The 115,343-nt window shown below is 46.4% G+C and carries 99 protein-coding genes (2 of these 99 only partly in view); 58 read left to right on the top strand and 41 right to left on the bottom strand.

The genetic code is table 11. The features are described from left to right. Together Q4Q54_RS01265 and Q4Q54_RS01260 are read right to left on the bottom strand one after the other, a co-directional pair. A protein-coding gene (locus Q4Q54_RS01265) for a peptidylprolyl isomerase (RefSeq protein ID WP_259214907.1) crosses the window boundary here: on the bottom strand, positions 1-365 show its 5' portion. Its footprint begins 220 nt before the window's first position; the window shows 365 of its 585 coding nt (coding positions 1-365); it begins with the start codon at positions 363-365; its stop codon lies off the left edge, out of view. 29 nt (positions 366-394) lie between these two features. Then, a complete protein-coding gene (locus Q4Q54_RS01260; protein WP_006080278.1) occupies positions 395-961 on the bottom strand; it encodes a YajG family lipoprotein in 567 nt (188 codons plus the stop codon). 146 nt (positions 962-1,107) lie between these two features. Between Q4Q54_RS01260 and Q4Q54_RS01255 the strand changes: the two genes are divergently transcribed. From Q4Q54_RS01255 to Q4Q54_RS01210, 10 genes are all read left to right on the top strand, one after another. Then, positions 1,108-1,671: a porin family protein gene (locus Q4Q54_RS01255; protein ID WP_311987335.1), complete on the top strand. Its 564-nt coding sequence runs from the start codon at positions 1,108-1,110 to the stop codon at positions 1,669-1,671. A gap of 216 nt (positions 1,672-1,887) precedes the next feature. Continuing rightward, positions 1,888-2,919 carry a DUF2804 domain-containing protein gene (locus tag Q4Q54_RS01250; RefSeq protein WP_311987333.1) on the top strand — a complete coding sequence of 344 codons (1,032 nt, stop codon included), beginning with the start codon at positions 1,888-1,890 and terminating at the stop codon, positions 2,917-2,919. 143 nt (positions 2,920-3,062) lie between these two features. Beyond that, entirely contained in the window at positions 3,063-3,929 is an 867-nt protein-coding gene (locus tag Q4Q54_RS01245) for a sterol desaturase family protein (protein WP_311987331.1), read from the top strand. A gap of 169 nt (positions 3,930-4,098) precedes the next feature. Next, positions 4,099-4,737: a hypothetical protein gene (locus tag Q4Q54_RS01240; protein ID WP_311987463.1), complete on the top strand. Its 639-nt coding sequence runs from the start codon at positions 4,099-4,101 to the stop codon at positions 4,735-4,737. Between the two features lie 447 nt (positions 4,738-5,184). Then, on the top strand, positions 5,185-6,576 hold the full coding sequence (gene mpl / locus Q4Q54_RS01235) for a UDP-N-acetylmuramate:L-alanyl-gamma-D-glutamyl-meso-diaminopimelate ligase (RefSeq protein ID WP_311987329.1): 1,392 nt from the start codon (positions 5,185-5,187) through the stop codon (positions 6,574-6,576). A 1-nt stretch (position 6,577) separates the two neighbouring features. Next, the gene (locus Q4Q54_RS01230; RefSeq protein WP_006080284.1) at positions 6,578-7,237 is read left to right on the top strand and encodes a flavin prenyltransferase UbiX; all 660 of its coding nucleotides are present in this window, start codon (positions 6,578-6,580) and stop codon (positions 7,235-7,237) included. Positions 7,238-7,244: 7 nt separating this feature from the next. Beyond that, a complete protein-coding gene (gene hpt, locus Q4Q54_RS01225) occupies positions 7,245-7,775 on the top strand; it encodes a hypoxanthine phosphoribosyltransferase (RefSeq protein WP_011845844.1) in 531 nt (176 codons plus the stop codon). Positions 7,776-7,981: 206 nt separating this feature from the next. Further along, positions 7,982-8,920, top strand: a complete 939-nt coding sequence (locus Q4Q54_RS01220; protein ID WP_012588504.1) for an ABC transporter ATP-binding protein — start codon at positions 7,982-7,984, stop codon at positions 8,918-8,920. Further along, a complete protein-coding gene (locus Q4Q54_RS01215; protein WP_006080287.1) occupies positions 8,917-9,687 on the top strand; it encodes an ABC transporter permease in 771 nt (256 codons plus the stop codon). The genes Q4Q54_RS01220 and Q4Q54_RS01215 overlap by 4 nt, the downstream gene beginning before the upstream one ends. 155 nt (positions 9,688-9,842) lie before the next feature. Beyond that, positions 9,843-10,355 carry a hypothetical protein gene (locus tag Q4Q54_RS01210; protein WP_311987327.1) on the top strand — a complete coding sequence of 171 codons (513 nt, stop codon included), beginning with the start codon at positions 9,843-9,845 and terminating at the stop codon, positions 10,353-10,355. Positions 10,356-10,417: 62 nt separating this feature from the next. On the opposite strand, the gene Q4Q54_RS01205 is transcribed toward Q4Q54_RS01210, so the two are convergent. The 3 genes from Q4Q54_RS01205 to rluA form a co-directional block, all read right to left on the bottom strand. Next, positions 10,418-14,872 (bottom strand): rhombosortase-dependent M36 family metallopeptidase, encoded by a 4,455-nt coding sequence (locus tag Q4Q54_RS01205; RefSeq protein WP_311987325.1) that lies wholly within the window; start codon positions 14,870-14,872, stop codon positions 10,418-10,420. Positions 14,873-15,079: 207 nt separating this feature from the next. Then, positions 15,080-15,541, bottom strand: coding sequence for a transcriptional regulator AsnC (gene asnC / locus Q4Q54_RS01200; protein WP_006080290.1), 462 nt, complete (start codon positions 15,539-15,541; stop codon positions 15,080-15,082). A gap of 95 nt (positions 15,542-15,636) precedes the next feature. Beyond that, on the bottom strand, positions 15,637-16,314 hold the full coding sequence (gene rluA, locus Q4Q54_RS01195; protein WP_311987323.1) for a bifunctional tRNA pseudouridine(32) synthase/23S rRNA pseudouridine(746) synthase RluA: 678 nt from the start codon (positions 16,312-16,314) through the stop codon (positions 15,637-15,639). A gap of 217 nt (positions 16,315-16,531) precedes the next feature. Here rluA and Q4Q54_RS01190 point away from each other — a divergent pair, with 217 nt between their 5' ends. Together Q4Q54_RS01190 and Q4Q54_RS01185 are read left to right on the top strand one after the other, a co-directional pair. Then, entirely contained in the window at positions 16,532-18,448 is a 1,917-nt protein-coding gene (locus Q4Q54_RS01190; protein ID WP_311987321.1) for a U32 family peptidase, read from the top strand. 200 nt (positions 18,449-18,648) lie between these two features. Next, positions 18,649-19,023: a PH domain-containing protein gene (locus Q4Q54_RS01185; protein ID WP_259582236.1), complete on the top strand. Its 375-nt coding sequence runs from the start codon at positions 18,649-18,651 to the stop codon at positions 19,021-19,023. 156 nt (positions 19,024-19,179) lie between these two features. Here Q4Q54_RS01185 and Q4Q54_RS01180 read toward each other — a convergent pair whose 3' ends face one another. After that, positions 19,180-21,657: a toxin-antitoxin system YwqK family antitoxin gene (locus tag Q4Q54_RS01180; protein WP_311987319.1), complete on the bottom strand. Its 2,478-nt coding sequence runs from the start codon at positions 21,655-21,657 to the stop codon at positions 19,180-19,182. Positions 21,658-21,837: 180 nt separating this feature from the next. On the opposite strand from Q4Q54_RS01180, the gene Q4Q54_RS01175 reads away from it, so the two are divergent. The 3 genes from Q4Q54_RS01175 (at position 21,838) to Q4Q54_RS01165 (ending at position 22,490) form a co-directional block, all read left to right on the top strand. Next, entirely contained in the window at positions 21,838-21,966 is a 129-nt protein-coding gene (locus tag Q4Q54_RS01175; protein ID WP_409438273.1) for a cupin, read from the top strand. Between the two features lie 222 nt (positions 21,967-22,188). Beyond that, complete coding sequence (locus Q4Q54_RS01170; RefSeq protein ID WP_311987318.1) at positions 22,189-22,335, top strand: hypothetical protein; 147 nt, start codon at positions 22,189-22,191, stop codon at positions 22,333-22,335. Continuing rightward, positions 22,269-22,490, top strand: coding sequence for a cupin domain-containing protein (locus tag Q4Q54_RS01165; RefSeq protein ID WP_311987461.1), 222 nt, complete (start codon positions 22,269-22,271; stop codon positions 22,488-22,490). Before Q4Q54_RS01170 ends, Q4Q54_RS01165 begins: the two co-directional genes overlap by 67 nt. Before the next feature lie 17 nt (positions 22,491-22,507). On the opposite strand, the gene Q4Q54_RS01160 is transcribed toward Q4Q54_RS01165, so the two are convergent. The 4 genes from Q4Q54_RS01160 to Q4Q54_RS01145 all read right to left on the bottom strand — a co-directional run bounded on the left by Q4Q54_RS01160 (position 22,508) and on the right by Q4Q54_RS01145 (position 27,015). Continuing rightward, positions 22,508-23,680 carry an AAA family ATPase gene (locus tag Q4Q54_RS01160; protein WP_259509607.1) on the bottom strand — a complete coding sequence of 391 codons (1,173 nt, stop codon included), beginning with the start codon at positions 23,678-23,680 and terminating at the stop codon, positions 22,508-22,510. Between the two features lie 83 nt (positions 23,681-23,763). Continuing rightward, the gene (locus tag Q4Q54_RS01155) at positions 23,764-24,930 is read right to left on the bottom strand and encodes a membrane dipeptidase (RefSeq protein ID WP_311987316.1); all 1,167 of its coding nucleotides are present in this window, start codon (positions 24,928-24,930) and stop codon (positions 23,764-23,766) included. Positions 24,931-25,117: 187 nt separating this feature from the next. Then, positions 25,118-25,564, bottom strand: coding sequence for a SufE family protein (locus tag Q4Q54_RS01150; RefSeq protein WP_113939785.1), 447 nt, complete (start codon positions 25,562-25,564; stop codon positions 25,118-25,120). Positions 25,565-25,677: 113 nt separating this feature from the next. Then, positions 25,678-27,015, bottom strand: a complete 1,338-nt coding sequence (locus tag Q4Q54_RS01145; RefSeq protein WP_311987313.1) for a cysteine desulfurase — start codon at positions 27,013-27,015, stop codon at positions 25,678-25,680. Between the two features lie 347 nt (positions 27,016-27,362). Here Q4Q54_RS01145 and Q4Q54_RS01140 point away from each other — a divergent pair, with 347 nt between their 5' ends. Next, positions 27,363-29,063 (top strand): methyl-accepting chemotaxis protein, encoded by a 1,701-nt coding sequence (locus Q4Q54_RS01140; protein WP_311987312.1) that lies wholly within the window; start codon positions 27,363-27,365, stop codon positions 29,061-29,063. 70 nt (positions 29,064-29,133) lie between these two features. Here the strand turns inward: Q4Q54_RS01140 and Q4Q54_RS01135 are convergent, their stop codons facing one another. Continuing rightward, the gene (locus tag Q4Q54_RS01135) at positions 29,134-31,410 is read right to left on the bottom strand and encodes a TonB-dependent receptor (protein ID WP_311987310.1); all 2,277 of its coding nucleotides are present in this window, start codon (positions 31,408-31,410) and stop codon (positions 29,134-29,136) included. Between the two features lie 55 nt (positions 31,411-31,465). Beyond that, complete coding sequence (locus Q4Q54_RS01130; protein WP_106651547.1) at positions 31,466-31,762, bottom strand: hypothetical protein; 297 nt, start codon at positions 31,760-31,762, stop codon at positions 31,466-31,468. Between the two features lie 460 nt (positions 31,763-32,222). Between Q4Q54_RS01130 and Q4Q54_RS01125 the strand changes: the two genes are divergently transcribed. Genes Q4Q54_RS01125 through Q4Q54_RS01110 form a run of 4 tightly spaced genes read left to right on the top strand, consistent with a single transcriptional unit; the run spans position 32,223 to position 35,451 of the window. After that, positions 32,223-33,062, top strand: a complete 840-nt coding sequence (locus Q4Q54_RS01125; protein WP_311987308.1) for a MipA/OmpV family protein — start codon at positions 32,223-32,225, stop codon at positions 33,060-33,062. A gap of 10 nt (positions 33,063-33,072) precedes the next feature. After that, on the top strand, positions 33,073-33,456 hold the full coding sequence (locus Q4Q54_RS01120; RefSeq protein WP_071938536.1) for a DUF3019 domain-containing protein: 384 nt from the start codon (positions 33,073-33,075) through the stop codon (positions 33,454-33,456). A gap of 1 nt (position 33,457) precedes the next feature. Continuing rightward, entirely contained in the window at positions 33,458-34,162 is a 705-nt protein-coding gene (locus tag Q4Q54_RS01115) for a response regulator transcription factor (RefSeq protein WP_311890951.1), read from the top strand. Then, complete coding sequence (locus Q4Q54_RS01110; RefSeq protein ID WP_311987305.1) at positions 34,159-35,451, top strand: ATP-binding protein; 1,293 nt, start codon at positions 34,159-34,161, stop codon at positions 35,449-35,451. The genes Q4Q54_RS01115 and Q4Q54_RS01110 overlap by 4 nt, the downstream gene beginning before the upstream one ends. A 123-nt stretch (positions 35,452-35,574) precedes the next feature. Here Q4Q54_RS01110 and Q4Q54_RS01105 read toward each other — a convergent pair whose 3' ends face one another. From Q4Q54_RS01105 to Q4Q54_RS01095, 3 genes are all read right to left on the bottom strand, one after another. Next, a complete protein-coding gene (locus Q4Q54_RS01105; RefSeq protein WP_106651545.1) occupies positions 35,575-36,033 on the bottom strand; it encodes a CC0125/CC1285 family lipoprotein in 459 nt (152 codons plus the stop codon). Between the two features lie 21 nt (positions 36,034-36,054). Next, the gene (gene ompV / locus Q4Q54_RS01100; protein WP_311987303.1) at positions 36,055-36,828 is read right to left on the bottom strand and encodes an outer membrane protein OmpV; all 774 of its coding nucleotides are present in this window, start codon (positions 36,826-36,828) and stop codon (positions 36,055-36,057) included. A gap of 368 nt (positions 36,829-37,196) precedes the next feature. Continuing rightward, positions 37,197-38,237, bottom strand: a complete 1,041-nt coding sequence (locus Q4Q54_RS01095) for an NADP(H)-dependent aldo-keto reductase (RefSeq protein ID WP_014615364.1) — start codon at positions 38,235-38,237, stop codon at positions 37,197-37,199. Positions 38,238-38,691: 454 nt separating this feature from the next. On the opposite strand from Q4Q54_RS01095, the gene Q4Q54_RS01090 reads away from it, so the two are divergent. From Q4Q54_RS01090 to nqrF, 6 genes are all read left to right on the top strand, one after another. Next, complete coding sequence (locus tag Q4Q54_RS01090; protein ID WP_311987301.1) at positions 38,692-40,065, top strand: Na(+)-translocating NADH-quinone reductase subunit A; 1,374 nt, start codon at positions 38,692-38,694, stop codon at positions 40,063-40,065. After that, entirely contained in the window at positions 40,065-41,297 is a 1,233-nt protein-coding gene (locus Q4Q54_RS01085; protein WP_311987299.1) for an NADH:ubiquinone reductase (Na(+)-transporting) subunit B, read from the top strand. The genes Q4Q54_RS01090 and Q4Q54_RS01085 overlap by 1 nt, the downstream gene beginning before the upstream one ends. Further along, positions 41,287-42,093 carry a Na(+)-translocating NADH-quinone reductase subunit C gene (locus tag Q4Q54_RS01080; RefSeq protein ID WP_311987297.1) on the top strand — a complete coding sequence of 269 codons (807 nt, stop codon included), beginning with the start codon at positions 41,287-41,289 and terminating at the stop codon, positions 42,091-42,093. The genes Q4Q54_RS01085 and Q4Q54_RS01080 overlap by 11 nt, the downstream gene beginning before the upstream one ends. Next, a complete protein-coding gene (locus tag Q4Q54_RS01075) occupies positions 42,090-42,710 on the top strand; it encodes an NADH:ubiquinone reductase (Na(+)-transporting) subunit D (RefSeq protein ID WP_006080314.1) in 621 nt (206 codons plus the stop codon). Before Q4Q54_RS01080 ends, Q4Q54_RS01075 begins: the two co-directional genes overlap by 4 nt. 9 nt (positions 42,711-42,719) lie before the next feature. Continuing rightward, the gene (gene nqrE / locus Q4Q54_RS01070) at positions 42,720-43,328 is read left to right on the top strand and encodes an NADH:ubiquinone reductase (Na(+)-transporting) subunit E (protein WP_006080315.1); all 609 of its coding nucleotides are present in this window, start codon (positions 42,720-42,722) and stop codon (positions 43,326-43,328) included. Positions 43,329-43,405: 77 nt separating this feature from the next. Further along, on the top strand, positions 43,406-44,623 hold the full coding sequence (gene nqrF, locus Q4Q54_RS01065) for an NADH:ubiquinone reductase (Na(+)-transporting) subunit F (RefSeq protein ID WP_311987294.1): 1,218 nt from the start codon (positions 43,406-43,408) through the stop codon (positions 44,621-44,623). Between the two features lie 96 nt (positions 44,624-44,719). On the opposite strand, the gene Q4Q54_RS01060 is transcribed toward nqrF, so the two are convergent. Continuing rightward, positions 44,720-45,115 carry a hypothetical protein gene (locus Q4Q54_RS01060; RefSeq protein ID WP_006084039.1) on the bottom strand — a complete coding sequence of 132 codons (396 nt, stop codon included), beginning with the start codon at positions 45,113-45,115 and terminating at the stop codon, positions 44,720-44,722. Between the two features lie 653 nt (positions 45,116-45,768). Between Q4Q54_RS01060 and Q4Q54_RS01055 the strand changes: the two genes are divergently transcribed. Continuing rightward, on the top strand, positions 45,769-46,641 hold the full coding sequence (locus tag Q4Q54_RS01055; protein ID WP_006080317.1) for a hypothetical protein: 873 nt from the start codon (positions 45,769-45,771) through the stop codon (positions 46,639-46,641). A gap of 202 nt (positions 46,642-46,843) precedes the next feature. Here Q4Q54_RS01055 and Q4Q54_RS01050 read toward each other — a convergent pair whose 3' ends face one another. From Q4Q54_RS01050 to yjjX, 3 genes are all read right to left on the bottom strand, one after another. Continuing rightward, entirely contained in the window at positions 46,844-47,806 is a 963-nt protein-coding gene (locus Q4Q54_RS01050; RefSeq protein WP_012588486.1) for an IS5-like element ISSba21 family transposase, read from the bottom strand. Positions 47,807-47,961: 155 nt separating this feature from the next. Next, a complete protein-coding gene (locus Q4Q54_RS01045; protein ID WP_006080319.1) occupies positions 47,962-49,011 on the bottom strand; it encodes a bifunctional helix-turn-helix transcriptional regulator/GNAT family N-acetyltransferase in 1,050 nt (349 codons plus the stop codon). 4 nt (positions 49,012-49,015) lie between these two features. Next, positions 49,016-49,576 (bottom strand): inosine/xanthosine triphosphatase, encoded by a 561-nt coding sequence (gene yjjX, locus Q4Q54_RS01040; protein ID WP_071938525.1) that lies wholly within the window; start codon positions 49,574-49,576, stop codon positions 49,016-49,018. Positions 49,577-49,820: 244 nt separating this feature from the next. Here yjjX and Q4Q54_RS01035 point away from each other — a divergent pair, with 244 nt between their 5' ends. Next, the gene (locus tag Q4Q54_RS01035; protein ID WP_311987289.1) at positions 49,821-52,385 is read left to right on the top strand and encodes an acylase; all 2,565 of its coding nucleotides are present in this window, start codon (positions 49,821-49,823) and stop codon (positions 52,383-52,385) included. A 450-nt stretch (positions 52,386-52,835) separates the two neighbouring features. After that, the gene (locus tag Q4Q54_RS01030) at positions 52,836-54,131 is read left to right on the top strand and encodes an HAAAP family serine/threonine permease (RefSeq protein WP_311890940.1); all 1,296 of its coding nucleotides are present in this window, start codon (positions 52,836-52,838) and stop codon (positions 54,129-54,131) included. A gap of 127 nt (positions 54,132-54,258) precedes the next feature. Here the strand turns inward: Q4Q54_RS01030 and Q4Q54_RS01025 are convergent, their stop codons facing one another. Beyond that, positions 54,259-54,702 (bottom strand): GNAT family N-acetyltransferase, encoded by a 444-nt coding sequence (locus Q4Q54_RS01025; RefSeq protein WP_006084032.1) that lies wholly within the window; start codon positions 54,700-54,702, stop codon positions 54,259-54,261. A gap of 214 nt (positions 54,703-54,916) precedes the next feature. Here Q4Q54_RS01025 and Q4Q54_RS01020 point away from each other — a divergent pair, with 214 nt between their 5' ends. Beyond that, positions 54,917-55,213, top strand: a complete 297-nt coding sequence (locus tag Q4Q54_RS01020; RefSeq protein WP_311905254.1) for a hypothetical protein — start codon at positions 54,917-54,919, stop codon at positions 55,211-55,213. Between the two features lie 207 nt (positions 55,214-55,420). Beyond that, positions 55,421-56,755: a dicarboxylate/amino acid:cation symporter gene (locus Q4Q54_RS01015; RefSeq protein WP_106651526.1), complete on the top strand. Its 1,335-nt coding sequence runs from the start codon at positions 55,421-55,423 to the stop codon at positions 56,753-56,755. A 123-nt stretch (positions 56,756-56,878) separates the two neighbouring features. Here Q4Q54_RS01015 and Q4Q54_RS01010 read toward each other — a convergent pair whose 3' ends face one another. Next, positions 56,879-57,295 (bottom strand): META domain-containing protein, encoded by a 417-nt coding sequence (locus Q4Q54_RS01010; RefSeq protein ID WP_106651525.1) that lies wholly within the window; start codon positions 57,293-57,295, stop codon positions 56,879-56,881. Between the two features lie 71 nt (positions 57,296-57,366). Here Q4Q54_RS01010 and Q4Q54_RS01005 point away from each other — a divergent pair, with 71 nt between their 5' ends. Beyond that, positions 57,367-57,597, top strand: a complete 231-nt coding sequence (locus tag Q4Q54_RS01005; protein WP_106651524.1) for a hypothetical protein — start codon at positions 57,367-57,369, stop codon at positions 57,595-57,597. Positions 57,598-57,668: 71 nt separating this feature from the next. Here Q4Q54_RS01005 and Q4Q54_RS01000 read toward each other — a convergent pair whose 3' ends face one another. Next, positions 57,669-58,685 (bottom strand): GGDEF domain-containing protein, encoded by a 1,017-nt coding sequence (locus tag Q4Q54_RS01000; RefSeq protein WP_311987286.1) that lies wholly within the window; start codon positions 58,683-58,685, stop codon positions 57,669-57,671. Positions 58,686-58,853: 168 nt separating this feature from the next. On the opposite strand from Q4Q54_RS01000, the gene Q4Q54_RS00995 reads away from it, so the two are divergent. Together Q4Q54_RS00995 and Q4Q54_RS00990 are read left to right on the top strand one after the other, a co-directional pair. Next, entirely contained in the window at positions 58,854-59,396 is a 543-nt protein-coding gene (locus Q4Q54_RS00995; RefSeq protein ID WP_311987284.1) for a GNAT family N-acetyltransferase, read from the top strand. A gap of 80 nt (positions 59,397-59,476) precedes the next feature. Next, positions 59,477-59,827: a hypothetical protein gene (locus Q4Q54_RS00990; protein WP_311987282.1), complete on the top strand. Its 351-nt coding sequence runs from the start codon at positions 59,477-59,479 to the stop codon at positions 59,825-59,827. Positions 59,828-59,865: 38 nt separating this feature from the next. Here Q4Q54_RS00990 and Q4Q54_RS00985 read toward each other — a convergent pair whose 3' ends face one another. Continuing rightward, entirely contained in the window at positions 59,866-60,270 is a 405-nt protein-coding gene (locus Q4Q54_RS00985) for a GNAT family N-acetyltransferase (RefSeq protein ID WP_311890935.1), read from the bottom strand. 863 nt (positions 60,271-61,133) lie between these two features. Beyond that, entirely contained in the window at positions 61,134-62,027 is an 894-nt protein-coding gene (locus Q4Q54_RS00980) for an MBL fold metallo-hydrolase (RefSeq protein ID WP_311899751.1), read from the bottom strand. 137 nt (positions 62,028-62,164) lie between these two features. Between Q4Q54_RS00980 and Q4Q54_RS00975 the strand changes: the two genes are divergently transcribed. Both Q4Q54_RS00975 and Q4Q54_RS00970 read left to right on the top strand, forming a co-directional pair. Next, positions 62,165-63,115 carry a helix-turn-helix domain-containing protein gene (locus tag Q4Q54_RS00975; protein WP_311899753.1) on the top strand — a complete coding sequence of 317 codons (951 nt, stop codon included), beginning with the start codon at positions 62,165-62,167 and terminating at the stop codon, positions 63,113-63,115. A gap of 312 nt (positions 63,116-63,427) precedes the next feature. Then, complete coding sequence (locus tag Q4Q54_RS00970) at positions 63,428-63,553, top strand: hypothetical protein (RefSeq protein ID WP_259512830.1); 126 nt, start codon at positions 63,428-63,430, stop codon at positions 63,551-63,553. Between the two features lie 299 nt (positions 63,554-63,852). Here the strand turns inward: Q4Q54_RS00970 and metK are convergent, their stop codons facing one another. Beyond that, positions 63,853-65,004, bottom strand: coding sequence for a methionine adenosyltransferase (gene metK, locus Q4Q54_RS00965; RefSeq protein WP_311889743.1), 1,152 nt, complete (start codon positions 65,002-65,004; stop codon positions 63,853-63,855). A 400-nt stretch (positions 65,005-65,404) separates the two neighbouring features. Between metK and tkt the strand changes: the two genes are divergently transcribed. The 9 genes from tkt (at position 65,405) to Q4Q54_RS00920 (ending at position 76,772) form a co-directional block, all read left to right on the top strand. Next, positions 65,405-67,399: a transketolase gene (tkt, locus tag Q4Q54_RS00960; protein ID WP_006080334.1), complete on the top strand. Its 1,995-nt coding sequence runs from the start codon at positions 65,405-65,407 to the stop codon at positions 67,397-67,399. Between the two features lie 116 nt (positions 67,400-67,515). Further along, positions 67,516-68,532 carry an erythrose-4-phosphate dehydrogenase gene (gene epd / locus Q4Q54_RS00955; RefSeq protein ID WP_311987279.1) on the top strand — a complete coding sequence of 339 codons (1,017 nt, stop codon included), beginning with the start codon at positions 67,516-67,518 and terminating at the stop codon, positions 68,530-68,532. A 138-nt stretch (positions 68,533-68,670) separates the two neighbouring features. Further along, entirely contained in the window at positions 68,671-69,846 is a 1,176-nt protein-coding gene (locus Q4Q54_RS00950; RefSeq protein ID WP_006080336.1) for a phosphoglycerate kinase, read from the top strand. 251 nt (positions 69,847-70,097) lie between these two features. Then, complete coding sequence (gene fba / locus Q4Q54_RS00945) at positions 70,098-71,165, top strand: class II fructose-bisphosphate aldolase (protein ID WP_006084020.1); 1,068 nt, start codon at positions 70,098-70,100, stop codon at positions 71,163-71,165. Between the two features lie 205 nt (positions 71,166-71,370). Further along, positions 71,371-72,108, top strand: a complete 738-nt coding sequence (locus Q4Q54_RS00940) for a YdiY family protein (protein WP_259589568.1) — start codon at positions 71,371-71,373, stop codon at positions 72,106-72,108. Between the two features lie 242 nt (positions 72,109-72,350). Then, positions 72,351-73,820, top strand: coding sequence for a sodium:proton antiporter NhaD (nhaD, locus tag Q4Q54_RS00935; RefSeq protein WP_311987276.1), 1,470 nt, complete (start codon positions 72,351-72,353; stop codon positions 73,818-73,820). Positions 73,821-73,969: 149 nt separating this feature from the next. Next, a complete protein-coding gene (locus tag Q4Q54_RS00930) occupies positions 73,970-74,719 on the top strand; it encodes a helix-turn-helix domain-containing protein (RefSeq protein ID WP_311987274.1) in 750 nt (249 codons plus the stop codon). Then, positions 74,712-75,275: a hypothetical protein gene (locus tag Q4Q54_RS00925; RefSeq protein WP_311987272.1), complete on the top strand. Its 564-nt coding sequence runs from the start codon at positions 74,712-74,714 to the stop codon at positions 75,273-75,275. Before Q4Q54_RS00930 ends, Q4Q54_RS00925 begins: the two co-directional genes overlap by 8 nt. 93 nt (positions 75,276-75,368) lie before the next feature. After that, positions 75,369-76,772 (top strand): hypothetical protein, encoded by a 1,404-nt coding sequence (locus tag Q4Q54_RS00920; RefSeq protein ID WP_220777639.1) that lies wholly within the window; start codon positions 75,369-75,371, stop codon positions 76,770-76,772. Here Q4Q54_RS00920 and Q4Q54_RS00915 read toward each other — a convergent pair. From Q4Q54_RS00915 to srmB, 5 genes are all read right to left on the bottom strand, one after another. Then, complete coding sequence (locus tag Q4Q54_RS00915; RefSeq protein ID WP_311987270.1) at positions 76,753-78,990, bottom strand: PAS domain-containing protein; 2,238 nt, start codon at positions 78,988-78,990, stop codon at positions 76,753-76,755. The two genes, Q4Q54_RS00920 and Q4Q54_RS00915, sit on opposite strands and share 20 nt — an antisense overlap. A gap of 191 nt (positions 78,991-79,181) precedes the next feature. Further along, on the bottom strand, positions 79,182-79,889 hold the full coding sequence (locus Q4Q54_RS00910; protein ID WP_311987268.1) for a TatD family nuclease-associated radical SAM protein: 708 nt from the start codon (positions 79,887-79,889) through the stop codon (positions 79,182-79,184). Positions 79,890-80,139: 250 nt separating this feature from the next. After that, complete coding sequence (locus Q4Q54_RS00905; protein WP_311987266.1) at positions 80,140-83,331, bottom strand: efflux RND transporter permease subunit; 3,192 nt, start codon at positions 83,329-83,331, stop codon at positions 80,140-80,142. Further along, entirely contained in the window at positions 83,331-84,542 is a 1,212-nt protein-coding gene (locus tag Q4Q54_RS00900) for an efflux RND transporter periplasmic adaptor subunit (RefSeq protein WP_311987264.1), read from the bottom strand. The genes Q4Q54_RS00905 and Q4Q54_RS00900 overlap by 1 nt, the downstream gene beginning before the upstream one ends. Positions 84,543-84,905: 363 nt before the next feature. Further along, positions 84,906-86,165 carry an ATP-dependent RNA helicase SrmB gene (gene srmB / locus Q4Q54_RS00895; RefSeq protein ID WP_006080348.1) on the bottom strand — a complete coding sequence of 420 codons (1,260 nt, stop codon included), beginning with the start codon at positions 86,163-86,165 and terminating at the stop codon, positions 84,906-84,908. A 457-nt stretch (positions 86,166-86,622) separates the two neighbouring features. On the opposite strand from srmB, the gene Q4Q54_RS00890 reads away from it, so the two are divergent. Together Q4Q54_RS00890 and Q4Q54_RS00885 are read left to right on the top strand one after the other, a co-directional pair. After that, a complete protein-coding gene (locus tag Q4Q54_RS00890) occupies positions 86,623-89,949 on the top strand; it encodes an MHYT domain-containing protein (protein WP_311987459.1) in 3,327 nt (1,108 codons plus the stop codon). Then, the gene (locus Q4Q54_RS00885) at positions 89,949-90,944 is read left to right on the top strand and encodes a two-component system response regulator (protein ID WP_311987262.1); all 996 of its coding nucleotides are present in this window, start codon (positions 89,949-89,951) and stop codon (positions 90,942-90,944) included. Before Q4Q54_RS00890 ends, Q4Q54_RS00885 begins: the two co-directional genes overlap by 1 nt. A 106-nt stretch (positions 90,945-91,050) precedes the next feature. On the opposite strand, the gene Q4Q54_RS00880 is transcribed toward Q4Q54_RS00885, so the two are convergent. Beyond that, a complete protein-coding gene (locus Q4Q54_RS00880) occupies positions 91,051-91,764 on the bottom strand; it encodes a methyltransferase (protein ID WP_311987261.1) in 714 nt (237 codons plus the stop codon). A 528-nt stretch (positions 91,765-92,292) separates the two neighbouring features. On the opposite strand from Q4Q54_RS00880, the gene brnQ reads away from it, so the two are divergent. The 6 genes from brnQ (at position 92,293) to Q4Q54_RS00850 (ending at position 98,292) form a co-directional block, all read left to right on the top strand. Further along, complete coding sequence (gene brnQ, locus Q4Q54_RS00875; RefSeq protein WP_311987260.1) at positions 92,293-93,711, top strand: branched-chain amino acid transport system II carrier protein; 1,419 nt, start codon at positions 92,293-92,295, stop codon at positions 93,709-93,711. Between the two features lie 114 nt (positions 93,712-93,825). Further along, positions 93,826-94,728 (top strand): site-specific tyrosine recombinase XerD, encoded by a 903-nt coding sequence (gene xerD / locus Q4Q54_RS00870; RefSeq protein WP_311987258.1) that lies wholly within the window; start codon positions 93,826-93,828, stop codon positions 94,726-94,728. Positions 94,729-94,868: 140 nt separating this feature from the next. Continuing rightward, entirely contained in the window at positions 94,869-95,594 is a 726-nt protein-coding gene (gene dsbC, locus Q4Q54_RS00865; RefSeq protein ID WP_006080352.1) for a bifunctional protein-disulfide isomerase/oxidoreductase DsbC, read from the top strand. Between the two features lie 94 nt (positions 95,595-95,688). Continuing rightward, positions 95,689-97,413: a single-stranded-DNA-specific exonuclease RecJ gene (gene recJ, locus Q4Q54_RS00860; RefSeq protein ID WP_311987256.1), complete on the top strand. Its 1,725-nt coding sequence runs from the start codon at positions 95,689-95,691 to the stop codon at positions 97,411-97,413. A 164-nt stretch (positions 97,414-97,577) separates the two neighbouring features. Then, complete coding sequence (locus Q4Q54_RS00855; protein ID WP_106651498.1) at positions 97,578-97,997, top strand: GNAT family N-acetyltransferase; 420 nt, start codon at positions 97,578-97,580, stop codon at positions 97,995-97,997. A gap of 52 nt (positions 97,998-98,049) precedes the next feature. Continuing rightward, on the top strand, positions 98,050-98,292 hold the full coding sequence (locus tag Q4Q54_RS00850; RefSeq protein ID WP_311987254.1) for a DUF4287 domain-containing protein: 243 nt from the start codon (positions 98,050-98,052) through the stop codon (positions 98,290-98,292). Between the two features lie 262 nt (positions 98,293-98,554). Here the strand turns inward: Q4Q54_RS00850 and ahpF are convergent, their stop codons facing one another. From ahpF to Q4Q54_RS00830, 4 genes are all read right to left on the bottom strand, one after another. Beyond that, entirely contained in the window at positions 98,555-100,126 is a 1,572-nt protein-coding gene (gene ahpF, locus Q4Q54_RS00845; RefSeq protein ID WP_311987252.1) for an alkyl hydroperoxide reductase subunit F, read from the bottom strand. A gap of 163 nt (positions 100,127-100,289) precedes the next feature. Further along, complete coding sequence (gene ahpC / locus Q4Q54_RS00840; RefSeq protein ID WP_063884140.1) at positions 100,290-100,859, bottom strand: alkyl hydroperoxide reductase subunit C; 570 nt, start codon at positions 100,857-100,859, stop codon at positions 100,290-100,292. Between the two features lie 373 nt (positions 100,860-101,232). Then, the gene (locus Q4Q54_RS00835) at positions 101,233-102,765 is read right to left on the bottom strand and encodes a leucyl aminopeptidase (RefSeq protein ID WP_311987248.1); all 1,533 of its coding nucleotides are present in this window, start codon (positions 102,763-102,765) and stop codon (positions 101,233-101,235) included. A gap of 89 nt (positions 102,766-102,854) precedes the next feature. Beyond that, on the bottom strand, positions 102,855-103,598 hold the full coding sequence (locus tag Q4Q54_RS00830; protein WP_107950309.1) for a spermidine synthase: 744 nt from the start codon (positions 103,596-103,598) through the stop codon (positions 102,855-102,857). Positions 103,599-103,704: 106 nt separating this feature from the next. Between Q4Q54_RS00830 and Q4Q54_RS00825 the strand changes: the two genes are divergently transcribed. Together Q4Q54_RS00825 and Q4Q54_RS00820 are read left to right on the top strand one after the other, a co-directional pair. Further along, on the top strand, positions 103,705-104,250 hold the full coding sequence (locus Q4Q54_RS00825) for a mechanosensitive ion channel family protein (RefSeq protein ID WP_106651494.1): 546 nt from the start codon (positions 103,705-103,707) through the stop codon (positions 104,248-104,250). 233 nt (positions 104,251-104,483) lie between these two features. After that, the gene (locus tag Q4Q54_RS00820; RefSeq protein WP_311987246.1) at positions 104,484-105,032 is read left to right on the top strand and encodes a DUF3332 domain-containing protein; all 549 of its coding nucleotides are present in this window, start codon (positions 104,484-104,486) and stop codon (positions 105,030-105,032) included. A 113-nt stretch (positions 105,033-105,145) separates the two neighbouring features. Here Q4Q54_RS00820 and Q4Q54_RS00815 read toward each other — a convergent pair whose 3' ends face one another. From Q4Q54_RS00815 to Q4Q54_RS00805, 3 genes are all read right to left on the bottom strand, one after another. Continuing rightward, positions 105,146-105,928, bottom strand: coding sequence for a PepSY domain-containing protein (locus tag Q4Q54_RS00815; RefSeq protein WP_311987244.1), 783 nt, complete (start codon positions 105,926-105,928; stop codon positions 105,146-105,148). Beyond that, positions 105,925-106,590 (bottom strand): peptidase, encoded by a 666-nt coding sequence (locus Q4Q54_RS00810; RefSeq protein WP_311987457.1) that lies wholly within the window; start codon positions 106,588-106,590, stop codon positions 105,925-105,927. Before Q4Q54_RS00810 ends, Q4Q54_RS00815 begins: the two co-directional genes overlap by 4 nt. A 129-nt stretch (positions 106,591-106,719) precedes the next feature. After that, positions 106,720-109,434, bottom strand: coding sequence for a TonB-dependent receptor (locus Q4Q54_RS00805; protein ID WP_311987242.1), 2,715 nt, complete (start codon positions 109,432-109,434; stop codon positions 106,720-106,722). 240 nt (positions 109,435-109,674) lie between these two features. Here Q4Q54_RS00805 and Q4Q54_RS00800 point away from each other — a divergent pair, with 240 nt between their 5' ends. Continuing rightward, positions 109,675-110,079 (top strand): DUF1801 domain-containing protein, encoded by a 405-nt coding sequence (locus tag Q4Q54_RS00800; protein WP_311987241.1) that lies wholly within the window; start codon positions 109,675-109,677, stop codon positions 110,077-110,079. Positions 110,080-110,407: 328 nt separating this feature from the next. Here the strand turns inward: Q4Q54_RS00800 and Q4Q54_RS00795 are convergent, their stop codons facing one another. The 3 genes from Q4Q54_RS00795 to fccA all read right to left on the bottom strand — a co-directional run bounded on the left by Q4Q54_RS00795 (position 110,408) and on the right by fccA (position 114,260). Continuing rightward, positions 110,408-111,145 carry a dienelactone hydrolase family protein gene (locus Q4Q54_RS00795; RefSeq protein ID WP_311899799.1) on the bottom strand — a complete coding sequence of 246 codons (738 nt, stop codon included), beginning with the start codon at positions 111,143-111,145 and terminating at the stop codon, positions 110,408-110,410. A gap of 69 nt (positions 111,146-111,214) precedes the next feature. Next, positions 111,215-112,204, bottom strand: coding sequence for a 2-hydroxyacid dehydrogenase (locus tag Q4Q54_RS00790; RefSeq protein ID WP_311987239.1), 990 nt, complete (start codon positions 112,202-112,204; stop codon positions 111,215-111,217). A 265-nt stretch (positions 112,205-112,469) separates the two neighbouring features. Next, complete coding sequence (gene fccA / locus Q4Q54_RS00785) at positions 112,470-114,260, bottom strand: fumarate reductase flavoprotein subunit FccA (protein ID WP_311987237.1); 1,791 nt, start codon at positions 114,258-114,260, stop codon at positions 112,470-112,472. Positions 114,261-114,758: 498 nt separating this feature from the next. Between fccA and Q4Q54_RS00780 the strand changes: the two genes are divergently transcribed. Together Q4Q54_RS00780 and Q4Q54_RS00775 are read left to right on the top strand one after the other, a co-directional pair. Next, positions 114,759-115,169 carry a hypothetical protein gene (locus Q4Q54_RS00780; RefSeq protein WP_311987235.1) on the top strand — a complete coding sequence of 137 codons (411 nt, stop codon included), beginning with the start codon at positions 114,759-114,761 and terminating at the stop codon, positions 115,167-115,169. 5 nt (positions 115,170-115,174) lie between these two features. After that, positions 115,175-115,343, top strand: partial view of a methyltransferase domain-containing protein gene (locus tag Q4Q54_RS00775; RefSeq protein ID WP_311987233.1) — the 5' portion only. Its footprint extends 377 nt past the window's final position; only the first 169 of its 546 coding nucleotides appear in the window; its start codon is at positions 115,175-115,177; its stop codon lies beyond the right edge, outside the window.

Genomic DNA, 115,343 nt, shown 5'->3' with positions numbered 1-115,343 from the left:
GAGTGCGGCTCGTTTTCCCGCGCCATGGCGATAGTGCCTATGCTGTTGGTGAGACCATTTCCTGATTCGTTGACTATCGGCTTGCCGTCTGGCAACTCTTCATACTTAGGGGTGAGTCCACCGCCTTGTACCACAAAGTCACTGATCACACGGTGAAATATCGTGTTGTCGTATTCGCCTTTAACGACATAAGTTAAAAAGTTATCGACAGTGATCGGTGCGCGTGTCCTATCTAGCTCGACCACTATTTTGCCTAAACTAGTGTCAAACTCGACTCTGGGATACAAGGTATCTGCCTGAATGTCGAGTGCGAGGCTATTGTGACTCATAAAGAGAAATAAGAGGGCTGATATCCAACGGAGCATATTGATTTCCTTATAATAAACTGACGCTGTTATTGTTGTAGAAACTGATTAAGCTCAGGATCATTGAGAATTTCACCTGTGAGTTGGCCGAGTAATTTATTCATATCCAGCTCTAAGGTCGCAAAATCGGGTGTTAAAGGGCCTTTCAAGGTGCCTTTTGCCTTGTAACGTTTAACCAGTTCTTGGGTTGAGTTTTTGGCTTGCACTGCGATTAACACACTGTGTTTTGCCTCATAGCCAAAAGTCTTTTTAGTGACATCCATTTGCAATTCTTCTAATTGAATTTGCACTGAATTAGTCGCGCTAGGATCGATTTGATAACCCGCTTGGCTAAAGCCTGCGCGGAATACTTCATCGAGCAGTAATTTAGGCGGTTCACTCGGGCCGACCAAACGTGTTTTTGTTCCTTCTTCAATAAAACGCGCCACGTAATCAACGGTGCGTGTATCTACGGTTTCAAGAGAGATAGGAACACGTTGCGCGGTTTGTTGGCTGATATTGGGCACTTGGGGACTGAAAGCCATATGAGTCGGATTTTGGCTGGCACAGCCCGCGAACAGCAGGGGAAAAGTCAAAGTCAGTAATAGCCGTTTCATGGGATCTCTCGTACAAGTAAAAGTGGCTACAGCATACCAGAAATCACTTTTGATGCCACAGAACACCTCGATTCAGTTGGAGTACAGCTTTTAGTGATAATATCCAGCGTTCACTATGGGTTAGTTCATTTCTTTAGGTGCAAAATATGCCAAAACTGTCGTTAATTTCGTTCATTGTGGGCCTGACACTGGCGTCAAGCATCATGAGCACCAATGCATTCGCGGGTGATTCTGCCCATATACTCGGCGGCAGTTTAGGTTACGGTAGCCAAGAGTTTGAAACTAAGAATGGTAAATATGATGCCGGTGACACCCTGAGTGGCGACTTATATTACCGTTATATGCTCAACGAGAATTTTGGGGTTGAAGCGGGTTATTTAGCTGGTTCCGGTGGTGTTGTGAGTGCGCTTGTCAGTATTATCAGTGAGATAAAAAACCTGAGTTATAACGGTGTTAGAACCACAGCCTACGGAGAGTATGCGTTGTCTCGCGGTAACAGCCTTTATGCCAAGCTGGGCGCTGCCTACACTCAAGTGAGTTATGAGATGGATAAGCAGGAGATGGACTCGAACGATGTCGGCTTTTATGGCGCGGTTGGTTGGCAATATCGCTTTAAGTCAGGATTCGGTTTGAATTTGGAGTATGAATATCTTCCGATGAAAGAGTTAGAGTTGCAGGGGATCAACTTTGGAATGAGCTATCGATTCTAGTTCTTCTTAGCATCTAGCATTAAAGCGCCTTAGGGCGCTTTTTTCGTTTTATAACCTAGGATGTTAAAGCATTAAACAGAATACTGGCTGGCAACAAAACGACAACATTTTGACCTTGCACTCTTTTAATGCAAAGGGGGACAGGTTAGAGTAAAAATTCGATGTTTAGAATGAGAGAGCACAGATGCTCCCGCGTTATTTCTGTAAGGCTTAGTCATGTTAACGATAGCAACGCAAATCGCCCCAGATAGCCTGATCAATCCGAAGGGGTTACCCCATTTCGGCCATTTCGATGGCATAGTCAAAACCTTAGGTTTAGCGGACTTTGCTTATTTCGATACTATGGATAAACCCGCTTCAGCGTGGGCCAAGCATTTCGATTATAAACAATTTCAGTTTGTCTCTTTGGTCACGCCGCGTTATGTCCTTGGTATCGCACTCGCCGATATTGCTTACGTCGGCAGTGCGTTTTGTTATTTATACGACATAAAAACCAACACTCTCACCCAGCTTGATTGGCTAAAACCTTTAAGATTTGGCTATCAGATGACGCCATCGCCAGCCGAGGGGCGAAGTAGTATTGGCAGTAAAGGGGCGAAGTTAAGCTTTGAGATTGTAGAGGGTGGTTGGCGGTTAATGATTGATACTAAAAATATTCAAGCCGATGTGACTTTGCACTCAGCACCCTTAAGTTTGCCTATGGCCATGTGTAGCCCTACGGGATACAACGGCTGGACTTACACACAGAAACATAATGGTTTGACGGTTAAAGGTAGTTTGACTGTAGCTCATGAGCCGCAGCCGTTGAATCACGCTTTAGCTGGTTATGATTTTTCGGCGGGTTACATGCGCCGCGATACGAGTTGGCGCTGGGCGTCGATCAACGCGCGGATCCATGAGGGCATTATGGGGCTTAATTTAGCTGCGGGCGTCAATGAAACCGGCGCTATTGAAAATGTCTTTTGGATTAATGGTGAGCGTCATTTACTCGGACCAGTGCAGTTTGAATTTGATCGTCACGCCACGCTCGGCGCCGAAGTCTGGCGAGTTTACAGTCAAAATGGCCAAGTGGATCTACAATTTGCAGCGCGCAATTGTCGCAGTGAAAAGCGTAACTTGCTCTTGCTTAAGAGCAATTTTCGCCAATTCATCGGTCATTTCAGCGGCACGATTACCGATAATCAAGGGCGCAGTTACCAGTTGAATAATGTGCTGGGACTCGCCGAAGATCACTATGCCCGCTGGTAACCAAATGCGGGTCGTAAAACGCGACTAACCGACCACTGTTGTCTGTGTTGTGGCGTTTAATGCGGTTTATAAAATTCGCTCAGAATCGATATAAAAAACACTAAAAATAATCATAAAACAACAAGAGAACAGGACGACCTTATATGGATATCGCCTCGCTGATCCAGCACCCCGAAGTGTTACTGCTCGTGCTCGCGCCGTTGTTTTTCGTGTGTATTTTGCTGGAATGGTATTTTGGCGATAAAAAACAAAAGCTACCCTTGAGTGCACGTTATCGCGGCCAAGAAGTGCTGTGTAATTTCAGCCTCGCAGCAATGCATCAAGGTGCCGATCTGCTCACTGGCTTGTTGATCGCTAAGCTGTATCTGGCGATGTTTGGTTGGAAGTTATTCGATATTGAAATGGGCCCATTAAGCTTTATTGCCTTGATGGTTGCGCAGGATTTTTGTTACTACTGGTTCCACAGGGCGAGCCACAGAGTGCGTTGGATGTGGGCGGCTCACGTGGTGCACCACAGCTCTGAGAATATGAATTTTAGTACGGCTTTTCGTCAGAGTTTAATGTATCCATTGGCGGGAATGTGGGTATTTTGGTTACCGCTGGTGGTCATAGGTTTCGATCCAAACTGGGTGGTGTTTGTGGTATTACTCAATCTGGGATTGCAATTTTTTGTGCATACCCAAGCGATTAAATCACTCGGACCGCTGGAATGGGTCTTCAATACACCGTCACATCACAGGGTGCACCACGGTCGTAATCCCCAATATATAGATAAAAACTATGCGGGTGTGCTGATTATTTGGGACAAGCTGTTTGGCACTTTTGAGCCCGAGGTAGAGACTGTGATTTACGGCATCACTAAGCCTGTGAATAGTTTTAATCCCCTTAAAGTGACGTTTAGCGAATGGCGAGACATGTTTGCTGAGGTTACCGCGGCAGGCTTGAGTGTTAAACAACGACTACGTATCTTGTTTGCTCCGCCTTCCAGCAGTTTAAAAAACGAGGAATAACAATCCACTGTATTTTCCAAGTTAAATAGCGCAAATGGCTAATAGCCTCTTCAATTTAGCCTTGCTAGCCTATATTCCGTTTTTTGCCAGTATTTTGGTGTAAAAATGTACAGCATCATACTTTGGTGGTACTTTTTGGGATAAGGAATTTAACTTGGGAGGACTTATCATGATGGATGAACCTCGATTATCCGCGGAGGAGCTTGCTTGTTTTAGCGAACTTTTTTCGCCGACTCGTGTGGGCACTGCCTTGACTAACGATCCCCTTGTCAATCACGTGCTCACAGTCACAACTGAAGTGCCGCAAGTTATCGCTTCGATTCTCGGTAAGGCAAAACTCACTCTATTAGCCGAAGTCGGGCCCTATAAACTCTGGTTTCCGCTACTGATGAAAGTGGATGACTTTGGACAGTTTCAACCCACTTTAGGCGTGCCTGAAGTGCTCGATGCTTCGGGAGTGGAGCGCAGTTGGCGGTTAACCCAAGCCGATGATGTGTGGATATTCGACCACGATCAAGGTGAGCAATGGTCAGTTGCCTCGTTATCCAGTTCTGGCATGGCTATTCGCGCTAAATCACAGCAGCAATTTAAGCAATTGCTAGGCAGCAAAGAGCTGCAATTACAATTGCCTAATGGCGAGACTTTACGTATCGATATTGAGCCTATCCGTAGTGAGAAAGGTTTGGCCTTTGTTAAGTTTCAGGCCGAAACCGAAGAACGTGAAGCGTTACGTCAATTCTTATTTAGTCGTCACCGCTCTCAGCATGCTCAACTCTATCGAGACTTACGCTATACCCAAGCAACCTGAAGATACGAGTTTCAGAGCGCCTAGGGTGCTTCAATTCAAGGCGCATCAATGACAGAATGTCGGCCACCTTTTGAATTGATGCAACACGGAAGTGAAGCACCCTAGGCGCTCCGTCCCGGCGGGTTTTAACGCACTTTATGCTGCGTTGGTTATTTTTAACTTAGCCCGCTAGGTCTGCAAATAACCGCCTTGCCTAAAGTGCGTTAAACTCCCGCTGAATCCTGCATCTTCAGGTTGTTTGGGTATGGTACCCTGCATTGCGACAGCTTTCGGCCTTGTGTTAGTTGGCCTGTTATCTAAAAATCTCAGTTCTGCAACTCGAATGTGAAATCCACGGATTTAAAAACTGTCATTTGCGATTGCAGTGCTTTTCGCCGATTGTTACCTGCCAATCTGTCGCCCGATGGATTAGAATGGCGTTGAATTCAAAACATCAGAGCGAGCGGTATGCACGTACATATTTTAGGAATTTGTGGAACCTTCATGGGTGGTCTAGCGTTATTGGCTAGGGCAAAAGGGCACAGAGTGACGGGCTCGGATGCCAATGTCTATCCTCCAATGAGCACGCAACTAGAGGACCAAGGCATTGAGCTTATTCAAGGTTTTGATCCCAGCCAGCTGGGTGAAGCAGGGCATTATCCTGACTTAGTTGTCATTGGTAATGCCATGAGCCGTGGTAATCCTTGTGTGGAAGCCGTGTTGAACATTGGCATCCCTTATACCTCTGGCCCGCAGTTTTTAGCCGATCATATTTTGCCTGAGCGTTGGGTACTGGCAGTGTCTGGTACTCACGGTAAAACCTCGACTTCTAGTATGTTAGCCTGGATTTTAGATGATTGCGGTTATGAGCCTGGGTTCATAATCGGTGGCGTACCGCAAAACTTTGGTGTGTCTGCGCGTTTAGGCAAGACGGCTTTTTTTGTGGTTGAGGCCGATGAATACGACAGTGCCTTCTTCGATAAACGTTCGAAATTCGTGCATTATCATCCGCGTACCTTAGTGATCAACAATCTTGAGTTCGATCATGCCGATATTTTTGCCGATCTGGCTGCGATTCAAAAACAGTTTAATCATTTAGTTCGCACTGTACCTGGCGAAGGAAAGATCGTTTGGCCCGCCGATTCCCATGCTGTTAAGCAGACGATTGATATGGGGTGCTGGAGCGAGCAAGAAACCTATCATTTAACCGAATCGACCAGCGGTTGGTATGGCAAAGCCTTAAGTGATGATTGCCATCGATTTGAAGTGTTTTTTGATGGCGAGTCCCAAGGTATTCTCGAATGGGATTTGATTGGTCAGCACAATATTGAAAATGCCATGATGGCCATTGCTGCCGCGCGTCATGTGGGCGTTAAGCCGAATGCCGCGATTGACGCCTTGGCTAAATTTATGCCACCTAAACGTCGACTCGAATTACTCGGAACCGTTAATGGCGTGAGCGTATATGATGATTTCGCTCACCACCCAACGGCGATTGCGACCACCTTAAAAGGCATGCGGGCTAAGGTCGGTCAGAGCAAGATTACTGTAGTACTCGAGCCGCGCTCAAACACCATGAAGAGCGGTGTCCATAAGGACACTTTAGCTTTTTCTATGATGCAAGCCGACGAAGCCTTTTTATATCAAGCCGATACCATCGACTGGAATATGAAAGAAGCCATGGAAGCGGCGGTGATCCCTGTGACTGTGTTACATCAAATTGATGATGTGGTCGCCAAAGTGGCGGCAACGTCCAAAGCGGGTGACACCATAGTGGTGATGAGTAACGGTGGCTTTGGCGGTTTACATAAGAAGTTATTGGCCGCATTAGAGCTACGTTCAACTGCAGAGCAGGTTTAAGATGAGCTACACAAAGTCGACAAAGGCGATTAGCTTAGCTTGGACAGGTGCCTCGGGTGCACCTTATGGGCTTAAGTTACTCGAGTGTCTATTGGTATCGGGTTATCAAGTGTTTTTGATGATCTCCAGTGCCGCTCGGGTAGTATTAGCGACTGAACACGGTTTGCAGTTAAGCGCCAACAGCGACAAAGCCCATGCCCAGCTGTTGGCTTTGCTGCACGAAAAAGGCGTGATTATCACTGGCGAGTTAGTGGTGTTAGGCAAAGATGAGTGGTTTTCACCGCCCGCATCGGGCAGCGCCGCACCTAAACAGATGGTGATTTGCCCTTGCTCGACGGGGACGTTAGCGGCTGTGGCTACCGGAATGAGTAATAATTTACTCGAACGCGCCGCCGATGTGGTGATTAAAGAGCGCGGCCAACTTATCCTAGTGCCGAGGGAAACTCCTTTTAGTGCCATACACTTAGAGCATATGTTGAGCCTTTCTCGCCTCGGCGCGACCATTATGCCCGCCGCCCCCGGTTTTTATCACAATCCCAAATCGGTTGAAGATCTGGTAGACTTTATGGTCGCTCGAATTCTCGATCATTTGGGCGTTGACCATGCATTAACGAGTCGCTGGGGTTATGACAAACAGTCTAACCGCGACCTCGACAATTGAGACTTATATGAAACACACCACCGAAGTGATGATCTCTGCGGAAGAGATAAGCCAGAAATTGGATCAAATGGCCGAGCTAATCAATGCCCATTATGCCCACAGCGAACGTCTGCTGATGGTAGGCTTGTTAAAAGGCTCAGTGGTCTTTATGGCTGACCTGTGTCGCCGAATTAAAGGCCATGTTGAAATCGATTTTATGTCGGTTTCCAGTTATGGCAATGCTATGACCAGCTCACGGGATGTGAAAGTGCTGAAAGATGTGCAATCAGATATCGCCGGTCGCGATGTATTGATTGTGGAAGACTTGATTGACTCAGGTAACACCTTAAGCAAAGTGCGCGAGATGTTGTTACTGCGCGAGCCTAAGAGCCTTGCACTGTGCACCCTGCTAGATAAACCTGAACGTCGTGAAGTGGATGTGAAGGTCGATTTTATCGGTTTCACTATCCCTGATGAGTTTATCGTGGGTTATGGTATTGATTATGCAGAGCAATATCGCAATCTGCCTTACATCGCGAAAGTCGTGCCACTCGATTAAGTGTCCGATATCGTTTAAAACTCCCGCAACAGGCGGGAGTTTTGCTTTTTACGGTTATATAAAAAATAGTATAAATAATTGAACCATTAAAGATTGGTTTTTCAATTGATTAGCTAATTTTTTGCTTTAGTTCTGCAACCCATCATTGTAATTGTGTTTTTTAGCACCATCTTATTACTTTCTAATGTGTAAGGATCGGTACAAATATGGCGAATATTACCCATGCTCTGGTACTCGAAGGGCTTAAAAAAACCTATAAAGGCGGTGTCGAAGCGGTCAAAGGCATCAGCCTCACCGTCAATCAAGGGGATTTCTTTGCCTTGCTCGGCCCCAATGGTGCGGGTAAATCCACCACGATTGGTATTATTAGCTCCTTAGTGCAGAAGAGTTCAGGTTCGGTCAAAGTCTTTGATTATGATATCGATAAGCAGCTAGAACACGCCAAGCTTTGTATTGGTCTAGTGCCGCAAGAGTTTAACTTCAACCAGTTTGAAACCGTACTGCAAATCGTGGTGAATCAAGCGGGTTACTATGGCGTGCCTAAACCTGTCGCCCTTGAGCGTGCCAAAAAATACTTAAGCCAACTGGATTTGTGGGAAAAACGTAATAGCCAATCGCGGGAATTATCCGGCGGCATGAAGCGACGGTTGATGATCGCCCGCGCCCTGATGCACGAACCTAAGTTGTTGATTTTAGATGAACCTACCGCAGGCGTGGATATTGAACTGCGTCGCTCTATGTGGGAGTTCCTCAAACAAATTAATCAGCAGGGTGTGACGATCATCCTGACCACCCATTACCTTGAAGAGGCTGAAATGCTTTGCCGTAATATCGGCATTATTGATAAAGGCATTTTAGTGGAATGCACTAGCATGAAGGCGCTGCTCAGTAAGCTGAATATGGAGACGTTTATTCTCGATCTGCGTCGCGATACAGCAACGGCACCAGTACTCGATGGCATGGCTTGTCGCTTAACTGACTCTCATACCTTAGAGGTGGATGTGGTTAAAGAGCAAAATCTCAACGATGTCTTTAGCCAATTAAGTGCGGCCAATATAGAAGTGCTATCTATGCGCAACAAGTCTAATCGCTTAGAAGAACTCTTCGTCGAACTCGTGAAGAAAACTCAGGGAGTCTCTGCATGAACCAGCTCTACTTTATCGCCTTTAAAAGCATCTTAAGCAAAGAAATCAATCGTTTTACGCGAATTTGGATCCAGACTTTAGTGCCGCCTGCGATTACCATGACCTTGTATTTCTTGATCTTTGGTAACTTAGTCGGCAGCCGAATTGGAGAGATGGGCGGCGTATCTTATATGGAGTTTATCGCCCCGGGTTTGATCATGATGTCGGTGATCACTAACTCTTACTCGAACGTGGCGAGCTCATTCTACAGTGCTAAGTTTCAGCGTAATTTAGAAGAGCTGATGGTGGCTCCTGTGCCCCATTATGTGTTGATTGCAGGTTATGTTGGTGGCGGCGTGGCGCGCGGTTTATGTGTTGGCCTAATAGTTACGCTTGTGGCCATGTTCTTCGTCGACATAAGCTTGCATCATGCCGGTTTAGTGGTAATGACAGTGTTTTTAACCTCAGTGCTATTCTCCTTAGGTGGCTTGATTAACGCTGTTTTTGCAAAAAGTTTCGACGATATTAGTATCATCCCCACTTTTGTACTTACCCCATTAACTTACCTTGGCGGGGTATTTTACTCCCTGTCACTCTTGCCCCCTTTCTGGCAAGGCGTGTCGGCACTCAACCCTGTGGTCTATATGATCAACGTGTTCCGCTATGGTTTTTTAGGTTTCGCCGACATCAGCGTGCCACTATCCATCGCCATTATGATCGGTTTCTGTGTCGCCCTATGGACCTTAGCGTATTATCTAGTTTCACGGGGAATTGGGTTACGTTCGTAACTGCTTAAAAATCAAGGTTGAGATTTTGAAGGGCATAAATTGTTATGCCCTTTTTTATACGTAAATTTTGGTTTAGGCATTATTTTGCTTCATTTGTTATAGGAGCTTGTTAAGGTAAATCTATAACTCGGCTCGTCATTTTTAAGGATAAAAGTATGAGAAATACTTTATACATACTCGTTGTGAGTTGTTTATTTGGCTGTACTAATGCAAAAAATGAAACGGTAGCCACTGACAACCTTTCAGATAACAGTGCTAAGGTTGCAGCTTCACCCGCACAAGAGCTTGCGTTAAATCTACAGCAAAAAGTAGCTTCAGCACCCAAAGGTGCTAATTCATCTACAGAGAAAAATAAATTGTATCGTTATCAATTTAATGGCCGTCAGTTTACTGTCTTAACAGAACAGTTAGTCAAAGGAACTGTGGTTTACGATACCCAAATGTCTGTATTTGGAAAGATAAAAGGCTCGTTGGTACTTGTTACTCAGTTGCCATTATCAACCTTCTCCTCAGGCTTTAGCATTGATAACATTGCTGATAATACCTATCGACTGATCCCACTCGATAGCCGTATTTTATTGCTTGATGTGCTTAAGCATCTGCAGGAGTTTGGTCAGGTTGAGCTGGAAGTTGATTATAGTCCAATGGATAAAGTACCCACTATTTAGAGAGTTAGGTCGCAGATAATAAAAAAGCCGCAAATTGCGGCTTTTAAATTTTGGTTATCTTATTATTTACGGCGGCGTAGTGCAGCCAAAGGTAACAAGATGAATGATAGCCAACCTAAACTACCACCTGAAGATTTACTCGGTGTTTCGACTGGAATGTCATTTACTTTTATTGACACAGTACTTACCACGTCGTCCATTCCATCATTTACTGTCAAGGCAAACGTGAGTGTTTCAGTTGCACTGACTTGCGGTGCCGTGAAGCTCAACGAAGCCGAATTTGCACCGGTTAATGTTACTGTATTTCCTGACGTTTGAGCCCAAGAGTAAGTAAGTACATCACTGGAGTCAGCATCAACTGCTACAGCGTTTATGCTAACTGCTTCACCTTCTTTAACTTCGGTTGCACTAGGGGTTAAATTAACGGTTGGAAGACTATTATTGTTTACGGTGATTGACACCGTACTTACAACATCGTCAGTACCATCATTCACGGTTAGTGTAAATTCTAATACCTCAGAGGAATCCAACAGTGGTGCGGTTACACTTAATGATGCAGTGGTTTCACCTGTCAGTGTCGCTGCAGTACCTGAGGTTTGAGCCCAAGAGTAAGTAAGTGTATCACTAGTATCTGCATCAACTGCTGTTGCATTGATACTCATTGAGCCACCCTCTTTAACTTCTGTAGCGCTAGGAGTCAAAGTGACGCTTGGACGATTATTATCATTTACTTTGATAGATACAGTGCTAACAACATCCGCTGTACCATCATTCACTGTTAGCATGAACTCTAAAACCTCATTGGCTTCAACACTTGGTGCATTGAAACTTAAGAAGGCGGTATTGGCTCCTGTCAGCGTAGCAGTCGTTCCTGCGGTTTGTGTCCAAGTATAAGTGAGGACATCATTGGCGTTAGCATCAATTGCTGTTGCATTAATGTTAACAGTCTCACCTTCTTTTACTTCTGATGCACTTGTAGCTAAAACTACATTAGGTACGCGGTTATCACAGGCATTGAGATCGCCCGCAGTTTGTTCATTAAACACACTCGTTACAATATTTGAGAAGGTAATGTTATCGACAATCCAACCAAATTCATTCGAGTTAGTATCTGAAACAATACGGAAGCGGAAACGAACTTCGTTACCATTTAATTTAGTACCGAAGTTCACTGTTTCATTCGCGCCTGGGAACGCCATGAAGCCAGTAAAGGTTTGACGTCCAGGAAGTAGATCTTCGAGTACACCTGTATAGCCAGCACCTTCAAATACGCCACCAACTTGTGTTACATCCGCCCAATCGCCTCCATTGATACTGATTTCTACCACACCGCCATCATAGTTTTCTTCAATTTCAAAGTATTGGAACCAGCTAATTTTAAAGTCGCCACCATAGCCAACAGTTACAGGCTTAGTCTCGTAAGCAACGTCTGAAGCAAAACCGTTGTTGGCGATACGAAGGTATTGAGTGTCAACAGGGAAGTAGTCTACATAATCGCTTTCAAGTTTCGCAGTGCCTTTGGCCATATCACCACCGCTGATGACATGCTCTTTAAAATCGACTAACCCTGCCTGATTTTCCATATCACTTATAGACATATTGCTAACAGGGGCTTTATCTTTGAAGTCCATGTTAACTGTAGTCGTAAAGCTATACTCATCAGCCTCAGTTCCTTCATCTAACGATGGGAACGTCAGTTTTAATACTACGCTATCTGCAGTTGCAGCCTCATTGAGCGTCAGTTCAATAGGAATACTCGTCGCTTCCGCAAATAAGTCAAGAGAACCAAATGTGACTTTGCCATCATTTGCAAAGGTAATATTTTGGCCACTTGTAACCTCAACCTTACCTTCTAGTCCTTCAAATGTTTTGCTGCCTCGGTTAGTTATTGTGAAGCTAACCGTTCCTGTCTCACCTTTATCAAGAATGCCATCTTTACTGCAATAACCTACTGTCAAGCCTTCGTAATCGGCATTGACTGTGTGATTGCTAACCCCAAAACTAGATAGTTCAGCTTTATAAGATTCTACAACACCTTGATGTTTAGCATCGTAGCGAGCGGGTGAAACAGCACCAAGACCCATACCACGACGAGCAAAGGCTTTAACGAAAAGCTCATAGTCTTTCGGTTCATTTGCGTAGGCAGCGGCAAGTAAGGCGTCACGAGCCTCGGTATAAGTTGGCGCAATTGGTGTCATCTTATAAGCGGCAACGAGGTAGTTCATCATCATGCTTCGAGCTTCTGCAAAGCTATAACGTTCGTCGTTGATTAATGAAACATAACAGTCCCAAAGCATTGCGGCCCAAGGTTCACCTGCATCATGGACTTCAGCATTACCATTGACATCAGCTCCAGTTCCTTTGCCAAGTTCAACATTACCGAAGGTTAGTGGGTTGACTTCCATATCAGTACTATAAGGGTAGTTACGTATGCCGTTAAAGAAGGATGCAACATAAGTAATTGCAGCATAAGGTTTTTGGAATAACTCGTTGCCAGGGATCAGTGCATCATTTTCTTCAGAAATCACTAACAATGCATGGAAATCTCCCCAGCCTTCGCCCATCGAACGGCCTTGTTGGTTGATTAGACCTGATGAGTTACCTACTAAACGGTTACTGATGTAGTGCCCCCATTCGTGGGCAACAATCGCATTATCCCAAGAGCTATCTTTAAATGGCTTAGTATTGAACATGGTGACTGTGACGGGTTTAGTCGCATCGAGTTGCGCATAAATCAATGCGCCATCATTTTTTGATAAACCAATACTAGGGATTTTAACTGTATCATCGGTGCCACCCATAGGTGCTGGTTCTATAGTGCCAGAGTTATTCGCAATAAGCACACCAATAGCACCTGCTTGCTGAGCAAACTTAGCTTTAACGGTAAATCCACAGACACCACGATCGATAATGGCAATTTTTCCAGCTAATTCAGCAGTATTTGTTGGTGCACTACAACCATCGTTAACAGGAGCTACTCCGTCAACTAAACGAACCACATCGCCACTGATTTCAAATTGACCTTGTCCAAAGCTGGCGCGTTGTGTTGAATCGAGCAAACCGATAGCAGCATCAGAGGTCACTGTAACGCCATAGTCTTCCCCGTTCACGGCATCTTTGCTATCCCAGAGATACATTTGCATTCTAGGTGATCGGCCATCAGCAGGTGTACTCATGTTGGCATTATTAAAGCCTGAGTTGTCTTGAACTTCAGCCCTAATCGCATCACCTTCTTCGCCGCCACGACCATAGTTTTGAGCTTGAGCGTTACCCGCTGCTTCATCAAAACCGTGATCATAAAACATATCATGTAGATAGTTGTTCATGTAGAACAAGTTAACGATCGATGCCTTACGGTTATTAACTGAGCTTTCAGCTTGAGTTGTATTGTATTTGTAGTCGAAGGTTTTATCGCTGGTGATCTCAGCTGTAAAGTCGCCGTTGGTAAAGCCATCTGGAGCAAGGGCGTCCACGTAAGCAAATACGTTATTACCAGAGGTTGTTGTAGCATCTTCTGCTAACCAAGGGTCCATTGTGCTGATAGGGCCTGAAGTGATAGTAACCATAGGAGCATCTAAATATTCAGTCGCATCGACTTGGTCTTTGCTCTCAGCTGGGACAACATTACCATGAGGCCCATCCCATGGAATACCTTGTTCGTCAGCGTATATACGGTAATTGAATGCAGCTTCCTGTGCGGTAAGATTATGTTTAAATAAAACTTTGTTATCTACATCACTAATGACAAAAGAATAGAATTCAGAATCCACACTTTCATTGTCGGCGACTTCAATTTCGACATAATGCGCAGGAACAAGTGAGCCCTTTAATTCAAAAAATACCGGTTTAGCTCTAGGTTCCCCCTTAAGCATTTTTGAACTATTAGACGCGGCTACATTAAAGGACTGATATTTACCAATCTTAGACGTCGCACTGATGCTCACATCGGCAACGCCCATTGCTCTTGATGCTGCTTGTACTGCATTTTCGGGATCATTGAAATCTGTTTTTATACCTTTCAATTCAGTGACATTTGCAGTGCTTGTGGGTGATAAGCTGCCAGAAGTTGCAACTAAATTAAATTCACGATCCATTAAAACATTGAAACTGCTATTGAATACCTCAACTCCTTGATATTCTTGTTGATATTTTGCAATCATAGCGCCACGACCAGTATCGTGTAGGCTTGCTAATATTGGCTTCAAATTGGTGTTTTTACTTGTCGATAATCCGGTGACTTGATTGAGGTAAAAATCTGCAGCAAATGCGAGTTTGTACTTAGCATCTAATGCACCCATATCTGGGGTTCTTTGACCAGATTTCGCCCATTGGAAAGTCGCAGTGCCAGTTTGGACATCATACTGATCTTTCATACCGCTGACTGAGTTAGCGGCCTGAGTTTGTTGACTGTTGGTCAGGTTATTTGAGATTTGGTTGATACGGAGTGTATTGTTGTCTGCATTGGCGGCAGCTGAAAGCAGCGCCGCTGATATGGCGATCGATAGTTTTGTCTTCACAACTTCTTCCTTGTCAATTAATGCTTTCAGCACTATAGGGAACGTGCATTTAGCTTGATTGTTATAGTTATGCTGCAATCTTTGATTTTAGCAATGAAGTTGTAACACAATTTTATCACCCAGTTAACACTTTTGGTTGAAAAAAGACCTATGTCACATTTTATAGGGTCGGCACATTATTTATGGTGAATTTACTGTTTTTCCTGTTTAAGGCTTAACCGCTCTGACTATTGGGTTTTGTAGGCTGATTAAGGTTTCTGTTGACTGGATTTCATCAATCGATTGAATGCGATTGATGAGTACGTGCTGTAAACCATCGATGGATTGGCACATTACCTTTACGAAAATACTGTAGTTGCCTGTGGTGTAATAGGCTTCGACGACTTCTTCGAGGGCGTTGAGTTTGGCTATGGCGGCGGGGTAATCGCCTGCACTTTTAAGATTGATACCGATAAAACAGCAGACGTCATAACCTAAGGCTTTAGGGTTTACTGTGATCTGCGCGCCTGTGATGATCCCAGCTTGCTTCATTTTCTCTACCCGAACATGGATAGTGCCCGCGCTAACGCTAAAGCGTTTCGCGAGTTCGGCAAAGGGTGTGCGGGCATCCTGCATTAGGGCTTCGAGGATATGATTATCGAGTTGATCGCGCTGAAATGCGGTATCCATAAATAAACTCTCTATAACGTAATGAATTATCATAAAGTTACGTTTTTTTATGGGGAATTGCTACCGATTTTGCCCGTCTTAGTTGATTTTAGTGATCATTGTTCGCCCAAAGGCTCACAAAAAGGCGCTTCTGCGCTGAAAGTCATACTGATACCCGTGTAAGGATGTTTGATGGTGAGCTCTGCCGCATGCAGTAATAGGCGTGGTGCTAAGGATTTGGCCAGTGGATCGGCGTAAAAACCATCACCTAAGATTGGATGGCCCAACGCCATCATATGCACGCGCAATTGGTGTGAGCGGCCAGTGATTGGCGTGAGTTTCACCAGCGTCGAGCGTTTGGCACGACTTATTACTTGGTAGTGAGTCAAAGACGGTTTGCCCACAAGATGATCGACTTTCTGTTTTGGGCGATTCGGCCAGTCGCAGATCAGCGGATAATCAACACTACCCGTATCATTTTTGACATGGCCAGCGACCCTTGCAAAGTAGGTCTTGCTGGTTTCTCTATCGTGGAATTGACGTTTTAATTCACGTTCAGCGCTACGAATAAGGGCGACAACGATTACGCCTGAGGTCGCCATATCGAGGCGGTGGACGATTTGGCTATGGGGATGTTCAGCTTTTACCCGAGCATAGACACTGTCGTAATGGGCGGGGGAGCGACCGGGCACAGACAACAATCCCGAAGGTTTGTTTATGACGATAATGTCTTTATCTTGATAAAGAATATCGAGCCAAGGAGTTGTCGGTGGTTGGTAAATAAAATCAGTCATAATGAGGCCTATTCGTCAATGCGCCGCAAAGATACTCTGCTAGGCTTGAGGGTGCAAGTGTGACGCCCAAAGATTGCCTGTGGCATGAACCTTTCTGAGATGACTAAAGCACCGAAGTAAAGCGCATTAGTTGATGATTTGCTGATAGAGCTGGATTTGAGTTCTTGCTATAATTACTCTCTTTTTTTGTTAATGACCCTGTTGAGCCTTTGAAGCCATGAGCCAGCCAGAGATATACACTCCCGAGAATCTTTCTCACGTCCATAACCGCCTTGAGTTATTGGCGCCTGCAAAAAATGCTGACTACGGTATTGAAGCCATACGCCATGGTGCCGATGCGGTATACATAGGGGGGCCCGCATTCGGTGCGCGGGCAACGGCAGGTAACAGTGTTGAAGATATCGCGCGACTCTGTACTTATGCTCATCAATATCATGCTCAGGTATTCGTCGCCCTCAATACTATTTTGATGGATAACGAACTGGCCGACGCCGAAAAACTCATTTGGCAATTGTACGAAGCCGGTGCCGATGCGCTGATTGTGCAGGACATGGGTGTATTGCAACTCAATTTGCCGCCGATTGCCCTGCATGCCAGTACACAAATGGATAATCGCAGCCCAGAAAAAGTGGCGTTCTTAGAGCAAGTTGGTTTTTCTCAGGTGGTGCTCGCCCGTGAATTAGGCTTGAGCCAAATCCGTGATGTGGCCGCGCATACTAATATGCAGCTCGAATTCTTTATTCACGGCGCTCTGTGTGTGGCTTACAGTGGTTTGTGTAACTTGAGTCATTCCTTTAGTAACCGCAGTGCTAACCGCGGTGAATGCTCGCAAATGTGCCGTCTGCCGGGCAATCTTAAAACCCGTCAAGGCGATGTGTTAGCGCAGAATGAACATTTATTGTCTTTAAAAGATAATAACCAAACTGAAAACCTCGAAGCGCTAATCGATGCGGGCATTCGCTCGTTTAAGATTGAAGGTCGCTTAAAAGATTTAAGTTACGTTAAAAACGTCACCGCGCATTATCGCCAAAAGCTAGATGCGATTATGGCGCGTCGCCCTGAGTTTAAGGCTTCGTCCCACGGCCGCTGTGAACATTCTTTTATCCCAGATCCTGAGAAGACCTTTAACCGTGGCAGCACAGATTACTTTGTTAATGAACGTAGCCAAGGCATTAAAGATTTCCGCTCGCCAAAATACATAGGCGAAGAAGTCGGTAAAGTGGTCAGCATAGGCAAAGACTTTATCCAAGTGAGCTCAACCCATGAGTTTAATAACGGTGATGGCTTAGCGTTTTTCCCTGCGAATTTTGCCATGGCAAAACAATCGGATGACAAGCTGCAAGGCCTGCGGGTTAACCGCGCCGAAGGCTTAAAACTGCATATATTGCAGGTGCCGCGGGATTTAAAAGTCGGCATGACTTTATACCGTAACCATAACCAAGCCTTCGAAGCACTGTTATCGAAAGAATCTTCTAAGCGGATTATCGGCGTCGATTTACGTTTGAGCGACACCGAAGACGGACTGGCGCTGACCTTGACGGATATCTATGGCCTAAGCGCCACAGTCAATTTAGTGGTCGAGAAGACACCTGCGACAGATGTCGACAAGACCTTGCAAAATACCCGCACTCAGCTGGGTAAGCTCGGTAGTACCGACTTTGTTGCCCGCAGTATCAGTATCGATACGGCGCAAGCCTGGTTCTTGCCAGCGTCTGTGCTCAATGGTCTACGCCGTGATGGCGTGGCCGCCTTAGAGGCTGCCCGTGTACAAGGTTATGTGCGTCCACTGCCGTGGAAACATAATCAAGATGCAGTGTATCCCGTTAAGCATTTGAGTTACTTAGGTAACGTAGCCAACGAAAAGGCCAAGGATTTTTATCAACGTCACGGCGTGATTGAGATCCAGGATACCTATGAGAAAAACGGCGTCACCGAAGACGTGCCATTGATGATCACTAAGCATTGTCTGCGGTTTAACTTCAATCTGTGTCCGAAGGAAGTACCAGGCATCAAGGCCGATCCTATGGTGCTTGAAATCGGTAACGATGTGCTCAAGTTGGTATTCGACTGTCCTAAATGCGAAATGATGGTGGTCGGTGAAAACCGTCAAGTGCGAGGCCAGAAACACCTTTAACACTTGTCATTAGGAGCATTGCCCAGTGCAATGCTCCTAACACCCATTCAGCTAGCATCTGCGCGCCTACATGTGCCTACCTATCATTGATGTTGTTCTCACCATAGCTACTCCCATATTTTCATCAAAGCCCGATATTGCACATGCGACGATCAGCGGATATCTTATTGAAAATAATATCAATAATAAGGGATGTTAAAATGGGATTGTTAGACGGTTTACTCGGTAATGCTTCTGAGGTTGATTTACAGGAATTAGCCGAGGAATTAAGGCCCATCATGGGCATTCAAGAAGAATTAAAACTCGCCTACAAAGTGATCCGCGATTTGTTTATTTTCACCAATAAACGTCTGATCTTAATTGATAAGCAGGGGCTTACTGGCAAGAAGGTTACTTACCATTCCATACCGTATAAATCCATTACCCATTTTGAAGTGGAAACCACAGGCCATTTTGACTTAGATGCCGAGCTCAAAATCTGGATCTCAGGCCAGAGTGAGCCTTTAGTCAAAGAGCTTAAACGTGGTACGGATGTCGTTGGTATTCAAAAGACTATCGCCACTTTTGCACTTTAGTTTTAAGTGTTACTACTTAGATTTCCATTACTTCTATCGAGCTGGCGATTAAGGTAAGTAAGACAAATAAGGTAAGCCAAGTTAAATCAGGGCTTACCGCATTATCTATACTACCCTTCATATCTATTGGTACTGACATTATCCATATCAACTTGATTAATTTAACAATATCGCATTCGTGCTGGTGGTGTGCTCTATCGGCTCTCCTGCCATAGTGTAGGTTTCGGAGAGCTTGAGCTTACCTTGCTCATCGTATTGATTATGGATACCGACCCAGAATTGTTCTTCTCCTTGGATCTGTAAATTACCTTCTTCGGCAATGTGGCTATTGGGATGATAGCGTTTCATTGCATAAAGCTTGCTTTCGTTGTCAAATTTTAAGTGATAAGACAATATCGGCTCTTTGGCGTCGACATCCGCTGTGGCTTGTGCTTTTTTCGTTGCGATATCGGGTCTGTGATACTTGTGACGGGACAAGTATGTGCTACTGCTTCTATGGCTAGCTGTGTGAAAGTGGTTAGTTGAATGTTCATTTAATCCGTCATGTTCCCAATCTGCATCATCGTCTTCATCATAGTCACTGATATCACAGTCATCATAGCCATAATGACGTGGCACTGCGTCTTCCCATTCTGCTTCGTCATCTTCTTGAGTCGATAGATACTGATTAAAATCAAAGTAGTGACGGCTTTCTATAAGCTGGCCTTCTTCATCTAGCCAGACTTCGCGATACACTTGTCCTTGGGGCGTAAACCGTTGCCAATGGCCGACATCGAGGTAACGGCCATCGATAATTTGAATTGTGCCAGTTTCTAGAATTAAACCTTGAGGGGACAAGGATTTAGAGCTAAATAAATCCCCTTGAGTTCGTGTGAGCAACCAGCGAATGGCGCCATCTTCATAGTATTCGATGCGAGTATCGGCAATACCTTCTTGATAGTATTCCCTTTGATTATTCTCAAGATGATAGCCACAGCGGGTATTTGAGTGACTTTGATAGGATTCGAGAACCCCTTTTTTGTTATAAAAACTGGATTCTCTGAGGTAGCCTTGGCCGTCGCGCACTTCATACTCAGAGATAGTGCGTATCGTGCCATCTTGGTAAAACCAGCGGGCAGTGCCATCACGGTTGCCTTGGGTGTGCGGTAAATACATTTGAATTTGCTGGTTTTCGTAATATTCGATAAAGGGGGCTACCGAGAGGTTATTTTTATATTGGCCTTCAGCCGAGAGCACGCCACTTTTGTAATAGCTTTTAAACAGGCCTTCCCTGAGTCCTTTCTCTAGGTACATTTCGAGAGACAGTTGGCCATTGTCATGATACCAGTAGGCCATGCCTTGCTCTTTACCTTGTTCAAATGGGATTTTTGCCTCAAGCTGGCCATTGGCGTACCATTTTTCACGATTCCCCTGTGCGAGACCGTTGTCGAAGTTAAGTTGTAATGCGAGTTGGCCATTAGGGTGCCATTCTTGGCGAATACCATAGATAAGCCCCTGCGGATTAAATTGCTCACGCCATGACAATTGACCATTTTCAAAAAAGGTTTCAAAGCTCTTGCCCGCGTCATTGACGAGTATTTTTTGTTTGAGCTGGCCATTAGGATGAAACCATACCTCTTTAACTAAGTTGCCATGCTCGTGACTCAGTTCGGCCAGAAGGGCGCCACATTCATAGTACATATATTCAATGCCGTGGATTTTATTCGCCAGCATAGGTCGAGTCAGCCAGCGTTTGCCTGACTCATAATAGCGACTCAAGGTATTGACGTAGTTGCCATCACGATCAAGTTCAGCATCCTCTCTGACTTGCCCATTACTGTAATAGCGTTTGACTAATATGCCGTTCGTACTGCGTTCTTCACTCTGGGTTATGTTGCCCTCATGATCATACCAAGCTTGCTGTCCAAGTTGTTGATCATTAATAAAGTTACCTTCAAATAACAAGGTCCCCAGAGCGTCGAACTGGCGGGAAACGCCATGACGTTCACCAAAGTAGTTTGAGTCAACGGCTTCTGTGAGATTGGGCGTTTGGGTGACAATTCTGAGCATACCCGCGCCGTCTTCAGAATCGAGTTGATGATAAGTGCGATGTAGTTGGCCAGTTAAGCTGGCGTAATCTTGAATGTCGCCTTGTACTTTATAGTCTGCATCGAGCGTAAAGTGGCTTATTAACAGAGCATCTCGATTGTTAAGTTCAACCTGCCATAATGTGGTTTCCTGGTGGTTATTTTGAGCTGTGATACTGCAGACTTTTTCTGTGCCGAGCCAAAAATGTTGCTCTGGAAACGGGAGTTGATTGCCCATTTCGAGGCGGTCAAATTCGGTATGATGAAATTCGCAGCATTCATTAGCATTTTCCCAGCCTAAGAGTTCTATTGCTTGGGGCGCATCGTAGTGATAGAGAGTTAAGTTGTGGTCGGCATTTTCTTCACAAGCGGTCGCGTCTGCCTTTGTCGCATAGATTTTTAAGCTGAAGTGACGCTGGAATAGCGGTACAGCGACTGACGGCGCCTGAGTTAGCGCTTGTTCTTGGCAGGCTGCAGGTGATTCAGTTTGAAGCTGAATGTCTTTTGGATCGCGGCTAGTTTGGTTTGAGGGAAATAACTTGGCTTTGAGTGCGCGAAACAACGACATTGGGGGAAATCTCCATATCCATATGTAAAACAATAAGCTTATCTGAGGGATACTCATGGACCTTGAGTATTTCAGTGCGCATATCATAGCGGTTAATAGATTCGTTTCTCAATGTTTGATTGTTAAAAATACTGTTTAATCAGCAGAGAGAGCGAATAAAAGCAGAGGAATAAACACAAAATGCTTGATAACTTTTTTGCAAAATTACCCACTGATTTATCGGCGGAAGTGTTTGAAAAACTGGCGGGTAATGACACTGTGACCATAGATCGCATCGTCTCTAATGGGCAATATCCCCAAGCTACCTGAAGATACGAGTTTCAGAGCGCTTAGGGTGCTTCAATTCAAGGCGCATCAACGACAGAATGTCGGCCACCTTCTGAATTGATGCAACATGGAAGTGGAGTGCCCTAGACGCTCCGTTCCGGCGGCTGATGTTAACCACGGAGTAACGCACTTTATGCCGTGTTGGTTATTTTTAACTTAGTCCACTAGGTCTGCAAATAACTGCAATCGCCATGGATGGCGTGAATGCCATATATGCAGAAGCAATTAATGGCCTTACTTAAAGTGCGTTACCATTCAGTTAACATCAGCCCGCTGAATCCTGCATCTTCAGGTGGTTTGGGTATCTACCCGACGGTCAATGGTACGATCAAGCTCAGCATGAATGGGTGATGTTACTTAAAGGGGCGGCGACGCTTGAATTTGAACAAGGTGACCCCGTGACGCTAACCCCAGGTGATTACTTAACGATTGTGCCCCATCAAAAACACCGCGTCGCTTCGACTTCTAAAAGTTCAGAAACCCTATGGCTCGCGGTATTTTACTAACGAGTTAACACCGCCGACTAACGATTCTGCCATAGCCAACTGGGCGTATTGAGCAAGTCTTGGCCTTGGATCTGCGTTTGGCCTAAGGTTTTGTCTAAGGCCAAGGTATTGCAGTGTTCAAATTGGCTTAAGGCATTGATAAGCCGATTGGCGTGGGATACCACCCACAGCTGACACTCCTCTGATACCTTCGCAATTAAGCGTGCCAGCGCAGGCAATAAATCTGGATGCAGACTGGTTTCTGGCTCATTTAACACCATAAGCTCTGGCGGTCTTGGGGTCAGTAGGGCGGCGATTAACAGCAAATAACGCAGGGTGCCGTCCGACAATTCACTGGCATTGAGTGGCCTTAATAAACCATGCTGATGAAATGCGAGCACTAAAATGCCGCCCTCTTGCGGCTCGATTCGAACCTTAGCACCGGGAAACGCATCGCTGACCGCATGATCGAAAGCGGTTTTATCACCAATCTCAAAAATGGTTTGAATTGCCGAGGCTAAATCACGGCCATCGTGGTGCAATACTGGTGTGGCCGTGCCTAATTGTGGGCGCCGTGCAGGGGCTTCGGCATCGGTTCTGAAGTGATCGTAAAAGCGCCATGCGCGAATACTGTCGCGAAGCTTGAGCACTTCTGGGCAGCGCTCTGGATCGGCAAGCTCGGTAAAAATACTGTCGCCAGTTTGCAGGTGAGCGCCTAAGGTTATCCAGCCTTGCCCATCAGCGCTGCGGCTTTTCACCATAGGACCACGGCGCTCGACTAACACAGTGGAGGGGCGATACTTAGGTCCGTTCCAAATGGCTTCGCGCTTGATTTGTGGATCTAAGCCAAACAGCGTAGTGGCGTCGGGTTTGGGTAAACCGAGTTCAATAAGATAGCTAAAATCTTCGCCAGCAAACCCAAGCTTAAGGCGTTTTGGCGCTTGCCTGACGGTGGCTTCAATGGCGGTGTCGCCTGCTAACATGCCTTTGGTGAAGTTTTCTGGCCCCGCCCAAAAGCTGGAGTCGAGTCCGCCTTCTTGGGCTAAGGCGTTGACGACGCCGCCTTGCGCCGTTTGTGCCAGTAAACGTAGCGCCTTGTATAGGTTCGATTTACCACTGCCATTTGCCCCTGTGATCAAATTGAGTTGCCCTAGGGGCAAGACGATTTCACGCAGAGAGCGATAATTGAAAATGGCGAGTGTGGTCAGCATAGAATATCCAAGACTGAATCGAGCAGATAAGCCCGTAAATTTTTCGACAAAGTAAATTAAACAGGGCGATAAAACAATGGTATTTACAGTAGTACTTTATTGAGCACGCGTTGCCAGTTGCCACCCATAAAACGGTCGCGGTCGGTGGCTTTAAAGCGTGCCTTGGCTAAGGCATCGTCGATACGGCTCATGCGATCGATATGATTTAGCTCGGGGATCACGACATGCCTTGGCTCTGCATCAAAACCTAGCACGCCTTTTGCCCTCAGGCTGTACCACCATTCTTGATATTCTTTAATGCCTTTGGCGTTGTCATTACCGAGTGCCAGTAGGTTTTCTTGGCCACGCAGCGGGAAGTCGTTGGCGATTGCCACACTATCCACACCGCCGACACGCGACACATATTCCAGTTGGCGAATATAGTCATCGATCGTGGGCACGGCATTATTGGTGAGCCAGAAGCTCATCATAAATACGCCGAATACGCCGCCGCTATCGCCAATGGCGCGGATCACTTCATCGGGGGAACAACGGGCATGATTCACTATACCGCGCGCCGCGCCGTGGCTTTGCACTATGGGAGATTTCGTGATTTTAGCGACATCTAAAGCGGTTTGAGCGCTGGAGTGACTCACATCGACCAAGATATTGGCGTGATTGAGTTTGGCGATAAGCTCGTGCCCGTGGGCCGTGAGTGGTTTATTGAGTCCGCCACTGGCATCATTATCTAAGGCGCCACCGGCAAAGGTATTGCCGTAATGGTGGGTGAGTTGCAGTACGCGTAGCCCTTGTTGATGAAACTCATCTACCCGCGCCCACTGGTTAGCTTCACTGTCTTCTTCGACACAATCTGCGCCTTGGATTTGAAAGTATACCGCAGTGCGCTGGCTGTCGCGGGCACGTTGAATATCTCGTCCCCTCAGGCCTTGCAACAAAATATCGGGATGATCACTCACCCGTTTAGCGGCCTGCTTAATGCTTTCCATACAAGCTTTATAGGTGCGTTTGTAGTTTTGAGTGCCATCGGCTTGTTCTATGGTCTCAATAGCCGAAATATCGCAAAGATAGGCATCGAGCTTAGCGGTAGTTACATCACTTAAGTCATCGGGAAGGAAAGATAAACCATCGACATATATCCGCCTTTGTTGGGCGGCAAAGCTAGGTAAACTGGCGAGTGGGCTTAACAGAGTTGCTGCGCCAAGACCTTTAAGGAGTGTACGACGGTGGTGATTGACTGCCTTGATGGGCATGCTCGGTTCCTATCAATAACTCAAATGTAACTTCTTTATACCTTTTTAGGGGGTAGAAGTCTTTGATTAAATCCCTTTTTTGGCCTTTGCCCCTGAGCTAGAGTTGTGATTATTTGTTGTTGCCGAGTGGTTTCAATTATCGCTTGTCGCAGTAAATGAAAACCCTTGGCCTGTGGCTATCGTGAAGCTATAGAGTGGCTTCAAGCATGGCTTTTGCGAGTGAATTAAGGCCGTTGGTGCGTGATGGGCTGAGCTGACCTTCTAACCCCAATTGTTTGAAGTAAGCTGTAGGATCAAATGCTTGGATCTCAGCGCGACTTTTGCCATGGCAGGCGCCAAGCAATAAGCCGATCAATCCCTTAACGATGCGGGCATCGCTATCGGCTAAATAATAGTGCTTCCCAGCCTGTTCGAGATGATAAATCCACGCATCACTTTCACAGCCTTTTACTTGAGCGGCTTCGACGCGAAGTTCTGGGCTTAAACTCGGTAAGTCTTTCCCTAGCAACATAATTTGGCGATATCTTTCCTGCCAGTTAGGTGCCTGGGTAAAACGCGCTAGCAAGGTCTCGGCATCTTGCACTGAATAGTGAAAATCGGTCTCGCTTGGCATAGGCATAGTCGAATCAGTCATAGGGCTAAATCCTGTCTCACTTATTTGAGCGTAACTTTTATTGAGCGTAACTTGTCTTGAGCGTAACTTATCTTGAGCGCATGAGTCGCGTGGTTCAGTGGCTAAAGATTGGATCACAGCAGCAAGTCTTTTACCGAGGCCAGCGCGGCAATAAAGCGGTCGATATCGTCTTTATTGGTGTAGATACCGATAGAGGCGCGGCAACAGCCCTTAAGATTCAGACTCTGCATTAATGGCATGGCGCAGTGATGGCCGCAGCGCACGGCAATCCCTTGTTGATCCAGTAAAATGCCTACATCTTGATGATGTTCATCGGCAAGATTAAAGGCGACGACGCCGATATTGTCATCAAAGGCGCCGTATAAATGCACTTCACCGAGCGCGCGCAATTGGCTTTGTAAATAGTTAACCAGTTCAGCTTCATAAGCTTGAACCTGCGGTGTAAGCTCGGTTTGTAAAAATGTAATGGCCGCGCCTAAACCTATCACTTCGGCAATCGGCGGTGTACCCGCTTCTAAGCGATTCGGTAGGCTGCCAAATTCTGTCGCCTCAAAACTCACGCGTTTAATCATCTCGCCACCAGTTAATAGTGGCGCGAGATTATCTAAAGCGTCGAAACGGCCGTAAAGCACGCCAACACCAGTCGGACCATACATTTTATGCCCCGAAAAAACGTAAAAATCACAATTGATTTCAGCCACATCCAGCGTTAAATGCGCTACTGCTTGCGCACCATCAACTAAGGTTATTGCACCTTGGGCTTTTGCTAGCTGAACTAACTGAGCCACGGGATTCACTGTGCCTAGGGCGTTGGAAACATGGCAAAGCGCGACGATTTTTGGCTTTAACTCGAGCAAGGTTTTATAGGCGCTGACATCTAAGCGGCAAGCTTGATCGAGAGGGATAGGCTTAATCAGCGCACCTGTGCGTTTCGCCAGCTCCTGCCAAGGTACGATATTGGCGTGGTGGGCGGCGGCGTCGATTAATATCACATCGCCTGCGCTTACGTGTGCAGTGAGTCCGAAGGCGACTAAGTTGATTGATTCTGTGGTGCCGTGGGTAAAGATGATTTCTTCGCGGCGTTCGGCCTTTAAAAATAGCTGCAGTTGATCGCGCACTTTTTCATAACTTAAGGTCGATCGCGCCGATAACTGGTGCGCCGCGCGGTGCACATTGGCATTGTCGTTAGCGTAAAACTGCGCCATGGCATCTAACACCATTTGTGGCTTCTGGCTGGTGGCTGCGGTGTCGAGATAACACAAGGGATAGCCATCAAGCAGTTGATTTAACGCTGGGAATTGCGACCTAATTTTAGCATTGCGCTGCTCCGCTTCTAATGAACAAAGAACCACAGTGACATCAGGAGAGGCACTTGCCGAAGGATGTGAGGTAACAGTATTCGTCGCTATGTGAGTCACAGTATTTGGCGTAGGCGATGCAGGTTGAGTCATAGATGAGGCTAAAGGCAATGAAAAAGGCCAAGGGATCTTCTGTGATCTGCCATGTTAATGCAAGTTTTAGCGGTTTGTTGAGGTGCAGGTATTGGAAGGCGCTATTGAGCGTCTAATTGCACCAACGTTTGTTCAAACTTCTGCCCTCTGGTATTTCGCGCGCCTTAAACGGGTTTTGACTTTCAAACATATCATCGAGCTTAGCTATGATGCGATTTTTCTAATGTTTCAGTTTTTCTTTTAAATTCAGCTAATACTTTAGGCTCAATTCAACCACCCAAAGTGAAAACTGCGACTATCCTCAATGGGACGTCCTTTGATATCTGTGTTTGCTGGAGATTCGTTTTATGGTGCAGTTTTTAAAAGACTTACGGATTAAACATAAAATGATCGCCCTCGTTGGGGTGATGTTAGTACTGATCCTGATTTTGTCTGGTTTTAGTTTGTTGAAGATGCAGCGAGTTTCTGAGGAAATCCAAGGCATTGCAAAGGAAAATATTCCATTAGTGAGATTATCAACCGACGTCACCATTAAGCAGCTCGAAAGCTCAGTCATTTTAGAAAAAGCGTTTCGGGCGGCGGATATTGAAGCCGCATCGAGTCAGCCCATTTTAGCGGCGTTTATTGCGGATGTTATTCAGCATAAAGAAGACATTAATAAGGAGTTACTCTCGACTCAGTCTATGCTCAGTGAGGCATTAAAAGTGGCTAAAAATCCGCAATTACATGAAAAAACGCAGCAGTTAAATCAAGATATTGGCACGATTATTCAACGTTTTGGTGACTATGAAGCTTTACTTGCCACTGTCATCACTGGAATCCAGAAAAAAGAAGAACCAGCCGCCTTAGCTAAGCGGGTTGAATCCTTAGAGGTCACGCAAAATGAATTTAATACTGAGCTAAGTCAGTTCGTTGAGCGTTTAGAGCAAATGACCCAAACCGCGGTTTCTGTGACTGAGGACGAAGAGCTTAGGGCGATTTATGGCTTAACGATTATTTCTATCGTGTCTTTAGTCATAGGCTTATTGATTGGCATCGCTTGCAGTCAATACATGGTCAAATCTATCAATCGGTTACGTAATTCTGCCGCTAAGATGGAACAGGGTAACTTTAACCAAGAGCTGCGCGTCGACTCTAAGGATGAACTGGGCGAACTCACAGTCAGTATGAATCAAATGGCGTGGACCTTAAGTAAAACCGTCGGCCAAGTGATTGCTCGAAGTGAAGAAATTGCCTCTATGGTGACCGAGCTTAATGCGGTGGCCGAGAACAATCGTGAGGCCATGTTGAGGCAGCAGGATAATACAGATCAAGTCGCCGCCTCTATGACCCAAATGGCGGCAACGATCACTGAAGTGGCGAGCAGTGCCGAAACCGCTTCGTACTCAGCGGGACAAGCCGAGCATAAGGTTAAAGAAAGTTGCGAGGTTGTCGATGCGAGCGAAAAAATTTCCAAGCAGTTAGTCGCCAGCGCCCAGTATTCGAATCAACTTATTCAACAGGTTCAAGCGAGTACCGGAAAAATCCTCAACTTTGTCTCTGTAGTCGATGCGATAGCGGGGCAGACGAACTTGTTGGCCTTGAATGCATCGATTGAAGCGGCGCGGGCGGGAGATCAAGGACGTGGGTTTGCTGTGGTCGCCGAAGAAGTGCGGGCGCTGGCAACTCGTAGCCAAACCGCCACGCAGGAGATCAGCGATCTTATCCAAACACTCGTGAAAGATGCTAAGTCCTCAGTCGAATCCTTCGCCAATAATGATAAGCAAATCAGTGAGTCATCATTGCTCGTTAATCAAGCCAAACAGCACCTATTTGAGATTTTAGATGCCTTAACTGAACTGACTCAGGCCAATGCTCAGGTCGCGACCGCAAGCGAGGAGCAAGCCGTCACCGCTGAGGATATCAGTGAGCGTATTAATGCGATTCGAGATTCAGGGGAATTGGTACTTGGCAGCGCCAATGAAACTGCAAAAGCCAGTGAGTCATTGTCTCAGCAGGCCAACTCATTAAGGGAAACCATGCAGCAGTTCAAGGTACGCGCTGTTTAATTGAAAAATAAAAGCGAAGTCTAGGACTTCGCTTTGGGCTTAATTTATTGTCTTTTACAACTACTTTTTTTTAGAAGTTATAGGTGACACCTAACATAAAGTTGCGTCCCATCAGTGGGGCGTAATCTTTAAGTAACGAGGTGTGTGGCCGCGCGTCTTGGTCGAGTAGATTCGTGCCTTTGACATAGAACAGCATGTCACCCGCAGAAGTATATAAGCGGTAGGTGACGGCGGCATTCACTAGCGCATAGCCTGCTGTTTCGGTTTCATTGTCGGCAGTATCCGTTTGTTTAGCATAGCCAATCGCACCGATTTCAGCGTGCCATTGTTGTTGGTCAAAGTTTAAAGTTGAACCGATACGCATGGGCGAAATGAGTGGCAAGTTACCACCATCGACCAGCTTGCCACGGGTGTAATCGCTGAACATATCCAATGACCAAGTATCGTTGAACGGGATACTGGCTTGGGCCTCGAGGGAATAAAGCTCGGCATCGCCTTGGGTGTATTGGTAAACCGGTAAATCACCTTCAGCATCGCCGTTGACTATATCAGAGGCGATTAAGCCCGTATCTTTCTCGTAATAGAAATTATTGACTCGGTTGTAGGCCATGCTCAATGAGCCTGTCCACGCACCCTCTAATTTGCGCAGGGTTAAGTCGATATTGTTGGCGATCTCTTTATCGTTATTGCCACTGTTAGTGATGATTTGACCATTTTCAATGCTGAACTGCGAACCAAGCTCAAAGCTTTGGGTGGCATCGTGGGGACCATAGCTGTAAAGCTCTTCGGCGGTGGCCGAACGTTGGGCGCGGGTGAGCGACAGTCCCAAGTTATAGGCGGGATCGAAGTCCCACACCATGCCCGCCGATACGGTGAGATCATTATCGACTAGGTCTTCGGCTTGGTAGGTTTGTTCGCCATTTAGTGTGTCTAACGTCATGCTGTCTGGCACTAAGCGGTAATGCTCTAAGCGGCCGCCAAGCTCGAAGCGAAAATCTCCGACCTTACGTTCTTGCACGATAAAGGCGGCTAAGGTATCGGTTTTGCTGTCTGGTGTCAGCGCTTCTTCGCCTTCAACGGCAAAATCACGGTGTACAGCATGCAGCCCCATAGTGCCTTGCCATTCGCCCCAAGGATGATTGTTAAGGCTTAAGCGCACTTCACTTTGTTTGTTGAAGAAAGTTGTGCCGGCAACCCCATCTTCTTCCTCAGCATGTTGATAATCGGTATAACCCGCATCAAAACGCAGTTTACTGAAGCCTGCAAAAGGATCTAACAAACCACTGTGCAGTTGCCATGCGGTTTTCTTTAAATCTATGGTGATGTCGGGCGCATCGGCTTCGCCGCGGCCGGGAATACCGTAATTCGATTCAGTACGCGCGCCGGACACGCTGACAAATCCCGTGTCACCGGTATAGCCAACCCCCGCGGCATAGTCGTCGAGTTTTTGGTTACTGTTCGCCAGTTTTCCATGGGTTTCGGGCAGATTGGCAATGGCATTTCCCGGAATATCGACATCGTCGGTAATGCGGTGGGTGCCATCTACATGCCAATTGAACTGACCATTGCCACCATCGATATCCCCGTTAAAGGTGCGGCCATTGCTGGCTGTGTCGTAGCGAGTGCCAAATTGTCCCGACAGCTCATCGACTGGGCTCTCGTGGTAGCGTTTATCCACCACATTGACCACACCGCCAATGGCGCCGTTCCCGTAAAGCAATGTGCCTGGGCCGCGCAGGATCTCAATTTGCTGCGCCGAGGCGGCTTCTGCTGTTACCGCGTGATCGGCCGATACCGTCGATGCATCACCAACAGACAGGCCATTTTCAAGCACTTGTACTCGAGGACCGCCCATGCCGCGAATGATGGGGCGACTCGCCCCCGCGCCAAAGTGGGAGGCTTGAACGCCGGGCAGTTTTTCTAAGGTGTCACCTAGCGTCGGCTCGATATTGAGCTTGAGTTGATCTTCGGTCAGTACACTAATTGGCGTAGTGCTTTCGAGCGCAGAGCGGGCGAGCGGCGATGCGGTCACGACAATGTTTTCCATCGCCGTTTTTGTCAGTGAAATATCCTGCGTTACCGCGCCAGTGGTTATCTGCAAATCTCTATCAACATGCTTAAAATCGGCATTGCTAATGTGGAGATGGATATGACTATTGTCGGCGACAGTTAACTGATACTGGCCCTGTGGATTTGTGCTTGTGCTCGTCCCACCGTCGATACTGACAAGGGCGCCAGCGATAGGTGCGCCTTGCAGATCGGTCACTTGACCTTGTAATTGAGCGGCCATAACCGGTGAACACACGCCAGCCACTGCTAGCGCTATTGAAGATAGTGCAAGTTTCATTGTGCCTTTCCTTTAGATAAGCAAAAAAATAGATTTTTTAAATGATTGAATTTGCTTAAGACAGTAAGGGCGGTGCACGCACGTTGAAGTGACGTAACCAAGGTAAACTCGGTTGTTGATAAGGTTTCTGCGGGATACTTTCAGCTTGCTGCAATCCCATCGGTGGCATAAGCACAGACGATGGGCCCGCATTTTGCTCATGACCAAAATCGCACAGGAAACAGTGGGCATGCTCATGTTCTAAACTGTGTTCAGCAGAATGCGACAGCGCAACCGATTGGATGACAATCAGCCACACGCCGAGCAGTAGCCAAAGCCACTTTCTGTGAGTTGGGGAACTTGAGTGAGTCATTATTCTTCTATGGGTCAGAGTTATCTTAGCGTCGCACCAGTCGTCGAGCGCGAGATACAGTTGATCCTAATTTGTGACCCGACCCTACTTGAATTGTCAGTCTTGGGTCTAGTTAACCTTTGTTAATAAAGAATGTTTAATCGGTTTCGATGATGGGATAATTTAATCTATTAAATTGTTTTTATTATTGATTTTAATCATTTCAATTTATGTGGATTGACGAAGATGAAGGTTTTAAGACCCTAGTTACATCCTCAATCGATTCAGCGGATAAGCGTATTAGGCGCGAAGTTTCCCCCTCGCTTAAATTCACTTCCTTGCGCTTTGCTGACTGTTCTTGCTATCTGACGATATTTTCGTCGCAAAAATGCAATGGCTTGTGCAGTGGCGGATAAAAAGACTAACAAACTGTTGTAATATGTAGCGCTAAATAACGACTAGAAATGTGGATTAAATGGGCATGCGTATTCTTTGTTTTTTTGTGTTAACGCTCAGCATGCTTTCCGGTACCGCTGCCGCATCGGATATTGCAAGTAGTGTCAATGGAGGCACCAATCGCCTAGCCGATGGCGGTGATTTTGAACTGGGTATGAGTGTTTACGGGATCAATCAAATTGATGTTCGGCAAACCGATTCTGGCGCTGCGCAATTGTCGCTGTTGGTCAGTGGCATGTATCAATACAAAGGCATGTTTGTTGAGATGATCCACCAATCTCAGGATGGGGTTAATCTTGGGGTTAATCTTTGGAGTTCAGAGGATTGGTCCTTTGATCTGTTACTGGCGAACTTACAAGGTTCATGGTCACGTCCAGATGTGGACCCCAGCACACTCGATGAAGCTGGCCGCAATGCTTATCTACTATCGGAAGATTCGCTCTATATTGGCGCAGGTTTTCGTGCGACGCGTTATTGGGGCGATAACTACGTTTTCCAGTACAGATTAGTGTCTGATTATTATGATGATCAAGGTATTCAGAGTTCTGCCAGATTGGGTAAGTCTTGGCAGGTACGTAATTGGAACTTTCACGTTTTGGGAAGCGTAGGCTATTCATCAGCCACCTTGAATCGCTATCTTTTTGGTGTCAGTAAAGAAGAAGCGACCGAACGCTTTCCCGAATATCACCCGAACAGTTCTTTTAGCTATGGCATGGAGCTCGGTGTTGCCTATCCGCTGAGCGAGAGTTTTGTATTTAGAGCCATGTATCGCTTCAATGTGTTATCCCAAGAAGTGACCGACAGCCCTTTCAATCAAGCTGGCTATGCATCGTACTTTAATGCCTCTATCAGCTATGTGTTTTAGGGGCGTGGGCATGAAGCGATTTTATTTGTGGCTAGTGTTACTGAACGCGCCTTTTTTTGCTTGGGGTCAAGATGATTCGGTGATTTTTACTGCGACCCCAGAGCGCTGCATTGCGCTCCATAAGGGGCAAACTTGCTATCAAGATGTGTTGTTTCGATGGCAAACACCTGCGAGCGGCGAGTATTGCCTCATACTGACTGACCGCCAGCACCAGCTAATCTGCTGGAGCGGCAAAGCCATGCAAGAATACCAATATAGTTTTGAAGGCGATAAAACGGCGACTTTTAGTTTGATCCGTAATGATGATGTGCAACCACTGGCGCAGGTCAAAGTGGTGGTGACTTGGGTTTATAAGGCCCCTAAACAGAGTCAGTCAGGTTGGAGGTTATTCTAATATGTCAGTTGAAAAACACATCTTAGTGGTCGAAGACGATATCTCGCTGGCTGAGTGGATCAGTGATTATTTACTCGACCACGGTTACGAAGTCACGGTTGCCAGCCAAGGCGATTTTGCCTTAGAGATGATAGCCGAAGAGATCCCTGACTTAGTATTACTCGACGTAATGTTACCCGTTAAGAATGGTTTCGATGTCTGTAAGGAAGCGAGAGCATTTTATGCTGGGCCGATTCTCTTTATGACGGCTTGTGTTGAGGATGGGGATGAGATCCGCGGATTAGATGTCGGGGCAGATGATTACCTGACAAAGCCGATCCGGCCACAGGTGTTGTTAGCGCGGATAAAAGCCCTGTTACGCCGTGTGGGTGATGAGGAGCAAAAACAACAGTTAGTGTTTGATTCGCTGGTGCTCAATGCTACGGCAAAATCGGCCACTATCGATAAACAGCCGCTGGATTTGAATGCCAATGAGTTCGATGTGTTGTGGCTACTGGCATTGAAGGCGGGCACGATAGTGAGTCGTAATGAACTGGTGGCTCAACTGCGGGGCATTGAATACGACGGCCTAGATCGCTCAGTTGATATTCGCATATCGCGTTTACGCAAGAAATTACAGGAAGCGTTGAGTCAGCCCTATAAAGTAAAAACCATCCGTGGCAAGGGATACCTTTTTTGCCGCGACGAAGGTGAGCAAGCTTTATGAAGAAGTTGATGACTTCTCTGGTGCTGGTCGTGCTGGTGGCCATTGCCAGCCTAGGTTGGTCGATAAGCGAGTTTGCCAGTCTGCTAGATCCTGATAATGACACGCAAACCCCAGCCTCTCACCTCGCCGCATTAAAACTGCTGGGCGGCACACTGGCGCAAACGCTCGATAACGATAGCGTTAACAATCACAGTTTTATCGCAAACTGGAACCAGTTAAATTCAGAGCAATTGTCTTTAGCGAGTGAAGCCGATTTCGTCTTACCCTCAGATCTAAAAACCGCGTTTTATGCGGGAGAATCGCTGCTGCTGGAGTCCGATGACGGTATCTCCTTGCATTATTTACTGCCGAAAACGGGGCAGGTATTGAACATCAATACCGATATTGTCACGCCCACCGATGGCAACTTTGACTTGAATAAGCTGTATACCATGCTTTTTTATGGTGGTGTGGTGCTGATATTGTTGGTGTGGGTGTCTCCCTTGATCCGTCAACTGGTTAATCTCAGTAAGGCGACCCAAGCGTTTGGCATGGGGGAGTTGCAGCAGAGAATTCCTGTTAGAAAAACGTCGTACATAGGCACTATTGAAAGCGAATTCAACCGCATGGCGGATCGTATTCAGCAATTGATCGATGACAACAAACTGCTCAGTCGAGCGGTTTCTCACGATTTAAAAACTCCGATCGCACGGCTAAGATTTGGCATTGAGGCGCTGGAAGAAACCCAAAGCGAACAGCTTAGAGTGAAGTATTTCCAGCGCTTGAACCGCGATCTAGACACTATGGAAGACTTGGTGATGACGCTGCTGAGTTATGCCCGCCTCGATGAAGCGAATATCCAGCCCGATTGGCAGTCGATTGAACTCAATGCTTGGCTACTCGAAAAGTATCAAGGTCAAGTGTACCCCGATTTTTCGGTTGAACTGGTTCCCTATCCCACAGCTCTCAAGATCAAGACAGATCCCAAGTACTTATCAATGCAGGTGAATAATTTGCTCAATAATGCGCTGCGTTTTGGTAAGGCAAAGATTCGGCTGACGTTGGCAGTCGAGGAGGGCGCGACCTGGTTACACGTTGACGATGATGGGCCGGGGATTGATGAACTGGAGTCTGCGCAGGTGATTAAACCTTTTGTGCGTGGTCAGCACAGCCGTGGAAATTCCGGTCATGGCATGGGTCTGGCGATTGTCGATAGAATTGGTTGTTGGATGGGTTCCCCATTACGTATTGGCCGTGCTCCTGACTTGGGTGGGGCTCGCATGTCACTAAAATTCAAGGCTGAAATTTAAGGCTGAAGTTTAAGGCTGAAGTTTAAGCCTGAGGGCAGAGTTGTTTTCATCGGCAGTGTAACGATAAAACTCACCAGTCTTGATGCCTAATGAGGATCTAGACTGGTGCATTTTGATGAGCAATTAACTTTTCACATTAACATTGTTAAGTATGTAATCCGTTTCATAGATGCGAGAACTCGCATTTTCTGGCTTGCTATGTAAACCTGTAACTTCGACCATGACAGAGGTTTCTTGGTTCATCGTTGAACTTCCCCACAGGATATCCTTACTTGTGCTTGCTCCTACTCCAAACTGGCCAATTGCATCACGTTCGGTTTGTTCGTGAGTAAAAGTGAAGTAGTTATAACCAGCCTGTTTGCATAACTCTGCTGACTTACGCATGACGTACTTTCGGGCCAATGCGCGGTCAGTGTTGCTATTGCCAACAAAGCTTATCTGCCAGCTATCGGGTGCAATCTGTGCGGTTTCAAAGCCTTTACCGAAAGACCAAAATTGCTTTTCGGTATCGTAGGAAGTGGCGCAAGCTGAAAGCATCAGGGCTAATCCAGCACATAAAAACGTTTTTCTGATAAGTGTCATGGTCTTGTCTCGTCAGGTTGGTTAGAAGCTATAGCTCACGCCAAGGGTGGTAACCCACTGGTTGCTACTGTCGATTAGCGGAGAGTCAGCCATGTTGGCAGCTATGTACGAGTAACCTGTGGCTTGAGTGATGTCTAAATGCTTAGTCACTGGAATTACCAAAGCGTAACCTAGCTTATAGGCAAAGGTGCCGTCGGCTTGATAAGCAGGGCGCTGCGCAGTGGCTTCAGATGACGTCACACCTGTGTAGTAGTTTGCGAAGTCTTTACTGAAATAGTGCACACCCGCATAAGGCACCAGATCACCAAAGCCCAGATTGATTGGATGGTAGTAGGTGATATCAGCTTGAAAACCATCATAAACATTTGTCACATCGTGTTGGAATTTGGTTGATAACGTGCCCGTGCCTAAATGAATGTCGGCGTTTAAACCCAGATCGCCACTGAATTTGCGATCTTTCATGCCCGTTAAAATATCGGCGTCATTGGCATCAAAGCCAGGATTGGCAACCACAAAAATGCTGAAGTTAACGGCACTGTCGTTGGTGCCTAAAAAGCGGTAGTTGATACCGGACAGGTCGGCGTTGAAGTCATCACCGTGGTAGCCGCCATTGAGGTAGACACCTGTCTGGTGATCTTGACCCTTATAAAATTGACTGCCAGTAGCAACACCTGCGCCAGCAAAAAACTGATCTTGATGACTATAGATATTACCGTTACGAATGTAGGTATTGCTTTCAGCAAGCGCGTGGCTCGACATCAAAATACTTGTGATAATAAAGCAAAGTTTTTTCATTTTTTGATCCTTAAGACATCTGTCTAGTGACTGTGGCGCCACTATATTTCAGTTCTTAAAAGGACTCTGTATCCGAATGTAACCTGAAGCATTTTGTCGAAGGACCGCTGTAGGGTATTGAGCTGAGCATGCTACTGCGAGTTTAACGAGGGTAATGTGATAGCTTTGTGCTTGGTCTGTGCAAGGGAGTTTGGGGTAGAGGGTTTGCCGTTAATCCAAAGCGAAATGCAATAAAGGGCGATATTTAGAATGGTAAAGCGGCGTTGAGCTAAAAGAAATCAATAGCATCAGGGGGATTGGCCTGATGCTATGGCTTATTCAAACGACTCGCTGGCTAAGCCTTGGAGCCAAGATTCCTAAGGTTAGGGCTAAGGGCAAGGTAATCTGAATTTATCGGACAGTTCGTTTAATCGCACTAACAGCTCAGGCGATAAGGTGACTTTCAGGCTGTCGATGTTTTCTTTCAGTTGATACAAGTCGGTGGCGCCAATAATGTTGGAGCCGACAAACTGACGTGAGTTAACAAAGGCTAACGCCATTTGCGCTGGCGTGAGTTTGAACTCGCGGGCTAAATCGACGTAGGCTTGCGTGGCCTCCAGTGCCATTTGCGAACCTGTATAGCGGGCGAAACGCTTAAACAAGGTCAGGCGTGCACCTTCGGGCCATTGGTCGTTGCAGTATTTACCGGTTAGGGCGCCAAAGGCCAAGGGTGAGTAAGCGAGCAGCGGCAGGTTTTCACGGTGGCTGATTTCGCTCATGCCGACTTCGAAGCTGCGATTGAGCAAGTTATAGGGGTTTTGCACACTCACAATACGCGGCAGACCGTGTTTTTCGGCGAGTTGCAGGTACTTCATCAAGCCCCAAGGTGTTTCGTTCGACACCCCGATATAGCGCACTTTACCTTGGCGAATGACTTCGGCGAGGGCTTCTAGGGTTTCGAGGATCGGCGTTTGATGTTCTTGATCCTGTTGCTCGTAAAACAGTTCACCAAAGAAGTTGGTATTTCGGTCGGGCCAATGGATTTGATAAAGATCGATAGTGTCGATTTGGAGGCGTGCTAAGGAGGCATCGACCGCTTGGTGAATGTTGTTCCAGTCCAGCGCCATATTCTTGCGAATATAATCACTCTTACCACCCGGTGCGGCAATTTTAGTGGCAATCACTAGGTCATCACGGTTGCCGTGTGCCTTGATATATTGCCCCAGAATACGCTCGGTTTCCCCTTGGGTTTCGGGCTTAGGCGGGACGGGATACATTTCCGCCGTATCGATAAAGTTGATGCCATTTCCTATGGCGTAGTCCAGCTGTGCAAATGCTTCGGCTTGGGTATTTTGTTCGCCCCAAGTCATAGTGCCCAAACAGATTTTGCTGACCTCGAGATTAGAATGCGGTATGCGTCTGTATTCCATCTATTTCTCCTACGAAAACTCTCTTAGTTTGAGGCTACCAAGCTTTTGCTGTAAAGCAAAGGTTAAACCATAGGTTGAAATGTTAGTGCGCTAAAAATAGCCAGCCCGCTAAACGGTATTGCGCCCTGTTGAGGCATGCCATTGGTTGAAGTTTGTTCTCTGAGTCGCGCTTTTAACGGTTTTATCGCTTTGCTGCACTGAGATGGGGATTTTGGCTTATTTTTGTAAACCTTAGGTATGACTAAATCAGTAATAACGTATTTATGAATAAATTGTTATAAAACTACATTTATAGATCGCGGCGAGTTTGGAAGTGAACCTGCGTCACAAAACGGCGTAAATTTACGTATCTAACTTACGAATTTACGGCGGAATGTGACGCCAATATCGGAAACTGGGTTAACAAATCTCTACCCTGAATTTATCTAAAAATTTTTCATGGTTGATATTTGTGATGGCAGATTTTTCAAACCAAATTGTAACGATCAAAAAAGGCCTCGACTTGCCGATTGCTGGCGAGCCGCGACAGGTCATTGAACTCGGTGCTAAGCCATCCCAAGTGGCTGTTCTGGGTGAAGAATTCGTTGGGCTTAAGCCGACGATGTTGGTCGAAGAGGGCGATTGGGTTCAAAAGGGCCAAGCCCTGTTTGAAGATAAAAAAACACCGGGCGTGTTGTTCACTGCACCCGCTAGTGGCCAAGTCGTGGCGATTAACCGCGGCGAGCGCCGAATTCTACAATCGGTTGTCATTCGTTGTGATGACGGCGAAAACCGCGATGGACAGATTTCCTTCGAGATCCATCAAAACATCGCCGCTTTAGCAAGGTCAACCGTTCAGGCGCAATTAGTGAAAAGCGGTCTATGGACTGCACTGCGTACGCGGCCTTTCTCGCGCGTGCCTGCGCTCGATAGCACGCCCGCAGGGATTTTTGTTACCGCAATTGATACTAATCCACTGGCCGCCGATCCGCGTTTGATCATCGCCGAGCAAACCGAAGCTTTTAAAGCTGGCTTGCTGGTGTTGAGCCGCTTAACCGAAGGTAAGGTTTACCTGTGTCAGGATAAGGGCGAAGCGATTGTGAAAGAAGCATTACCACAACTTGAGGTGCGCCGATTTGACGGTGTTCATCCTGCAGGTTTAGTCGGCACTCATATTCACTTTACTTTACCTGTGAGTTTAGAGCGTCAGGTATGGCATATCGGCTATCAAGACGTGATTGCCTACGGCAAATTATTCCAAACCGGTGAGTTATATACCGACCGCATCGTCGCCTTAGGTGGCCCGAGCGTGCTAAATCCGCGTTTACTGCGCACTCAGTTGGGCGCCGAGTTAAGTCCCTTAGTCAGTGATGACATCAAACCCGGCCAAAACCGTGTGGTATCGGGCTCTGTGTTATCTGGCCATACCGCGGTTGGTGTACATGACTTTTTAGGTCGATTCCACAACCAAGTGTCAGTGCTGAGCGAAGATGCGCAGCACCATGTGCTTTCTTGGGTACGGGGTGGCTCGGATAAATTCTCTATTACCCGCGCAGTGACATCACGTTTGTTTGGTGCCACTAAACTGTTCGAATTCACTACCCATCAGGGCGGTTCAGCCCGCGCCATGATGGCCTTTGGCCAGCTAGATCGCGTGATGCCACTGGATATTTTACCCACCTTGCTCGTTCGAGACTTAGTGGTGCGTGATACCGATGAGGCGCAAGCCTTAGGTGCATTGGAGTTAGATGAAGAAGATCTGGCGCTGTGTACTTTTGTGTGTCCCGGCAAATATGACTTTGGTAAAGAATTACGTGCCTGTCTAGATGTTATCGAGAGGGAAGGTTAATGACTAAGCAAGTTAAAAAACCTGATTTACAGCAAGCTACTGATTTACAGGAAGAATACTACGCAACGGGTAAGTCGATGAAGGGCTTTTTGCGTTCACTCGTTATTGCCAGTGGCCACAGCACTAAGGGTAAAGTGCATGTGCGTGACGCTATTGACGTGAAACGTACCATGACGCTAGTCGGTTTGTGTTTACTGCCCGCCATTTTATTCGGTCTATATAACATTGGCCTACAGGCACAACTTGCGCTTGCGGGCGGCTTATCGGCCCCAGATATTTGGAAGTTAGAAATCTTTAATACCCTGTTCGGCGGCCTTAGCCAAGACACTGGGATATTAGGTTTATTCCTCTATGGTCTTAGTTTTTATTTGCCGATTTACCTGACAGCGCTACTCACCAGTTTGTTCTGGGAAGTGGTATTTGCGCGGGTTCGCGGCCAAGAGTTGCACGAAGGCTTCTTCGTTACAGCCCTGCTATTTACCTTAATCTTGCCAGTATCGACTCCGCTGTGGCTGGTGGCCATGGGGATTTCCTTCGGTGTGGTTGTGGCTAAAGAGCTGTTTGGCGGTATGGGATATAACTTCCTTAACCCTGCGCTGGCGGGCTTGGCTTTTATCTACTTCGCCTATCCCTCTGAAGTTGCAACCATTAAACAGCTGGTTGCCGTTGATGGTTTCTCTGGTGCGACTGCACTGGCACAAACCGCAGCGGGCAAGCTGAGCTTTGCCGATTACGCTTGGTTTAGCGCCTTTAGCGACCCTAATTGGTGGAACAACTTTTTTGGCTTCACCGTGGGCGCAATTGGTGAAACCAGCACCTTAGCGATTTTGGTCGGCGGTTCATTACTGCTGATCAGCCGCTTAGCCGACTGGCGCATTGTGCTCGGTGTGCTGCTGGGCATGATAGCGACTGCAACGCTGTGTAATTACATCGGTTCTAGCAGCAATGACATGATGGCAATGCCGTGGACTTGGCATCTAGTCACTGGCGGTTTTGCGCTGGCGATGATGTTTATGGCCACCGATCCTGTGACCACTTCCTACACTCGCCAAGGCAAATTTGCCTACGGTGCCTTGATTGGTTTTATGACAGTGCTTATCCGTGTCGCTAACCCCAAAATGCCTGAGGGCGTGATGTTAGCCATTCTGTTCGCCAACCTTTGGGCGCCGCTGTTCGATTATCTGGTGGCCCGCGCCAACATCAAACGGAGATTAAAACGTCATGGTCTTTAAGAAAGATACTGTGGTGGGGACCATGATCTTCACCATCACGCTCTGCCTCCTGTGCTCGTTTATGATCACAGGCACAGCAGGCATATTGAAAGAACGTAAAGTCGCCAAAAAACGTGACGAAGTGAAGCGTTATGTGTTGATGGCCGCTGATGTGAACTTAGGTCAGGACACTGACTTTAGAGAGATTTTCGCTAAATCGGTTAAGCCATTATTGATCAACTTAGACACAGGTAAGGTGGACTCTGACGCTAACGTGCTCGATTTCGATGAGCGTATGGCGGCGATTAATCCTGAGACCTCAAGCGCACCGAAAAAGGACATCGCCAAGATTAAAACCCGTGCGAACGATGCGCGCGTATTTAAAGTGCTCGATGCCGACGGCAAGTTAGACAGTGTGGTTGTGCCTTTCTACGGTAAAGGTCTGTGGTCGATGATCTACGGTTATGTGGCGGTTGAACCCGATTTCAATACCATCAAAGGGTTAGTCGTGTACGAGCATGGCGAAACCCCAGGTATCGGCGACTTTGTGACCGATCCCCATTGGTTATCGCTATGGAAGGGTAAGCAATTATTTGATGAAAAAGGCAAATTTGCTATGCGCCTCGTTAAAGGCGGCGCTAAAGAAGGCGATGTCCACGGTGTCGATGCTGTGAGTGGCGCGACCATGACAGGCCGCGGCGTGCAGCGCGCAATGGAGTTTTGGTTTGGGGTTGAGGGTTTTCAAACCTTCTTCAATCAGCTGAAAGCGACGGCCGCGCAGGGTGAATTGCAAGGTGAGTTGGGAGAGGCAAAATGAGCAACACTTTATCCATGCGTGACATGTTAACGGGGCCAGTGTTTGCCAATAACCCCGTCGCGATGCAAGTGCTGGGCGTATGTTCGGCGCTGGCGGTCAGTAACTCAATGCAAACCGCTGTGGTAATGACGCTCGCAGTGACCTTTGTGTTGGTGTTTTCTAACCTGATTATCTCTGCCATCCGTAACTTTATCCCGACCAGTGTGCGCATTATCGCGCAGATGACGGTTATCGCCTCCTTGGTGATTATCGTCGACATGGTACTGCAGGATGTGGCCTATGAGTTATCTAAGCAACTTTCTGTATTCGTTGGGTTAATTATTACTAACTGTATCATCATGGGCCGCGCAGAAGCCTTCGCCATGAAGTATCCACCGCATTTAGCGGTCGTCGATGCGCTCGGTAATGCGACAGGTTATGGCTTGATTTTGATCAGCGTCGCCTTTGTACGCGAGCTGTTAGGGACAGGCAATTTATTCGGTCATAGCGTGTTCACCACCATTGAAAACGGCGGTTGGTACTTGCCAAACGAGATGTTCAAGTTACCACCTAGCGCCTTCTTCCTGATTGGTGTGCTGATCTGGACTATCAATGTGATCCAGCGGAAACGGGGTTAAGGAGCAGATATGGAACACTATATAAATCTATTTTTGCAGGCCACTTTTATCGACAACATGGCGCTGTCGTTCTTCTTGGGCATGTGTACTTTCTTGGCCGTGTCTAAAAAGGTGTCAACCGCCTTTGGTTTAGGCGTAGCCGTGATAGTAGTGATGACCTTAGCTGTGCCGTTAAACCAGATCATTTACGTCAAAGTGCTCGCGCCTGGCGCGCTGTCTTGGGCGGGATTACCCGGTATCGATTTAAGTTACCTACAACTGATCACTTTCATCGGTGTGATTGCGGCGTTAGTGCAAATCCTTGAAATGTTTTTGGATAAGTACATTCCTAGCCTGTATGACTCCCTTGGGATCTTCTTACCTTTGCTCACAGTGAACTGCGCGATTTTTGCTGGGGTGATCTTTATGGCGAACCGTGATTACAACTTCGGTGAGTCAGTTGTGTTTGCTATGGGCTCGGGTCTTGGCTGGGCGGTGGCGATTGTGCTGCTGGCGGGACTGCGCGAAAGAATGAAATTCAACGCGATTCCCGAAGGCTTACAAGGTATTGGTATCACCTTTATCACAACAGGCTTGATGGCGCTGGGCTTTATGTCTTTCTCTGGGATCTCGCTGTAAAGCAACAGTAGGCGAGCCAAGAGTTGAGAAAGTGAAACCAGATTCTTTTTAGAAAAGAGCTAGAAAAGGGTAATACGATGGAAATGGCAATTGGCATAGGCATGTTCACGCTAGTGGTCTGTCTATTGGTGATAGTGATTCTAATCGCCAAAAAGCAATTAGTGGCTACGGGTGAAGTGACGATCAGCATCAATGAAGATGCCGAAAAAAGCATTCAAGTTGCGGCGGGTGACAAGTTACTCGGCGCCTTGGCGAGTCAGAGTATTTTTATTCCGTCAGCCTGTGGTGGCGGCGGAACCTGTGGTCAGTGCCGAGTGAAAATCAAAGCGGGCGGCGGTGATATTCTGCCGACTGAAATGGGCCATATCACCAAGAAAGAGGCTAAAGAAGGGTGTCGTCTCGCCTGCCAAGTCTCAGTGAAAACCGATATGGAACTTGAGCTCGACGAAGAAATCTTTGGGGTGAAAAAGTGGCAATGCAAAGTGATATCTAACGATAATAAGGCGACTTTTATCAAGGAGTTATTGCTTGAGTTACCCGCAGGTGAAGATGTTCGCTTTAAAGCGGGGGGGTATATTCAAATTGAAGCGCCAGCCCATGTGGTGAAATACGCCGACTTTGATATTCCTGAAAAATACCGTGGCGATTGGGATAAATACGGCCTGTTTGACATTGTCTCGACCGTCAACGAAGAAGTGTTACGCGCTTACTCTATGGCCAACTATCCCGATGAAAAGGGCCGTATTATGCTGAACGTGCGCATTGCGACGCCGCCATCGGCCAATGTGCCAGCGGGCAAGATGTCATCTTACATCTTCAACCTGAAAGCGGGCGATACAGTGACGATTTCTGGGCCATTCGGAGAGTTCTTTGTGAAGGAAACCGATGCGGAAATGGTGTTTATCGGCGGCGGTGCCGGTATGGCACCTATGCGTTCACACATTTTCGATCAGCTTAAGAGTAAGAAAACCACACGTAAAATGAGCTTCTGGTACGGCGCCCGTTCAACCCGTGAAGTGTTTTACCAAGCGGATTTCGATGCCCTAGCGGCCGAGAATGACAACTTCGTTTGGCATGTGGCGTTATCTGAGCCATTGCCTGAGGATAATTGGACTGGCTACACAGGCTTTATTCATAATGTGATTTATGAGAATTATCTTAAAAATCATAAGGCACCAGAAGATTGCGAGTACTACATGTGTGGTCCTCCAATCATGAACTCTTCAGTGATTAAGATGCTTGAAAGCCTAGGCGTTGAACCAGAAAACATCTTACTCGATGACTTTGGTGATTAGCCGTTAAACTTAAGCTAGAGCTTAATCAGAGCTTCAATTAGCGGTTAAAGCTTGAAACTCATAACTCGCGTTAAGGCAACTTAACGCGAGTTTTGTTTATTGCTTGTTAGCGTTTTTAAGTTCAAAGCCTCTAACAATGACATATGCGATAAGGGCAAATATAAATACGATAAGATACATCCATGCGATACTTTGCAAAGTTTCAATAATTGTCCGATAGATCTCAATAGTCCAACGTTCTAGAGTTAGCTGTAGAATTTCAACATCTTTATGTCGAGCGGTAATGTAGCGTTCTAAATCATAAATTCTAACTCCACCAGAAATGCCCACAACGTATGTGGCAAAAATAATATATTTTTGCCAAGCGGCACTGATTGAATCTTGAATTATTCGAGAAAATATTTCTCCTAGTGGTTTTTTGAAAATCGAAACAACTAGAAATGAAACGGTTATAGATAGTGCAAATGTAATAAACAGTAATGTAAAAAACATGCTCTCTCCTTAGAACAGATAATCAAATTGAAAACTTTACCAGCCATTTAAAATCAACAACATAATCTGCTTTCGGCTTACGTCTAAGCGAATAGTCATTGAGGTTGCTTTAAGGATTGGGGTCAAAGTTACTTCCACATTACTCCTGAATAGGCTCGCCATGGCATTGGCTTATCGACACGGTGAATAGAAACCTAGGGTTTCTGAGCTTATGAACGAGAGCCATGGACGGCGAACTGGCAGTTAAACAGGGATGTTGTTCAAGTCCATCCTTGGATGCTCGACCGCCCCGTCCATGGGGCGGACGGTCGCCTCGCAAATAACCCTGACTCTCCTGTTGAGCATCGATGCAATCTTTAAGTTTAATAGACGATAGAATTGCCGCAAACGGTCACTTCTATGACTATACCTTATTACTCTAAACCCCTTATAAACCAGAAATTTTGTTATGTACAATTGTACATCTAGAAAGTTTAACAATGGGTGGCCATGTTTTTCTTAGTTGATTATAATGGTTTCACCATTTGGTGACTTTGGCTGATTGTGTAAGAGCTTGAAGCTCATAAGTAACCGCCCCCTCTTTTCTATACTAAAGTGTGTCGGTTATTCTTGGAATCTAGGGTTGTGGTTGATTGCCCCTGTGGAATATTAAAATGAAAATAGCTATAAAAGAAATGCTTGTTTTTTGCTCTGCCCTTATAATCAGTTGTAGCATAAATGCACAAGTTACATCTCCCCAAGCAAATGGGGAGTATTTAGATTCTGTAAGGTCGGCTTGTAATACTCGTTTTAATAATGCTGCTTATTGTAATTGCTTTTCAGAACTTGTAATTAAACATATGCCATCCTCTTTACGTGAGAATGTGCTCAAAGATCAAAATAAAGTACAATTAGTCATGAACCAAGTTATGTTGCAGCATATGAAGAGCATAGAGGCTAGTTGTAGTAGTTATATTAAGGAAGATTCGTCTATACCTAGCTTTGATGTTTCACCTCTACTTGCTGAAACACTGATGAAGTATAGAGGTGATTTGCTTTCTCCCGATAATGTTAAAAAAATTCAACCGCTTAATAAAGATATTGGCTGGAAGTTCAGATTGTTGCCACTAAGCGAAAACGAACTTGTTGGTAGTGCTTTTATATTAAAAGAAAAAAAGGAAGGGGAGTATTATTTTGATTACACAAATGTAAACTCTTCCGATGGTACTGTGGGTAAATATAAGTTTAAAGATGGATATTTATTTAATTTTGCAAAGAATTACTCTCCGCCTAGATATGTCTTGTCGGGCGAGGAGTCTTGTAAATTCACAGTTGGAAGATGTGAGTTTAAATCATATGACGGGAAAGTAAGTTATATGTATACAGAATACCGCGATGGTATGTGGATACGAAATGTTCCTGGATTTAGATTAAGTAGGTCTCTAAATATTGATGTCTATGACTCTCAAGGGTTTCCTGTTTACCGTTTCCACAAAAGTTTAAAAAGTGGGAATTCATATGAAGAACATCGAGTCGAGAGTCAGTGACGTAGATCAGGTATTAAATCAGGCAGTAAGAAAGATCGGAAAGGCATAAATTTTGTGCCAAACGATTTTCAATTTATTAAAAATTGAGCGAGGTAAAATTGCCATATTTTAATGCATGTAAGTTAAGAAAGACTATGCCCTAAGACTGATAATTAAAATCATCTTGCTGAATAACATTTGTTGATACAAATGGCGTTGTTGATTAAATCATTTCATAGAACGTAATCGTTCCAAGACTTCTGCCCGAATAAGCAACTTGCTGGCGAACGGCCATACCCAGTCTAATGACTTTGTTCATCGCCTTCACACCAGCCAATGCCTCTGCAACTTGCCCATTGTAATCACGTAAACTTAGCATTGGACTATTCAACTGTTTATATCGGCCCATGGCGGTCTCTGCTAGAGAGCGCTGGTGATAGCCGTTATCGATTTTCCATTGTTTCAGCTGACCCGCTTTCAGTGCTTCTACCGCTTCATTGCGTGGATGCCCCTTTTCCCATAACCCCGCATTTGAGCGCGGTGGGATGGTAGCTTTGCAGCCTTTACGTCGCAGTAATTGATAACAACCCTTTGTATCATAAGCCCCATCTGCCGATACCTGCGTTATCTTTCGCCGTAAAGGATTGAGTAAAGTCGGCAGTACTTCATTATCGCCTACTGACACAACACTGACTTCAGCTGCAACGACTTCGTGAGTGCTTGCATCTATGGCTAAGTGCAACTTGCGCCATGTGCGGCGTTTTTCGCTGCCATGCTTGCGCGTTTTCCATTCGCCTTCACCAAACACTTTCAGGCCCGTGGCATCGACAGCAACATGCGCTATCGGTCCGCGACTGGGGTTGCGGTACTTGATATTGACTGTCTTAGCGCGTTTACTGATAGAAGTGTAATCGGGAGATTTAAGTGGCACACTCATCAACGTAAACAAAGAGTTGAGAAAGCCTTCTAGCGCACGCAACGATAAATTAAAGATGCCTTTGATCATCAACGCGGTTTCAATCGCCACATCACTATAGCTAAAACCGCGACCACGCCCGCCATGATGCTCATTGCAGTACCACGCTTTTACTGCAGCTTCATCCACCCAGAAGGTGAGCGAACCACGGTTCACTAACGCTTGGTTGTATTGCTTCCAATTAACTATTTTACGTATTGATTTGCCCATGTTGCCGTCCTGAAGGTGAGTCAGAAGATCTGATCATGGCAACACCGATTAGTTCACTGATTTGTGCAACAACGCCGATACAAATTGATAATGCCAAACAAGTTGAATCATCGCTGCTTGGCATTGTTACTTCAGTTTGAATTTTGCTTCGTGTTCTATTGATTAAGCTCTAGCAGCATTGGCATTTCGCAGGCGTCGTGGCCTGTGTTGCCTAGGGGAGCGGATAGATGTACAAAGCCCAATTTCTCATAGAGTTTTACGGCTTCATTTAACGCGGCTGTGGTTTCTAAATAGCAGCTTCGATAACCCGTTTCGCGGGCGAAATCGAGTGCCATTAGCGCTACACGTGTTGCGAGTCCTTTACCGCGAATTTCGGGCATAAAGTACATTTTCTGCAATTCACAAACACCCTCATTGTTGGCTAACGGCGCAATGCCGGCGCCGCCTAGAATGCGACCCTCTAATTCAATAATCCAATAGTTGGCGCCCGCTTGGGAGTAAATCTGGCTGAGGCAATCTAAGGTCGGGTCGGCCACGCTATAACCTTTATCTGCGGTTAAGCCGTATTCGGCCGAGACATCGCGGATGACTTTGGCAATCGCGGCATCATCTTGGGCTGTGGCTTGGCGAATGTGGCAGCCACTTTGGTGTTTGGCGTTATGTACGGCTTGGTTATATAACATGAGTGCCTCTTCAATTTGTGAGGTTTGTGCCGGAGTCAGTTGGGCTAAGATCTCTTGAAATAATTGATTTTGCTGAGTATCTAATTTCAGGAGTAACTTCTTCCCCGCGGGCGTGAGTTGTACGACTAAACAGCGACTGTCCCGTGGGTGTATTTGACTCTGGGCAAGATTTTTATCAATCAGATGCTTAATGGCTCGGCTCGCATTGGACTTATCTATGCTGAGTTTGCAGGCCAGCTCTTTGATGGTCAGCGGCTGCTTGCCTATCTCAAACAAGGCGTGGGCTTGAACTGGCGAGAGGGGCAAATCTCCAAAGGCGGCGTTGAGCATGCCTAAATTCCTCACCAGATAGCGAGATAAGTGCCTGAGTTGAGCGGAGGAGCCTGACTCCGCCGTTTGCTTAGCGTGAATTACAGGCTTAACTGGATCTGGAGTCGATGGTGCGTCTGTGTGAGCCATAGTCGAATGGGTTTGGTTGCATGTCACAACTAAGTTAGCGGGCTTCAACTGCGCTTGCAACATGTTACTAACAAGTTTGTGCGTAAATATCGGGATTTAATAGCGGCGCCATGGCGAGAATAATCGCTTGGGTGTAATTACTTTCACGGGTCGCGTGGCCGTGGGTGAGCAAACCTATGGCACCGCCTTTTTGTTTGATATTGACGGTATTGAACAATCTATCCATCACATGCCCGAGTTCTTCACCTGCTTCTAATGCCCGATAAACCTGCATTGGCAGAGGTAAAATTGCGCTGCGGCCAATGGCAAGTTGGTCTTTATGCCCAATGGCGATATAGGCGAATGTGGCTGGGCCAAAGTCGAAACAATCGACACCGCCTTCCATCGCAAAATAGTAGTCGGCTTGAGTATCTTGTTGATCCTGTTGTTGACAGTAGTGCACCCGATTAATCGCCCCTTGGCGAGTGTCTTTATCTGTCATTGGCTGCGCAGCAACACCTGAAGGCGCATCCATACCGCTGGCTTCTATGATACTGTCAGGGAACAGTTGTGCCATCGCTTTGGTTGCTGCGTTGATTTTTACTGGGTTTTTAGAACCCACTTTTATCTTGATAATGTTTTGTTGCATATAAGTTATTTAATTCGGCTTTTAATGTAGACGCTCGTTTGAATCATTGCTTAAATGGTATGAGGTGTCTAAGTGTTTGGGTTTTCTATTCTGCCACAGTCGTCGGCGAAGCTCAGTAAAAAGCCAACAGTAGGGGAGGCAATAGCCAGCCTTAGGGACTAGGAAGCGACATATGTCTATTGCTCTTTCAGTAATGGAGGCAGGGATAGGCAATTGAAGGAACCAAAACCAAGAGATAATAATAATGAAATTCAACAAACTCGTGATCGCTATGGGGATGGCCTGCGGTGTAATACTCGCCGGCTGTAACGATAGCGAAGATAGCACTACACCCACCGAACCCGAAACTCAACTGCAAGCTTTTGCCCCCAACGGTTTACTCAAAGCCAATATTCGCCGCACCACCTACGGCGTGCCACATATCCAAGCCGATAACTTAGAAAGCTTAGGTTTTGGTAGTGGTTATGCGCAGGCACAGGACAATTTATGTGTGTTAGCCGATGGCTTTATTAAGGCTAACTCGCAGCGTTCCATGTACTTTGGCCCCCATGCGTCGATTGACTTCACTACGGGCCAACCCACAGCGGAAGATAACGGCAACTTGATCTCTGACTTTGCCTACAAAGCGTTAAAGATCAGAGCACAAGCCGAAGAAAAATGGCCACAGTTTAGTGAAAACTCTCGGGCGTTGATCCAAGGTTTTACCTCTGGTTATAACCAATATCTTGCCGATGTCGAAGCGGGTAAACAAACGGCAGAACCTTTCTGTGGCGGTCAGCCTTGGGTGAAACCTATAGTGCCAGAGGATGTGGTGACTTATTTGTTTTCAATCGCTTTGTTACCGGGCGCCGCCAACTTCCTCGATTTGATTTTTTACGCTAACCCGGGGGATGCGCAGGAATATATGCCGCGTATCGTAGGGCCTGCGCCCAGCCAAGACCAAACCGCATTTGTGGCCGATATGCAGTCTAAGTTGATTGCCCGCGCGGCCCGCATCACCACGCCAGAGACCAATCCCCGAGGATTAGGCTCTAATGGTTGGGGTTTAGGTAAGGATAAAACCGAGAACGGTAAAGGCATGGTGCTCGGTAATCCGCATTTTCCGCATACGGGTAACCTGCGTTTTTGGCAGTCCCATATTACGATCCCTGGGCATTTAGACATGATGGGCGGTTCGCTTGTGGGTATGCCAGGGCCGATTAATATCGGTTTTAACAAAGATTTAGCGTGGACTCATACCTTCTCTACCGCCGAACATTTTGTGATGTATAACTTAGAGTTAGTCTCGGGCGATCGGATGCAATATCTGTTCGATGGCAAACCAATGCCGATCACCAAAGAGACGGTATCGATTCTAGTGAATGCAAGTCCTGCCGGCATGTTAGTGGCCGAGAAGGATATTTACACCACGGCAAAAGGCCCTATGGTCGAAGCGCCAGCTGCTTTAGCGCCTTTTGGTTGGGATGATGGCAGCGCCTTTATGCTCCAAGATGCCAATATGGGCAATATGGACCCCGTTGACCATTGGTTAGCGATGGACATGGCGACCAATAAAGAGGAGTTCCAACAGGCCTTTAAGGACTACGACGGCGTTATCTTCAATAACACTATGTACGCCGATAAAGAGGGCAATGCTTTCTACATCGACGACTCGACAGTCCCGGGATTGTCTGAATCGGCAGTGGTGTTGTTAAAAACCTCACCGGATATTAAAGCGGCTAAGGCTAAGGCCGGATTTACGATTTTACCCGGTAACACATCGTTGTTTAGTTTTGATGGTCCAACACCCTATGAGCGTGCGCCCAAGCTTGAGCGCAGCGACTTTGTGCAAAACTCCAATGACTCATTCTGGTCGACCAACTTGAACGAGCCGCTGACTTATTTCTCGCCCATGTATGGACCAGAAGCAGGGCAATTGTCGCTGCGAACGCGGATGGGCTTGAGCTTAATGCAGGATGCGGCTGGGGCAGATGGCAAGTTTAGCTTGGAAGAACTCGAAGCGGCGGTGTTGTCTAATCGCAGTTATCTTGCTGAGTTAGTGCTGCCTGATTTGATTGCCCAGTGTGATGCCCAAGGCAGCACGCCTGTTGTGGTGTCGGCGAGTTTATCTAAGGATGTCACTTCGGCGTGCACGGCGTTAAAAGCGTGGAATGGTAAGCAAGATAACGACAGCAAAGGCGGTGCTTTACTGCGTGAGTTTGCCCACCAATTCAGCCAAACGACCATGTTGACCCAAGGATTCGATCCCGCCAATGCGGCGACGACACCTAAAACCTTGACCACAGATGGCAGCGCCTTAGTGGCCTTAGCCCACAGTGCACTGAATCTTGAGGCGGCCGGTTTTGCCTTAGATGCGCCATTGGGTGAGGTGCAATTTGTGGAGAAATCGCTGCCTGACGGTACACCAAGCGGGTCGCGTTTACCTTGGCCGGGTAGCCACAATGCCGAGGGTGGATTCAACGTGTTCTCGACCAGTCTGTCGGGTGACGACACTTTAATCCCGCAGCACAAGTACGCAGCTGTGATGGACGTGGTTACTGGCAAGGCGATGAGTTCTGGCTTAACGGCGAAGGGATACCAAGTGCGTTATGGGTCGAGCTGGATGATGGCGGTGAACTTTACTGACGAAGGGCCAGTGGCGCGGGGAATTTTAACTTACTCTGAGTCGAGTAATATCCTAACGCCAGCGTTTGCCGATCAAAGTATCTTGTACTCAAGCGAGAAAAGTTTCCGTCCGTTGTTGTTCAAAGAGGCCGATATAGCGCCAGCCGTGGTGTCGACCACTGAGCTCACGTTACAGAAACCTTAAGTCTGATTTTGCGTTAATCGTTAACGGCTCACTCCGGCGTTGGTTCCGCAGTGAGCCGTTTTTTATACGCTTTTACAACTGATAGCGACTTGTAAAAATTTAACATTAGCGGATGTGATCTTGATCGACTCTAGCTATCGATATGCGGTACTGGATCGTGTTTTGCTGATTTTTGTGACTTATCTCCGAATAGGTGTTTTTCTCGGCGCTTATGCTATGTCACTGGCTTTGGTTTGAGGTGAAAATATTGTGTCGTTAAGCGGTTTTTTATGTGTGTTTTTTGCTGCCATATTGAAAATTTATTACATTAAATCAGCGATCTAGATCTCAATATCAGTTTATTATGAAATTCCCTTACATAAAGCCGTGTCAGATCAACTTTTATGAGCTTTTTTTGGTTATCCTTAGCGCGAATTTATTATGCTAGTCACACCGTAAGGTAACTTTTATATGCAAAAAGATGCGACCAGTGTTCTTGGAACACCTCAAAGCACACAGAATCTAGATTCAACGAAACATTTACCTTGGACTCGCCAAGATACGACTTGGATGTTGAGTTTATTTGGCACTGCCGTAGGCGCTGGAATTTTATTTTTACCCATCAATGCGGGCATGGGCGGCTTTTGGCCTTTGGTATTAATGGCGGCAATTATCGGTCCTATGACCTATCTTGCTCACAGAGGTTTATCTCGTTTTGTTTGTTCATCAAGCATTCCCGGTAGCGACATTACCCAAGTCGTAGAAGAGCATTTTGGTGTTGGCGCAGGTAAGGCCATTACCGTACTGTATTTCTTTGCTATCTACCCGATTGTATTAATTTACGGTGTGGGCATTACTAACACTGTTGATAGCTTTATCGTCAACCAATTAGGTATGGCCTCGCCACCACGCTTCATTCTATCGGGTGTATTGATCCTCGGTATGATGGCTGTGATGGTTGCGGGTGAAAAGTTCATGCTGAAAGTGACACAATTACTGGTGTATCCGCTGGTGGGTATTTTGGCCTTTATGTCTATCTACCTGATCCCAGAATGGAAAATGGATGCCTTACAAGTTGTGCCAGAAGCGGGTGCATTTTTAGGTACAGTTTGGTTAACGATTCCTGTGCTCGTGTTCGCCTTTAACCATTCTCCTGCGATTTCACAGTTCTCTGTGTCACTAAAACGTGATCATGGCGCCAATGCTTCTCGTAAAGCCGACGTGATTTTACGTAACACTTCGATGATGTTAGTGGGCTTTGTGATGTTGTTTGTGTTCTCTTGTGTGCTGTCGTTATCACCAGCCCAATTGGCAGAAGCGAAAGCGCAGAACTTACCGATTCTGTCTTACCTAGCCAACGTGCATTCAAGTGGTTTTGTGAGCTACTTTGGTCCGTTAATCGCCTTTATCGCGATTGTGTCCTCTTTCTTCGGCCATTACATGGGCGCGACAGAAGGCATGAAAGGCGTGATCGTTAAGCAGTTACGCTCAAGCGGCAAATCAGTCACTGACGCTAAGATCAACAAGTTCATCCTAGGCTTTATGTTTGTCACTATCTGGGCTGTGGCTGTGATCAACCCAAGTATCTTAGGCATGATTGAAGCTTTAGGCGGCCCAATTATCGCGGCTATCCTGTACTTGATGCCTATGTATGCCGTGTATAAAGTGCCAGCGTTAAAAGCCTATCGTGGCCGTATCAGCAATATCTTCGTGATCATTGCAGGTTTACTGGCGATGACGGCGATTCTGTTTGGTTTCTTCCGTTAAGTTTTGCGAGTGCAGTGAAGCTTAACGAGGAGTTAGCGTTAGGCTTTTAATCTGAATCGTGACTCGTAAAAAAAGGATCGTGCCATTGGCCCGATCCTTTTTTATTGTGAATAAGCTATTGAAGGATTTATTTTTCTTCGTACATTAAGTAGTAACTCTGCTTCATCCCTAAGGCTTGATAGGTCTGCTGGGCGGCGAGGTTTTCTTGCTCAACATATAAACGGAAGCTGGCAGCGCCACCATTGGCTTCGGCCAGTTGTTTGACTTCACTGTAGAGCTTGCCATAAATGCCTTGGCGACGATTTTGCGGGCGAATATATACACTCTGGATCCAGTAATAATCCTTGGCGCGCCAATCGCTCCATTCAAATGTCACCATAAGCGAGCCGACTATCTCACCTTCAATTTCGGCGACGAGGTAAAAGCCTTTTTGCGGACTTTCAAGTAGCGTGCCCACGCCGCGGGTTAGTGTCGCTTCATCTAAGGCTAAGCCTTCGGTTTCTTGGGCCATCGCCTGATTAAATTGGACTAAGGCACTGAGGTCCTGAGCTTTAGCTTTACGGATCAACATACAACAACTCCTAGGCGGTTATTGAGTAATACCGCTCTTGTTTAGTGAACAACCATTTTGTGGCTCACTTTAGCATGGAACATTGTGGGATAACGAGTTCGACAGTCGCAGGTTTGGCGGAGTGAGCTTATTTGTTGCTGCGGATTTTTGTACGACTAAAGTCTTATCTGCTAGGCTTATCTCTAGTGCCCTTTTTGAACTAAGTGAGCTAATGATGGGATTCGTTAAGTCTACACGCCGCTATAAGCTTAAGGTTTTACCTGCCTTTGATCTTGGTGCTGATGAGAAAATTAATCATCGTTTACACTTTGTATTCACTTTATTGAGCTTTGGTTTATGGGGATTAGTTTGGTGGTGGTTGATCTTGAAAGCTAAGGGTAAGTCTGACTTTATTTTCAGTGGTTTTGATGACGATTACTGGAGTTACTTGATTGAACGTGAGCAACCGCCAGCAGCGCTTTATCGTCAGCAAATTGCACCCGTTATGGTGACAGTCTATTTTGATGCTTAATATAAAGGTTAAGTATGCAGTCGCGTTGGTCGATGTCGTTGGCATATTTGGCTGGTTTTACGGCGGTTGGCATCAACGTGATACAGATCATCCTTAGATTTTTGCCCGTTATGCTAGACTCTGCGCTCAGCTAATTTGGGGAATAAATTAGTGCCAGCCAAGGATAGGCATTCGCCCGTTCTTCATTTCAAATTCAAGGTTATTAACATGTCAAAACAAACGTCATCAATGTTAGGCCGTACATGGTCCTACTGGATGTCAGTGCCTCTGTGGCTACAAATTCTAGTCGGTATGGTGCTCGGAATTACGGTTGGCGTAGTATTAGGTGAGCAAGCGACGGTGTTAAAACCGATTGGAACCTTATTCGTCAATATTATTAAGATGTTGATTGTGCCGTTAGTGTTTTGTTCACTGATCGTGGGTGTGACTTCGATGGAAGACACTGCCAAGATGGGCCGGATTGGTTTTAAGTCCTTTACTTTCTATCTTTGTACTACGGCAATTGCTATCAGTATTGGATTGGCCGTTGGATATGTTATCCAGCCTGGTGCGGGTCTTGATTTACCCTTACCCTCAGGTGTTTCTGATGTAGCGAAGGAAGTGCCTTCGGTAATGCAGACTCTGATTGATATAGTCCCAACCAACCCTATCGCGGCGTTAGCTAACGGTCAGATCTTGCAAGTTATCGTTTTTGCGGTTGCCTTAGGGATTGCCTTAGTGTTGATCGGTGACCATGGAAAACCAGCGATTAAAGTGTTCGAGAGTCTTGCTGAAGCCATGTACAAGTTAACCGATATGGTGATGAAGCTGGCGCCCTATGGCGTATTTGGATTGATGGCTTGGGTGGCGGGAGCATACGGGATTGAAATGTTACTCCCTCTGCTTAAGGTTATTGTTGCCGTCTACGTTGGCTGCATTATTCACGTATTAGGCTTCTACAGTATTGTTTTGAGTATGTTTTCTAAGCTGAATCCTCTACATTTTTTCAAGGGGATCAGTAATGCAATGGCTGTGGCATTTACTACCTCTAGTTCAGCGGGTACCTTACCTGCGAGCATGAAATGCGCCAGCGAATACTTAGGTGTGAACAAGAAAATTTCCAGTTTTGTATTGCCGCTGGGTACAACTATTAACATGGATGGCACCGCTTTATATCAAGGTGTGACGGCTCTTTTTGTCGCCCAAGCTTTTGGTATTGACTTAACTTGGGTAGATTACCTCACCATTATTTTAACGGCGACCTTAGCCTCAATTGGTACGGCGGGCGTACCAGGCGCGGGTTTGGTGATGTTGACGTTAGTATTATCGACAGTCGGTTTACCCTTGGAAGGCGTGGCGTTAATTGCTGGGATTGACCGGATTTTGGATATGGCACGCACGGTAGTTAACGTATCCGGTGACTTAGTGGCGACAACTGTGATTGCTAAATCTGAGGATGAATTGGATATGGAGCACTACAATGCCGATATGGTGCAAAGTGCCGTGCTAGCCGAGCAGAATATCGCCCTCGAAACCGCGGCTGAGCAAAGCGCTAAAGTCTAGTCGTCTTCGGCTGCTGGTTGTAGAACGAAAAAACCGCCAATGGCGGTTTTTTTATGTGAGTCAATTGTACTTTGCTGAAGCTTATCTCGTTGAGTTTACTTCAGTTCGCTTACTTCACAGGGCTTACTTCAATTGACTCAAGACTAGCACTGGCTTGCCGTCGCTGTTAAGTAGCGTCAGGCGACCTTGCACTAACTTAGCTTTGGCCACTAATGGCATTGCTTGCATGACTTTGTGCTCTTGCTGCATTAGCGCATCGACACAGGCTTTCATTGTGCTACCGGCAGGAGATAGCTTAAGCTCTTGGCCTTGCTGAGTATATTGACCGAAAAAGTTATTACAGCTGTTGTTGCCGTGTAATTTGCCTTCGGCCTCAAAGGTAATTTGCGCTGGGCTGTAATCGATAGTCGGTTGGCCTTGAACCATCTCAATGTGCCAGCTGCCCTCTAATGGAATGGTCTCATTTTGGGCGACATCGGTACTTTGGCAGGCGGTGAGTCCCAACAGTAGCGCACCTAAGATGAATGTTTGTTTTAACATCGTTACGGTTCCTTTTTCCATGGTTATGGCCATAGTGTGACAAGTTTTATCAAAGATCTAAAGAGGTTTATATGTCGGACTCATTTAAAAGTACTATGAATTTGTTGAAGTTTTTACATTGGTTAGGCGTATTGATGCTAGTTTGTGGACTTGGGTTCTATATGTTGACTCAATGGAGTCTAGAGATAAGCGGCATGTTACTGATCTCAAGCCTGATTGGCTTAGGATTGGTCCTTATGTCACCCTATCCCGTGGTGCTGTTTATCCAATGGGCGAAGCGCCAGGATGAGCAATCTAAGTGATTTTGTACTGCCTCAAATTAAATCTATATTTCAGTTAAGCCTAAAATTGATTAAATCACTGCTTGATTAACTTAAAGCGCCGCCGAATCTGCGGCGGGATTATCGTATAAGCTTGAGTCTATGGCGTGCTTAATTGGCGAGTCTTCAATCTCAGGCATGGCTGGGCGCATAGAATCGAGTTTACCCCGCGCGAGTTCCATCATGGGCGCGAGTTTGGCGCTGGATTCCGGGGTGAAAAAACTGTAGCTCGCATCGAGTCTAAGTAGATGATTTTGCTGTTCAAGCAGTTTTTCAACCCGCTTCATAATATGTTGAATATCCCGTTCACCATCGACAAAGGCCAGTACCACAAATTGCGTGGTGTTGTAGTGGGCGGCAACGTCGGCGGTCCGTATCGTATCTTGGATCAACTTGCCTAATAGCCTGTGGTGATTATCTTCGAGGGGGATGGGCGTGTTATCCGGACTCAGTAATTCAAAAAAAATGATGCCTGCATGGGCACCAAAGCGGCGGCCTAAATTGAGCTGTCTTGGCGCCATCATCAAAAAACCATAATGATTGAGCATGCCGGTTTCTTGGTCGCGCATCGAAAGGGATTCAATGCGATGGTTCTGGCACAGCAGAGATAATTCCTGTTGCAGCAATATCTGAAACGGTTCGAGCATAGCGGCATTGGCTAGCGGCTCTGCCATATGTGGGTTGAGTACGCACAGGGCGCCAAATTGGCTGCCATCGGGCCAAGCGATTGGGCGCGAGAGAATGTGCTGAATGCCATCAAAATCCCGTGGTAAATCATCCAACATAAAACTGCCGAGGTTTTGATATAAACCGTCGGGTTGGCTATTTTGTATCTGTTTAAACAGTTCTAGTTCTGCGGGGTACAAAGTGCCCGCGGTAAATTGTGGTGTTTCAGTGATTGCGCTGACAATGATCTCAAATCCTGCGCTGGTCTTTTGGAATATAAAAACCGTGTTAGCGTTGTAATAGCTTTTGATTAGCTCACATTGGTGCATCCAGCGAGTGAGATTCACTTGCTGATTGTCGCTATCAAGTAAACTCAGGTTGGGATTGATGGTCTCTGGCAACATACAAACGCCTAACTAGGGCTAGATATCCATTAAGTTTGGGAAATAAAAGGGGATTTAGCAAATCAAGGCACTAAATAGCACCTTGTTCTAGCTGTGCCTACTAAGCCAACCGAGTATACTGACGGCCTTAAATTGGGCCTAAAGCCAACATTATGCTGTGAGAACACTGTGAAGATTAGATTAGCCTTACCCCAAGATGTTGATTTATTAGCGATGCTAGAGAAAAAACATCTCAATGATGAATTAGCCTCCGCCAGTATGGGGCTGCAAGGGCAAGCTTTTTCCCACAGTGAACTGAGCGAATTAGTGCAGCATCATTGGGTCGTGGTGGCGCAGGTTGAGCAGCAGATCGTCGGTTATGTGATTGCCGGCCGTTGGGGATTTTTCGAACATTGGCCCATTTATCGCACTTTGTTGAATCGTTTGCCGCAACTCGATTGGGATGGGCCTAAATTAACTAAGACCAACTCTTGCCAATACGGGCCGATTTGGGTGCAGCAAACCTACCGTGGACAAGGGATTTTTGAGGCATTAGTCAGTGAAATTCGTCGCCAAGTTGCTCCGCATTTTAGCTATATGTTGACCTTTATTGCCGAAGATAATGAACGTTCCTTTGCCGCCCACTCGGGAAAAGCGCACATGCAGGTGGTGGATTTTTTCACTGTCTCAGCGCGGGATTACTATTTAATGGCGGCAAAGACCCAAGCTTAGTTGTTCGATGATAGAAATTAAGGATTCAATCTCTACTGCGTAAATAACCCGAGTTCAGGTTAAATAACGGAGATAAATACATGAAAGTACAATTTGTTGAGTCACTATTAACGGCATATGCCGAAGTCAATTTATCGGCTTGGGACAACTTGAGATTGGTCTTATCTGAATGCTCTCACCATGAATGTGAGGCGAGGGGATTTGAAGTCGAGTTTGTTTCCGATTCAGGACAAGCGCAGCATTATTGGGTACAAGTGGGGAATATTTGGCTCGATTGTGGCCGAACCAATGCCTATTCGGCGACGATAACGCGACTGACGGATGAGCAAGTCAGCCGCACGAATACGAAAAAGGCGCTAGAGTGCGCCATTTTATCCCAAGAGCAGATTGGTCTACTGTGCATGCAAAACGCCCATTTCGACCATTGCTAAGTGCGCTTACTCAGTCCGTTTCTCAATCGCTTTTTTGATCAATACTTCTTCATCAGAAAGATGCGCTGAGGGTTAGTGGTGACTATGCCTATGATCTCAAACCCTTGTTTTTCATAAAACACAGGTGCTTGAATTGACAAGGTATCCACTTGAGCTACCAAGCAACCCCGCTGTTTCGCCTCAGCTTCAGCAAGCGCCATGAGTTTGCACCCAAGCCCTGTGCCTCTGGTTTGGTCATCAACCCAGACCACATTGATTAAGAAGTTTTTATAGATAGTCCTGCCACCCACACCACCAATCAACTTGCCATTTTCATCACGTGCTATGACAGTCAAAGGCACTGATTTCTCAGGCCCTAATAGCCCAGCATTAAATTGCCTAACGCCGTCTACCAGCGCATCCACAATCGCGTTATTTTCTTCATGAATAACTTCAAATTTCACTTAAATTTCTTCCTTAAAAATATTTTTTTGCTTTCAAATCATATAGCAACTATCAGTAAACTCAATGTTGGACAGAAGTGCGTTAGATTTAATGCACTAAAGGTGAGTAATAGCATTTAGATTCGTTGGCTGATATCCATTAACGCAGGCTTGCCATGGCATTCGCTCGTCAGTCCTTTGATGCTCGACCGCCCCGTCAATGGGGCGACGGTCGTCTCGCTATCACCATGGCTCACTTTTTTGGTATTAGCGGAACCTGTGGATTGAAAAGATTACACAATATACTTTTGGACAGAAATGTGTTGGAAAGTAGTGTTTTGGGAGCAGTAATTTCAGTTGTTAGAAGTTTAGCGTTTACGGGTATCCACTCACACAGGCTTGCCATGGCATTCGCTCGTCGACTCGCAGCCAGTCCGTCCTTGGATGCTCGACCGCCCCGTCCATGGGGCGGACGGTCGTCTCGCCAATCACCATTGCTCACCTTTTGGGCACTAGTGTAACCAGTCTGTATGAAGGAGATACCCAGCAAGCTTTTGGACAAAACCTTGTTAGATAATTCACTCTTATGAGCCAGATTCGGATTAGCTATTCTATTAGCAATGCTTCGTTTGGCTACAAACTAATCAATAAACGATAAAACCAGTCGGAATAGGCATAACAGGGACATGAATCAGTTCTCTAGAGATTTGATTCATCTAAAGGGAAAAAACCGCCCCAGAATAGCCGCAAACAGGGCAATAGGACGAGGTTTAGCGGCTGACGTGAATCAGTCTGGTGTAGAGTGATTCACTCGCTCACTACTTCGAGTACTCACTTATCCCCCTTTGTTCCTTACCCACGACTAATTAATTAAGAAGCTATACTTATAACTTCAACGATTCACCATCTTCAGGAATTAATACTTGTTTTTCAATGCCTTCTTCTTGCACAAACTCCCTGAGCTCTTTACGAGTCAATGCTGCGTGATTGACCGTATCCATGTGTACAGCAACAATGTTAGCTTGAGGTGCATGCTTAATAGTTCGAAGTGTGTCCTGTTCACCCATGATAATAGAGCCTTCAAGGCCGTCTAAACGAGCATCACCTGTGTTAAGAACAACTACTTCAGGCTTAAATTCATTTAGAGCATTTTCCACTTCATTACGCCAAATGGTATCACCGACAAAATATACAGTACTGTAATTATCTGCTTGTAACACCACCCCCATAGCTTCTCCTAACAATTTAGCTAACTCTGGGATTGCATACATTTCATCCGTGCCATGCTGCCCACCTGTTTTGGTTAAACTAATACCATTGAACTGAGTTTTAATGCCTAACACACGCACATCTTTAAAGCCTTGAGCGCGAATAGTATTTGCATCCTCTTCATTTTGAACAAATAAAGGCATCGTTTTAGGAATTACACTTTGTGCTGCATCATCCCAATGATCAAGATGTGTGTGAGTGACAATAACAGCGTCTACATTGTCAATTACAGCTTTAGCTGACATGGGTAAATCGATCATTGGTATACGTATTTCACTACGGTAAGTACCGGCAAAACCAGAATAGGTATCTTTCTTTGCCAGCATAGGGTCTATTAAAAATGTTGTGTCACCATAAGTGAGTTTAGATGTTGCATTTCGAATATGCTGAAACTGAACCTGCTGTGGTTCTGAATGCAGCGTTGGAGCCGATTCAGCTAATGCATTGGTGCTATTTATGATGGTTGCAAGCCCTAAGGTAAATAGGATGGTGATAGCTTTGTTTTTCATAATGTATCTCTTTGGCGGTTGATTAATATGAGACATTATCTTCGGTATTTACGAGATGGAATATTGACCCAAGTGACAAATATCGAAACAATTGGGCCAAATAATGATATGACGATTCACTTGGGAGCGCTTTGCACATGCAAGTACCAACTGTCGCTTTGATTCTCTACCCTCATTTCAGCGTGTTTCATGTCGCTGTGCCTCAAGCCGTTTTTTCGATGCAGCCAGATGGCAAACCCATTTTTGACTTAAAGATCGTGTCAATTGATTGTAAGCCACAACACTCTGACAATTGGATGACAGTCCAGCCTGATGGTGGATTAGAACTCGTTGAGTTGGCAGATATAGTCGTCATTCCAGGGTGGCATGACCTAGAAAGTCCGCCTGCTTCCAATATTTCTGAAGTATTGGTTAGAGCTCATGAAAGAGGATCTACGGTCGTGGGGCTTTGCTATGGTGCTTACGCATTAGCCTACTCAGGGCTATTAGATGAAAAAGAAGCGGCAACTCATTGGATGGCAGAGGACGATTTTACTGTTCGTTTTCCAAATATAAAGCTAAATACGAACGCACTTTATGTTGAAAGCGACCGTGTAGTCACTTCCGCAGGTACTGCAGCCGCTTTAGACTGTTGCTTGTATATTGTGAGGTCTTTTTATGGGACAAAAACAGCGAATAAAGTTGCGCGCATCTTAGTTGTACCTCCACACAGAGAAGGCGGCCAGGCACAATTTATTGCACAACCCATCCCAAAATCAACTCAAGATGCAGAGGTCAATCGGTTACTGGATTATTTACGTGAAAACCTCGACAAACAATATTCCATCGCTGATTTAGCAGACCAATTATTTATGAGTCGCCGTACCTTTACTCGGCATTTCAACAACGCTACCGGTATGTCATTTGGAAAATGGCTTGTGAACGCTCGTCTGCAACGTAGCCTTGAGCTTCTTGAAAGTACACGACTTCCTGTAGAAAAAGTGTCTGAAATGGTTGGTTTTCAGACTGCAACGTCATTTAGGCAACATTTTAATCAACGTTTTCAAGTTAGCCCAAGTGCTTGGCGTAAAACGTTTGCGGGAAACTAACGATGTTAGAGCTATGTTGGAAGCAACTCTAAAATAAACTATAAACGCCGATTTTACTGAGTGTTCGATTTTTACAAGTACACTATAGAAAGCACTTTAGCCAAAAGCTAACGTGAAATGATGGTGTTCAGCCCGTGAACCAAACTAGGTAAGTCTGATTCACTGTAACGATTTTTGCAATCCCTCATGGTCAGGTCTTTCTTTTGGGTACCCATTACTTTAAGTATCTCAAATTATCAGATAACAAAGGGCTGATCTTCGAGCCGTGGCGCACTTAGGGGCAATATTTTTTTAGCTAAACGAACAGCAGAAGTGTTAGTTAAGATTGGCATTGTTGCAACTGTGACCGTTGGCGGCATGGATGCCGTCGTCGAGCCCTCAGGGACGAGTTTATGGCGAGTCACAGGGGAAACAATGACAATTCATGCTGCAAACTGACAACAAAGTTATCTTGCTTTGGGGCAATAGCTTTTTCGCAGAACGGCAGCGAGAGGGTTGGTTAGGATTGGCATTGTTGCACCTGTGGCCTTCTAAAACAGGATGTTTTAGTTGAGCCCTCAGGGACGCTTTTTGTTAAACAAAGAGGTGGTGAGTCACAGGGAAAACAATGATAATGAATGATGCACAACTGACGATACCATTATCTTGCTTTGGGGAACCCAAATTGCAGGCATAAAAAAACCGCTGGGTAGCGGTTTTTATATTTTGCAATCTTAACGGGTTTTAATCGAAACCGATTATAGACCCGCGTCAGCGCGCAGTGCTTCAGCTTTGTCCGTTGCTTCCCAAGGGAATTCGTTACGACCAAAGTGGCCATAAGCGGCAGTCGCTTGATAAATTGGACGTGCTAAATTTAGCATGGCCGTTAAACCGTATGGACGCAGTTCGAAGTGTTGACGTACTAACTTGATCAGCAAATCTTCAGACACTTTACCCGTACCGAAGGTCTCGATGCTGATAGAAGTCGGCTCTGCCACACCAATAGCGTAAGACACTTGGATTTCACAGCGATCAGCAAGACCTGCTGCAACGATGTTTTTTGCCACATAACGGGCAGCGTAAGCCGCGCTACGGTCCACTTTTGATGGGTCTTTACCAGAGAATGCGCCACCACCATGACGGGCCATGCCGCCGTAGGTGTCAACGATGATCTTACGACCCGTTAAGCCGCAATCGCCTACTGGGCCACCGATAACAAAACGGCCAGTTGGGTTGATAAAGAACTTAGTGTCTTTGTTTAGCCATTGAGCTGGTAATACTGGCTTGATGATGGTTTCCATCACGCCTTCAATTAAGTCTGCTTGTGATACGTCATCTCTGTGCTGAGTCGACAATACGACGGCATCAATACCAACAATTTTGCCATCATCATAGGCAAACGTGACTTGGCTTTTCGCATCTGGGCGCAGCCATGGCAGGGTACCGTTTTTACGCACTTCAGACTGACGCTTCACTAATGCGTGGGCATAAGTGATAGGCGCTGGCATGAGGACGTCGGTTTCGTTGTTGGCATAGCCAAACATTAACCCTTGGTCGCCTGCACCTTGCTCAGCAGGGTCGGCACGGTCTACACCTTGATTGATATCAGGTGATTGCTTACCAATGGCGTTTAATACCGCGCACGAGTCTGCATCAAAACCCATATCTGAGTGGGTATAACCAATTTCACGCACGGTTTTACGGGTGATTTCTTCAATATCAACCCAAGCAGAAGTCGTGACTTCGCCACCGACTAATACCATGCCAGTTTTGACATAAGTTTCACACGCCACGCGTGCTTTTGGATCTTGAGCCAGAATTGCATCTAGCACAGCATCAGAAATCTGATCTGCAATCTTATCGGGATGACCTTCTGAGACCGACTCAGAAGTAAACAAGTGCTTTGCCATAGTAGGAAAATCTCGTCGTTAGCATTCAAACGTGTAGAAGCATCTACATCTAGACGGCTATTTTAGTTTAAATCTGATTGCCGATCACCCCCAGTGAGAAAAAATCCTCTCAGATTGTGACCTGAAAACGACTGCGCCCAGTCTTAAATAGGTTATTTTTCTTATATTTCATAGCATTAAGTTTTCTCGATTGTTGAGAAATTTATTTCTCCATTACAAGTGATCCTTGCGATGCCCACTCAAGTAAATGCCAGTAAAGTGACTAGCTTGTTTCTGCGAGTTTACGATTCGGCCATCTTTTGCTGAGTGAATGATAATTTTAGTTTGCGTCACACTGGCATGTAGGGGAAAATATGCATCCAAATTGCCCGCTAGACCCCACAAACAAGCAGGAGAGAGCATGTCTTCCCGTAAAGTACTCGCAAACGCAATCCGTGCGTTAAGTATGGATGCAGTTCAAAAAGCAAATTCAGGCCATCCCGGCGCCCCAATGGGTATGGCAGATATTGCTGAAGTGCTGTGGAATGATTTCCTTAAGCACAACCCGACCAATCCTAAATGGGTAGATAGAGACCGTTTCGTCCTTTCTAATGGTCACGGTTCAATGCTGATCTACTCTTTACTTCACCTGACAGGTTATGAATTACCAATCGAAGAGCTGAAACAGTTCCGTCAATTGCATTCAAAAACCCCGGGTCACCCAGAATACGGTTACACCCCAGGTGTTGAAACCACAACGGGTCCACTCGGCGCGGGCATCAGCAATGCTGTCGGTATGGCGATTGCTGAAAAAACCTTAGCGGCACAGTTTAACCGTGATGGTCACGATATCGTTGATCACTACACTTACTGCTTCGTCGGCGACGGCTGTTTGATGGAAGGTATTTCCCACGAAGCCTGTTCATTAGCCGGTACTTTAGGTCTAGGCAAACTGGTCGCATTTTGGGATGACAACGGTATTTCTATCGATGGCCATGTTGAAGGCTGGTTCACCGATGATACGCCAAAGCGTTTTGAAGCTTACGGCTGGCATGTGATTGCTGGTGTTGACGGTCACGATAGCGCGGCAATCCGTGCTGCTATCGAAGCGGCGAAAGCGGTGACTGATAAACCAACCATGATTTGCTGCAAAACCATTATCGGTTTTGGTTCACCCAACAAATCTGGCAGCCACGATTGCCACGGCGCGCCATTAGGCGATGCGGAAATCGCCGCAGCCCGTGAATTCCTTGGCTGGCCATATGCACCATTTGAAATCCCTGCTGACGTTTATGCCGGTTGGGATGCCAAAGAAGCTGGTGCTGCCCGTGAAGCGGCATGGAACGAGAAGTTTGCGGCTTATAGCGCAGCTCACCCAGAACTGGCTGCTGAATATGAGCGCCGCGTACTGAAAGGTGAATTACCTGCTGATTTCGAAGAAAAAGCGCAGGCATTCGTGCAAGCATCACAGGACAAAGCCGAAGGTATTGCGAGCCGTAAAGCCTCACAAAATGCTATCGGTGCTTTCGGTGCTATGTTACCTGAACTGTTAGGCGGCTCTGCTGACTTAGCGGGTTCTAACTTGACTTTGTGGTCTGGTTCTAAAGGTATTCAAGACGATCCTGCCGGTAACTACATTTATTACGGCGTGCGTGAATTCGGCATGAGCGGCATTATGAACGGTGCTTCGCTGCATGGTGGTTTCATCAACTACGGCGCAACTTTCATGATGTTCATGGAATACGCCCGTAACGCAGTTCGTATGTCGGCGCTGATGGGTATTCAAAACATCTTCGTTTATACCCATGACTCTATCGGTCAAGGTGAAGATGGCCCAACGCATCAACCAGTTGAGCAATTAGCTAACCTGCGTATGACGCCAAATATGGCCGTATGGCGTCCATGTGATGCGGCAGAAACGGCAGTTTCTTGGAAAGCTGCGATTCAACGTCGCAATGCGCCAACGTCACTGATCTTCAGCCGTCAAAACCTGAAAGCCCAAGCGCGTACCGCTGAGCAATTAGCCAACGTGGCAAAAGGCGCTTATGTACTGCAAGACTGTGCGGGTACACCAGAACTGATCCTGATCGCAACCGGTAGCGAAGTACAATTGGCGATGGATTCAGCCGCTGCATTAACTGAGCAAGGTAAACAAGTTCGCGTAGTCTCTATGCCATCGACAACTGAGTTCGATAAGCAAGATGCAGCGTATAAAGAATCGGTATTACCACGCGCTGTGACTAAACGTGTGGCTATCGAAGCGGCGCATACCGATTTCTGGTACAAGTACGTCGGTTTTGAAGGCACTGTTGTTGGCATGACCACTTTTGGTGAGTCAGCGCCGGGTAACGTGTTATTGAATCACTTCGGTTTCACCGTTGAAAATGTGCTGAATGCTGCAAAATCATTGGGCTAATCGCTCAAGGGATTAGATTCAATACAAAAGGTTAAACTTTTTAAGTGTTAATCTGTATAATGCGGCCTGCAATCTTTTGCAGGCCGTTTTTGTATTTAGAGGAAATTGAGACCTCAATGATCCGAGTCGCTATCAATGGTTATGGCCGTATCGGCCGCTCTATTCTTCGTGCTTTGTACGAGTCTGGAAAACGGCAGCAAATGCAGATTGTCGCGATTAATGAATTAGCTAAACCTGAAGCCATTATTCATCTGACCCAGTACGACACCACCCATGGTCGGTTTGGGCACAAAGTGAAACTCGTCGATGATCACATGCTGATTGGCGACGATGCGATAAAAATTCTCCACGAGCCCGATCCCACAAAACTCCCTTGGCATGAAATGGACATAGACATTGTCTATGAGGCCACTGGTGTATTACTCGATCGTCAAAGCTGCGAAGCCCATATTCATGCCGGCGCTAAACAAGTGCTGATAAGCCATCCATCCTCAGCCGATGTCGATGGCACGATTGTCTATGGTGTGAATCACGATTTACTCCGCGCCGAACACACAGTGGTTTCCAACGCATCTTGTACGACTAACTGTATCGTGCCAGTGATCGACGTACTCGATCGCCATTTCGGCGTTAAAAGCGGCGCCATTACCACTATCCATTCGGCAATGAACGATCAGCAAGTGATTGATGCTTATCATGATGATTTACGTCGTACCCGCGCCGCTGGCCAATCGATTATCCCTGTAGACACTAAGCTTGCCCGCGGTATTGAGCGGATTTTGCCGCACATGAAAGATAAGTTTGAGGCGATTTCGGTGCGCGTGCCCACCATCAACGTGACCGCAATCGATTTGTCTGTGACGCTTGAGAAAACCGTCGATATTGCCACGGTGAATCAGGTGCTGGAGTCGGCCGCCAATGGGCGATTTAACGGCATCTTAGGTTATACTGATGAGCCCTTAGTTTCATGTGATTTCAACCATGATCCGCGCTCCAGTATTGTTGACGGTACCCAGACCCGTGTCAGCGCCGGTCAGCTGGTGAAGCTGCTGTTGTGGTGCGATAACGAGTGGGGTTTTGCCAACCGTATGTTAGATACGAGTTTGGCTATGATCGCGGCCAAGCGAGGCTGATAAAAAGTAGATTATTCACCGGTGGGTCACTCAGTTATATGCCAATTCGACGGGATGTCGAGCGCCTAGCGGCAGTAAACTGATACCGGCCATGTGTGAAACCAGTTTGTTTTTTTGATTATAAAAGGAAGTGTTACTATGGCAATTATCAATATGTCAGATTTGGATCTACAAGGTAAGCGTGTGCTTATCCGCGAAGATCTCAATGTGCCTGTCAGCAACGGCGTCGTCACCAGTGATGCTCGTCTGCGCGCCTCTCTCCCAACTATCGAGTTGGCCCTTGCTAAAGGTGCCGCTGTGATGGTGATGTCGCACTTAGGTCGCCCGACCGAAGGTGAATACAATCCCGAATATTCTATGCAACCTGTGGTCGACTACTTGGCAAAAGCCTTGTCGTGTCCCGTGCGTTTAGCGACCGACTATTTAGACGGCGTCGACGTTGCAGTGGGTGAAGTCGTGGTATTCGAAAACGTGCGTTTTAACGTGGGCGAAGGTAAGAACAACGAAGCGCTGTCGCAAAAAATGGCTGCGCTGTGTGATGTCTATGTTATGGACGCCTTTGGTACTGCACATCGCGCCCAAGCATCGACCCACGGCGTGGGCATGTTTGCCCCCATCGCCTGTGCTGGCCCATTACTGGCGCAAGAATTAGATGCTTTAGGCAAGGCATTAGATAATCCTGCGCGTCCTATGGTGGCGATTGTCGGTGGCTCTAAAGTGTCGACTAAGCTGACCGTGCTAGAAAGCCTTTCAGGTATCGTTGATCAGTTAGTGGTTGGCGGCGGTATTGCCAATACTTTCATCGCGGCGGCGGGCTACAATGTCGGTAAATCGCTGTATGAAGCGGATTTGATCGACGAAGCTAAACGTTTAGTCGCTAATGCGAAAAGCCGCGGTGCCGATATTCCGGTGCCGACTGATGTAGTAGTGGCAGGCGAGTTTAGCCCAACGGCAGCGGCAACCTTAAAATCAGTTAGCGAAGTCGCTGATGGCGAAATGATTTTTGATATTGGTCCAGATAGCGCTGAAGCACTGGCCAAAATCATCGAATCTGCTGGCACTATCGTGTGGAACGGCCCTGTGGGCGTGTTCGAATTCGACCAATTTGGTGAAGGTACTAAACGTATCGCCCAAGCGATTGCCGATTCAAAAGCCTTCTCTATCGCAGGCGGTGGTGACACTTTGGCTGCGGTTGATAAGTACGGTATTGCCGATAAAGTGTCTTACATTTCGACTGGCGGCGGCGCTTTCCTCGAGTTCCTCGAAGGTAAAGAATTACCGGCTGTGGCTATGTTAGAAAAGCGCGGCGCTTAATTATTAAGTTTTAAAATACGCGGCGCATAAGACGCCGCGATAAGCTCTAATATCATCAAAGCTTGATAATAAATAAAAGAATTATAAAAAAACCGCCCGTGTTTATTTTAGATATTTTTTCAGGTACTTATTTTAGGTGCTTGTTTAAGGTATCTATCTGAATTCGGGTATAAAAATCCATCCAAACGATAGTGACCTCGGTGACCAAGCGTTGCAGAATGTGACAGTCACCCTATTATTGGAGTTAAAAAATGGCGTTAATTTCCCTACGACAACTACTCGACCACGCGGCAGAACATGGATACGGTGTGCCTGCGTTCAACGTTAACAACTTAGAGCAGATGCGTGCCATCATGCAGGCCGCTGAAGCAACAGACAGCCCTGTTATTGTGCAAGCTTCTGCTGGCGCGCGTAAATACGCTCGCCCACAGTTCTTAAAATATTTGATGGCAGCGGCTCTTGAGCAGTACCCAGATATTCCTGTGTGTATTCACCAAGACCACGGTACCGATCCTGATATCTGTCAGCGTTCTATCCAATTAGGCATGTCATCAGTGATGATGGATGGCTCTTTGATGGCTGACGGCAAAACCCCTGCATCGTATGACTACAACGTCGATGTCACTCGTCGCACAGTGGCATTTGCCCATGCGTGTGGTGTGTCAGTTGAAGGCGAAATCGGCTGTTTAGGCAGTTTAGAAACTGGCCAAGCAGGCGAAGAAGACGGTATTGGTGCAGTGGGTACATTAAGCATGGATCAAATGCTGACTACCCCTGATGAAGCGGCGCGTTTCGTTGCAGATACCCATGTTGATGCCTTAGCCATCGCTATCGGTACTAGCCACGGTGCTTACAAGTTCAGCCGTAAACCTACGGGCGATGTACTGCGTATCGACCGCATCAAAGAAATCCATGCGCGTATTCCTAATACTCACTTAGTGATGCACGGTTCATCTTCAGTGCCACAAGAATGGTTACAGATCATCAACCAATACGGTGGTCAGATCCCAGAAACCTACGGCGTGCCATTAGAAGAAATCGTTGAAGGTATCAAGCACGGTGTGCGTAAGGTGAATATCGATACTGACTTACGTTTAGCATCAACGGGTGCGGTACGTAAGTTCTTAGCGGAACACCCAAGTGAATTTGACCCACGTAAATTCTTGAAAGCGTCAATGGAAGCCATGGCAGACATCTGTACTGTTCGCTACGAAGCTTTCGGTTGTGCAGGTCAAGCATCTAAGATTAAACCATTGTCTTTACAAGCAATGTATAAAGCGTACCAGTCTGGTGCCTTAGATCCTAAGATCAACATGTAAGCGTTATCGTTAAGACAAAAACCCGCTAATGCGGGTTTTTTTATGCTTAAAATAGATGCAATTTTCATTTTTTAATCGTCAATGCTAATATTGCGCAGATTTTCAGGGGAAAAAACTAACCCATATTAATATGTGCTTATTCAGCTTCGCTGGGACGAACAGATATTTATAGGGATTGGATTTAACGGAACAGGAACGGATAAACATGAAAAAAGTACTGACCGCAGCGATATTAATGACTGCACCTTTTATGGCGACTGCAGGGGCCGATTTTGTAAAAGGCGACAAGACATTCGCTGGTGAAGCTGAGTTAGGTGCCACCTTAACCACAGGTAACACTGAAACCTCATCATTTAAGGGACGTTTAAATCTTAAGCATGAGCTTGGCGATTGGGAAAATCAGTACTTACTGGAAGGTTTATACAAAGAAGATACCGGTTCTGTCACCGCGAAACGCTATTTAGCAGGCGCACAGGGTAACTACAAGATGACAGACCGTAGCTACCTGTTTGCGAATGCCAGTTATGAAGTCGACCCGTTTACCGGTTATGACTACACCCTATCTGGCGCAGCGGGTTATGGTCATAGACTGTATGACACCAGCAAGACCTTTTTAGATGTTGAAGTGGGTCCAGGTTATATCTATCAACGTCTCGATACTGAGCAAGCGCTTATCGAAGGTTATGACACCAACGACAGCGTTGTTGCCCACGGCGTTATTAACTTTGAAACTGAAATCACTGAAACCTCTAAATTCCAGCAGCGTTTCGTTGCCGATTACGGTGACAAGTTAGATGCCCGTTCTGAAACCTCATTAACGGCAAATATTATCGGCGCATTGGCGATGAAGTTTGCCATTATTGTGCGTTACAACAGCGAGCCGCTGGATGATAAGAAAAGCACAGATACCGAAACCAATATGACCTTGTTATATGCTTTCTAATGCTGTGACACTGATTTAAAACAAAAAAGCACCTTCGAGGTGCTTTTTTATTGGCTGTTTTTGGACTAAGTTGAATATACGTTAAGCTTTTCTTTATTAGTAACATCTGTAGTTATACAAAAATTAATGTTTTAAATGCCTTTGGTTATAGGGTAATGCATAGAAAGTTGCGTTTTATCAACATTTGCTATGCCGAAGCTATGGTAATTTTCGACTAATTTCCTACGTAGAGATGAACTTTAATGAAATTACAGCGGTTGTTTAAAGGCAGTGGAATGGCGTTGTGGAGTCTATTCTGCGTTGCAATATTGAGCGGATTCTCACCTGCAGCATGGGCTATGACAGAGGGGGCAGATCAGCTTAATTTAACCGCCGCGAGCGTGGGTTATGTCGCCGTCTGTGTGTTTGTGCTGGCTTATATACTGGTGATGGCCGAGGAGACATTACATTTACGCAAGTCGAAACCTGTGCTCGTTGCGGCAGGGATCATTTGGGGCATGATAGGTTTTGTCTATATGCAAAACGGCATGTCCGAAGTGTCGGAAGCCGCATTCAAGCAAAACTTGCTCGAATACGCCGAGCTATTGCTCTTCTTGCTGGTGGCGATGACGTATATCAATGCCATGGAAGAACGTAATCTGTTCGATGCGATCCGCGGCTGGCTCGTAGGTCGTGGTTTTAGCCTGCGAACTGTGTTTTGGTTAACGGGCTTTATGGCGTTTTTCATCTCGCCCGTGGCCGATAACTTAACCACAGCTTTACTGATGTGCGCCGTGGTGATGAAGGTTGGGGCTGGGCAACGCAAGTTTATTACCCTTGCCTGTATCAACATTGTCGTTGCCGCCAACGCGGGTGGCGCGTTTAGCCCCTTTGGTGACATCACGACCTTAATGGTATGGCAAAAGGGCCTAGTGCACTTTGGCGATTTCTTTAATCTGTTCATTCCCGCCCTCGTTAACTTTGCCTTACCCGCCGCCATTATGAGTGTGTTCATCCCGCATTTTGTGCCTGAGCCTGAAAAAGAGCATGTGTACACTAAGCCCGGTGCTAAACGCATTGTGGGGCTGTTTTTACTCACTATTGCTACGGCAGTGTGTGCCCATTCCTTCTTAGGTATGCCGCCTGTACTGGGCATGATGACGGGATTAGGCTTTCTGCAATTCTTTGGTTTTTACCTGCGTAAAACCTTCAATCGTTCCGTTGCTCGCGAACGTGAAAAGGCGGAATTAAGACAAGACAAATTACGCCTGCAGCAACTTGGCAGTGTGGTGCCATTTGATGTGTTCAGCCGCATTTCCCGCGCCGAGTGGGATACTTTGCTGTTCTTTTATGGCGTAGTGTTATGCGTCGGCGGCCTAGGTTTTATGGGATATTTGAGCTTAGTGTCTGAGGCCATGTACTCACATTGGGATGTCACCTATGCCAACGTTGCCGTGGGTTTACTTTCGTCTGTGATTGATAATATTCCTGTGATGTTTGCGGTATTGACCATGAATCCCGATATGGCTTTGGGGCAGTGGTTATTGGTTACCCTGACAGCGGGTGTGGGCGGTAGTTTGCTTTCGATTGGGAGTGCGGCAGGGGTTGCCTTGATGGGACAGGCTCGTGGCATTTATACCTTTGGGGCGCATCTTCGTTGGACGCCTGTGATAGCTTTAGGTTATGTGGCGAGTATTTTAGTGCACATGTGGTTAAACGCCGCGATGTTCTAACACTGCATTAGCTTGATTATCGTTTACCGAGACAGGCTTGCGGTTTGTCTCACGAAAATTAACTATTTGCTGGCTTGGGTTAGCAAGATCACATTAATTATTTGTGGTCTTGCATAGACTTAACTCTGTGTTTTTATGGAGTTGAGTTAATGTGTATGCAATTGGGAGGCTGCAGGTTTGATCGAGAACGAGGCATACTGATTGAGTTGTCTCGCGATGAATCTTGGCATCTTTCTCGAGCCGAGCTACAAGTGCTCACGTTGTTGCTCGCACATCAAGGACAGTTAGTTTCAAAGCACATGCTAAAAATGGGGGATGGACAAGGTCCGCCGTTAACTGATGCCTCTTTATCCCACGTCATATCCAGGCTCCGCTCTTTTCTTGGCCCTTCGCACGAGGGCTTGATCGAAACCGTTAAAGGCCAAGGCTATTTATTGCGACCATCAAACGGCAGCGAATATCGAGGCATCAATTACCTCAGGCTGCACACTGTGCCTTTGTGGAGTGCCTTAGTGTTATTTGGGGTGATGTTGGCGTTTTCGGTGTTTTATCTGAAACACACAGACCACAGTAAACCGACTCAAGCCTTGATGACGTCAATACTGTCGTTAGCCTCGGGTCAGCAAGTGCGCTTGAACTTATATGCCGACTCCAGTGCGAGTAACACCTTACTGTTTGAAATGGGCGAACGCTTAAGCACGGGACTTATTGTCTGCGGTAAAAGCGATTGGGCAGATGTTTATGCGTCTTTATCCCATGATAAACAGGTGCTTAATATGACCTTTCGCGGTGAAAAACTCGGCCAGTTAGTGCTGCGCAATATTAGTATCAGCGATTTATCTCGTCCCAAAACATTCATCGACTCTGCCTGGCTGCATGAGGTGAATATCTGTGGCTAAGTGGCTCAAGTGGACCATTAGTATTGTTATTTTGTCGGCCTTGATTGCGGCTTGCGGAGTGATTTACAAACAATTGGCAACGAGCCGGACCATGATGTTAAGTTGCAGCTCAGAATTATTTGATCGGCACACGAGTGCCAATCCATATGTCAGCGCCAGTGCTGGCAGTAACAACAGCGACAATAAATTTTACCAGCTTGTGGACGTATTGATTGCCGCCGACAAAGCGCAAATCCACTACCGTTACTTTAATTTTGATGGCACCAGTGCGGGCCATATTTCAATGCGTGGCAAAGTCGACAGCATTGAGGCCAATAGCATGACCTATAGGGTGGCGGTGGAGACGAAAACTGAATCGCAAACGCAAAAACAACAAAATTGGCCCGAACAGATGAAATATCTCTATAGCATCAGCAGCTTAAATTTTGCCGATGCAGGGGTGAACCATTTCAGTATCGAAGTATTAGAGATGGATGATGCAAAAGATTATGCCATAGTATTATTGCAACCCAGCAATACGATTTGTGGATGCCGTATCGTAAATAGCCGAATTTAATCAGTGAATTTGAGTTTATTTCAGTTAAGATTAGTGCTCATTGATTTATGTCTACTGCGATGAGTTTCTGTGAGAGCTCATGAAAAGGGTGTTGTGTCTAAGATACGTGTAAAGCAAGAAGAATCCCTGTCGATTAAGTTCAGCCACCAGATGGAAAAGGGCGATAATCGTCAGCTCGATCTCTATTTCTTTTTACCAAAGGAAATGGGCATAGGCTCGCACACGCTCAATGAAGAAGAGTACTACTACAGCTCGATTGTCGGCCGTCGCTCTTACTATTCAGAAGGTTTGCATTTACCTTTGGTACAGGGCCGCTTTGCCAGTTTAAATCGTCGCACCATTGAAGAATTCAGATTGTACTTGAATTTGTTCGCCTATCAGTTTGCCGTTGCAGTCGAAAACGACGTTAAAGAACTCAATCAAATCACAGATGTGACCCATTTCTATTTTGCCCTCGACGAATTACGCGAACAAGTCGGCCAGTTGCTGAAAAAGTTTCGCCGTAACGAACCGGGCGATCCTAAATGGAAATCCTACTTTGAAAATGCCGACAACTATCTGTCTTGGTTTTGCGAGCAGCAGTTGCTAAAGGTGCTCGCCCATGCAACACGGACCAGCGATTTCAATGATATCCAAGAACGGGTACTAACACTGTGTCGCAATGAGTGCGCCTATCGGGATGAGCATAACTACAACTCGGCGCAAACTAAGCAAGATCCTAACCGTATCTCAAACAAGATGTTGTTGTTACGACGTTTAATCCAGCAAGGTGTGGTGCTCAAAGAAGAGTTAAAGCCCTTAGGAATTGGCCTTAAAAAGTTCACAACGGGACTGGCAACGGCGTTAGTCATGTTGGTGGTGTCGGCGTTGATTATTCAAGCGCAGGGCGCCTTCAGCGGCTTTACCATTGCCTTAGTGCTGACTTTGGCGGTGATTTACGGCTTCAGGGAAATCTTTAAAGATGACGTGCGTAATGCCATGTGGCGTTTTATTCAGCGGGGCAGGCCACGCTGGAGCCGGATTTTGCGCGATACCACCAGTCAGGCGGTAATCGCTAAGCAGTTAGTATGGCTTGAGTTTATGCGTCAGCAAGATCTGCCCGATAAAGTCAGCGAAATCCTAAAACATAGGCATAGCCAAAATAAGGTCGATGCGGAAATCCTGCACTATAAAATTGCCACTAAGGTGAATCAGAGTGAGTTCCAAGCGGGATACTCCACCATTCAAGAGCAAGTGAACTTTAGCTTAGTGCCCTTTGCCCGCTACTTAGAGCGGGGTAAGGCGAAGATTTATAAGGAAGTTGAAGGCAAAATCAGCCATGAATCGGTTGAGCGGCGTTATCAAGTCAACTTGATTTTAGTGCTACGCGATGGCCGCGAAGCCCCGCAGTATATTCGCTACAAGATCACCATGAACCGCTCGACGATTATTGAAATTACCCAGAGCCAATTGCCCGATTCGGTCAACATGCCCGAATCTACGATTGATGACGAGTAAAGGCCTGACCGATATTTTGATCGTTATTCTGTTTCGCCCGTTTTAGGGCGACTTCGGCATTATTCAGATACTGCTCAAGTGTCTGACCTTCTTGATAACCCGCAATACCGATACTGATCCCTTCGCCTAAGCCATTGCCATTGAGCTTTTCCATCATATTGAGGGCAAAGTTGTGCGCATGGATCGCATCTGTGTCAGGTAACATCACAATCAGTTTCCCGAGTTGCCAATGCAAAATCTGATAATTAGCAGGAATTTCAAGTAGTAATTGAACTTCGACTTCCTGCTGGCGGTTTGCCAGTTGGTCGATGTCACTCATGTGGCTCAGTAAACCTTCGGGATTGATATCCATTAACAGTAAGCTTGAACTCAGGCGGCTTGGCGGCGGCAGCGAGTTAAAGTAACGCTCTAAATCAACTAAGCTCAGCAGAATCGTGCTGCGATGGGGCACAAGACTGCGTTTCTCTGTGCCTCGGCCGCGTTCGGCGGCTTGCTCTAAGGTACAGACGATATAATCAATCTCACCATCGGCGGCCACATGGCCCTTCAAGGTGGCTTGTAAACAATTGGAGTGCGCCTGTTTAGGTGAGCACAGAATTTGCCCCTGCCACTGACCTTGCATGGCAATTTGAGCGCTAATTCTTTGCCATTGATTACCTAAATCGTTGGCGAGCAGCGAGGCTAAATCTTGATTTAAATCGCCATTGAGTTGCATTAGCGCATCAAATACGGGGTTGATTTTAATCAGTTTACCATTGGCATCTGTCAGCGCTGTTGCCACTGTGCTATCGCATAAAAGCTCACTGAGAAATGCTTGTTCTTTACTGCTGACTAATTCACTGATGTCTTCAAGGGTGATCAATAGATGTGGTGACCCTCGGCTCGCCCTTGGCGCTTGGCGGATATGTACCCGCAGCGTTGGGCCATTTATACTTTCTAGGCTGATTTCACCAGACCATTGACCCGTTTTATGCACTTGCTCCATCAGCTCGGCATAGGTTTTATCATCGAGGCACAAGGTACGTTGTAGATTACGGTCTGTGAGTTCATCGAGTGGCACTAAGGTCGCTTCTGCCGCCTTAGTGTTGGCGCTGATCACTCTGGCGTTTTCGTTGACCATCATAAAGCCGATATCACTGTTAAATAAGCCATTGGCGACATCGATACTGTATTGGCGTGAACGCTGTTGTAAGCGATACATGTGGCTGAGTAGCACAACCCAAGCGGCGAGTACGGTTAAGATTAGCGATGCCACTATGACAATGTTTTGCCACTGGGAAAAACGTGCGGCTATGTCGGAGTTACGCACATAGGAGAGTAAAAAGTATTCTCTGCGGGTTTCTGGCTGGGCGGTAAGCTCGATCTTAAGGTAAACAAAGGTGGCTTCTTCACCGTGGAACTGGCCAAAATTACTCATGGACATATCACGCCACAGGGCGGGATAACTTTGTCTTAAACTTGCCCCTAAGGTTTCCGGCATATTGCTTAACGGAGCGAGATCGCTCGCGCCAGCATAGAGTAATCCCTGCGTGTCGAGCACTAACATAGGCGACTTATTGCTCGAAAAAGCCGGCTTGATGGCTTCGAGCATTTGCACCATAGAGTTGTATGTCACGAGATAACCCATAGAACTCTGATCGGGCTTTTCGAGCCAAGCCATTTGATACATATAGGGTTCTAGCATGCCTTCAATCGGAACAAACTCCAGTGGTGAGGTGTAAACCTCTTTACCGCCCATATTACGACTCGCGCCAAGCAAGGTCGGCGGTAAGGCATCTTTACTGAAATTAGAAGGGGTAGAGAACTTATAATTGCCTTGGGGATCGTACAGCGCAATGCCGAGCAGTTCAGGAATATGCTTCACCAGATCTAGCCAAGCTTCCTGTAATTTGAGTTGCTGCTTGGCGGTCGGATTGCTTAAGTACTGCTTTAGCAGCTCACCATTGGCAAAAATTTGGGTACGAAATTGCTGAAAAGACACTTTATCTGTGATCAGTGTGCCTATAGTTTGCAGTTCACTGTATCTCTGCGTCGCCCATTCTTCCTGTAGACGTCGCTCACCTAAAGTAATGATTAAGTTGGTTAAAATGATCATGCCAATCACCAGCATAGAGAGCTGGCTTGCAACGGCTAATAAGCGTTGATGCGACCAATGGATCCCTTGAGTTAAAGAGAGCAGCGGCGCTAGGGGATACGTGCTTGGGTTATTCTTCAGCATGAACCGATTATGAGTGGGTGATCTGTTAATTTCGCTATGTTAACACGAAAGAATTGTTACGACAGTGCCAAGTTACTCAGCAAGATTTCCTTAGTAAAAGTTAAGACAGATTTACATCTCTACTCATTCGCTCAGTGGCGAGTTCATGTGGCTCAGTGCTTCAGTCGATTTTGGCCGCATTGGAATGGTGTTTAGCCTAGAGCGCCTAATACTCTATGCTTAAATTCGCAACCGTAGGACTCCACTTGTTCACGGCAAATATCAATATCGACGCCCGCTAATCCTTCGATAGCGGAGACTTGTACCGTTTCAATATAGTGTGGTGCCAAGGCGATAAAGGCATGCACGGCGGCGTAGGAACCGGCGAGTTTTGGGCGGCAATGTTCAATATAGGCGGCTTCATTATCCGCATTGAGTGAAATCGATAAGCTATCCACACACTCGGCAAGTTCCGGCAGAATATTGCGTCTATGGACCAGATTGCCTAAACCATCGGTATTAATCCGTACTCGTCCGCCCCTGCGTTTGATCTCTTTTGCCACAGTGAGTAGCGTTGGAAGATTTAAAGTAGGCTCGCCATAACCGCAAAACACGTATTCTTCAAAGTCTTTAACATCGCCAAGCAGGGGGATAATTTCCTCGGGCTTAGGTTGGTGGCACAGGGCAAGTTGGTATTCGTGGATTTGTTTACTGCCATTATGTTTCGGGCAGAAAGCGCAGCGCAGGGTGCAGCGACCAGTGATATTGAGGTAACGACTGCGGCGAATATCATAGACTAGGGTTTCGGTTGCACAGGTTTCATTCGTGCAAACTTCATCTGTGATGTGACCGTTCGCTAGGGTTTCAGTGGTGACAACGTGCGGGTTATCAAGGTGTTGCTTATGCAGATGCTCAGACATAATGATGGCTTCATTCTAACGATAACTGACGACTTGGGCATAGTGTAGCGAAAGCCCGATGGCATAACTGTCAGCTAGATCGCAACTTGAAAGCTCAAACCCACTCACGGCAAAGTGACTTTGATGCTGATGTGGAATTGAGTGAGCACAGGCAATAAAAAAGAGAGCCTAAGCTCTCTTTTTAAGGTCTAAGACATTGATTAACTGTCTATTGCTAACTGCCTATCGCTAACTGTCTGTCGTTAACAGCCTATAAATAGTCTTTCTTATAGTCAGTCGTGACAGCTTGCTCAAAATCCGGATGCTTAACGTCCTCATCATTGGTTTTTTTAGGCTGCCACCACCAGTTGAAGAAGCGGCTGCTAGAGCGGCTAACATCGTCGAGTATGATGTACAGCAGCGGCACTAAGATCAGCGTTACTACAGTCGAGAACAGGATACCGAAGGCGAGGGACGTCGCCATAGGGATCACAATTTGCGCCTGCAAACTGCGCTCGAGAATAATAGGCACTAAGCCGACAAAGGTGGTGAGTGACGTGAGGATGATCGCCCTAAAGCGATAACAGCCCGAATCCACTGCCGCCTGTCTAACCGATTGACCTTGCTCCCGCGCACGGTTAACAAAGTCGACCAAAATCAAAGAGTCGTTCACCACCACACCCGCGAGTGCCACTATGCCGCAGAGACTTAATACGCTCATCGCGAGTCCCTGAATCAAGTGACCGAACAGGGCGCCGATAATCCCGAAGGGGATCACCGACATGATGATCAACGGCTGACTGTAGGATTTTAGCGGGATTGCCATCAGTGCATAAATGGTAAACAGCGCAAAGAAGAAACCTTGCATCAAACCGACCATAGCATTCTGTTCATCTAAACTGCCGCCATCTAACGCGGTTTGGATTTTAGGATACTTGGCCTGTAATTGTGGCAGGTAATCTTTTTGGATTTCCTGTACCACTTTTGAAGGTTCAACTATGTTTTTGTTGGCATTTGCCGTGATGGTGATCGCCCGCTTACCGTCAACACGGGTAATTGAGGCGTAGGATTCGCCTTTCTCAATTTGTGCCACGGTCGAGAAGGGAACCGAGGTGCCCGTTGGCGTGCGGATCAGCATGTTTTCCAGATAACCCACAGTGCGGCGCTGCTCTAATGGATAGCGCACCATTACCTTGATCTCTTCTTTATTACGCAAAATACGTTGGGCTTCATAACCATAGAAACCATAACGCACTTGGCGAGCTAAATCGGAAAGGGTCAGGCCAAGGGCTTCCGCCTCTGGACGTATCTTCAGGCGAATTTCATGGCTACCCGAGGAAAAGTTGTCGGCAATATCGTATACGCCTTCATAGCTGGCGAGTTTTTGCTTCAACTCTTTAGAGGCCGCGGACAGTTCATCGAGATCACTTGAGGTCAACCTGAAGGAAATATCGCCACCGGCATCGTTAGTACTCGCGTTAAAGCTGAGTTTTTTGACCGATAGAAGCTCGGGCAATTGTTCACGCCATGCGGCAGCAATCGTCACACCATCGACTTCGCGGTCTTCACCTTTCGTCAGTTCGGCAAAAATAAAGGCAGAGGTGCGGGAGCTCATATTGATAAAGCTGTGTTTCACCACTTGATAGCCGTTATCTTGCTCCATTTTGTCATTCATCTTGTACAGGGCTTCTTCTATGCTCTGCACCACTTTCAAAGTGTTATCTTCCGAGCTGCCTTCGTCCATTTCCAACTGAACTTGGATAAAGTCCGATGGAATATCTGGGAAGAATACCCAACGCACTTTACCACTGGCGACTAAGGCAATCGACAGGACCAACACACCGATAAAAGCCGCGACCACGTTGTATCTTTGCTTGATACAGCGCTCGAGGAAGTTGCGATAACTGTGGTGAATAAAGTGCTGTACTCTGTCGTTAAAGTTGGCTTTGAGGCGACCAAAGAATCCCCTTGGCGCACCGGGCTTTTTAAACTTCATGTGCGCTAAATGCGCTGGCAGGATGAACTTAGATTCGACCAGCGAGAAGGCCAAACAGAGGATGACCACCATGCCGATGGATTTCCAGATAATTCCCATAGGGCCAGAAACCATTAACATGGGAATAAAGGCCGCAATCGTGGTTAATACCCCGAAGGTCGCGGGCATTGCCACTTTTTGCGCGCCGCGGATCACATTGTCAACCGAATGACCGTGGCGTTCGACTTCTGTGTAGGCGCTCTCGCCGATGACAATCGCATCGTCCACCACTATCCCGAGCACTAAGATAAAGGCGAACAGGGTTAACATGTTGATCGTCATCGAGAAAGGTTCGAGCGGCATGATCAGCATAGTGCCGAGGAAGCACACCGGCAGACCCATCATAACCCAAAACGCCAACTTAAGATCGAGGAACATAGCTAGGATGATAAACACCAACAAGGCACCGTAAAACATGTTCGACATCATCATGTTTAAGCGGCCCTTGAGGTAGTGAGTCATATCACCCCAAGTATCTAGTTGCGCGTTGGCAGGAAGTGTCGCGCGGCGATCCTCGACGTATTGTTTCACTTGAGCGGCAATGTCTAAGGCATTTTGATCATCAACACTGGTGACTTCGATAATCGCGGCCGGTTTACCGTTAAAGCGGGTGTATTCTAACCGTTCTTCAAAATCATCTTTGATGGTCGCCACTTGCGGCAACATCACGCGGCTACCGTCGGGGCGAGTGGTGACGACGATATTCGCAAAGTCATCACCCGTGTAGGCTTGGCCTTTGGTGCGCAGCAGGATGTCGCCATCTTGGGCGCGAATCGAACCGCCGGGTAAGTCAAAGGAAGAGTTTTGCACCGCTAACGCGACCTGTGTAAATGTTAGGCCGTATTCGCGTAGTTTATCTTCTGATACTTCGATGGCGATTTCATAATCGCGCACCCCAGTGACCTTGGCACGGGTCACGGCTGGCAGTTGGGTTAAATCGTCACGCACCGACTTAGCCAACTCCTTCATATCGTGCAGTGTCATATCGCCATAGACAGACACCCAAATGACGTTATTTTCAGGTTTAATCTGATAGATATTGGGTTTTTCGATGTTCACTGGGAAGGTCGAAATCGCATCTAATCTCAGTTTGGCTTCATCGAGCACGGTTTGCACTTCGTAACCGTCTTCAACTTCAACCGTAATCGAGCCTACCCCTTCGCTCGCCACTGATGTGACCTTCTTGATACCGTTGATATCTTGGATGGCTTCTTCAATCTTGATGTTGATGCCTTCTTCGATTTCCTGTGGCGCCGCGCCCGGATAGGCGACGGAAATATTCAGTAAATTGAGTTCGAAAGAAGGAAAAACTTCTTTATTGATCAAGACAGTGCTGAACAAACCGCCGACCAGCAATGCCCACATTAACAGGTTCGCGGCCACACTGTTGCGGGCGAACCAGGCTAAGATCCCTTTTTGAGTGTCCATTATTTCACTCCAGTGGCCGCAAGACTCGACTCAGGCGTGTCTTCTTTTGGCGTCTCAGTCGGCAATGCCGCTTCACCTAAGACCTTGACCAGTTGACCGTTTGCCATGCTGTTGAAGTGAGTGGTGGCGACGCGCTCGCCCGTTTTTAGACTGTCCTTGATATACACATTGTCGAGATCGCTACGAACGATATTTACATGGCGCATTTCAACAATATTTTTGTCGTTAACTAAGGCGACGTGATCGTTACGAACCACATGCCGAGGTAGTTTTACTATGCCATCGACGGTGCGACCTTTGATGACTGCATTGACGAAGCTGCCATATTTAAGCGGTAAGCTGCCAGCAACTTTATTGGCGCGCAGGTACGGGTCTTTGATTTCAGCGACTAAATACACCATGCGATTTTCAGCATCGATCACGCCTTCGCTGCGGATAATATTGCCTTCCCAAGTATTTTCTTTACCCGCCAAAGAGGCGCTCAGCGTCACTTGGGTATCGGGATTATCGACCGACTCTAGGTAGGCTAGATCGTCATTGGAAATCGGTAAGCGGATTTCAGCAACACTAGTGTCGTAGAGTTCTCCTAGATTTGTACCTAAGCTAACATACTGACCTAAATCGACATTGCGCGCTTTGATTATGCCATCGAACGGCGCGCGGATAACCGTGCGCTCAAGGTTACGTTGGGCACGCGCCAGTGCTGCTTGCGCATATTTAACGTTGGCTTGCTCTTTTTTAAGCTGTGGAATACGCAGACCTAACTCTGGGGGTAAGCCTTTGTCGTAGCCTTTGAATTCGATTTTAGCAACTTCACCGCGGGCAATTTCTTCGTTCAGTGCAGCGGTGGCTTGGGCCAGTGTCGCTTCGGCTTGCATTAAATCAGCCTCGTAATCTGAGGGCTCGATTTGTGCGAGTTGGTCACCTTTCTTGACTATGCCGCCCGCCACAAAATTTGGGGAAATGGTCAGCATTCTGCCTTGAACTTCGGTCACAAGCTGGGTTTTATATTTTGGGTTAACCACACCGTAGGAAGGTAAGTTTAGCGATACCGTTTGCTGAGTCACTTGCGTCACATCAACGATAGGAATGGGCATCTCTTCAGGTTTTTGTTCTGGCGCTTCCTTGGTTTGCATTAATATTTTTGCGCCTAAGCCAAATAGCAGCAAAATTAATAAAGGAGATGTTCTCCTCAGTAGAGTCTTCATCATATTATTGTTACATCCATGCTAATCGCGTAATGGGGTTAAAGTAGCAGAGTCGGCCGCGCCAATAAATTTATTTTTGTAAATTAAATGTGTCTAAAAGTGATGTTTTGACACATGTGCTCACTAGGTACCGATATTTTGGCGAAATTTAGAGCAGGTAAATGATGAAAGGTTCACTTAGGTGATTGGAATATATTGAAATAAGAATGAATACGCTTGCGGATTTGCAAATCTAAATGGGCCGTATTTCATGCTCTATATTTTGTGATTAGCTTTTACTCGCCAGTTGATTTATTGCATTGAGTTAAATTTAGGTAATAAAAAAGCCGCATATAGCGGCTTTAGTTGGATGATTTCAAGCAGAGGTTACTTCTTCTTGCGGGCGATTTTACTCGCTTTCTTCGCCGCTTCTTTCTTGCTGGTTTTCTTCGCTGCTTCTTTGGCTTTCACTTTGGCTTTTTTCTTACCTGGAGTCCGCGCTTCTTTGTTTTTAGGACGTAGCTCTTCGATCACGCGGCGTTTCAACGGTTGCTCGATATAACGCTCGATTTTACCGACGATACGCATATCGTGGGCTTCGGCCAACGAAATCGCAGTACCTTTGGCGCCAGCGCGGCCAGTACGACCGATACGGTGAATATAGGTATCGGCAGAGCGTGGCATGTCGAAGTTGATCACATGGGTGATATCGTCGATATCGATACCGCGTGCAGCCACATCGGTTGCCAGCAAGACGTTCACTTCACCTTTGGTAAAGCGGCTCAAAGCTTGGAAACGTTTTTTCTGTTCCATATCGCCACGCATGAAAGCGCAGGCAATACCGACTTTAAGTAACTGGCCTTCTAAGCTAGAAACGATGTCGCGGGTTTTTACGAACACGATAGTCCGTTTAACATCTTCTTGGCGCAGCAGATGACATAGCAGGGCAAATTTATGCTCTTTATCATCGGCTAAGTGGATCCATTGGTGGATCTTGGCTTTTTCACTGCGAGGTGCTTCAACATCGATTTCAATCGGGTCGTTCAATACTTCACGGGCAAAACGTTGTACACCGCCGCCTTCTAAGGTGGCAGAGAACAGCATGTTCTGTTTGCGGCCTTGGGCTTCGATAGCAATCGCTTGCACCACAGAAGAGAAGCCCATGTCTAGCATGCGGTCGGCTTCGTCGATAATTAAGATATCGACTTCTTGGGCGTTGAAATTGCCTTTGTCTAAATATTCCATCAGGCGGCCAGGGGTCGCGACCAGAATATCGACGTTGCCCGCTAAGGCTTCTTCTTGTGGTCCGTAAGGCACACCACCAGTCACTATCGCTATGTCTAAACCTTGGCCTGTGGCTAAGTGACACGCATAACGGTGGATTTGGCTGGCTAACTCACGGGTTGGTGTGAGGATCAGGATACGTGCTTGCCCAGCGAAACGACGGGGGAAGTCGATTAAATGTTGCAACGATGGCAGTAAAAAACTCGCTGTTTTACCTGTTCCTGTCGGGGCGCGCGCGAGAATATCTCTTTGCTCTAGGGCATAAGGGATAGTTTCTTGCTGAATAGTGGTGGGTGAATGATGCCCCATGGCATTAAGCGACTCTAATAAGCTAGGGTCAAGCTGGAAATCTTCAAATTGCATGCGCAGCGTCTCGACGGATAATAGCGAAGCATTATAAAGGTTATAGCGGTTAACTTAAATAACTTAATCTGAGCGGGGATAAACTTATGTCGCTCAGTAGTCTGTTTCGCTAAAAAATAGTGAGATCTCAGCAGCTTTTGTGCTGGTTGAGTGGTTATGAGTGTTTAGTGCAGCTCATTCGTGCCGCTGTTTTGCAGTTATTCCGCACTTCGCTATCATCAAAGGGGCAGACATTTTTTTAAACTTCTATAAGATACTGCGAATATAATGAAGATAGGCTGTTGTTAAGGTTTATTTCGATGGATTGAGTGATGTGTTTTTAGGAGCCTTGGCATAAATATTTATCCACTTACTAGCGTTATTTAAAGTGGGTTCCTGAGCGTTAGCCCTGCTCGGGAAGATAAGCAAACAGGTTTTGATTGGATTTTATGTTTCTGATAGATGGGCTGAAAACGATATGACATTCGATGGGTTATCACATTTTTTTATCTCGTCTCAAGACAGCCTGTTACTAAACGTCTACTACAATCCCTCGCTGGTTACTCTGTCTATTTGTATTGCAATTTTTTCAGCCTTTATGACCTTTCAGGTTGCAACGCAAGCGGTCACGAGCCAGTCCCATTTCCGTAAACAGATCATGTTGTTCACTGGGAGTCTTGTGTTGGGGGGCGGAGTTTGGTCGATGCATTTTATCGGCATGCTGGCTTTTGATTTGTGTTCGCCCGTGAGTTACAACTTTGCGCTGACAGCCCTATCCTTGTTACCTAGTATCGCCGCTTCATGGGTGGCGTTGAATCTATTAGCTAAACCTAGCTTTCGCTTCTCACAGGTGTTGATCAGTGGCACCCTCGTTGGTGCGGGGATTGGCACTATGCATTACGTTGGCATGGCTGCGATGGAAATGGCGCCGCTACTGCGTTATGACCCATTAATATTTGCGCTTTCTATCATAGTGGCTGTATTGCTGGCTATTATTGCATTGTGGGTGAGAACCGGCGTTAATAAATTAATCCCGCTGAACATCAATGTGATAATGATTAACTTTCTCGCCAGTATCCTAATGGGGCTGGCGATTTCAGGTATGCACTATACCGGTATGGCGGCTGCACGTTTTGTTAAGCCTGAAGGGTTGGAATTAACTCAGCAAACCTCTGAAATCTCTTTCTATCTCGCCATTGGCGTGTCCGTCATTACTGTCACCATTATCAGCCTAGTGTTAATCGTAAACCTGGTCTTCAAATATAAAGATCTGACTCAGTTGGCAAAATCCAATGAAGACAGAATGCGCGCCATGATGAATACGGCAATCGATGGGATTATTACCATTGATGGCAAAGGCATTGTTGTCAGTGTGAACAAAGCTGTGACCGTGATTCTAGGTTGGCGAGCCGATGAGCTGATGGGCTTTAACGTGAAGAAAATTGTGCCAGATGCCATTCGTGAAGAGCATGATGGCTATTTAGCTAAATACGTTGAAACACACAAAGCTAAAATTATTGGGCTTGGCAGAGAGGTTGAAGCGCAGCATAAAGATGGCTCCCAAGTGCCGATTAACTTAAGCATTGGCCATGTAATGCAGGGGAAAGATCATTATTTTGTCGGTTTTATCACTGATCTCAGCAAGCGTAATGAAATGGAGCTTGAGCTTAAAAATAATGAAGCCAAGTTTAGATCTTTGATCGGTAATATCCCTGGCATTGCTTATCGTTGTAAAAATACTCAAGGCTGGCCAATGGTTTATATCAGTGATGCGGTATTAAACATCACAGGTTATCCGGCTGCCGATTTTGAACTGCCGCATCCCAAACGGTTTTTCTCTGATCTTTATCATCCAAATGATCTTGATGCTATTTATAACAGTGCACAGCCACCGACATTTTCAATGGAATATCGCATCATTCGTCGAGATGGTGAAGTGCGTTGGTTATTTGAACATGGCAACTACATAAACGATGAGTCTAATGGCGAGCTTTGGATTGATGGGTTTGTGATGGACATTACCGAACGAAAAATCATGGAGCAGGACTTAGTCACGGCAAAAAATAATGCGGAGCAAGCCGCTGCTGCCCGTTCGGCATTTTTAGCCAACATGAGCCATGAAATTCGTACGCCAATGAATGCCATCATAGGCTTCAGTGATATTTTATTGGAATCCCAACTAGAGCTGGAGCAGCAAAAACAGCTAACGACCATTAATCGCTCCGCCAAATCCCTATTACATTTACTCAATGATGTGTTGGATAGCGCCAAATTAGACAAAGGTAAGCTTGAGCTGGAAAGTCGCGTCTTTTCATTAACCGATGAAATCGACACTGTTATTTCGACACTGTGGTTGCAAGCTAAAAACCAGAATCTGTTTTTAGCCGTGGATATCGCGCCGTCGATGGCAAGTAACTATATCGGCTCACCAGAAAGGATCAGACAAGTGCTGATTAACTTAGTGGGCAATGCGGTTAAATTCACATCCGAAGGTACAGTCACTGTCCGTGTTTATCCTGAACACGACCAACAGGTGACCTTTGAGATTGCGGATACTGGGATTGGTATGTCGCCGGATCAGCTTCAGCATGTATTCGATGCCTTCTCGCAGGCCGATGCGTCCATGAGCCGCAAATACGGCGGTACAGGTCTAGGCACGACTATCAGTAAACAGTTGGTTCAGTTGATGGGCGGGCATATTGAAGTCCAAAGTGTGTTAGGTGAGGGCAGTACATTCCGTTTTACTATTCCTTTAAAAGCCAGCAGCGAAACCTTATCTAAACAACAATCTGACATCACGGCTTTACCTCCGTTGACCATATTAGTGGTTGACGATATCCAGCAGAATATTGATTTACTGACGGTATTATTCACCCGTTTGGGGCATAAAGTGATCACGGCTCGCGATGGTCAGCAAGCCTTGGTTCGCATGCGAAAAGGCCCGATTGATGTCACCCTAATGGATCTGCAAATGCCCATTATGGACGGATTAACCGCCGCTAAAATACGTCGTCAACAGGAAGCCGAAGAACAACTGGCGCACATGCCTATTATTGCCTTAACGGCCAGTGTGTTAGAACAAGACCAAAATGCCGCCGTACAAGCGGGGATGGATGGTTTTGCGAATAAACCTATCGATTTTGCGCACTTGAGCCGTGAAATCGCCAGAGTACTTAAACTCGAGCCGTTGACGACGCTAGTCGAGTTGCCCCTGTCAAATCGTTATCTCGTGATTGATGAGCTTCGCGGCATTAAGCTGTGGGGAAGCCTGTCAATATACATCAAAGAGTTGACCAAGTTTGTTGCCCAGTGGCCTGAAAAAAACCAGCAATTACAAGACGCAATCAATCAAGATGATCTCCAGCAGATAAAGCAGTTAAGCCACGGCTTAAAGGGCATCAGTGGCAACTTAGGTTTGTCAAAATGGATGCAGCTGTTTAGCCAATTGGAAAGTGCTGAACCTGAGTCGATGCCGCAGATATTTGATGACGTTTGTGCCTCATTAGGCGAGATAGAGGCCTATATTGCGGGCGCTACATTACCCGAACATTCTGCCTCGAATACCCCATCGAAAAAGGCTGATTACGCACAGCTTATCTTGCCCCATATCGATGCGCTTATTGCGGCTATCTCACATCACTCCTTTGATGAGGCTGACCTTATCGCGCTACAAAAACTCAGTGATGAAGCGAATAAAATCGTGATAACCAGTATTGTTGACGCCTTAGATGACTTTGATTTTGATATCGCCCACAAAGCACTAACGGCACTAAAAATATCCATCTCCACGCATGAGGAGTCGTAATGCAGACTGCAACTGAATCGAAAAAAACCTTATTGTTAGTGGATGATGAACCGGTCAATTTACGGGTGTTGAAGCAAATATTGCATCAAGACTATCAGTTAGTCTTTGCCAAAAATGGTGAGGAGGCGTTGCGCTTAGCACAAATCGAAAAACCATCGCTGATATTGCTCGATATAATGATGCCGAATATGACGGGTTTTGAGGTATGCCAAACACTGAAGACTATGACAGAAACCCAGTCTATTCCGGTGATTTTTGTGACAGCACTCAATGACGAACACGACGAGGCAGCAGGCTTTGCCGCGGGAGGTGTGGACTATATCGCCAAACCTATTTCAGCTGCGATCGTTAAAGCTAGGGTTAAAACGCATTTGTCGTTGGTTCAAGCTGATGAATTGAAACGAACGCGTCTGCAAGTGATTCAGCGCTTAGGCAGGGCGGCGGAATACAAAGATAATGAAACCGGCACCCATGTGCTTAGAATGAGCCATTATTCGAGAATATTGGCGCTGGCTTACGGCTTAACGGAATCGCAGGCGGATGATTTGTTGCATGCCGCGCCTATGCACGATATTGGCAAAATTGGTATTGCCGACAGCATAATGCTCAAGCCTGGAAAGTTAACCGACGAGGAGTTTGAGATCATGAAAACTCATCCTCAAATTGGTGCTGAAATTATTGGCGAGGCGGATTCTGAGTTATTGCGTTTAGCTAAATCAGTGGCACTCACGCACCATGAGAAATGGAATGGCACGGGTTATCCCCATGGGCTGCAAGGCGAGCAAATCCCCTTAGAGGGCAGAATTGTGGCTTTAGCCGATGTATTTGATGCGTTAACCAGTAAGCGGCCATATAAAGAGGCGTGGTCAGTCGACAAAACCATGGACTACATTCACGGGCAAAGCGGCGTGCATTTTGACCCTGTGTTGGTCAGATTATTTGCCGAAAACTTACCGAAAATAATTGAAATCAAAGAGAAATGGACCGACCGCTAAAGCCTTGTGGCACAAGGCTTTAACCTGATGTCATCTTAAATGTAATGCAGTTTACTGCTTGAAATAAAAGGCTATTTAACTTAACAGCCACTTTAGAGAGTGGCCTTTATAGCTTGAGGTAAAAATCTCGAGCGAGTTCGATCATCTGCTCTGTGTACTTGCCTTCACTATTTCGAATCGTCAGCTCCCCGTGTTCAGTAGGAGTTTGCCGATCTTTGCTGACCACAATTAATACCCGATTCGCCTCCTTGGTACTCACACTTTTGGCTGGTACTTGTTTGGCAATAGCGAGTGTCGACGACTCTGCAACATATGCAGCAAAGCGCGGCAGACTTTGCATTGGCAGAATCAAGGTAGCTTGACCTTGGGGCGAGAGGCATAAATCTATGGCATCGAGTAGCGCGGTAAAACTTAAGCTATCTGTGTGACGGGCCATAGCGCGCTGGGATTGTATCGCTTGTGTGCCTTGCTCAAAATAGGGCGGATTACAAATGATGTGATCAAAATACTCTTGATACTCAATCTGTTGGCAAAAGTCTTGGATACTGCAGTTGACTAAGGTGAGTCGATTCGCCCACGGACTATTGTGGAAGTTATGCAGGCAAGCCTCGGCTGCACTGGTGTCTAACTCGACACTGGTAATATGTGCTTGGCTGCGCTGCGCTGCCATTAAACTGAGTAAGCCGCTGCCAGCACCAATATCTAACACTGTTTTCGCTGCGGTCAGTTGAGCCCACGCGCCTAGGACGACACTGTCTGTGCCTACGGCCATGCCGCAATTCATATCATCGATATGAAATTGTTTAAAAGTGAATGCCATGGAGAGTTAATTTTTGCCGTTCTAAGGTGGTTAGGCCCAATATTGGGCGGGCAGTATTCTAATTCTAGCCCTCGTTTTTAGCCAATGCTTTTAAACAGAAGATGTTGCGCTAGATGTATGAATTTGTGTCGGCATAAGATTTTATTTTTTACGGCGCAATACAGATTTTACTTAATTAACGCTTTATTTTATTGCCTTAGAAACCTTTTCTTAGCAGTTAATTAGCATTGTTTCGCTTTTTTTATCCTAACGGTCTTGTTGTCTTGTATTAGGACTTTAAGTCTGGTATTAGTTTCGCCCCCATTTTTAATCACTTTTATGATTAACGGATAGGTAAACGAGTTTGGTGGTGAATTAGTAGTCAGTGTGGCTGCGTAAAAGTTCGTCATAGATTATAAACTCGACAGATATCGAACAGATTTACCACGGAATTGTGTAAACAAAGATTTGCACTCCGGATGGGCTTTGTTTTAGCTATGGCTAATCGACACATAATCACTTAAGTTTGTAAAAAAACAATAAGACAAGATGGGGCTTCCAGTGCAAGACAATCAGATGAGTATCGCAGATACATTAGGCTTAGGTTTTATGACCTTCGCATTCTTTTTAGGGGCAGGTAACCTAATTTTTCCACCGTTCGCGGGAATGTTAGCGGGCGGTAATATGCCCCTCGCCATGTTGGGTTTTTTGATTACCGCCGTAGGTTTACCTTTAGTTGGACTGATTGCTGTCGCTAAGGCTCAAGGTAAGGTTATGGCTATGCTGCCAGTATTTGCAGCAACGACATTGGCTATCGCGATTTATATCATTATCGGCCCTGCGTTTGCTGCGCCGCGTACCGGTTTAGTGGCTTACGAGATTGGCGCTAAGCCCTTTATCGATGACACCACGGCAACATTTTTACTGGGCAGTTTAGAACTGAATCTGTCGCAACTGCTATACACCATGTGTTTCTTCACCGTCACTATGTTATTGGCGCTTTTCCCTGGCAAGCTGCTCGATAGCGTAGGTAAAGTATTAACGCCTATTTTATTGATCTTGTTAGTTGGATTGGCTGCATCTGTGATGTTTTTACCTGCCTCCGAAGTGGGCCAAGCCGTAGGCGATTATCAAAACCATCCGCTGACCAAAGGTATTTTGGAAGGCTACAACACTATGGATACGTTAGCGTCCTTAATGTTTGGTATGCTGATTATCGATATCCTGCGCAAAAAGGGGATTGATCAACCGAGTGCTCAAACTAAATATCTGATCCGCGCCGCCTTTATTGCTGCCGCTGGTTTAGCCTTTGTGTATGTGTCGCTGTTCTTTTTAGGTGCGACCGCAGGCGATATCGCCATCGGTGCTAAAAATGGCGGCGAGATTTTAACGAACTATGTGACCCGTGAATTTGGTGATTTAGGCTCAGTCTTGTTGTCATCGGTCGTGACCTTAGCTTGTTTAACCACAGCGGTTGGCCTTGTGAGTGCATGCTCTGAGTTCTTCAATGAGCTGATGCCTAAACTGTCTTACCGTTTCCTGGTGATCTTCTTAAGCGTGATTTGTGCTGTGATTGCTAACGTGGGCCTAAGTCAGTTGATTGCTATTAGTATTCCCGTATTAATGACGATTTATCCTGTGGCTATTGCTCTTGTGGTTGTGACTTTCCTGACTGCTTATTTTGCGAATCCACAGTTTGCACATCGTGCAGTACTGAGCGTGGCACTGTTTTTCGGCATCTTCGATGGTCTTAAAGTGGCAGTGAAAGGTTTGACTGACGCTGATGGTCAAGCGGTGAATGGCTTAGCGCAGGGCTTTATCCATGTCGTGGATGTGATGTCTCCCGTGTTATCTAAGCTGCCACTCTATGAAGAAGGCATGGCTTGGTTACTGCCAACGATTGCAACCATAGTACTGTGTTTAGTGTTTGGTCGTGGTCGTGATCGTGATCAAACGGCTGCTGCTTAAGCCTTGTACTCGCGTTTTTACGCGGGACTCAGTTAAGCTGATGTAGGCTTAAATCTAGTTAAGTTAATATCAACGGCGTATCATTTGATGACGCCGTTTTTTTATGGAGTTTTTGTGCCTAAGACATATCAGCCCGATCCGCTCATTGATGTTTTTCTTGATGATCTCTGGTCGAGCAAGGGACTGAGTGACAACACCTTATCGGCCTATCGCACCGATCTGCGCCATTTTGATCGTTATCAAGCTCAGCAAGGGGTAACGCTGCTCGCGGTTTCTCAGGCGGATGTCAGAGCGTATTTAGCCTTTAGAGTCGAGCAGGATTTTGCGCGCACCAGTAGTGCTCGGCTGCTCAGCAGTTTACGGCGTTTCTATACCTATTTAGTGCAGAGCAAGCAGATTTCAGCCGATCCTATGGCCCTAGTCGAGTCGCCTAAATTAACCCGCCATTTACCCGATTCATTGAGTGAATCGCAGGTCGATCGCTTGTTGTCTGAGCCCAATGTGGAAGATGCGGTCGAATGTCGCGACAAAGCCATGCTAGAGCTGTTGTATGCCACAGGCTTGAGGGTGAGCGAGCTCGTTGGCTTGACTATGGAGCAGATGAGCCTGCGCCAAGGCTTAGTGCGCATTGTGGGTAAGGGCGGCAAAGAGCGTCTTGTGCCGCTGGGTGAATTAGCTATTACCGAGGTCGAGAGCTACATGAAGTTTGCGCGCCAAGAGCTGCTCGGTAATAAACAGTCCGATGTGGTGTTTCCGTCAAAACGCGGGCAGATGATGACGCGGCAAACCTTTTGGCATCGGATTAAGCTGTATGCCCTGCGTGCTGGGATTGAAACCGCATTATCACCGCACACATTGCGCCATGCTTTTGCTACCCATTTGCTCAATCATGGTGCCGATCTGCGGGTGGTGCAATTGCTGTTAGGCCATAGCGACCTGTCAACCACGCAGATTTATACCCATGTGGCGCGGGCAAGGTTGCAGGAATTGCATCAAGAGCATCATCCAAGAGGCTGAAAAAGGATTTAGTTACAGCATAAATTTGCTTTCCGCGCGGCTTGTCTGTAACTTTTTGCCACCATACGGGGTCTATTAAGTATATCGCGTTTGAACGACCTCAACATCTCTTGACCGAGAGCCAATTTATAGGATGTCCCATGAAGTTAACCCGAGCATTATCTTTAATTTTTGCCCTTGTTGTAGCTCCTCTTGCTCACGCCGCAACAGCGACCTCGCCAGATACCGCTGCTATTAAGCAAAAACTGACTGAGATGTTGGATGTTGAAGTCATTTCTATGCAGGATTCGCCGATTGAGGGTTTGTATCAAGCCATGACTAACCGCGGCGTGCTCTATATTAGTCGTGATGGATCAAAACTGTTCCACGGCAGTTTGTATGACCTAGATAAAGGCATGAAAAACTTAACGGAAGCAGCATTAGCTGGCCCACGTTTAGAAATGATGAAGCCGCTTGAAGACCATATGTTGGTTTACAAAGCTAAAAACGAAAAACACGTGGTCACTGTATTTACCGACGTCAGCTGTGGTTATTGTCGTAAATTGCACAGCCAAATGGCCGATTACAACAAGCTTGGCATTACCGTGCGTTACTTAGCCTTCCCGCGTGCGGGCGTGCCGTCAGCCAACGCCGACGAAATGCAAGCCATCTGGTGTGCTAAAGATCCATTAAAAGCCATGACAGACGCTAAAGCAGGCAGCAAAGTGGCTGCAGCAACATGCGATGCTAAAATTGCCGAGCAATATGCTTTAGGCACCACCTTTGGTGTGAATGGTACGCCGGCAATCGTGTTAGAAGATGGCAATATGATCCCAGGTTATCAACCCCCTGCGGACTTATTACGCACCTTAGAAGCGCGTCAGTAACAGTCAAAATAGTAAAATTTATCCCACGAAAGGTGAGCTTAAGGCTCACCTTTTTGTTATCTTATCGCCACGATTTCATGAGAGTTTGAGTCCCTTGATCCATAAGATAGTCCGTCGCCCAACCGTTGATGATAGCCATTTACCTGCTCATCTTTCGCCGCTATTGAAGCAGCTTTACGCTCGCCGCGGTGCGCTCAGCCACGAATGCGAACTTGTCCTTAAGGGTCTATTAAGACCTGAAACCATGAAAGGCTTACCCGAAGCTGCGGCGCTTATTGCCGATGCCATGCAGGCGAATAAGTCGATTTTGATCGTCGGTGATTTTGATGCCGATGGCGCGACCTCAACCAGCGTATGTATGCTGGCGCTACGGATGATGGGCGCGGTGAAAGTGGATTATTTGATCCCCAATCGCTTCGATTACGGCTACGGCTTAAGCCCTGAAATTGTTGCGGTTGCGGCCTCTAAACAGGCTGAAATGCTGATCACTGTCGATAACGGTATTTCATCGATTGATGGCGTTGCTGCGGCCAAAGCCTTTGGTATGCAAGTGGTGATTACTGACCATCATTTACCCGGACACGAGTTGCCTGCTGCCGATGCGATAGTGAATCCGAACCAACCCGATTGCCCATTCGCGAGTAAATCGATTGCCGGTGTCGGTGTCGCCTTTTATTTGATGACAGCATTAAGGGCTGAACTGCGAACGCGAAACTGGTATCAAACTCGCGCTATTGCTGAGCCTAATTTAGGGACGCTGCTCGATATCGTTGCCCTCGGCACAGTCGCCGATGTGGTATCGCTAGATGCCAATAATCGCATTTTAGTCGAAGCGGGTTTGCAGCGCGTGCGAGCGGGTCGCTGCCGTGTGGGGATTACCGCGCTGCTTGAAGTGGCGAAGCGAAATCCAGCGCGTATTGTGGCATCTGATTTTGGTTTTGCCGTGGGCCCAAGGCTTAATGCCGCAGGCCGGCTGGATGAAATGGCGCTTGGGGTCGAAACCTTACTCTGTGAAGACATGATGCAGGCTCGGCGTATGGCGGCCGAGCTCGATGGGTTAAACCAAGAGCGTCGTGAGCTGGAAGTCGGCATGCAGCAGGAAGCCTTAAAAAGTCTTGAGCACTTAAAGCTAAACGAAGAAGAGTTACCTTGGGGCATTGCGCTATTTCAAGAAGATTGGCACCAAGGCGTCATTGGTATTCTGGCCTCGCGCATTAAAGACAAATACCACAGACCCGTGATCGCCTTTGCCGATGCCGGCAATAACGAAATCAAAGGCTCGGCGCGTTCGATCAAAGGCTTACATATGCGCGACCTACTCGAGCTGGTCAACACGCGCCATCCGGGACTGATTATCAAATTTGGCGGCCATGCGATGGCGGCGGGCTTGTCACTCAAAGCGGGCAGTTTTGCTACCTTTGCTAAAGCCTACGATGACGGCGTGCGTGAACTACTCAAACCTGAACTGCTAACCGGCGAGTTGTGGTCCGATGGTGAACTCACTCCCACAGAACTGAATCTTGAGATGGCCCAGTTACTGCGCAATGCCGGGCCTTGGGGGCAAGCCTTCGAGGAGCCGTTGTTCGATGGCTATTTTAAGGTTATCCAGCAGCGGATAGTCGGTGAGCGCCACCTTAAACTCGTGCTTGAAACCCAGTGCGGTACTGTGATGCTCGATGCGATTGCCTTTAATGTGGATTTACACACTTGGCCCGATGCAACGATTAACCATGCTCGAATTGTTTATAAACTCGATGTGAATGAGTATCGCGGTAATTTCTCGTTGCAATTGATGGTTGAGCAAATCGAAGCCATGTAAACCGGTATCGACAAGGAGTTCAGTTGCAACCGCTACTTTCGTGGGGGCTTTGTATTCGCTAGCTCAATTGGTGTTATTGGCGATGGCTTTTATGTTATTTATGAGTGCGAAAAAAGCCTAAGTTAAATTAATAAGTCGTGCTTACAACAATATTGGGACGAAAAATGGAATACAGAGTCAGCACAGAGCAATCGGAAATGGATTTTGAGGTTATTCATGGCTTTATCAGTAACAGTTATTGGGCGCAGGGCATGCCAAAGGCATTGCTGCGTAAAGCACTAGCCAATAGCCTCTGTTTTGCTGTACTTGATGATGAAGCTAAACAAGTAGCCTTTGGCCGCTTAATAACAGACAAAGCCACCTTCGCCTACCTTGCCGATGTGTTTGTACTTGAGTCGCACCGTGGTTTAGGATTAAGTAAGTTGATGATGGCAGCAATTATGGAACATCCCGAACTGCAAGGACTTAGGCGGATAATGCTCGCCACCCGCGACGCCCATGGACTCTACGCCCAGTTTGGTTTCAACGCGGTCGATACGCCTGAAACCTTAATGCAAATTCGGTTAGAGAATCCCTACCTTTAGGCTAGATTTTATTGACGTAAACTTTAAAAATATCAAGATAAGGACATCTGTTATGACAGGAAAAACTCAGCCAACGACAGTAGCCGATAGCATAAAAGTGAAAGGCCCCGCATCTTATTTCCCTTCTATCGAGAAAACCTATGGTCAGCCGATCGCCCACTGGCTAACGCTTTTGCAAGGTCTTGAAGGTAAAAAACATATGGAAATGGTGGCTTGGCTTAAGGGTGAGCATCAATTCGGTCATGGGCATGCCAATGCGCTGGTGGCATATTTTATTAACGAAAAAAGTCGATAGCGGTACTTAGCTTGACACAATTACAATATGCCTATCTTGCCAGTTTTTCTGTTTCCTCCGCTTTTTTGAATGGGTTACTTGAGGGGCAAGTGCCTTGGGTACGGCTACTTTGCTTAATCTTGTTGCTTTCAACCATGGGATTTGCCTGTTTGTACCATAGTTGAAAGCGTTCGATAAACTCACAAGACTCGAAATAAATTCTCTTAAAAACAAGAAGCCAGCTTGTGCTGACTTCTTAGTTTATGCGGTTAATGTTGCACTATTATGCTGCTTTGGTATCGCTAATTTCTTCATCGCTGTGACGAATCAAGTAATCAAATGCCCCCAGTGATGCGGTCGCGCCGCTGCCCATGGCAATGATAATTTGCTTGAACGGCGTGTCAGTGACATCGCCTGCCGCAAATACCCCAGGGATGGATGTTTGACCGCGGGCATCGACAACGATCTCGCCCCTTGGGGTTAAATCGATAGTGCCCTTCAACCATTCCGCATTCGGCACTAGCCCAATTTGCACAAAGATACCTGCCAGTGCGACATGGTGGCTCTCGCCTGTTGCTCTGTCTGTGTAGTTCAGGCCATTAACCCGAGTACCATCGCCAGTCACTTCTGTGGTCATGGCTTGGGTAATAATCTTGATGTTACCCATAGATGCTGCTTTACGTTGCAGCACATCGTCGGCGCGTAGGGTTTTATCAAACTCCAGCACAGTCACATGTTCTACTATGTTGGCGAGATCGATAGCCGCTTCGATACCTGAGTTACCGCCGCCAATCACCGCCACACGCTTGCCCTTAAATAACGGACCATCGCAATGTGGGCAGTAAGCCACACCTTTGCCGCGGTATTCTTTCTCGCCGGGGACGTTCATTTCACGCCAGCGGGCACCTGTGGCTAACAATACGGTACGGCTACGTAATTTAGCGCCGCTTGCCAGTTCAAGCTCGAACAAGCCATCTGTGCCTAAAGAAACTGCCTTTTGGTTGTCCATGATGTCGACTTCGTAGTCTCGTACATGGGCTTCAAGGTTTGCCACTAGCTTCGGACCTTCGGTCGCTTTGACTGAAATAAAGTTCTCGATACCAACCGTTTCAGCCACTTGTCCGCCAAACTTGTCGGCAACAATACCAGTGCGAAGGCCTTTACGTGCTGCATAAATAGCGGCCGCTGCGCCGGCTGGGCCGCCACCCACCACTAAAACTTCGAATGGGGCTTTTTCATTGATTTCATCGGCCTTGCGGCTTGCGGCATTGGTATCCAACTTATTTAAAATCTCGCCAATGCTGATACGGCCAGCAGCAAACACTTCGCCATTTAAGTAGACAGAAGGCACGGCCATAATGTTTTTGCTGGTTACTTCTTCTTGGAACAGGGCGCCGTCGATCATCACGTTGGTGATATTCGGGTTAATCGCCGCCATCATGTTCAGTGCCTGTACTACGTCTGGGCAGTTTTGGCAGGTCAGTGAGACATAGGTTTCAAAGGAATATTTGCCCGGCAGATTGCGGATCTGCTCGATAATGTCATCGCTGAGTTTGATTGGGTGTCCACCCGTGTGCAGTAAAGCCAACACAAGTGAGGTAAATTCGTGACCCATAGGCAGACCCGCAAAGCTGATTTGCGTATTAAGCTCTGGGTTAATCACTGTCATCGCCGGGGTGCGTTCGCCCTGAGTTTCTTTCAGGCTCACCAGAGAAGATAGGCTGACAATGTCTTGCGCTAAGCTTTTTAATTCTTGAGACTTTTTGCTCTCATCTGCAGACACGACAAGTTCAACTGGTCTCTTGAGGTTTTGCAGATAGGTTTGCAGTTGATTTTTTAAATTCGCATCTAACATGTGATAACTCCAAAATCGCGTAAAAGGGAGAGGTAAGGGGGCCAGTCTAGGCCCTTGCAGGGGCGGGCTTAATCCTTTGCTGCGTGGCGATACAACTGTGTCGGTTGTAACGCCAATCAGCTTGGGACGCTAGACTGGCGGGGTTGACGCTTTGCAGGCTAAATTAGATTTTGCCAACTAGGTCTAAAGACGGTGCTAATGTGTCGTCACCTGGTTGCCATTTAGCTGGGCAAACTTCGCCATCGTGAGTAGCAACATATTGAGCTGCTTGAATTTTACGAACTAGCTCTTGAGCACTACGGCCGATGCCTAAATCGTGAACTTCGCTGACCTTGATTTGGCCTTCTGGGTTAATCACGAAAGTACCACGTAGTGCTAAACCGTCTTCTTCAATCATCACGCCGAAGTTACGGCTGATAGTGCCTGTTGGGTCAGCCAGCATTGGGAAGTTGATCTTCTTGATGGTGTCTGACGTGTCATGCCATGCTTTGTGAGTGAAGTGAGTGTCAGTTGATACTGAGTAAACTTCAACACCCATGCCTTGCAGTTTTTCATAGTGATCAGCCATGTCGCCTAATTCAGTTGGGCAAACAAAGGTAAAATCTGCTGGGTAGAAGAACACAACTGACCATTTACCTAACAGGTCTTGTTCCGTTACAGGAACGAACTCACCATTGTGATAGGCAGTGGCTTTGAATGGTTTGATTGTGCTGTTGATAATTGATTGAGTCATTTTATGCTTCCATTGAGTTGATGATTGCTTAAGTTCATAACAGGACATTTGCTTGCGTCCTGTCGATGTGAAGCATATTACCGACTCGCATAAAATTAAGATAACGGATAAAAACTATTATCCTAATCGATTTAGTCGAATGCTGATGCGATTCGGTCGGACTCAATCGGTTTTTCCACAGCTGCTGCGGACTTGGTGTGATTGGGGTTGGATCTGGATTGTATGCGATGACTTTTCAGTGGATAGGTTGAGCTAAATCTCAGGCATAAAAAAGGGATATCAGTGATATCCCTTTAAGCATAAACTCAGTTAAAACAAAATTTTAGAGAACCTAGAACCTAGAACCTAGAACCTAGAACCTAGAACCTAGAACCTAGTTTTTCTTAGGCTGAGTTAACCAAGTGCTGAGCAAGCGCACGCCGTAACCTGTGGCGCCCGCAGGCACAACGGCGGTATCGGTGGCGGTTAAGGCATTACCCGCGATATCGAGATGCGCCCAAGGCTGTTCGCCTGCAAAGCGTTTTAGGAACATGGCCGCAGAGGAAGCGCCTGCGCTGCCTTCTTTACCTGTGTTTTTCAGATCCGCGATCGTAGACTTAAGCTCATCATCGTAGGCTTGATCTAAGGGAAGACGCCACACTTTCTCGCCAACCTGTTGTCCCGCATAGGTTAACTGTTGAATCAAGGTCTCTGAGTCGGTAAATAATCCCGCATACACGCTGCCGAGTGCGCCAACTTTGGAGCCCGTTAAGGTCGCGACATCGACAATAATAGAAGGTTTATAGTTTTCTCTGGCGTACCAGAGGCCATCGGCCAGCACTAAGCGACCTTCGGCATCGGTATTAAGCACTTCAACGGTGAGCCCTTGGGCTGTTTTAATCACGTCCCCTGGAATCATCGCGTGGCCAGAGACCATGTTCTCCGCCATCGGCATAATCGCCACTAGGTTGATTGGCGCCTTTTGCAGTGCCATGGCTTTAACTGTGCCAAGCACAGTGGCTGCGCCCGCCATATCTGACTTCATTCGCGCTATTGAAGTGCCCGTCGCCTTAATATTGTAACCGCCTGAGTCGAAGGTGATACCTTTACCGACCAGTGCGATTGGCGCGTCTTTGCTGCCCGGCCAATGGGCCACCACTAATTTAGGTGGGCGTTCGCTGCCTTTACCGACTGCTGCTAAGGCGCCCAGTTGTAGGCGTTCAATATCTTTGGCTTCTAATACAGTGACTTTAACGCCGAGGGATTTGAGTTTTCTCGCCTCATTGGCAAAGCTGTCGGGATACATAATGCCCGCGGGCGCGTTGGTGAGATCGCGTGCTAAAAACACACCTGCTTCAACCGCTTGCAGATTTTTATGGTGTTTCTGGTTGCCACTTAAATCATCAACGGCGATTTGGTAGTTCTTCTCGGCGCGAGTATTCGCCTTGAACTGAGTGTAACGATAGCTGCGCAGTTCAATACCGTGGGCAAGCTCTGAGGCAAATAACGGCGCGGTAGTTAAACCTTGGGTAAGCACACGCACTGTGGCTTGGGGAACCGTATCGAGTTTGGCTGCAACATTGCCACCGATTGTATTAATGTCGCCGGGTGTTAAGGTTTTTGCATCGCCAATACCGACCAATAAAACTCGCTTAGCATCGATTTCGCTGGGTACTAAAATCTCAAGAATTTCACCTTGCTTACCGGAAAAGCTGTTATCAGCCGTCGCTAGGTTTAATTGGTCTTGGGTCGACTGAGGTAAAAAATCGATCCCATAGGTAGTAGCATCAGCGCTTTGGAATAGTACTAATGTATCTGAATTCAGTGAGCTACGAGTGTCAAAACTAAAAATCTCGGCGTTAGCATTGAGAGAGTTAAGGCACGCCAGAGCCATAACGCTTAACATAAATTTGTGCTTATTTTTCATGGTGACAGCTCATATCATGGGAGTGTGAGAAGAATATCAAAGCTCAGCCTTAGGGTTAACTAATTTAAGCTATTTTGCTGATATTAATATTAAATCCAAGGCCCAAAGCGTGTCAGTGATCGCTCAAGGGCAAAATCCAATTGTTGCGACAAAGTTTGAGCCTGACTTTTCAGGGCTGAGGTGCCTAAAAGTTGTGGCGATTGGCTGGCAAATATCACCCAATTACCGCCACCAGTGAGGCAAGCATTCACATGGGCAAAGTGCTGTTGTAAGTCAGCCAACAACTCGCGATTTTGGCTATGTTCTTTCCAGCAGTTCAGCACTAAATAACCGTTGGGTTTGATAAGGTTAGTGCATTGCTCAAGGAATACTGGTGAAAGCTGCCCGGTTTCAACACCTTTGGCTGTGTAGATATCGGCAAAAATTACATCGACTTTTTTATGATCGCCTGCGGCTAAAAAGGCGATGGCATCATCATTGATAAGATTGAGCTTTTTACCTATCGGCAGCTGAAAATAGCGCTTAGCTAACTCAATCACCGCGGGGCGTAATTCCACTGCCGTTAACTTTATTGCCGCGTCGAAATTACGTAGAGAGTGAATAATCGAGCCGCCACCTAAGCCTAAGACAATGGCGCTCTTGGGCTTACAAAACAGTAAAACCAACAACATGGCTTGCACATAAGTGTGCTGGGGAATATGGGGTGCCGCCTTGAGGATTTTACTCTGCTCGTCGTTGTCCCCAAAGGACAGGATCCGTGAGTCGTCGTAATCGATTACGCGGATTGGGCCTAGTGCGTCTTGGGTTTCATGTAAGAGGGTAGAATCGGCCATATTGGGTTTATTACTCGGTTTCGCTGCTTGGCTCGCTTGCACAGGCTATAACTGCTCGCGCAAAAAAGTTAGAATTCAGACAGTTTTAGTTAATTGGGCCGCTATTATGACAAATCAAATCCTGCTTGCCTGTATTTATCTTGCAGTGTTTATCTTTTTACAGCGCGCCTTAACCCATTGGGTGAGAAAACTGGCGCAAATGAAGCAAGTTAGTGTGGCGCGGACCAGTTTAGTCACTCGTTTTATCTCTTATGTGATGTTTTTTATTACTCTGTCATTGATGGCGGTCTCGCTCGGGCTGGGCTATCAGGATGTGTCGCTATTTGTGTCATCCGCCTTCGCTGTGATGGGCGTAGCATTAGTCGCCCAGTGGTCGATATTGAGTAACTTAACTGCAGGCGTGCTGATCTTTTTCGTGTTTCCTTACCGTATCGGCGAGCGCATTCGAGTCGTGGATAAGGATGAAGATATTAGCGGCGTGATTATTGAAATCGCGTTATTCCATGTGCTAATCCACCGCGATAACGGCGATACCATTACTTATCCCAATAACTTAATGCTGCAAAAGGCAGTGTTAAAGCTGGCCGATCAAACGCCCTTAGCCGAACGTCAGGCGTTACTCGAAGGCAAGAAGAAGTTTGATCCTGAGTAGTTTGGCTAGCTGCGCAGCGCTACATTGATTATCAAACTGTTGTGAGTGATTGCCGGGGCTCTTAATCCTATTATCTTCTCATTATGTTTGCTTGCTTACTGAGTGTTTACTAACAAATACAGGGGGTTTTATTACATGCCACGCTGTTTTTTTACCTCATACTGTGCTTGAACGCACGGTTTAGTTATTCACTCTGCTTAGACTTCGCCCTTTTGTTTTTAAGGGATAATTCAATGAAATCTAAACTTCTAGCTGTGACTATCGCGGCGGTGTTAACGACTCAATTAACGGCCTGTATGGGGCAAATGGGTTTAAGCCAAATGGTGACTAAGGGAAATTTAAGTGCAGTGGATAACCGTTATGGTCGTGCTGGGCTGTTTATTCTATTGAGCCCGATTTATGGCATTGCGGCTACAGGCGATTTGTTTATCGTGAATACTATCGAGTTTTGGACGGGTAAAAATCCCATTACCGATAAATCTCCTGCCGTGGTAGATATGCCCGTCGATGCTATTTTCAAGCTTAACTCCCATGTAAGTGATGAGCTAAAGTCAGCCCCTGTAAAACTCACACAGGCACAAATTACCTATCCTGATGAACAAACCGTCGCTATGACCTTAGCCTATGAAGACGGCAGCACCCAGTTATTAGCGGGCCGTCAATCCGGTGATGATGTAGATTTCTTTCTTGATGATATTTTTATTGCCCGTGTTAGCAATCAAGAATTAGTTGCCTATAGCGAAAGTCGCTTGCTGGATGCTGAGGTAAACCCTGCAGCTTAAGGCGATTAGCTGAAGCCCAATTTGTTATTGGGTATCAAAATTAGCGATTTTATTCCAGCCCCTCAATAGGGGCTTTATTCTCCATAGGCCGATGTAAGACCGTATTTAGCCATTTAACCAATGCTAAATCGATAGCGCTTGAGTACCAGATTCTCAACAACCCAATACAGGCCTGATAGGGATAACAACAAGGTCAGTATGCCAAACAGCCAGCTAAAGGGATTGTTGAAGCTGCCTTGATTGAGGTAATCCATAAAGTGCAATTTAAACATCAAGTCGGCGATGTCTGTGTGGTCATTTTTATGGCCAACTAATTCACCATTAACCGCATTGATGTATATCCGCGTCGACAGCTCATCATCCATAGCTATTTGCCACAGTGAATTGCACTGGGATGGCCACTCGCTAATGGGGGCTGAAATTTGCTTAACTTGAGTAATCTTGCCTGGCCCGGAGTAACTTTCAAGCGCCAGTTGTTGTGCGCTTTGTTTATCAATGAGTAAGACATTGCCTGTATAAGCATCAATCAAGGTTTGCTGTTGGCACTGGTGTGCATAGCGCTGCACCTTTGCATTGAGTACATAAACGGGCTTACCCGCAAGCGCCACTAATGTCAGGCTTTCTACTTGAGTATGCTTAGCCAGCAAAGGGGCGATATCCACAAGCTTTTGTGGCTCAAACGTTTGCCTTTGCGGCTCAGGATGATGGCTCTGTTGGTACTCCATTCCCTTGAGTTCATCATGGGGCGTCAAATTGAAATAGACCCCAGTAACAAGCCAAAGTAGCAGTTGAATGCTAACTATGGCACCGAGCCAATAGTGAGCGATTTTGACCCAGCGTTTGAAGCGTTTACTTTGAGGCTTAGGTTTATGTTTAGATTTAAGTTTCGGCATCATCTCAGATACTTCCTTCTGCGTTGCCAAAGTAAAACAAAGCCGGCTAACACAGCCACAATAGAGATTAGAGCCGTACTCAGTAGCAGAAGATTGTCGATGGCTTCACCTTCGTCGTAATCCATAATGTGCCATTTCCAAAAGAGATCGAATAAACGCCAATAGTCATGTCTGCGCGTGACTAACTCACCCGTCGTCGCTGACAGATAAAGGCTTGTGGCAGCGCTATCGTTAAAATCCATTCTCCAAACGGGCAAGTATCGCGGCGCTAATTCCGCAGGGGCGATATCGGTGAGCAGGGTAGCACTAACAAGCTTAGCCTCGACGGCTAAAGAGCCGTGATGCTGATAGTTTGAAGCTATTATTCGGGCTTGTTTCTCCGTTATTGAAGGCAATAACTCACCCGAATCTGCGTTCACGAGAATGGACTTATCGCTCAGTTTAATCCGGTAGTAGAGGGTATCTGTGACTGAGGTTAACGTGATTGCTTGAGCCTTGGGGAAACGTTCATAAACCGCTGCCATTGAGTAATGGATCTGACTGGGATCGATATGCCGTGAGTCTTGCTCTTTAATATGATCGCCACGGATAAACCCAAGATCCATTAAGACGAAATAGCTGCCTGTGACTGACCAGATCCCAATCGGCAGTACCAGCAATAGCATCAACCATCTGTGCAGAAAGTGCGCCGATGAGACTCGTTTAAATGTGTTAACCCGCTTCAAGTTGATGACTCACCTTTTATTTAATTTAGCCAGCTTGCTTAAGGGGATTGCCCCCTTAAGCCCAAAGCACTACAGAACCCATTTCATCCCGACATAGTAACGACGTCCCATTAGGTCGTACGTCATAGTGTTGGTATTACCGTCGGTAAAGCTTTGATGATATGGCGCTGGTTTGTCGAACAGATTATCGATACCTGCTGTGAACGCAATATTGTTGTCCATTTGATAATGAACCTGTGCGTTATGGTAAGTGAGCGCATCAACTGAGTCACCTATCTCTGCGGCATTGGCATATTGATCATCCGCCGCGCCAATATACTGAATGTTGTAGCTAAAGCGCCAATTGTCATTAGTGACATCAAAATAGAGGTTTGAGCGCCATTTGGTGTAGCTACCATCATAACCTATGGTGCCTGCTCTAGATTCAACGGGGGCACCGGCGTAGGTTTGCAGATCGTATTGATCTAAATAGCTCAGCTCCCAAGTCGTATTAGTCACAACGTTGCCCATCTCTTTCTGGTAAAACATCGCCATATCAACACCTGAAACCACTTCGTTAGCGGCGTTGCCCAGTTGTGTTTGTAAATAGGTGATGTTGCCTGTCATTGCGTCCCGCACAAAGTGTTCGTCGCTACAGAAAGGATGCGTCATCCCTTTGCTGTCGTAACAGGCGGCTAATTTGCTCGAACCATTGACTGAGTTAATGGCGTTATCAATCTCAATTTTGTAGTAATCGAGCGTGATATTGAGCCCTTCAATAAACCCCAGATCCCAAACAATACCCGCAGTAAAGGTATTGGCTTCTTCTGGTTCAAGTTCAGCATTGCCACCACGGTCGGTTAATATTGTGCCTTCTTGCTTATAATTCGTTGGCACGTTTGATGCCATACAATTAGCGTATCGATTCGAGCTAGGGTCGAGCTTAACCCACTCGCTACAAGGATCTGTGGTATTCATGGAGCCTTGATCTATGCCGCCAAACAACTCAGGAATATTCGGTACTCTGAATGCCGTAGATCGCGTGGCCCGCAGAGTCACTGCGTCATTGACGACCCACAGCAGTCCCATTTTATAATTGGTATCGCCACCGAAGGTATCAAAATAGGAATATCGCAACGCCGCTGTTAATTCGACCGACTTAGCAAATGGCTGGTCGCTTAAAATAGGTAACAAGGCTTCAAGATAGATTTCGTCGGCAGTGTAACGACCATCAATCGGATCTTGCTGGGCTGTGTTTGCTTCACCACTGATTTTAAGTGGGTCGGGATCATTCCATCCTTTCTCGTTTCTGTGCTCTAGTCCTGCAGCAAAACTCATCATGCCCGCGGGTAACTGCCATAGAGCGCCTGTGATATTTGTCGTGAGACTAAACTGCTCATTACCGCCGCTATCACGCATGTTAAACAGGAAATAGTCCAGCATTTCAGGTGTGAGTGAGCCAGCTCCCCAAAAGTCTGCGCAAGGGACATTGGGATCAAAATGACAACTGCTATAGTCAGTCGCCTCGGCAAGACGAGCCTTATTAATGACATTGGTCACTTCATAGGAACCACGGTTACTGCCGAAGTTAACTGCGGCATCCCATTGCCAACCGTTATCTAAATCCCTTCTAAAACCTGTCACTAAGCGCCAAGTATCCGCTTGAATATTAAATTGTCGGGGCGCTTCTGCCAGTCTACGACTCTGGAGTAGAAAGTCTGCATCGGTCGGGTTTGACTCATGCCAAGCAGGAATGACTATTCCAGACACCGATTGCGGGGTAGCGGGTAATTGTGAGCTACGGTGAGTGTACATAGCTTCAGCAAACACTTGGCTGCTTGCCGTTAAGTCATATTCGCCGTAGGCAAAAAGATTGACTCGCTCGTTAGGTTGAACCGCATTAAAATACTGATAAGTATTGTCTTTATGGCTGCTTGTGTAAGGGGTGCTTCCTGTTGGTAATAGCATTATCGGATCGCCGATTGGATTACCATTGGTATCAATGAAATGGCCTCTGCCTCCCGGCAGCGCCGAGCTACCGCCACACACTAGCTCACCATTCACTTCCTCAAGCGGACAAGGTGCGCGACTCAGCATATCGACGGCTTGGGTTTTATCGTAACTCATCGCCACATATGCACTGCCACCCTCACCTATATGACCGAGGGCAAGGTCGAGCTTGTACTGTTCACCATCATTTTGCTCGGTTATGCCCGTTCGCGCTTGAAACTCAACCCCTTCGATTTGTTGCCGAGTGATGATATTGACCACGCCAGCAACCGCGTCGGCACCATAAATGGCGGATGCACCATCTTTTAATACCTCGATTCGTTCAACCACGCTAATGGGAATAGTATTAAGATCCACGGAGGAGTTTGCCCCAGTGCCACTGTTCAGCATACGTCGACCATTGAGCAGTACGAGTGTGCGATTCACCCCTAATCCGCGCAGATTAACTTGGGTTGAACCATAGCCACCTTCAGTCCAATAGGCATTCGTTTGATTACCCGCAAACCCCGCAGAGGCTGTCATTCTTTGCAGCAATACCTCAACCGAGGTGGCACCGGTTTTCTCGATATCTTGCGCGGTAAAAACGGTCATAGGCGCGGTGGAAGCCATCTCTTCCCTTTGAATTCGGCTCCCTGTAATGGCAATCCTTTCGATAGCCGTGGGAGTCGATACTTGAGGTTTAATGGCAGATGCTGGCAACATTGCTTCAGTTTCGGCTTCGGCTGCTATCCCTGAAAAAGTGGCCATGCTTGCAAGGGATATTGCCATTGAAGTCATTACTGCGGAGCGGGTCATAATAAGCCTATGAAAGGTTTGTTTAAATAATGGTATGTTTTATATAGGATTAAGTGGGTATCTCAATAAAAACTCAACGACCTGCGACACTGTGTCACACCCCTAATGCGCGGTTTATAATAAAGTGCTGATATAATCGTCGCTCACTAAGGGTTTGGAAGTTCAACCATGTGTGCCTGAGCGTGTTTTTTGTTTTACAGATATGATGATTCGGCATGGTGTAAATGGGAGGATAAGAGCATGCAAGCGCAAGTGCAGAACAAGTTTGAACGCTATCCTGAGCATATAACGCCCTTGCTATTACGGATCCGAACCTTGGTTTTTGCGATTGCTGAAGCGCAGGATTTAGGTGCGGTGGAAGAGAGCTTAAAATGGGGCGAGCCGAGTTATTCAGTTAAAAATGGCAGTACAGTAAGATTTGACTGGAAGCCAAAATATCCCGAACAATACTACCTATTCTTTAATTGTAAAACCAAGCTGGTTGATACATTTCGAGAGCTACATTCCCATGCGCTGCAGTTTGAAGGGAATCGAGCCATAGTGTTAAGTATCCATGATCCTCTGCCAGAATTCGCAATTTCCCAATGTATTGAATTATCGTTGAAATACAAAAGTATCAAACATCTACCTTTGTTAGGTGCGTAAACCGACTGGGAACCAACTTGACAGAAGCTGTAGCACCTAAATCTTAGTTAAGGTGCTACCTGTTTGCGGTAACGAAGCAGACTTATTTTTTGTCGATTGATTTGACAAAAAATTGCAGTCTTGGATAGTTAAATCCAGCGTTACCTTTGATTGAAAAATATAACAACACAGCACAAATCGCGAAATATATCCCAATATCAATGGCTGAAAGCATCGCAGAATTGATTTGTTGGCCAGTCGCAAGCAACAGGCTTACACTGAGTATTCCAGCTAGTCATCTAAAAATACGCTCTCTCATATTCACTTCCTTGTTGTTTATTTAACTCTTCTATCGCAACACTCGCTGAAAAAATGCCGTCGCTTGTAAGTACATTTGCAGTGCGAGTGCAGGATCGTATCTATCGCCTTCATCACGCATAAAGGCGTGTTGAGCGTTGACTTCAAGCCAAGTGAAATTACGGTTCAGCGCCATTAATTGCTGGTGGATTAACACTCGGCCTTCCGCCGATACATGGGGATCTTGCTTACCAAACACTAACACTAATTCCCCTTGAATATCACCGCTGCGGCTCAGAGAGTCATTGCCGTAGGCGCAGGGCAGGGTGTTGGAGTGAATGTCGGTTGGATAGAGGCAAAATGCACCTAAAATAGCGGGGTTGAGTGCGGCGCGGTAGGCTAAGTGGCCGCCGATACACACGCCCATACTGCCCACTTTGCCATTGCAGTAAGCTTGTTGATGGGCAAAGTCGACTAATGCTTGGGTGTCGCTGTCGTGGTGTTCTAAAGGTTTAGCAAACTTATCGGCGTTGCCTTTGTCTTTACCCGGTTCATCGTAGGCGAGCACTGTGCCTAAAGGATTGAGTTCATGGAATACTTCCGGCACAAATACCACAAAACCGTGGCCAGCAAGAATTGTCGCAGCGCGTGCAATAGGTGCCGTTTGCTGAAATATTTCGGAATAAAAGATGATGCTTGGGAATTGCCCCTGTGCTTCTGGGCGGTAGATATAAGTGCGCATTAGCCCTGAAGGCGTGGAGATATCCTGAGTTTCCTGAGTGGCTAGCATATTGAGGTTCTCTCTGTGAGGCTTCAAACGTTGAAGCCTCACTGTAGCAGTCAGGATTTTATCTGTCAGTTAAAACAATTCGTTACCTGAGAGTTCCCCTGCACATAACGCTTTTACATTGCTCAAGGTTGTTTGGGCGATGGCGCCTAAGGCTTCTTCAGTGAGGAAGGCTTGGTGACCAGTAAAAATCACGTTATGGCAGGCAGATAATCGACGGAATACATCGTCTTGAATGATTTCATTCGATTTGTCTTCGAAAAATAAGCCTTTTTCGTTTTCGTACACATCGAGTCCGAGTGAACCTATTTGGCCGAGTTTTAAGGCTTCCATCGCATCAAAGGCATTGAGTAAACCACCGCGACTGGTGTTGATCACCATGACGCCGGGTTTCATCTTGGCGAAGCTGGCTTGGTTGAGTAAATGGCGGTTATCGGCCGTGAGCGGGCAATGCAAGCTGATGATATCGCTGTTGGCATAAATCGCATCGAGATCTTGATATTCAACATCTAGCGCAACAACCGCTGGATTGATAAAGGGATCGTAGGCGATGACTTTACAGCCAAAACCGAGCAAGACTTTAATGGTGGCCACGCCGATTTTACCCGTACCAATTACGCCGACGGTTTTGCCGAACATGTTAAAGCCGACTAACCCCTCGAGGGAGAAGTTGGCATCGCGGGTGCGTTGGTAGGCTTTGTGGATTTTGCGATTCAGCGTCAACATCAGCGCGACTGTGTGTTCGGCCACGGATTCAGGAGAATAAGCGGGCACATTGACGACTTGCATGCCTAAGCTTTTAGCGGCAACTAAATCGACGTTGTTAAAGCCAGCGCAGCGCATGGCGATAATTTTTGTGCCACCCTTAGCGAGTTCGACAAGGACTTCTTCACAGAGTGAATCGTTAACGAAGGCACAAACGATTTCAAACCCTTCAGCAAGTTTCACTGTTTGCATGCAAAGGCGATAATCGAAATACTCAATTTGTGCACCAAACGCGGCATTTGTGCGGTTAAAATGCTGCATGTCGTAATGTTTTGCGCTAAAGAATCCAATTCTCATTTCAGTCACCTAACGGATTTTGATGTAGTTATCAGCCAAAGAGTGTAAGTGAGTTAGGGCTTTTTGTCCTTAGCCTTAGAAAATTGACTATTAAAAGAGTGAGCTTTGTCATCAATTAGCTAAAACGCTTGATAAAAAAAGCGAGCCCTGATGGCTCGCTTATGGATTGACTAGCAGTGCTTGAGTTATTCAAGCTAGGGCTCTCATATTTAAACCGTGCTTTGAGAGCCAAGGGTTAGTCCGTTAACCCTTATACGGTTTGTGACTAGTGATCTTTAGCGAATTTAGCCGCTTCAGCACCGGCGATACGGCCGTAGGTCACAATGTCAGATACTGCGTTACCGCCAAGACGGTTAGCACCGTGAACCCCGCCAGTCACTTCACCTGCAGCATATAAGCCTTGGATTGGTTTACCGGTTTTTTCGCTCTTCACTTCGGCTTTAGTATCAATCACAACACCACCCATAGTGTGGTGAACAGCAGGTGCGATTTCTAATGCGTAGAAAGGTGCTACTGCTAATTCGCGTGGTAGGTTTGGACGTTCAAATTGCGCATCTTTACCTGATTTCACGAAACCGTTGTATGCCGTGATGGTTTTCGCCAGTTCAGCGGCGGGCACATCGATTTGTTTTGCTAACTCTTCGACGGTTTTGCCTTCTTTAACAATGTTCAGATGTACATATCCTTCAATCGCTTTTAAGCTCTTACGGATTGAGTCATCGAATACCAAATAAGCGCTTTCGCCTTTTTGTTGCAGAATCGCGGCAGACGCTTTATCACGGGTCGTGATTTCGTTCATAAAGCGGTTACCTTCACGGTTTACCACGATAGCACCGTTGCCACGTACCGCTTCGGTGATCATTACGCCACCCGCTGGTGAGTATGTTGGGTGAGCTTGAATGAACTCTAAATCGCGAGTTGCTGCGCCTGCTTGCAGTGCCACGTCTAAGCCGTCACCGGTTGCACCTGGGTGGTTAGTGGCTTTAAAGCCTTTTAACTTAGGATCGTATTTAGCTACGCGGTCGTTGTTTTTCGCAAAACCACCGGCAGCAATAACCACTGCATCGGCTTTGATTATGTAGTAGCCAGTGTATTCGCCTTTAACGAGTACGCCAGTCACATTGCCTTTCGCATCTTCAATAATACGGACAACACGGCTGTTTAAGCGGATGTCAGTACCACGTTTGATTGCGTTGTCCCACAGCACTTGCGCAACGTGTGCACCTACGCCAGCGCCACCGGTTGGACGGTGACTACGGTTAACACTTGCGCCACCCATACGACCTACGTCAGTCATATCGGCACCCATAGAGGTTAACCAATCGATAGAGTCAGACGAGTTATTCGCAAGCACTTTAACAAGCTCAGGATCGTTAATGTTACGGCCACCTTTCATGGTGTCGTCGATCATGATTTGTTTCTTATCTTCAATACCTAACTTAGCTTGCGCCTTCGTTTCGGCAGCGTTCATACCGCCAGCAGCCAGTTTAGTGTTACCACCTGGGACAGGTTCTTTTTCGAGCAGGATTACTTTTGCGCCAGCATCACGGGCTGATACTGCAGCAGCAAGGCCCGCACCACCTGAACCGATAATAACCACATCAGTGGTTTCTTTTACGCCAGCAGCAATGGCTTTATCTTGTGCCGCTTTGTCAGCATCAACAGGAACAAACTTACGTTCCCACTTGCCGCCGTAAGGCATATCGAAGCCGAAGCTGTGGCAAGCATCGCAATAGGCGACTGATTTTTCATGACCTTTATGGCAGCTCGTACAAGCAATTTCGCCAATCAAGTGAGATTTATGGGGTGAGACTTTGTCTTTAGGTGCGGCGGCGGCCAGTTCTTTTAAATCGCCGTGGCAGCTAACGCATTGGGCATTTTCATGGCTAAGGTTGTCATCACTGACGCCACCTTTGTCTGAGACGTGGCAGCTGTCGCAACTGCCCATTTCACCGTGAAAATCGGCTAGCACTTCTGGTGCAGCATAGGCAGTTCCTGCCATTGCGCCAGAGATCAGCATGGCTAGTGCTGTTTTTTGAATCTTTCTTGTGAACATGGTAGTTCCTCCGCCGTACATTCATCTACTTAATAAGGGTTATTCATCGTGGCGTGATATTTATTTTTTACGTCATTCACGCACTGTTAGAGCATTCTCCATTTGCAAATTTATCACTATCTAAAGAGGTATATATGTGTTCAGGTCACATAACCTTTGTTACAACGGAAATAACATATTTAAAATGTGCAATAGGGCGGGAAATATGAATCAAGTTGAAGCTAATCACTGATTGAATACGGTATAACTTGCGCGAGTTAACATGTTGAATGGAATGGATTTAACTTTATTAAATAAAAGTGGTATTGATTGTGGGTTTTACGAGGTATTTTATCTAATTGTATTTTATAGATATTATAATGTGACTTTGCACATTAATAATTTCAATTAGTTATTTTTGAGTATTCTATAAATAATGTTATTTATCCAGCCTTTATTGTATGGGATTATGTTATTAGTTTGATTAAATGTTACACAGTTGATTCTTAAGGGGATGTAATGCAGAAACAAGGCATATCAGAAAAACGTTTTTGGATTCAACGTTTGAGTAAAACCAGTTTAAGGGCATTGCATATTTTAGGAATAGTCGGTGTTGGCGGTGGCATTTTATTAAGTGTAGATAAAACGCAATGGCTGAATTATTGGTATCTCGCCATGACGACGGGCAGCATATTAATGTTGTGGGAAATTGTGCGTGATTGGCGTTGGTTAATTCAGCTTAAGGGTGTGTTAACCTTAGTAAAAGTAGGCCTACTTGGTTTGTTTGTCCCTTTGGCTAATTTCAAGCCTGAGCTGTTAATCGCGATCCTCTTTTTGTCCGTGATTGTGTCCCATGGTCCAGCAGGGCTCAGGCATTATTCTATTGTGCATCGTCGGCAAATCGACTCGAAAAAAGAAATTAAGGGCTAATTCCAATGTCTGTAATCCATGCGCCAATCGTGACTCCCGCAGCCTTAATCACTGAGTTTACTTGGCCTGTTTCTCGCTTTGATGGACTTAAAGTACTCGATCTTGCCTGCGGCTCTGGACGTAATGGTTTGTGGTTTCTAGCGCAAGGTGCAGAAGTGACATTTATCGACAGGG

Origin of the sequence: Shewanella sp. SP2S2-4 (genome assembly GCF_031932025.1) — a bacterium.
In the GTDB taxonomy this organism is placed as follows: Bacteria; Pseudomonadota; Gammaproteobacteria; order Enterobacterales; family Shewanellaceae; genus Shewanella; species Shewanella baltica.
This window is presented reverse-complemented; position numbering and strand designations above follow the sequence as displayed.

Bases quoted from the DNA above. Each gene is read 5' to 3' on its own strand.
- yjjX (WP_071938525.1), bottom strand. From the start codon at position 49,576: ATGCAACAAAACATTATCAAGATAAAAGTGGGTTCTAAAAACCCAGTA.
- Q4Q54_RS01015 (WP_106651526.1), top strand. From the start codon at position 55,421: ATGTCAAAACAAACGTCATCAATGTTAGGCCGTACATGGTCCTACTGG.
- Q4Q54_RS01250 (WP_311987333.1), top strand. From the start codon at position 1,888: ATGTTAACGATAGCAACGCAAATCGCCCCAGATAGCCTGATCAATCCG.
- Q4Q54_RS00810 (WP_311987457.1), bottom strand. From the start codon at position 106,590: ATGCTATTGCTGGTACTGCCGATTGGGATCTGGTCAGTCACAGGCAGC.
- Q4Q54_RS01255 (WP_311987335.1), top strand. From the start codon at position 1,108: ATGCCAAAACTGTCGTTAATTTCGTTCATTGTGGGCCTGACACTGGCG.
- brnQ (WP_311987260.1), top strand. From the start codon at position 92,293: ATGGGGCTTCCAGTGCAAGACAATCAGATGAGTATCGCAGATACATTA.
- Q4Q54_RS01125 (WP_311987308.1), top strand. From the start codon at position 32,223: ATGCGTATTCTTTGTTTTTTTGTGTTAACGCTCAGCATGCTTTCCGGT.
- Q4Q54_RS01245 (WP_311987331.1), top strand. From the start codon at position 3,063: ATGGATATCGCCTCGCTGATCCAGCACCCCGAAGTGTTACTGCTCGTG.
- Q4Q54_RS01115 (WP_311890951.1), top strand. From the start codon at position 33,458: ATGTCAGTTGAAAAACACATCTTAGTGGTCGAAGACGATATCTCGCTG.
- Q4Q54_RS00890 (WP_311987459.1), top strand. From the start codon at position 86,623: ATGACATTCGATGGGTTATCACATTTTTTTATCTCGTCTCAAGACAGC.
- Q4Q54_RS01140 (WP_311987312.1), top strand. From the start codon at position 27,363: ATGGTGCAGTTTTTAAAAGACTTACGGATTAAACATAAAATGATCGCC.
- Q4Q54_RS00825 (WP_106651494.1), top strand. From the start codon at position 103,705: ATGACAAATCAAATCCTGCTTGCCTGTATTTATCTTGCAGTGTTTATC.
- metK (WP_311889743.1), bottom strand. From the start codon at position 65,004: ATGGCAAAGCACTTGTTTACTTCTGAGTCGGTCTCAGAAGGTCATCCC.
- tkt (WP_006080334.1), top strand. From the start codon at position 65,405: ATGTCTTCCCGTAAAGTACTCGCAAACGCAATCCGTGCGTTAAGTATG.
- Q4Q54_RS01095 (WP_014615364.1), bottom strand. From the start codon at position 38,237: ATGGAATACAGACGCATACCGCATTCTAATCTCGAGGTCAGCAAAATC.
- Q4Q54_RS01010 (WP_106651525.1), bottom strand. From the start codon at position 57,295: ATGTTAAAACAAACATTCATCTTAGGTGCGCTACTGTTGGGACTCACC.
- Q4Q54_RS00980 (WP_311899751.1), bottom strand. From the start codon at position 62,027: ATGAAAAACAAAGCTATCACCATCCTATTTACCTTAGGGCTTGCAACC.
- Q4Q54_RS00900 (WP_311987264.1), bottom strand. From the start codon at position 84,542: ATGATGAAGACTCTACTGAGGAGAACATCTCCTTTATTAATTTTGCTG.
- Q4Q54_RS00815 (WP_311987244.1), bottom strand. From the start codon at position 105,928: ATGATGCCGAAACTTAAATCTAAACATAAACCTAAGCCTCAAAGTAAA.
- Q4Q54_RS00800 (WP_311987241.1), top strand. From the start codon at position 109,675: ATGCAAGCGCAAGTGCAGAACAAGTTTGAACGCTATCCTGAGCATATA.
- Q4Q54_RS01230 (WP_006080284.1), top strand. From the start codon at position 6,578: ATGAGCTACACAAAGTCGACAAAGGCGATTAGCTTAGCTTGGACAGGT.
- nhaD (WP_311987276.1), top strand. From the start codon at position 72,351: ATGAAATTACAGCGGTTGTTTAAAGGCAGTGGAATGGCGTTGTGGAGT.
- Q4Q54_RS00905 (WP_311987266.1), bottom strand. From the start codon at position 83,331: ATGGACACTCAAAAAGGGATCTTAGCCTGGTTCGCCCGCAACAGTGTG.
- ahpF (WP_311987252.1), bottom strand. From the start codon at position 100,126: ATGTTAGATGCGAATTTAAAAAATCAACTGCAAACCTATCTGCAAAAC.
- Q4Q54_RS00780 (WP_311987235.1), top strand. From the start codon at position 114,759: ATGCAGAAACAAGGCATATCAGAAAAACGTTTTTGGATTCAACGTTTG.
- Q4Q54_RS01055 (WP_006080317.1), top strand. From the start codon at position 45,769: ATGAAAATAGCTATAAAAGAAATGCTTGTTTTTTGCTCTGCCCTTATA.
- ompV (WP_311987303.1), bottom strand. From the start codon at position 36,828: ATGAAAAAACTTTGCTTTATTATCACAAGTATTTTGATGTCGAGCCAC.
- fba (WP_006084020.1), top strand. From the start codon at position 70,098: ATGGCGTTAATTTCCCTACGACAACTACTCGACCACGCGGCAGAACAT.
- Q4Q54_RS01000 (WP_311987286.1), bottom strand. From the start codon at position 58,685: ATGTTGCCAGAGACCATCAATCCCAACCTGAGTTTACTTGATAGCGAC.
- Q4Q54_RS01025 (WP_006084032.1), bottom strand. From the start codon at position 54,702: ATGTTGATCCGTAAAGCTAAAGCTCAGGACCTCAGTGCCTTAGTCCAA.
- Q4Q54_RS00795 (WP_311899799.1), bottom strand. From the start codon at position 111,145: ATGCTAGCCACTCAGGAAACTCAGGATATCTCCACGCCTTCAGGGCTA.
- Q4Q54_RS01035 (WP_311987289.1), top strand. From the start codon at position 49,821: ATGAAATTCAACAAACTCGTGATCGCTATGGGGATGGCCTGCGGTGTA.
- Q4Q54_RS01220 (WP_012588504.1), top strand. From the start codon at position 7,982: ATGGCGAATATTACCCATGCTCTGGTACTCGAAGGGCTTAAAAAAACC.
- Q4Q54_RS01130 (WP_106651547.1), bottom strand. From the start codon at position 31,762: ATGACTCACTCAAGTTCCCCAACTCACAGAAAGTGGCTTTGGCTACTG.
- Q4Q54_RS00930 (WP_311987274.1), top strand. From the start codon at position 73,970: ATGTGTATGCAATTGGGAGGCTGCAGGTTTGATCGAGAACGAGGCATA.
- Q4Q54_RS00975 (WP_311899753.1), top strand. From the start codon at position 62,165: ATGCAAGTACCAACTGTCGCTTTGATTCTCTACCCTCATTTCAGCGTG.
- Q4Q54_RS01110 (WP_311987305.1), top strand. From the start codon at position 34,159: ATGAAGAAGTTGATGACTTCTCTGGTGCTGGTCGTGCTGGTGGCCATT.
- Q4Q54_RS00805 (WP_311987242.1), bottom strand. From the start codon at position 109,434: ATGACCCGCTCCGCAGTAATGACTTCAATGGCAATATCCCTTGCAAGC.
- Q4Q54_RS01155 (WP_311987316.1), bottom strand. From the start codon at position 24,930: ATGCCCATCAAGGCAGTCAATCACCACCGTCGTACACTCCTTAAAGGT.
- Q4Q54_RS01060 (WP_006084039.1), bottom strand. From the start codon at position 45,115: ATGTTTTTTACATTACTGTTTATTACATTTGCACTATCTATAACCGTT.
- Q4Q54_RS01090 (WP_311987301.1), top strand. From the start codon at position 38,692: ATGGCAGATTTTTCAAACCAAATTGTAACGATCAAAAAAGGCCTCGAC.
- Q4Q54_RS01190 (WP_311987321.1), top strand. From the start codon at position 16,532: ATGAGCCAGCCAGAGATATACACTCCCGAGAATCTTTCTCACGTCCAT.
- Q4Q54_RS01080 (WP_311987297.1), top strand. From the start codon at position 41,287: ATGGTCTTTAAGAAAGATACTGTGGTGGGGACCATGATCTTCACCATC.
- Q4Q54_RS01185 (WP_259582236.1), top strand. From the start codon at position 18,649: ATGGGATTGTTAGACGGTTTACTCGGTAATGCTTCTGAGGTTGATTTA.
- Q4Q54_RS01005 (WP_106651524.1), top strand. From the start codon at position 57,367: ATGTCGGACTCATTTAAAAGTACTATGAATTTGTTGAAGTTTTTACAT.
- Q4Q54_RS01030 (WP_311890940.1), top strand. From the start codon at position 52,836: ATGCAAAAAGATGCGACCAGTGTTCTTGGAACACCTCAAAGCACACAG.
- Q4Q54_RS01145 (WP_311987313.1), bottom strand. From the start codon at position 27,015: ATGACTCAACCTGCATCGCCTACGCCAAATACTGTGACTCACATAGCG.
- Q4Q54_RS00830 (WP_107950309.1), bottom strand. From the start codon at position 103,598: ATGGCCGATTCTACCCTCTTACATGAAACCCAAGACGCACTAGGCCCA.
- Q4Q54_RS01215 (WP_006080287.1), top strand. From the start codon at position 8,917: ATGAACCAGCTCTACTTTATCGCCTTTAAAAGCATCTTAAGCAAAGAA.
- rluA (WP_311987323.1), bottom strand. From the start codon at position 16,314: ATGACTGATTTTATTTACCAACCACCGACAACTCCTTGGCTCGATATT.
- Q4Q54_RS01210 (WP_311987327.1), top strand. From the start codon at position 9,843: ATGAGAAATACTTTATACATACTCGTTGTGAGTTGTTTATTTGGCTGT.
- srmB (WP_006080348.1), bottom strand. From the start codon at position 86,165: ATGCAATTTGAAGATTTCCAGCTTGACCCTAGCTTATTAGAGTCGCTT.
- Q4Q54_RS00855 (WP_106651498.1), top strand. From the start codon at position 97,578: ATGGAATACAGAGTCAGCACAGAGCAATCGGAAATGGATTTTGAGGTT.
- Q4Q54_RS01050 (WP_012588486.1), bottom strand. From the start codon at position 47,806: ATGGGCAAATCAATACGTAAAATAGTTAATTGGAAGCAATACAACCAA.
- mpl (WP_311987329.1), top strand. From the start codon at position 5,185: ATGCACGTACATATTTTAGGAATTTGTGGAACCTTCATGGGTGGTCTA.
- Q4Q54_RS00950 (WP_006080336.1), top strand. From the start codon at position 68,671: ATGGCAATTATCAATATGTCAGATTTGGATCTACAAGGTAAGCGTGTG.
- nqrF (WP_311987294.1), top strand. From the start codon at position 43,406: ATGGAAATGGCAATTGGCATAGGCATGTTCACGCTAGTGGTCTGTCTA.
- hpt (WP_011845844.1), top strand. From the start codon at position 7,245: ATGAAACACACCACCGAAGTGATGATCTCTGCGGAAGAGATAAGCCAG.
- ahpC (WP_063884140.1), bottom strand. From the start codon at position 100,859: ATGACTCAATCAATTATCAACAGCACAATCAAACCATTCAAAGCCACT.
- Q4Q54_RS00820 (WP_311987246.1), top strand. From the start codon at position 104,484: ATGAAATCTAAACTTCTAGCTGTGACTATCGCGGCGGTGTTAACGACT.
- Q4Q54_RS01120 (WP_071938536.1), top strand. From the start codon at position 33,073: ATGAAGCGATTTTATTTGTGGCTAGTGTTACTGAACGCGCCTTTTTTT.
- Q4Q54_RS00885 (WP_311987262.1), top strand. From the start codon at position 89,949: ATGCAGACTGCAACTGAATCGAAAAAAACCTTATTGTTAGTGGATGAT.
- fccA (WP_311987237.1), bottom strand. From the start codon at position 114,260: ATGTTCACAAGAAAGATTCAAAAAACAGCACTAGCCATGCTGATCTCT.
- Q4Q54_RS01175 (WP_409438273.1), top strand. From the start codon at position 21,838: ATGCTTGATAACTTTTTTGCAAAATTACCCACTGATTTATCGGCGGAA.
- asnC (WP_006080290.1), bottom strand. From the start codon at position 15,541: ATGGATACCGCATTTCAGCGCGATCAACTCGATAATCATATCCTCGAA.
- Q4Q54_RS01135 (WP_311987310.1), bottom strand. From the start codon at position 31,410: ATGAAACTTGCACTATCTTCAATAGCGCTAGCAGTGGCTGGCGTGTGT.
- nqrE (WP_006080315.1), top strand. From the start codon at position 42,720: ATGGAACACTATATAAATCTATTTTTGCAGGCCACTTTTATCGACAAC.
- Q4Q54_RS01170 (WP_311987318.1), top strand. From the start codon at position 22,189: ATGCCATATATGCAGAAGCAATTAATGGCCTTACTTAAAGTGCGTTAC.
- Q4Q54_RS00790 (WP_311987239.1), bottom strand. From the start codon at position 112,204: ATGAGAATTGGATTCTTTAGCGCAAAACATTACGACATGCAGCATTTT.
- Q4Q54_RS01180 (WP_311987319.1), bottom strand. From the start codon at position 21,657: ATGTCGTTGTTTCGCGCACTCAAAGCCAAGTTATTTCCCTCAAACCAA.
- Q4Q54_RS00835 (WP_311987248.1), bottom strand. From the start codon at position 102,765: ATGAAAAATAAGCACAAATTTATGTTAAGCGTTATGGCTCTGGCGTGC.
- Q4Q54_RS00880 (WP_311987261.1), bottom strand. From the start codon at position 91,764: ATGGCATTCACTTTTAAACAATTTCATATCGATGATATGAATTGCGGC.
- Q4Q54_RS01160 (WP_259509607.1), bottom strand. From the start codon at position 23,680: ATGCTGACCACACTCGCCATTTTCAATTATCGCTCTCTGCGTGAAATC.
- Q4Q54_RS01020 (WP_311905254.1), top strand. From the start codon at position 54,917: ATGGGATTCGTTAAGTCTACACGCCGCTATAAGCTTAAGGTTTTACCT.
- Q4Q54_RS00850 (WP_311987254.1), top strand. From the start codon at position 98,050: ATGACAGGAAAAACTCAGCCAACGACAGTAGCCGATAGCATAAAAGTG.
- Q4Q54_RS00915 (WP_311987270.1), bottom strand. From the start codon at position 78,990: ATGCTGAAGAATAACCCAAGCACGTATCCCCTAGCGCCGCTGCTCTCT.
- Q4Q54_RS00990 (WP_311987282.1), top strand. From the start codon at position 59,477: ATGAAAGTACAATTTGTTGAGTCACTATTAACGGCATATGCCGAAGTC.
- Q4Q54_RS01105 (WP_106651545.1), bottom strand. From the start codon at position 36,033: ATGACACTTATCAGAAAAACGTTTTTATGTGCTGGATTAGCCCTGATG.
- epd (WP_311987279.1), top strand. From the start codon at position 67,516: ATGATCCGAGTCGCTATCAATGGTTATGGCCGTATCGGCCGCTCTATT.
- Q4Q54_RS01075 (WP_006080314.1), top strand. From the start codon at position 42,090: ATGAGCAACACTTTATCCATGCGTGACATGTTAACGGGGCCAGTGTTT.
- Q4Q54_RS01240 (WP_311987463.1), top strand. From the start codon at position 4,099: ATGATGGATGAACCTCGATTATCCGCGGAGGAGCTTGCTTGTTTTAGC.
- Q4Q54_RS00940 (WP_259589568.1), top strand. From the start codon at position 71,371: ATGAAAAAAGTACTGACCGCAGCGATATTAATGACTGCACCTTTTATG.
- Q4Q54_RS01150 (WP_113939785.1), bottom strand. From the start codon at position 25,564: ATGACTGATTCGACTATGCCTATGCCAAGCGAGACCGATTTTCACTAT.
- dsbC (WP_006080352.1), top strand. From the start codon at position 94,869: ATGAAGTTAACCCGAGCATTATCTTTAATTTTTGCCCTTGTTGTAGCT.
- Q4Q54_RS00910 (WP_311987268.1), bottom strand. From the start codon at position 79,889: ATGTCTGAGCATCTGCATAAGCAACACCTTGATAACCCGCACGTTGTC.
- Q4Q54_RS01260 (WP_006080278.1), bottom strand. From the start codon at position 961: ATGAAACGGCTATTACTGACTTTGACTTTTCCCCTGCTGTTCGCGGGC.
- Q4Q54_RS01085 (WP_311987299.1), top strand. From the start codon at position 40,065: ATGACTAAGCAAGTTAAAAAACCTGATTTACAGCAAGCTACTGATTTA.
- Q4Q54_RS01045 (WP_006080319.1), bottom strand. From the start codon at position 49,011: ATGTTGCAAGCGCAGTTGAAGCCCGCTAACTTAGTTGTGACATGCAAC.